General features: G+C 62.5%; 102 protein-coding genes, 1 tRNA gene, 2 rRNA genes and 1 pseudogene (2 of these 106 cut by a window edge). 57 read left to right on the forward strand and 49 right to left on the reverse strand.

The features are described 5' to 3' along the window. The 3 genes from G6N78_RS08190 to G6N78_RS08200 form a co-directional block, all read left to right on the forward strand. Window positions 1–1,336 (forward strand): 23S ribosomal RNA (locus G6N78_RS08190) (it extends 1,550 nt beyond the left edge of the window). A 227-nt stretch (window positions 1,337–1,563) separates the two neighbouring features. Continuing rightward, window positions 1,564–1,678 (forward strand): 5S ribosomal RNA (gene rrf, locus G6N78_RS08195). A 226-nt stretch (window positions 1,679–1,904) separates the two neighbouring features. Further along, a tRNA-Met gene (locus G6N78_RS08200) sits at window positions 1,905–1,981 on the forward strand. A 122-nt stretch (window positions 1,982–2,103) separates the two neighbouring features. Here G6N78_RS08200 and aptA read toward each other — a convergent pair. Next, the gene (aptA, locus tag G6N78_RS08205; protein WP_165217302.1) at window positions 2,104–3,438 is read right to left on the reverse strand and encodes an omega-aminotransferase AptA; all 1,335 of its coding nucleotides are present in this window, start codon (window positions 3,436–3,438) and stop codon (window positions 2,104–2,106) included. Window positions 3,439–3,590: 152 nt separating this feature from the next. On the opposite strand from aptA, the gene G6N78_RS08210 reads away from it, so the two are divergent. Continuing rightward, window positions 3,591–4,139 (forward strand): cupin domain-containing protein, encoded by a 549-nt coding sequence (locus tag G6N78_RS08210; RefSeq protein WP_165221505.1) that lies wholly within the window; start codon window positions 3,591–3,593, stop codon window positions 4,137–4,139. A 31-nt stretch (window positions 4,140–4,170) separates the two neighbouring features. On the opposite strand, the gene iolG is transcribed toward G6N78_RS08210, so the two are convergent. Next, window positions 4,171–5,160 carry an inositol 2-dehydrogenase gene (gene iolG / locus G6N78_RS08215; protein ID WP_165217304.1) on the reverse strand — a complete coding sequence of 330 codons (990 nt, stop codon included), beginning with the start codon at window positions 5,158–5,160 and terminating at the stop codon, window positions 4,171–4,173. Between the two features lie 149 nt (window positions 5,161–5,309). Between iolG and G6N78_RS08220 the strand changes: the two genes are divergently transcribed. From G6N78_RS08220 to G6N78_RS08250, 7 genes are all read left to right on the forward strand, one after another. Next, window positions 5,310–6,128 carry a MurR/RpiR family transcriptional regulator gene (locus G6N78_RS08220; RefSeq protein ID WP_165217306.1) on the forward strand — a complete coding sequence of 273 codons (819 nt, stop codon included), beginning with the start codon at window positions 5,310–5,312 and terminating at the stop codon, window positions 6,126–6,128. Window positions 6,129–6,248: 120 nt separating this feature from the next. Further along, window positions 6,249–8,186: a bifunctional 5-dehydro-2-deoxygluconokinase/5-dehydro-2-deoxyphosphogluconate aldolase gene (locus G6N78_RS08225; RefSeq protein ID WP_165217308.1), complete on the forward strand. Its 1,938-nt coding sequence runs from the start codon at window positions 6,249–6,251 to the stop codon at window positions 8,184–8,186. Continuing rightward, window positions 8,183–10,003, forward strand: a complete 1,821-nt coding sequence (gene iolD / locus G6N78_RS08230) for a 3D-(3,5/4)-trihydroxycyclohexane-1,2-dione acylhydrolase (decyclizing) (RefSeq protein WP_165217310.1) — start codon at window positions 8,183–8,185, stop codon at window positions 10,001–10,003. Before G6N78_RS08225 ends, iolD begins: the two co-directional genes overlap by 4 nt. A 1-nt stretch (window position 10,004) precedes the next feature. Continuing rightward, window positions 10,005–10,898 carry a myo-inosose-2 dehydratase gene (gene iolE, locus G6N78_RS08235; RefSeq protein ID WP_165217312.1) on the forward strand — a complete coding sequence of 298 codons (894 nt, stop codon included), beginning with the start codon at window positions 10,005–10,007 and terminating at the stop codon, window positions 10,896–10,898. A 22-nt stretch (window positions 10,899–10,920) separates the two neighbouring features. Continuing rightward, the gene (locus G6N78_RS08240; protein ID WP_165217314.1) at window positions 10,921–11,175 is read left to right on the forward strand and encodes a hypothetical protein; all 255 of its coding nucleotides are present in this window, start codon (window positions 10,921–10,923) and stop codon (window positions 11,173–11,175) included. Next, window positions 11,172–11,981, forward strand: a complete 810-nt coding sequence (gene iolB, locus G6N78_RS08245; protein WP_165217316.1) for a 5-deoxy-glucuronate isomerase — start codon at window positions 11,172–11,174, stop codon at window positions 11,979–11,981. Before G6N78_RS08240 ends, iolB begins: the two co-directional genes overlap by 4 nt. Window positions 11,982–12,066: 85 nt before the next feature. Next, the gene (locus tag G6N78_RS08250; RefSeq protein ID WP_165217318.1) at window positions 12,067–13,191 is read left to right on the forward strand and encodes a Gfo/Idh/MocA family protein; all 1,125 of its coding nucleotides are present in this window, start codon (window positions 12,067–12,069) and stop codon (window positions 13,189–13,191) included. 32 nt (window positions 13,192–13,223) lie between these two features. Here the strand turns inward: G6N78_RS08250 and G6N78_RS08255 are convergent, their stop codons facing one another. The 10 genes and pseudogenes from G6N78_RS08255 to G6N78_RS08295 form a co-directional block, all read right to left on the reverse strand. Next, window positions 13,224–13,625 carry a four-helix bundle copper-binding protein gene (locus G6N78_RS08255; RefSeq protein ID WP_165217320.1) on the reverse strand — a complete coding sequence of 134 codons (402 nt, stop codon included), beginning with the start codon at window positions 13,623–13,625 and terminating at the stop codon, window positions 13,224–13,226. A gap of 63 nt (window positions 13,626–13,688) precedes the next feature. Then, window positions 13,689–14,891 carry an osmoprotectant NAGGN system M42 family peptidase gene (locus G6N78_RS08260; RefSeq protein WP_165217322.1) on the reverse strand — a complete coding sequence of 401 codons (1,203 nt, stop codon included), beginning with the start codon at window positions 14,889–14,891 and terminating at the stop codon, window positions 13,689–13,691. Between the two features lie 3 nt (window positions 14,892–14,894). Beyond that, complete coding sequence (gene ngg / locus G6N78_RS08265) at window positions 14,895–16,694, reverse strand: N-acetylglutaminylglutamine synthetase (protein ID WP_165217324.1); 1,800 nt, start codon at window positions 16,692–16,694, stop codon at window positions 14,895–14,897. A 5-nt stretch (window positions 16,695–16,699) separates the two neighbouring features. Then, complete coding sequence (locus tag G6N78_RS08270) at window positions 16,700–18,475, reverse strand: N-acetylglutaminylglutamine amidotransferase (protein WP_165217326.1); 1,776 nt, start codon at window positions 18,473–18,475, stop codon at window positions 16,700–16,702. Between the two features lie 155 nt (window positions 18,476–18,630). Then, the gene (locus G6N78_RS08275) at window positions 18,631–19,695 is read right to left on the reverse strand and encodes a hypothetical protein (protein ID WP_165217328.1); all 1,065 of its coding nucleotides are present in this window, start codon (window positions 19,693–19,695) and stop codon (window positions 18,631–18,633) included. Then, complete coding sequence (locus G6N78_RS25705) at window positions 19,692–20,876, reverse strand: glycosyltransferase family 2 protein (RefSeq protein WP_206531623.1); 1,185 nt, start codon at window positions 20,874–20,876, stop codon at window positions 19,692–19,694. Before G6N78_RS25705 ends, G6N78_RS08275 begins: the two co-directional genes overlap by 4 nt. A gap of 322 nt (window positions 20,877–21,198) precedes the next feature. Continuing rightward, window positions 21,199–21,585 (reverse strand): annotated as a pseudogene (locus tag G6N78_RS26025) (GspE/PulE/PilB domain-containing protein); the annotation flags it as partial. 142 nt (window positions 21,586–21,727) lie between these two features. Then, a complete protein-coding gene (locus G6N78_RS08285) occupies window positions 21,728–22,369 on the reverse strand; it encodes a TetR/AcrR family transcriptional regulator (protein ID WP_165217337.1) in 642 nt (213 codons plus the stop codon). A 373-nt stretch (window positions 22,370–22,742) separates the two neighbouring features. Continuing rightward, window positions 22,743–24,125 (reverse strand): M20 family metallopeptidase, encoded by a 1,383-nt coding sequence (locus tag G6N78_RS08290; RefSeq protein ID WP_165217339.1) that lies wholly within the window; start codon window positions 24,123–24,125, stop codon window positions 22,743–22,745. Window positions 24,126–24,379: 254 nt separating this feature from the next. Then, window positions 24,380–25,225: a fumarylacetoacetate hydrolase family protein gene (locus tag G6N78_RS08295; protein WP_165217341.1), complete on the reverse strand. Its 846-nt coding sequence runs from the start codon at window positions 25,223–25,225 to the stop codon at window positions 24,380–24,382. Between the two features lie 236 nt (window positions 25,226–25,461). Here G6N78_RS08295 and G6N78_RS08300 point away from each other — a divergent pair, with 236 nt between their 5' ends. Next, the gene (locus G6N78_RS08300) at window positions 25,462–25,881 is read left to right on the forward strand and encodes a DUF4112 domain-containing protein (RefSeq protein WP_165221508.1); all 420 of its coding nucleotides are present in this window, start codon (window positions 25,462–25,464) and stop codon (window positions 25,879–25,881) included. Here the strand turns inward: G6N78_RS08300 and G6N78_RS08305 are convergent, their stop codons facing one another. The 4 genes from G6N78_RS08305 to G6N78_RS08320 form a co-directional block, all read right to left on the reverse strand. Continuing rightward, entirely contained in the window at window positions 25,882–26,892 is a 1,011-nt protein-coding gene (locus G6N78_RS08305; RefSeq protein WP_165221511.1) for an acyltransferase family protein, read from the reverse strand. 32 nt (window positions 26,893–26,924) lie between these two features. Next, entirely contained in the window at window positions 26,925–28,199 is a 1,275-nt protein-coding gene (locus G6N78_RS08310) for an O-antigen ligase family protein (protein WP_165217343.1), read from the reverse strand. A 4-nt stretch (window positions 28,200–28,203) separates the two neighbouring features. Next, on the reverse strand, window positions 28,204–29,481 hold the full coding sequence (locus G6N78_RS08315) for a polysaccharide biosynthesis/export family protein (protein WP_165217345.1): 1,278 nt from the start codon (window positions 29,479–29,481) through the stop codon (window positions 28,204–28,206). Between the two features lie 74 nt (window positions 29,482–29,555). Continuing rightward, the gene (locus tag G6N78_RS08320) at window positions 29,556–30,236 is read right to left on the reverse strand and encodes a sugar transferase (protein ID WP_165217347.1); all 681 of its coding nucleotides are present in this window, start codon (window positions 30,234–30,236) and stop codon (window positions 29,556–29,558) included. 673 nt (window positions 30,237–30,909) lie between these two features. On the opposite strand from G6N78_RS08320, the gene G6N78_RS08325 reads away from it, so the two are divergent. From G6N78_RS08325 to G6N78_RS08365, 9 genes are all read left to right on the forward strand, one after another. After that, the gene (locus G6N78_RS08325; RefSeq protein WP_165217349.1) at window positions 30,910–31,191 is read left to right on the forward strand and encodes an exopolysaccharide production repressor protein; all 282 of its coding nucleotides are present in this window, start codon (window positions 30,910–30,912) and stop codon (window positions 31,189–31,191) included. Between the two features lie 85 nt (window positions 31,192–31,276). After that, complete coding sequence (locus G6N78_RS08330; RefSeq protein WP_165217351.1) at window positions 31,277–32,290, forward strand: glycosyltransferase family 2 protein; 1,014 nt, start codon at window positions 31,277–31,279, stop codon at window positions 32,288–32,290. A gap of 393 nt (window positions 32,291–32,683) precedes the next feature. Then, the gene (locus tag G6N78_RS08335; RefSeq protein ID WP_234905912.1) at window positions 32,684–33,835 is read left to right on the forward strand and encodes an acyltransferase family protein; all 1,152 of its coding nucleotides are present in this window, start codon (window positions 32,684–32,686) and stop codon (window positions 33,833–33,835) included. Further along, a complete protein-coding gene (exoK, locus tag G6N78_RS08340; RefSeq protein WP_165217353.1) occupies window positions 33,828–34,616 on the forward strand; it encodes an endo-1,3-1,4-beta-glycanase ExoK in 789 nt (262 codons plus the stop codon). Before G6N78_RS08335 ends, exoK begins: the two co-directional genes overlap by 8 nt. A gap of 66 nt (window positions 34,617–34,682) precedes the next feature. Next, complete coding sequence (locus tag G6N78_RS08345) at window positions 34,683–35,882, forward strand: glycosyltransferase (RefSeq protein WP_234905913.1); 1,200 nt, start codon at window positions 34,683–34,685, stop codon at window positions 35,880–35,882. Between the two features lie 3 nt (window positions 35,883–35,885). Beyond that, a complete protein-coding gene (locus G6N78_RS08350) occupies window positions 35,886–36,884 on the forward strand; it encodes a glycosyltransferase family 2 protein (protein WP_165217355.1) in 999 nt (332 codons plus the stop codon). Continuing rightward, window positions 36,881–37,816, forward strand: a complete 936-nt coding sequence (locus tag G6N78_RS08355) for a glycosyltransferase family A protein (protein WP_165217357.1) — start codon at window positions 36,881–36,883, stop codon at window positions 37,814–37,816. Before G6N78_RS08350 ends, G6N78_RS08355 begins: the two co-directional genes overlap by 4 nt. Then, window positions 37,813–38,778 (forward strand): glycosyltransferase family 2 protein, encoded by a 966-nt coding sequence (locus G6N78_RS08360; protein ID WP_234905914.1) that lies wholly within the window; start codon window positions 37,813–37,815, stop codon window positions 38,776–38,778. The genes G6N78_RS08355 and G6N78_RS08360 overlap by 4 nt, the downstream gene beginning before the upstream one ends. Before the next feature lie 49 nt (window positions 38,779–38,827). Next, window positions 38,828–41,167: a Wzz/FepE/Etk N-terminal domain-containing protein gene (locus tag G6N78_RS08365; RefSeq protein ID WP_165217359.1), complete on the forward strand. Its 2,340-nt coding sequence runs from the start codon at window positions 38,828–38,830 to the stop codon at window positions 41,165–41,167. A 6-nt stretch (window positions 41,168–41,173) separates the two neighbouring features. Here G6N78_RS08365 and G6N78_RS08370 read toward each other — a convergent pair whose 3' ends face one another. The 6 genes from G6N78_RS08370 to cyoA all read right to left on the reverse strand — a co-directional run bounded on the left by G6N78_RS08370 (window position 41,174) and on the right by cyoA (window position 46,407). Next, the gene (locus tag G6N78_RS08370; RefSeq protein WP_165217361.1) at window positions 41,174–41,350 is read right to left on the reverse strand and encodes a hypothetical protein; all 177 of its coding nucleotides are present in this window, start codon (window positions 41,348–41,350) and stop codon (window positions 41,174–41,176) included. Window positions 41,351–41,416: 66 nt separating this feature from the next. After that, window positions 41,417–42,154 (reverse strand): SURF1 family protein, encoded by a 738-nt coding sequence (locus G6N78_RS08375; protein ID WP_165217363.1) that lies wholly within the window; start codon window positions 42,152–42,154, stop codon window positions 41,417–41,419. A gap of 57 nt (window positions 42,155–42,211) precedes the next feature. Continuing rightward, window positions 42,212–42,619, reverse strand: a complete 408-nt coding sequence (gene cyoD, locus G6N78_RS08380; RefSeq protein ID WP_165217365.1) for a cytochrome o ubiquinol oxidase subunit IV — start codon at window positions 42,617–42,619, stop codon at window positions 42,212–42,214. After that, window positions 42,616–43,236 (reverse strand): cytochrome o ubiquinol oxidase subunit III, encoded by a 621-nt coding sequence (gene cyoC, locus G6N78_RS08385; protein ID WP_165217367.1) that lies wholly within the window; start codon window positions 43,234–43,236, stop codon window positions 42,616–42,618. Before cyoC ends, cyoD begins: the two co-directional genes overlap by 4 nt. Window positions 43,237–43,240: 4 nt before the next feature. Further along, complete coding sequence (gene cyoB / locus G6N78_RS08390; protein WP_165217369.1) at window positions 43,241–45,247, reverse strand: cytochrome o ubiquinol oxidase subunit I; 2,007 nt, start codon at window positions 45,245–45,247, stop codon at window positions 43,241–43,243. Window positions 45,248–45,276: 29 nt separating this feature from the next. Further along, window positions 45,277–46,407: a ubiquinol oxidase subunit II gene (gene cyoA / locus G6N78_RS08395; protein WP_165217371.1), complete on the reverse strand. Its 1,131-nt coding sequence runs from the start codon at window positions 46,405–46,407 to the stop codon at window positions 45,277–45,279. Window positions 46,408–46,745: 338 nt separating this feature from the next. Here cyoA and G6N78_RS08400 point away from each other — a divergent pair, with 338 nt between their 5' ends. From G6N78_RS08400 to malQ, 4 genes are all read left to right on the forward strand, one after another. After that, entirely contained in the window at window positions 46,746–48,092 is a 1,347-nt protein-coding gene (locus tag G6N78_RS08400; RefSeq protein ID WP_165217373.1) for an MFS transporter, read from the forward strand. A 129-nt stretch (window positions 48,093–48,221) separates the two neighbouring features. Next, entirely contained in the window at window positions 48,222–48,962 is a 741-nt protein-coding gene (locus G6N78_RS08405) for a hypothetical protein (RefSeq protein WP_165217375.1), read from the forward strand. Window positions 48,963–49,102: 140 nt separating this feature from the next. Next, window positions 49,103–50,872 (forward strand): malto-oligosyltrehalose trehalohydrolase, encoded by a 1,770-nt coding sequence (treZ, locus tag G6N78_RS08410; RefSeq protein ID WP_165217377.1) that lies wholly within the window; start codon window positions 49,103–49,105, stop codon window positions 50,870–50,872. Then, on the forward strand, window positions 50,865–52,709 hold the full coding sequence (gene malQ / locus G6N78_RS08415; RefSeq protein WP_165217379.1) for a 4-alpha-glucanotransferase: 1,845 nt from the start codon (window positions 50,865–50,867) through the stop codon (window positions 52,707–52,709). The genes treZ and malQ overlap by 8 nt, the downstream gene beginning before the upstream one ends. A gap of 147 nt (window positions 52,710–52,856) precedes the next feature. Here the strand turns inward: malQ and cysG are convergent, their stop codons facing one another. Together cysG and G6N78_RS08425 are read right to left on the reverse strand one after the other, a co-directional pair. Then, window positions 52,857–54,506 carry a siroheme synthase CysG gene (cysG, locus tag G6N78_RS08420; protein ID WP_165217381.1) on the reverse strand — a complete coding sequence of 550 codons (1,650 nt, stop codon included), beginning with the start codon at window positions 54,504–54,506 and terminating at the stop codon, window positions 52,857–52,859. Then, entirely contained in the window at window positions 54,478–57,129 is a 2,652-nt protein-coding gene (locus tag G6N78_RS08425) for a nitrate reductase (protein WP_165217383.1), read from the reverse strand. The genes cysG and G6N78_RS08425 overlap by 29 nt, the downstream gene beginning before the upstream one ends. A gap of 56 nt (window positions 57,130–57,185) precedes the next feature. Here G6N78_RS08425 and G6N78_RS08430 point away from each other — a divergent pair, with 56 nt between their 5' ends. Continuing rightward, entirely contained in the window at window positions 57,186–57,371 is a 186-nt protein-coding gene (locus tag G6N78_RS08430) for a type II toxin-antitoxin system HicA family toxin (protein ID WP_165217385.1), read from the forward strand. An 11-nt stretch (window positions 57,372–57,382) separates the two neighbouring features. Next, the gene (locus tag G6N78_RS08435) at window positions 57,383–57,781 is read left to right on the forward strand and encodes a type II toxin-antitoxin system HicB family antitoxin (RefSeq protein ID WP_165217387.1); all 399 of its coding nucleotides are present in this window, start codon (window positions 57,383–57,385) and stop codon (window positions 57,779–57,781) included. Between the two features lie 16 nt (window positions 57,782–57,797). On the opposite strand, the gene nirD is transcribed toward G6N78_RS08435, so the two are convergent. The 7 genes from nirD to G6N78_RS08470 all read right to left on the reverse strand — a co-directional run bounded on the left by nirD (window position 57,798) and on the right by G6N78_RS08470 (window position 66,048). Next, window positions 57,798–58,130, reverse strand: a complete 333-nt coding sequence (nirD, locus tag G6N78_RS08440) for a nitrite reductase small subunit NirD (RefSeq protein ID WP_165217389.1) — start codon at window positions 58,128–58,130, stop codon at window positions 57,798–57,800. Window positions 58,131–58,260: 130 nt separating this feature from the next. Then, the gene (gene nirB, locus G6N78_RS08445; protein ID WP_165217391.1) at window positions 58,261–60,711 is read right to left on the reverse strand and encodes a nitrite reductase large subunit NirB; all 2,451 of its coding nucleotides are present in this window, start codon (window positions 60,709–60,711) and stop codon (window positions 58,261–58,263) included. Window positions 60,712–60,716: 5 nt separating this feature from the next. Next, window positions 60,717–61,517: an ABC transporter ATP-binding protein gene (locus G6N78_RS08450; RefSeq protein ID WP_165217392.1), complete on the reverse strand. Its 801-nt coding sequence runs from the start codon at window positions 61,515–61,517 to the stop codon at window positions 60,717–60,719. Between the two features lie 11 nt (window positions 61,518–61,528). Next, on the reverse strand, window positions 61,529–62,425 hold the full coding sequence (gene ntrB, locus G6N78_RS08455; protein WP_165217394.1) for a nitrate ABC transporter permease: 897 nt from the start codon (window positions 62,423–62,425) through the stop codon (window positions 61,529–61,531). A 76-nt stretch (window positions 62,426–62,501) separates the two neighbouring features. Further along, entirely contained in the window at window positions 62,502–63,791 is a 1,290-nt protein-coding gene (locus tag G6N78_RS08460) for a CmpA/NrtA family ABC transporter substrate-binding protein (RefSeq protein ID WP_165217396.1), read from the reverse strand. Window positions 63,792–64,145: 354 nt separating this feature from the next. Next, window positions 64,146–65,423, reverse strand: a complete 1,278-nt coding sequence (locus G6N78_RS08465) for a CmpA/NrtA family ABC transporter substrate-binding protein (protein WP_370691498.1) — start codon at window positions 65,421–65,423, stop codon at window positions 64,146–64,148. Between the two features lie 37 nt (window positions 65,424–65,460). Next, window positions 65,461–66,048, reverse strand: coding sequence for an ANTAR domain-containing response regulator (locus tag G6N78_RS08470; RefSeq protein ID WP_165217399.1), 588 nt, complete (start codon window positions 66,046–66,048; stop codon window positions 65,461–65,463). A 633-nt stretch (window positions 66,049–66,681) separates the two neighbouring features. Between G6N78_RS08470 and G6N78_RS08475 the strand changes: the two genes are divergently transcribed. Further along, window positions 66,682–67,047: a hypothetical protein gene (locus G6N78_RS08475; RefSeq protein ID WP_165217401.1), complete on the forward strand. Its 366-nt coding sequence runs from the start codon at window positions 66,682–66,684 to the stop codon at window positions 67,045–67,047. Between the two features lie 21 nt (window positions 67,048–67,068). Here G6N78_RS08475 and G6N78_RS08480 read toward each other — a convergent pair whose 3' ends face one another. Further along, window positions 67,069–67,815: a response regulator gene (locus tag G6N78_RS08480; protein ID WP_165217403.1), complete on the reverse strand. Its 747-nt coding sequence runs from the start codon at window positions 67,813–67,815 to the stop codon at window positions 67,069–67,071. Window positions 67,816–67,941: 126 nt separating this feature from the next. Between G6N78_RS08480 and G6N78_RS08485 the strand changes: the two genes are divergently transcribed. Together G6N78_RS08485 and G6N78_RS08490 are read left to right on the forward strand one after the other, a co-directional pair. Further along, on the forward strand, window positions 67,942–68,694 hold the full coding sequence (locus tag G6N78_RS08485; RefSeq protein WP_165217405.1) for a helix-turn-helix domain-containing protein: 753 nt from the start codon (window positions 67,942–67,944) through the stop codon (window positions 68,692–68,694). 36 nt (window positions 68,695–68,730) lie between these two features. Further along, window positions 68,731–70,638: a hybrid sensor histidine kinase/response regulator gene (locus G6N78_RS08490; protein WP_165217407.1), complete on the forward strand. Its 1,908-nt coding sequence runs from the start codon at window positions 68,731–68,733 to the stop codon at window positions 70,636–70,638. 12 nt (window positions 70,639–70,650) lie between these two features. Here G6N78_RS08490 and G6N78_RS08495 read toward each other — a convergent pair whose 3' ends face one another. Next, complete coding sequence (locus G6N78_RS08495) at window positions 70,651–72,426, reverse strand: ABC transporter ATP-binding protein/permease (RefSeq protein WP_234905915.1); 1,776 nt, start codon at window positions 72,424–72,426, stop codon at window positions 70,651–70,653. Between the two features lie 271 nt (window positions 72,427–72,697). Here G6N78_RS08495 and G6N78_RS08500 point away from each other — a divergent pair, with 271 nt between their 5' ends. From G6N78_RS08500 to G6N78_RS08525, 6 genes are all read left to right on the forward strand, one after another. Then, the gene (locus tag G6N78_RS08500) at window positions 72,698–74,326 is read left to right on the forward strand and encodes an AMP-binding protein (RefSeq protein ID WP_165217409.1); all 1,629 of its coding nucleotides are present in this window, start codon (window positions 72,698–72,700) and stop codon (window positions 74,324–74,326) included. 141 nt (window positions 74,327–74,467) lie between these two features. Beyond that, entirely contained in the window at window positions 74,468–75,604 is a 1,137-nt protein-coding gene (locus G6N78_RS08505; RefSeq protein WP_165217411.1) for an ABC transporter substrate-binding protein, read from the forward strand. A gap of 9 nt (window positions 75,605–75,613) precedes the next feature. Continuing rightward, on the forward strand, window positions 75,614–76,534 hold the full coding sequence (locus G6N78_RS08510) for a branched-chain amino acid ABC transporter permease (RefSeq protein WP_165217412.1): 921 nt from the start codon (window positions 75,614–75,616) through the stop codon (window positions 76,532–76,534). Window positions 76,535–76,545: 11 nt separating this feature from the next. Beyond that, window positions 76,546–77,517, forward strand: a complete 972-nt coding sequence (locus G6N78_RS08515; RefSeq protein ID WP_165217414.1) for a branched-chain amino acid ABC transporter permease — start codon at window positions 76,546–76,548, stop codon at window positions 77,515–77,517. Then, the gene (locus G6N78_RS08520) at window positions 77,510–78,259 is read left to right on the forward strand and encodes an ABC transporter ATP-binding protein (RefSeq protein ID WP_165217416.1); all 750 of its coding nucleotides are present in this window, start codon (window positions 77,510–77,512) and stop codon (window positions 78,257–78,259) included. Before G6N78_RS08515 ends, G6N78_RS08520 begins: the two co-directional genes overlap by 8 nt. Further along, window positions 78,259–78,942 (forward strand): ABC transporter ATP-binding protein, encoded by a 684-nt coding sequence (locus G6N78_RS08525; protein WP_165217418.1) that lies wholly within the window; start codon window positions 78,259–78,261, stop codon window positions 78,940–78,942. Before G6N78_RS08520 ends, G6N78_RS08525 begins: the two co-directional genes overlap by 1 nt. Before the next feature lie 74 nt (window positions 78,943–79,016). Here the strand turns inward: G6N78_RS08525 and G6N78_RS08530 are convergent, their stop codons facing one another. From G6N78_RS08530 to G6N78_RS08540, 3 genes are read right to left on the reverse strand one after another with little or no spacing between them, the layout of a single operon-like run. Then, window positions 79,017–80,231, reverse strand: a complete 1,215-nt coding sequence (locus G6N78_RS08530; protein WP_165217420.1) for a pyridoxal phosphate-dependent aminotransferase — start codon at window positions 80,229–80,231, stop codon at window positions 79,017–79,019. A 14-nt stretch (window positions 80,232–80,245) separates the two neighbouring features. After that, window positions 80,246–80,890 (reverse strand): TetR family transcriptional regulator C-terminal domain-containing protein, encoded by a 645-nt coding sequence (locus tag G6N78_RS08535; RefSeq protein ID WP_165217421.1) that lies wholly within the window; start codon window positions 80,888–80,890, stop codon window positions 80,246–80,248. Next, window positions 80,887–81,765 (reverse strand): dimethylarginine dimethylaminohydrolase family protein, encoded by an 879-nt coding sequence (locus G6N78_RS08540; protein WP_165217423.1) that lies wholly within the window; start codon window positions 81,763–81,765, stop codon window positions 80,887–80,889. Before G6N78_RS08540 ends, G6N78_RS08535 begins: the two co-directional genes overlap by 4 nt. Window positions 81,766–81,953: 188 nt before the next feature. On the opposite strand from G6N78_RS08540, the gene G6N78_RS08545 reads away from it, so the two are divergent. From G6N78_RS08545 to G6N78_RS08560, 4 genes are all read left to right on the forward strand, one after another. Next, window positions 81,954–82,727 carry an ABC transporter ATP-binding protein gene (locus G6N78_RS08545; RefSeq protein WP_165217432.1) on the forward strand — a complete coding sequence of 258 codons (774 nt, stop codon included), beginning with the start codon at window positions 81,954–81,956 and terminating at the stop codon, window positions 82,725–82,727. A 30-nt stretch (window positions 82,728–82,757) separates the two neighbouring features. Next, entirely contained in the window at window positions 82,758–83,540 is a 783-nt protein-coding gene (locus tag G6N78_RS08550; protein WP_165217434.1) for a transporter substrate-binding domain-containing protein, read from the forward strand. A gap of 78 nt (window positions 83,541–83,618) precedes the next feature. Further along, on the forward strand, window positions 83,619–84,341 hold the full coding sequence (locus G6N78_RS08555; protein WP_165217436.1) for an ABC transporter permease: 723 nt from the start codon (window positions 83,619–83,621) through the stop codon (window positions 84,339–84,341). Then, window positions 84,338–85,150: an ABC transporter permease subunit gene (locus tag G6N78_RS08560; RefSeq protein WP_165217438.1), complete on the forward strand. Its 813-nt coding sequence runs from the start codon at window positions 84,338–84,340 to the stop codon at window positions 85,148–85,150. The genes G6N78_RS08555 and G6N78_RS08560 overlap by 4 nt, the downstream gene beginning before the upstream one ends. A gap of 15 nt (window positions 85,151–85,165) precedes the next feature. Here the strand turns inward: G6N78_RS08560 and G6N78_RS08565 are convergent, their stop codons facing one another. Both G6N78_RS08565 and G6N78_RS08570 read right to left on the reverse strand, forming a co-directional pair. Next, on the reverse strand, window positions 85,166–86,371 hold the full coding sequence (locus tag G6N78_RS08565; RefSeq protein WP_234905916.1) for an MFS transporter: 1,206 nt from the start codon (window positions 86,369–86,371) through the stop codon (window positions 85,166–85,168). Continuing rightward, window positions 86,372–87,733: an LLM class flavin-dependent oxidoreductase gene (locus G6N78_RS08570; protein ID WP_165217440.1), complete on the reverse strand. Its 1,362-nt coding sequence runs from the start codon at window positions 87,731–87,733 to the stop codon at window positions 86,372–86,374. 101 nt (window positions 87,734–87,834) lie between these two features. Between G6N78_RS08570 and G6N78_RS08575 the strand changes: the two genes are divergently transcribed. Continuing rightward, a complete protein-coding gene (locus tag G6N78_RS08575; protein ID WP_165217442.1) occupies window positions 87,835–88,389 on the forward strand; it encodes a helix-turn-helix domain-containing protein in 555 nt (184 codons plus the stop codon). Window positions 88,390–88,406: 17 nt separating this feature from the next. Here the strand turns inward: G6N78_RS08575 and G6N78_RS26030 are convergent, their stop codons facing one another. From G6N78_RS26030 to G6N78_RS08585, 3 genes are read right to left on the reverse strand one after another with little or no spacing between them, the layout of a single operon-like run. Further along, the gene (locus G6N78_RS26030) at window positions 88,407–88,517 is read right to left on the reverse strand and encodes a DUF2474 family protein (protein WP_370691499.1); all 111 of its coding nucleotides are present in this window, start codon (window positions 88,515–88,517) and stop codon (window positions 88,407–88,409) included. After that, on the reverse strand, window positions 88,517–89,521 hold the full coding sequence (gene cydB / locus G6N78_RS08580; RefSeq protein WP_165217444.1) for a cytochrome d ubiquinol oxidase subunit II: 1,005 nt from the start codon (window positions 89,519–89,521) through the stop codon (window positions 88,517–88,519). Before cydB ends, G6N78_RS26030 begins: the two co-directional genes overlap by 1 nt. Further along, window positions 89,511–90,956 (reverse strand): cytochrome ubiquinol oxidase subunit I, encoded by a 1,446-nt coding sequence (locus G6N78_RS08585; protein ID WP_165217446.1) that lies wholly within the window; start codon window positions 90,954–90,956, stop codon window positions 89,511–89,513. Before G6N78_RS08585 ends, cydB begins: the two co-directional genes overlap by 11 nt. 327 nt (window positions 90,957–91,283) lie before the next feature. On the opposite strand from G6N78_RS08585, the gene G6N78_RS08590 reads away from it, so the two are divergent. Both G6N78_RS08590 and G6N78_RS08595 read left to right on the forward strand, forming a co-directional pair. Continuing rightward, complete coding sequence (locus G6N78_RS08590; RefSeq protein ID WP_165217448.1) at window positions 91,284–91,547, forward strand: hypothetical protein; 264 nt, start codon at window positions 91,284–91,286, stop codon at window positions 91,545–91,547. Between the two features lie 13 nt (window positions 91,548–91,560). After that, on the forward strand, window positions 91,561–91,806 hold the full coding sequence (locus tag G6N78_RS08595) for a hypothetical protein (RefSeq protein ID WP_165217450.1): 246 nt from the start codon (window positions 91,561–91,563) through the stop codon (window positions 91,804–91,806). Between the two features lie 57 nt (window positions 91,807–91,863). On the opposite strand, the gene G6N78_RS08600 is transcribed toward G6N78_RS08595, so the two are convergent. Next, window positions 91,864–92,619: an endonuclease/exonuclease/phosphatase family protein gene (locus tag G6N78_RS08600; protein WP_165217452.1), complete on the reverse strand. Its 756-nt coding sequence runs from the start codon at window positions 92,617–92,619 to the stop codon at window positions 91,864–91,866. 95 nt (window positions 92,620–92,714) lie between these two features. Here G6N78_RS08600 and G6N78_RS08605 point away from each other — a divergent pair, with 95 nt between their 5' ends. After that, complete coding sequence (locus G6N78_RS08605; RefSeq protein WP_234905917.1) at window positions 92,715–93,656, forward strand: putative bifunctional lysylphosphatidylglycerol flippase/synthetase; 942 nt, start codon at window positions 92,715–92,717, stop codon at window positions 93,654–93,656. Here G6N78_RS08605 and G6N78_RS08610 read toward each other — a convergent pair. Further along, window positions 93,630–95,126: a phospholipase D-like domain-containing protein gene (locus G6N78_RS08610; protein WP_165221530.1), complete on the reverse strand. Its 1,497-nt coding sequence runs from the start codon at window positions 95,124–95,126 to the stop codon at window positions 93,630–93,632. The genes G6N78_RS08605 and G6N78_RS08610 overlap by 27 nt on opposite strands. Before the next feature lie 71 nt (window positions 95,127–95,197). Beyond that, window positions 95,198–95,365: a hypothetical protein gene (locus G6N78_RS08615; protein WP_165217454.1), complete on the reverse strand. Its 168-nt coding sequence runs from the start codon at window positions 95,363–95,365 to the stop codon at window positions 95,198–95,200. A gap of 147 nt (window positions 95,366–95,512) precedes the next feature. Here G6N78_RS08615 and G6N78_RS08620 point away from each other — a divergent pair, with 147 nt between their 5' ends. Further along, entirely contained in the window at window positions 95,513–96,019 is a 507-nt protein-coding gene (locus G6N78_RS08620; protein WP_165217456.1) for a ferritin-like domain-containing protein, read from the forward strand. A gap of 81 nt (window positions 96,020–96,100) precedes the next feature. Here the strand turns inward: G6N78_RS08620 and G6N78_RS08625 are convergent, their stop codons facing one another. From G6N78_RS08625 to asnB, 3 genes are all read right to left on the reverse strand, one after another. Beyond that, on the reverse strand, window positions 96,101–96,298 hold the full coding sequence (locus G6N78_RS08625) for a hypothetical protein (protein ID WP_165217457.1): 198 nt from the start codon (window positions 96,296–96,298) through the stop codon (window positions 96,101–96,103). 159 nt (window positions 96,299–96,457) lie between these two features. Continuing rightward, window positions 96,458–96,673, reverse strand: coding sequence for a hypothetical protein (locus tag G6N78_RS08630; protein WP_165217459.1), 216 nt, complete (start codon window positions 96,671–96,673; stop codon window positions 96,458–96,460). 75 nt (window positions 96,674–96,748) lie between these two features. Beyond that, window positions 96,749–98,695, reverse strand: a complete 1,947-nt coding sequence (gene asnB, locus G6N78_RS08635) for an asparagine synthase (glutamine-hydrolyzing) (protein ID WP_165217461.1) — start codon at window positions 98,693–98,695, stop codon at window positions 96,749–96,751. Between the two features lie 187 nt (window positions 98,696–98,882). Here asnB and G6N78_RS08640 point away from each other — a divergent pair, with 187 nt between their 5' ends. The 8 genes from G6N78_RS08640 (at window position 98,883) to G6N78_RS08675 (ending at window position 108,766) form a co-directional block, all read left to right on the forward strand. Then, entirely contained in the window at window positions 98,883–100,709 is a 1,827-nt protein-coding gene (locus G6N78_RS08640; RefSeq protein ID WP_370691500.1) for a sensor histidine kinase, read from the forward strand. 2 nt (window positions 100,710–100,711) lie between these two features. Next, complete coding sequence (locus G6N78_RS08645; RefSeq protein ID WP_165217464.1) at window positions 100,712–102,073, forward strand: sigma-54-dependent transcriptional regulator; 1,362 nt, start codon at window positions 100,712–100,714, stop codon at window positions 102,071–102,073. Between the two features lie 210 nt (window positions 102,074–102,283). Next, complete coding sequence (locus G6N78_RS08650; protein WP_165217466.1) at window positions 102,284–103,267, forward strand: tripartite tricarboxylate transporter substrate-binding protein; 984 nt, start codon at window positions 102,284–102,286, stop codon at window positions 103,265–103,267. 146 nt (window positions 103,268–103,413) lie between these two features. Then, complete coding sequence (locus tag G6N78_RS08655; protein WP_165217468.1) at window positions 103,414–103,875, forward strand: tripartite tricarboxylate transporter TctB family protein; 462 nt, start codon at window positions 103,414–103,416, stop codon at window positions 103,873–103,875. 9 nt (window positions 103,876–103,884) lie between these two features. Continuing rightward, window positions 103,885–105,390, forward strand: coding sequence for a tripartite tricarboxylate transporter permease (locus G6N78_RS08660; protein ID WP_165217470.1), 1,506 nt, complete (start codon window positions 103,885–103,887; stop codon window positions 105,388–105,390). Window positions 105,391–105,605: 215 nt separating this feature from the next. Next, entirely contained in the window at window positions 105,606–105,800 is a 195-nt protein-coding gene (locus tag G6N78_RS08665) for a hypothetical protein (RefSeq protein WP_165217472.1), read from the forward strand. A gap of 191 nt (window positions 105,801–105,991) precedes the next feature. After that, window positions 105,992–107,680: a sensor histidine kinase gene (locus G6N78_RS08670; RefSeq protein WP_165217473.1), complete on the forward strand. Its 1,689-nt coding sequence runs from the start codon at window positions 105,992–105,994 to the stop codon at window positions 107,678–107,680. Between the two features lie 33 nt (window positions 107,681–107,713). After that, the gene (locus G6N78_RS08675) at window positions 107,714–108,766 is read left to right on the forward strand and encodes a DNA topoisomerase IB (protein ID WP_165217475.1); all 1,053 of its coding nucleotides are present in this window, start codon (window positions 107,714–107,716) and stop codon (window positions 108,764–108,766) included. 100 nt (window positions 108,767–108,866) lie between these two features. On the opposite strand, the gene G6N78_RS08680 is transcribed toward G6N78_RS08675, so the two are convergent. Further along, window positions 108,867–109,427, reverse strand: coding sequence for a type 1 glutamine amidotransferase domain-containing protein (locus G6N78_RS08680; RefSeq protein ID WP_165217477.1), 561 nt, complete (start codon window positions 109,425–109,427; stop codon window positions 108,867–108,869). A 23-nt stretch (window positions 109,428–109,450) separates the two neighbouring features. Then, window positions 109,451–109,648, reverse strand: coding sequence for a hypothetical protein (locus G6N78_RS08685; protein WP_165217479.1), 198 nt, complete (start codon window positions 109,646–109,648; stop codon window positions 109,451–109,453). A 204-nt stretch (window positions 109,649–109,852) separates the two neighbouring features. Between G6N78_RS08685 and coxB the strand changes: the two genes are divergently transcribed. The 4 genes in view from coxB to G6N78_RS08705 are tightly spaced (at most 4 nt apart) and all read left to right on the forward strand, a layout consistent with a single transcriptional unit that may run on beyond the window. Beyond that, window positions 109,853–110,893, forward strand: coding sequence for a cytochrome c oxidase subunit II (coxB, locus tag G6N78_RS08690; protein WP_234905918.1), 1,041 nt, complete (start codon window positions 109,853–109,855; stop codon window positions 110,891–110,893). Beyond that, window positions 110,890–113,406: a cytochrome c oxidase subunit I gene (ctaD, locus tag G6N78_RS08695; protein WP_165217483.1), complete on the forward strand. Its 2,517-nt coding sequence runs from the start codon at window positions 110,890–110,892 to the stop codon at window positions 113,404–113,406. The genes coxB and ctaD overlap by 4 nt, the downstream gene beginning before the upstream one ends. 4 nt (window positions 113,407–113,410) lie before the next feature. Next, window positions 113,411–113,794, forward strand: a complete 384-nt coding sequence (locus G6N78_RS08700) for a hypothetical protein (protein WP_165217485.1) — start codon at window positions 113,411–113,413, stop codon at window positions 113,792–113,794. Beyond that, window positions 113,791–114,190 carry the 5' portion of a cytochrome c oxidase assembly protein gene (locus tag G6N78_RS08705; RefSeq protein ID WP_165217487.1) on the forward strand. It continues 236 nt past the right edge of the window, so the window shows 400 of its 636 coding nt (coding positions 1–400); the start codon lies at window positions 113,791–113,793; the stop codon falls past the right edge of the window. Before G6N78_RS08700 ends, G6N78_RS08705 begins: the two co-directional genes overlap by 4 nt.

Raw genomic sequence — 114,190 nt, forward strand, 5'->3', positions numbered from 1 at the left:
GTAACTTGTTCGTTCTTATTGGATTGAACGGGCGAGGAAATGGTTCCAGGAAATAGCACCACCATTATAGACCGTACCCGAAACCGACACAGGTGGTCAGGTAGAGTATACCAAGGCGCTTGAGAGAACTCTGCTGAAGGAACTCGGCAAATTGCACGCGTAACTTCGGAAGAAGCGTGACCCCACTTGAGGCAACTTTTGTGGGGTGGCACAGACCAGGGGGTAGCGACTGTTTATCAAAAACACAGGGCTCTGCGAAGTCTGTAAGACGACGTATAGGGTCTGACGCCTGCCCGGTGCTGGAAGGTTAAGAGGAGAGGTGCAAGCTTTGAATCGAAGCCCCAGTAAACGGCGGCCGTAACTATAACGGTCCTAAGGTAGCGAAATTCCTTGTCGGGTAAGTTCCGACCTGCACGAATGGCGTAACGACTTCCCCGCTGTCTCCAGCAGAGACTCAGTGAAATTGAATTCCCCGTGAAGATGCGGGGTTCCTGCGGTCAGACGGAAAGACCCCGTGCACCTTTACTATAGCTTTACACTGGCATTCGTGTCGGCATGTGTAGGATAGGTGGTAGGCTTTGAAGCAGGGACGCCAGTCTCTGTGGAGCCATCCTTGAAATACCACCCTTATCGTCATGGATGTCTAACCGCGACCCGTTATCCGGGCCCGGGACAGTGTATGGTGGGTAGTTTGACTGGGGCGGTCGCCTCCGAAAGAGTAACGGAGGCGCGCGATGGTGGGCTCAGAGCGGTCGGAAATCGCTCGTCGAGTGCAATGGCATAAGCCCGCCTGACTGCGAGACTGACAAGTCGAGCAGAGACGAAAGTCGGTCATAGTGATCCGGTGGTCCCGCGTGGAAGGGCCATCGCTCAACGGATAAAAGGTACGCCGGGGATAACAGGCTGATGACCCCCAAGAGTCCATATCGACGGGGTTGTTTGGCACCTCGATGTCGGCTCATCGCATCCTGGGGCTGGAGCAGGTCCCAAGGGTTTGGCTGTTCGCCAATTAAAGCGGTACGTGAGCTGGGTTCAGAACGTCGTGAGACAGTTCGGTCCCTATCTGCCGTGGGTGTAGGAATATTGACAGGATCTGTCCCTAGTACGAGAGGACCGGGATGGACATATCTCTGGTGGACCTGTTGTCGTGCCAACGGCATAGCAGGGTAGCTATATATGGAAGGGATAACCGCTGAAGGCATCTAAGCGGGAAACCCACCTGAAAACGAGTATTCCCTATCAGGGCCGTGGAAGACGACCACGTTGATAGGAGGCGTGTGGACGTGCAGCAATGCATGAAGCTTAGCCTTACTAATAGCCCGATCGACTTCATCGTTCCCATTGACAATGCTCATCACAAAATGAGCGAATAGCGAATAGGATGTGGCGAATAGACATCGCAACATCCTGACGCTCTTCAAGCCAAAGACGTGTTCAAATCCAGCGATAAAAGAAAAGCAAACGCGAAAAACTATTCGCTATTCGCTAATCCCTATTCGCTCAAAATCCAGCTTCTCAAACAATCCGGCGCCAAACCGCGCCGGATACATTGCCCTTAGCTGACCTGGTGGTCATGGCGGGGCGGCTGCACCCGTTCCCATTCCGAACACGGCCGTGAAACGCCCCTGCGCCAATGGTACTTCGTCTCAAGACGCGGGAGAGTAGGTCGCTGCCAGGTCTGCTAAAGGCAATACAAAATCTTCTCACAAACAATCAAACCGACCCAACACAACATCACAATGGGTCGCAACGCGCCGCACAAAACGACACCCAAAATTAACGCGGGGTGGAGCAGACCCGTTCTCCCGCAGCGCACCAAAATGCGCGAGGAAGAACAAACAAAAAAATGCCGGGCAGCCCAGCCCGCTACGCCAGGCAAAACGCCAAGGCAAGCTCATACATAACGCGGGGTGGAGCAGCCCGGTAGCTCGTCAGGCTCATAACCTGAAGGCCGCAGGTTCAAATCCTGCCCCCGCAACCAAACATCCAATAAAGCCCCGCGATCCAAAAATCGCGGGGCTTTTTGCGTTGCCCGAACACCGCAAACCAGTCCGCCGTCGATGATCAGAGCCGGGGAGACCATGCCCGCCCCGGCCCGCTTCCTCACACCGCAAGCTTCAGCGAGTCCCCGATCATCGAAACGATGGTTTCGATCTGGTGCTGCTCGATGATCAGAGGCGGGGAGAGGGCGATCACGTCCCCGGTCACCCGGATGAGCAGGCCCTTCTTGAAGCAATCGACGAAGACGTCGTAGGCGCGCGTGCCGGGCGCGCCGTCGCGGGGTTTGAGCTCGATGGCGCCGACAAGGCCGAGATTGCGGACGTCGATGACGTTGGGATGGTCCTTCAAGCTGTGCAACGCGCTCTGCCAGGTTTCCTCAAGTTCTGCACCTCGCGTGAGGAGGCCTTCCTCTTCGTAGATTTCGAGCGTCGCGATGCCGGCGGCGCTGGCGACCGGGTGGCCGGAATAGGTGTAGCCGTGGAAGAGTTCGATCGCGTTGTCCGGACCGTGCATCAGGCCATCATGGACCTTGCGGCTCGCAAAGACCGCGCCCATCGGGATTGCGCCATTGGTCAGGCCCTTGGCGGTGGTGACGAGATCCGGCACCACACCGAAATAATCGGTGGCAAAGGGCGTGCCGAGGCGGCCGAAGCCGGTGATGACTTCGTCGAAGATCAGCAGGATGCCGTATTTTTCCGAGATGGCGCGCAGGCGCTCGAGATAGCCCTTCGGCGGTACGATGACGCCGGCCGAACCGGAAAGCGGCTCGACGATCACGGCGGCAATCGTCTCATGGCCATGCAACTGCACCAGCCGTTCCAGGTCTTCGGCGAGATCGAGACCGTGCGGCGGCAGGCCTTTGGAAAAGGCGTTGCGCTCGATGTCCAGCGTGTGGCGCATGTGGTCGGCCGGGATCTGCGGGAAAACACGGCGGTTGTTGACGAGACCGCCCACCGAAATGCCGCCGAAACCGACGCCGTGGTAACCCTTCTCACGGCCGATGATGCGGGTGCGGGTGCCCTGGCCGATGGCGCGCTGATAGGCGATCGCGATCTTCAGCGCCGTATCTACGGATTCCGAACCCGAACCGGTAAAGAAGACGCGGTCAAGACCCGCCTCCGGGCCACCCGGCGCCATCTTGGCAAGCCTGGCGGCGAAATCGAAGGCGATCGGATGGCCCATCTGGAAGGTCGGGGCAAAATCCAGCGTGCGCAGCTGACGTTCGACCGCTTCGGCAATACGCTTGCGGCCATGACCGGCGTTGACGCACCAGAGACCCGCTGTCCCATCCAGCACCTTCTTGCCGTCGATATCGGTGTAATACATGCCCTCGGCTTCGGCGAGCAGGCGCGGCGACGCCTTGAACTGGCGGTTGGCCGTAAACGGCATCCAGAAATTGTCGAGCGGCGGCATGTTGCTGTTGGAAGAGTGGTCCATGATCGGAGGGTCCCCTTGAGTTTGATGCAACAGGTGTCAGTTATTTTTAGACGGGCAACAAGTCCTTTTCTGTTGGCGGGTAACGCCTTGAAATATCTGTTATGAGAAGGCACTGTTTGCGGAATTTCGAACAGGTGCAACAGGGCAAGACGATGAGTGTCGATATCGGCAATCGGTTGCGGCATGTGCGGCTTGCCAACAAGCTCTCCCAGCGGGAACTCGCCAAACGGGCGGGCGTGACGAATTCCACCATTTCGCTGATCGAATCCAACGCCTCGAACCCTTCGGTGGGCGCCTTGAAGCGCATTCTGGATGGTATTCCGATCGGCCTTGCGGAGTTCTTTGCCTTCGAGCCGGAGCGGTCGAAGAAGGCATTCTATGCGGCGGAGGAACTGGTGGAGATCGGCAAGGGCAAGATCTCCTTCCGGCAGGTGGGCGACAACCTGTTCGGCCGCAGCCTGCAGATCCTGAAGGAATGTTACCAGCCGGGGGCGGATACGGGAAAAGTGCCGCTAGTGCATGATGGCGAAGAGGGCGGCATCGTGCTGTCCGGTCGCCTGGAGGTGACCGTCGATGACGAGCGCCGGATCCTGGGACCCGGCGACGCCTATTATTTCGAAAGCCGCAGGCCTCACCGCTTTCGCTGCGTGGGCCCTGTGCCGTGCGAGGTGATCAGCGCCTGCACGCCGCCAACCTTTTGAACGCTTCGATACGCGGCTTGGCCGAGGCAGCTCAGAGGCCGACGGCAGCGCCGGTCTTTGCGGATTTCAGCGCCGCATCCGCGAGCTTGAGTGCGATCAGGCCATCTTCCGCGGAGGGGGATGCGGCGGCGCCCTTTTCCACCGTATCGATGAAGGCGGCGATTTCCGCGGCATAGGCTGCCGTGTAGCGGGTCATGAAGAAATCATGCAGCGGCGGGCGGGTGTAACCGTCCTTGTTGGCGACTTCGATCGAGACCGGACGCTGGTTTTCGGCGGCGACCGAGCCCAGCGAACCATGCACCTCGATGCGCTGGTCATAGCCATAGGTGGCGCGGCGGGAGTTGGAGATCACCGCCTGGCGACCGCTGGCCGTGGTGAGGATGAGGCTGGCCGAATCGTAATCGCCGGCTTCGCCGATCTTCGGATCGACCAGGACGGCACCGGTTGCGAAGACGGACGTGATGTCTTCGCCGAGCAGGAAACGCGCCATGTCGAGATCGTGGATGGTCATGTCGCGGAAGATGCCGCCGGAGACCTTGATATACTCAACCGGTGGTGCGCCGGGATCGCGGCTGGTGATCGTCACCATCTCCACCTTGCCGATGGTGCCCTTGTCGATTTCGGCACGAACCGCCTGGAAATGCGGATCAAAGCGGCGATTGAAGCCGAGCATGACCTTGGCGCCGGTTTCCTTCACCACATCGATGCAGGCTTGCGCGCGGGCGACATCGAGATCGATCGGCTTTTCGCAGAAGATCGCCTTGCCGGCCCGGGCGAATTTCTCGATCAGGTCTGCATGGGTGTTGGTCGGCGTGCAGATGATGACGGCATCGATGTCCTTGTCCGCCAGGACCGCCTCGATGGTGCTGACCTTGCAGCCGGCCTCGTCGGCAATCGCTTGTGCCGCGGCCTGCATGGCATCCACCACGGCCACCAGTTTTGCACGCGGGTCCGTTGCAATCGCCTTTGCATGCACCTTGCCGATACGTCCTGCACCGAGCAGGGCCAGTCGCGTCACCATGGGGATCTCCTCCAGAAGGTTTTGGGATGGTTTTCCACTGGTGAACCAGGTTCTCCTCTGCCGGTGGAAAATCAGCGTTTGGAATATATGTTCCATTTGGCTAGATTGTGATGCTATTCATGTCAAGCGCGGAAAAAGGAAGCGGCATCATGAGCGAGGCAGGTCCTCCATCCACGATCAAGGAGTTCGAGGACCGGTTGCTCGGCGTATCCGCCAGCCTGCCGAAGCGGTTGAAGCAGTGTGCCGAGTACGTGGCGGCCAACAATGACCGGATTGCCGTTTCAACGGTCGCCGAGATGGCGGAGGGTGCGGGCGTGCAGCCATCGGCCTTCATGCGGTTTTGCCAGATCATGGGCTTTTCCGGCTATTCGGACATGCAGCGACTGTTCCGCGACAGTTATGTCGGCGGCTGGCCGGACTATACGACGCGTCTCGATCATCTGCGCGAAAAAGGCGAGGGGAGCCCGTCGCTGCTCTTGGCGGAATTCATCGAAGCGGGCCGCGCCTCGCTCGAAAGCCTGCTGCAGACTGTGGATACCGATAGTCTCGACCAGGCGGTGGAGACGCTCGCAAAGGCCAATCTCATCCATATCATCGGCCTCCGGCGGTCCTTCCCTGTGGCGAGTTACATTGCCTATGCGCTGGAAAAGATGGAAGTGCCGGCCATGCTGCACAGCGTGACGGGTCGACTGGACAGTTTTAATGCAGTTCGTCCGGGGGATGCGCTGCTTGCCATCACCTTCTCGCCCAATTCGCCGGAGACGATGGAACTGGTGGAAACAGCCAGCCGCAACGGCATTCCGGTGGTGGCGCTGACGGACCGCGTCGTCAGCCCGCTCCGCAAGCTGAATGTTAACCTGCTGACGGTCTCCGAGGTGGATTTCGGCGCCTTCCGCTCGCTCTCTGCCACGCTCTGTCTGGCGATCGCACTGTCGGTGGCGATCGGCACCCGCCACGGCAACGGCTGAATGTTTGTGTTGAAACACCAAAAAATAGAATATATAGTTCATTTTATCGCGCCAGGGATCCGATAAGAACGAGAGCGCAAGGCCGCCGGCTCAGGGAGATGAGCGGGCGAGGGAGGACTGATGACATCGCTGGACCTGATCACGATCGGACGTTCGTCCGTGGACCTTTACGGCGCGCAGGTGGGTGGCCGGCTGGAGGACATGAACTCCTTCAACAAATATATCGGCGGCTCGCCGACCAATATTGCCGCGGGTGCGGCCCGGCTTGGCCTGAAGAGCGCGGTCATCACGCGTGTCGGTGACGAGCATATGGGTCGCTTCATCCGCGAGCAGCTGGTGCGCGAAGGTGTGGATGTGCGCGGCGTGGTGACGGACCCGGAACGCCTGACGGCGCTGGTTCTGCTTGGCATCCGCGACGAGAACCAGTTTCCGCTGATCTTCTACCGTGAAAACTGCGCCGACATGGCGCTCTGCGAAGACGACATCGATCCGGCTTTCATCGCCGACTCGCGCTGTGTGACCGTGACCGGCACGCACCTGTCGCATCCGCGCACGGAAGCGGCTGTCATGAAGGCGCTGCGGCTGGCGCGTGACAATGGTGCGAAGACGGCGCTCGATATCGATTATCGCCCGAACCTCTGGGGTGTGGCGGGCCATGGCGACGGCGAAAGCCGTTTTGTCGAATCTGCCAAGGTGACCGCCAAGCTGCAGAGCACGCTGCATCTGTTCGACCTGATCGTCGGCACGGAGGAGGAGTTCCACATTGCCGGCGGCTCGACCGATACGCTGGAGGCGCTGCGCGCCGTGCGCAAGGTCTCGAATGCGGCGCTGGTCTGCAAGCGCGGGCCGATGGGGGCCGCCGTTTTCGAAGGCGAAATCCCGGACAGTCTCGACAAGGGGCAGACCGGACCCGGTTTTCCGATCGAAGTGTTCAACGTGCTGGGCGCCGGCGATGGCTTCATGGCCGGCCTGCTGAAGGGCTGGCTGACCGGCGAGGACTGGCCGACGGCACTGAAATACGCGAATGCCTGCGGCGCCTTTGCCGTCTCGCGTCACGGCTGCACGCCAGCCTATCCCAGCTGGGAAGAGCTGCAATATTTCTTCAAAGCCGGCATCAAGAACAAGGCGCTGCGGAAGGATGCGGACCTCGAACAGGTCCACTGGTCGACGAATCGCAAGGGCGACTGGTCGACCATGCGGGTCTTCGCCTTCGATCACCGCCTGCAGCTGGAAGCCATGGCGGAAGAGGCGGGTGTGCCGACGGATCGGATCGGCGCCTTCAAGAAGCTCTGCTTGCGGGCGGCCACCGCCGTGGCCGGCGGGCAGAGCGGTTACGGCATTCTCTGCGATGGCCGCCTGGGCAAGGAAGCTTTGTACGCTGCAGCTGGTACCGGGTTGTGGATCGGCCGTCCCGCCGAATGGCCGGGTTCGCGCCCGCTAACGCTGGAGCCGGAGCTGGGGCTCGATTGCGGCGGGCTGGGCGAATGGGCCGCGGAACATGTGGCGAAGGTGCTCTGCTTCTACCATCCCGACGATACCGCCGAGATGAAGGAGCGCCAAGAGGAAACGGTGAAGCGCCTGTTCGAAGCGTCGCGCCGCAATCGTCTGGAATTCCTGTTGGAGGTCATTCCGTCCAAGGTCGGTCCCGTTGATGACGAAACGACGGCCGCGATCATCAATCGCTTCTACGAAATCGGCGTCTATCCCGACTGGTGGAAGCTGGAGCCGATGAAGACGAAGGCTGCCTGGGCGAATGCCTGTGCTGCCGTGGAGCAGCATGATGCCTATACGCGCGGCATTGTCGTGCTGGGTCTCGATGCCTCGCAGGCGGAGCTTGAGGAGAGCTTCGTGCTTGCCGCGGGTTTCGATCTGGTGAAGGGTTTTGCGGTCGGCCGTACCATCTTTGGCGATGCGGCGCGCCAGTGGCTGGCCGGCCAGATCGATGATGCGGCTGCCGTGGAGGATATGGTGGCGCGTTACAAAAGCCTGTGTGCGATCTGGGATGGCGCGCGGGCCAAGGCAGCAGCCGTCCAGGGAACAGGTGGAGGAATTCTATGACAACGATCCGTCTCACGGCGGCGCAGGCGTTGGCGCGCTATCTGGCCAACCAGATGAACGAGGACGGCGTGCCCTATATCGCCGGTGTCTGGGCGATCTTCGGCCATGGCAATGTCGCGGGTCTCGGCGAGGCGCTCTATGGCGTGCGCGACGAACTGCCGACCTATCGCGGCCAGAACGAACAGTCGATGGCGCATGCGGCGATTGCCTATGCCAAGCAGCTGGGCCGCCGTCGCGCCATGGCGGTGACATCCTCCATCGGTCCGGGAGCCTTGAACATGGTGACGGCGGCAGCGCTTGCGCATGTCAACCGCCTGCCGGTGCTCTTCTTTCCAGGCGATGTGTTCGCCAATCGCGGTCCCGATCCGGTGCTTCAGCAGATCGAGGATTTCGGTGATGGCACCGTGTCGGCCAATGACTGCTTCAAGCCGGTCAGCCGCTACTTCGATCGCATCGAGCGTCCCGAGCAGCTCTTGACGGCGCTGCCGCGTGCCATGCGCGTGCTGACGGACCCCGCTGATTGTGGTCCCGTGACACTCGCCTTCTGCCAGGATGTGCAAGCCGAGGCTTACGATTATCCGGAAAGCTTCTTCGCCAGGAAGACATGGCGTTTCCGCCGCCCGGAACCGGATGCCGTGGAACTTGAGGCTGCCGTGGCGGCCATCAAGGCCGCAAAGAATCCGGTGATCGTCGCCGGTGGCGGCGTGCATTTCTCCGGTGCGACGGCAGTGCTGAAGGCGTTCGTCGAGAAGCACAAGATCCCGGTCGTGGAAACGCAGGCCGGCAAGTCCGCGCTCGCCTGGGATCATGCCTATAACTTCGGTCCGGTCGGCGTCACCGGCTGCGACAGCGCCAATATCGTCTCGGAGAAGGCCGATCTGGTGATCGGTGTCGGCACGCGCTTCCAAGATTTCACCACCGGCTCCTGGGCGCTGTTCAAGAACCCGAACCGCAAGATCCTGGCGCTCAACGTGCAGGCCTATGACAGCGCCAAACACGATGCGATGCCGCTGGTGGCGGATGCGAAAGTCGGGCTTGAGAAGCTGTCCGACGCGCTGGGCGATCATGTTTTCCAAGAGCCGGATGCGAGCCTGAAGGCAAGCTGGTTTGCGAAAGCCGATGCGGTGACGGCGGCGCCGACGGATGCCAATACGCTGCCGACCGACATGCAGGTGATCGGCGCCGTGCAGCGTGCCTCGCGCGACAATACGGTCGTGATGTGCGCAGCCGGCACCATGCCGGGCGAGTTGCACCAGTTGTGGAAGGCCAAGCTGCCGCTTTCCTATCACATGGAATACGGCTTCTCCTGCATGGGCTACGAGATTGCCGGCGGTCTCGGCATCAAGATGGCGGAGCCGGAGCGCGATGTCATCGTCATGGTCGGCGACGGTTCCTACATGATGATGAATTCAGAGCTGGCAACGGCGGTCGGCATGGGTGTGAAGATCACCGTCGTCATCACCGACAACCGCGGTTACGGCTGCATCAACCGGTTGCAGATGGGCACCGGTGGTGCGGAGTTCAACAATCTCTACGCCCATTCAAATGTCAGCCCCATCGCGATCGACTTTGCCGCTCACGCGGCAGCCATGGGCGCGAAATCTCACAAGGTCTCCTCAATCTCCGAGCTTGAAACCGCACTTGCCGCGGCCCGCGAGGCGACAGAGACGACGGTGATCGTCATCGATACCGATCCCTATCCGACACCGGATGCCGGCGGCCACTGGTGGGACGTGGCCGTGCCTGAGGTCTCGAACCGCGAACAAGTCAACACGGCGCGCGCCGCCTACGAAGCTGCCCTGAAGGAAAGAAGCTAAGATGATCCTCTTCGGTACCAATCCGATTGCCTGGTCCAATGATGACGACCGTTCGCTGGGCGCGCATATCAGCCTGGAACAGTGCCTGGACGAAACCGCCAAGATCGGTTTCGACGGCATCGAGAAGGGCCACAAGCTGCCGACCGATCCGGCGGGCCTCAAATCCGTCCTCGAACCGCGCGGCCTGAAGTTCGTCTCCGGCTGGCACTCGCTGAACCTGCTCACCAACAGCATCGACGAGGAAAAGGCGGCCATGCAGCCCTTCCTCGACGTGCTGAAGGCCATGGGCTGCAAGGTCATCATCGTCTGCGAAACCTCGAACGCCATCCATGGCGCTGACGATACAGCGCTGGCCGACCGCCCGAAGCTGGCGGAAGCCGATTGGGCGAAATTCGGCGCAGGCGTCGAGGCGCTGGCTGAATTTTCGGCCTCTCAGGGCATTGCGCTGGTTTACCATCACCACATGGGAACGGTGGTCGAGAGCGAAGCGGAAATCGATCTTCTGATGCAGCACACCGGCCCGCATGCCAAGCTGCTGCTCGACACCGGTCATTGCTATTTCGGTGGCGGAAACCCGGAGGCGGTTGCAAAAAAATACATGCACCGCGTCGGCCATATCCACGCGAAGAACGTGCGCCCGGTGATTGCCGAGCAGGTGCGGACGGAAAAGCTCTCCTTCCTCGAAGGCGTGCGCCGCGGTGTCTTCACCGTTCCGGGCGATGCCGAAGGTGGGGTGAATTTTCCGCCAGTTCTAAAACTTGCCGCAGAGCACGGCTATCAGGGCTGGATCGTCATCGAGGCGGAACAGGATCCGGATGTCCGCAATCCTTACGAATATCAGAGCCTCGGCTTGAAATCGCTGAAGGGCTTCGCCAAGGATGCAGGCCTGATTTGAACCTCATCCGGAGGATATCCCGTTGAAGCTGCTGGACCCGCATCACCCTTTCTTCAAGCCGTTGTGGCGGCGCATCCTGACGGTGGTGCTGCCGGCAGCCTGGGGCGGGGTGGAACTCTACAACGGCTCCACGGGATGGGCTCTGCTGTTTCTCGCCGCCGCAGCCTATGCGGCCTACGAACTGCTGATCATGTATGACCGGACAATAGCCCAGGCGGCGGCGGACGAAGCCGCCCGCAAGGCCAGGCTTGAGGCCGACAAGGGAGATGAGGAATGAGCGATCTGCTGCGCAAGCCGAAAGGCAAGACCGGCAAGGTGCATGACATCACGCCGGCGAGTGCCAACTGGGGTTATGTCGGCTTCGGCCTCTACCACCTGAAGGCTGGCGAGACCGCCGCGGAGCCTACGGGCGAGACGGAAGTGATCCTCGTTCTCGTCGAAGGCAAGGCGACGGTTGCAGCACAGGGCAAGGCGTTCGGCGAGCTGGGAGACCGGATGAGCGTCTTTGAAAAGACGCCGCCGCATTGCGTTTACGTGCCGGCCGGCAGCGACTGGACGGCGACCGCGACGACCGACTGCACGCTCGCCATCTGCACGGCCCCGGCCAAGCCCGGGCGCGAGGCGCAGGTGATCGGCCCTGCCGGCATCACGCTGACCGAACGCGGCAAGGGTGCCAACACCCGCCACATCTTCCCGATCGCCATGGAAGATCGCGACGTGGCGGATAGCCTGCTCGTCACCGAAGTCTTCACGCCGTCGGGCAACTGGTCGTCCTATCCGCCGCACCGGCATGACGAGGATAATTTTCCGGAGATGACCTATCTGGAAGAGACCTATTACCATCGCCTCAACCCGTCGCAGGGTTTCGGTTTCCAGCGCGTCTTCACCGAAGACGGTTCGCTGGACGAGACGATGGCCGTCTCCGATGGTGACGTGGTTCTGGTGCCGAAGGGCCATCATCCGTGCGGCGCGCCTTACGGATATGACATGTATTACCTCAACGTCATGGCCGGTCCGATGCGCAAGTGGCGCTTCCAGAACCATCCGGACCACGACTGGATTTTTAAGCGCGACAACCCCTGACCTTGGTGTCCGGGCGGTGTCTTGAGGAGGTCCTGCCCGGACCAGTTAGTCAGCGGTCGCAACCAACTGCTTCTGGGAGGAAGGCATGCGGGAACTCGGCGTGGGCCTGATTGGCACCGGCTATATGGGCAAGTGCCATGCACTGGCCTGGAACAATGTTGCAAGCGTTTTCGGTGACGTGCCGCGCCCGCGGCTCGTCACGCTGGCGGAGGTGAATGCGGATCTGGCGGCGCGCCGCGCTGCCGAGCTTGGTTTTGCGTCCTCCACCGGAGAGTGGCGGGATCTGCTCGCCAACCCGGATATCGACGTCATCTCCATCACCACCCCGAACGCCTTTCATCCGGAGATGGCGATTGCGGCGCTTCAGGCGGGCAAACACGTGTGGTGCGAAAAGCCGATGGCGCCGACGCTCGCCGATGCGATTGCCATGCGCGATGCCGCAAGAGCGAGCGGCAAAGCGGCGGTGATGGGCTACAACTACATCCAGAACCCGATGATCCGCCATATCCGTCGGCTGATCGACGAAGGGGCAATCGGCAGCGTCAACCATGTCCGCGTCGAGATGGACGAGGATTTCATGGCCGACCCGTCCGCCTTCTTTTACTGGAAGAGCGAAGCCGCCTCCAGTTACGGCGCTCTGGATGATTTTGCTGTGCATCCGCTCTCCCTCCTGTTCTGCCTTTTCGGCCATGTCGAGAGCGTCGTGACAGACATGGTCAAACCCTATGCGGAACGCCCCCTCAAGGAGGGTGGCATGCGGGCGGTCGAGAACCACGATGTGGCAAGCATTCTGCTGAGGCTTGGGAGCGGACTGTCGGCGGTGCTGATGGCAAATCGCTCCGCCTGGGGTCGCAAGGGCCGCATCGCGCTACAGATCTTTGGCTCGGCCGGCTCCATCCTGTTCGATCAGGAGCGGATGAACGAGTTCCAGCTCTATCAGGCGACGGGGCGTCCGGAAGATCAGGGCTTCCGCACCATTCTGGCGGCACCGCATCATGCGCCGTATGGCCGGTTCATCCCGGCGCCCGGGCATGGGCTCGGCTTCAACGACCTGAAGATCATCGAATGCCGGGAACTGATGGAGGTGATCGACGGTCGCCCGGGCCATGTCATCGGTTTCGAGGACGGCCTGCGCATCGAACGCGCAGTCCACGCCATGGCCCAGTCGTTCCGCGACCGTCGCTGGGTGGAGGTCGATGGGAACGGCTGAAGGGCGCCACGCAGGCGCCCAACAGATCCAGGTCAGTGAACGGCCGGCAGCGCTTCGCGGCAGGCCTTTTCGCACCGTTCGCAGGCATCGGCGCAGACGCGGCAATGTTCATGCATCTCGGCATGGGAGCGGCATTCCTCCCCGCACACACGGCAGGCTTCGGCGCAGGCCTGGATGACGGCGCGCATGACTTCGGTGTTGGAGCCGGTGCGGCGCGAGGCGATGGCGCCGGTCGCGGCACAGAGATCGGCGCAATCGAGGTTCCGGCGAATGCATTGGATCAGCATGCCGGTATTCTCTTCGCCCAGGCAGGCGTCCGCACAGCTGGTGCAGGTCTGCGCACAGGCATAACATTCCTCGATGCAGCGCAGCAGCGCATCCTCGGTCTCGCCCCGGACATGCGGATGGGTGGAAATCATTTCTCGGACGTGCATCGCATCTCTCCTCATCTGTTTGGGATCAATGCGTCTAACCGCCGGTTCCCTCCGGAGTTCCGTTCAGACCACGCTCGGCGACTGCTTTCCGCGAATGGGGCGCTGCTGTTCGGGTGTCCGGCTTTTGATCAGCGGTTCCGCCAGACCTTGCTCGGCCTCTTCCGTAGGCTGGGTCGTGAAACCCTTGACGCTCGACAACTCGTTGACATCACGCCCGATCAGCACGGGGCTGACCGCAAAGGCGGAAACGAGCTGCGCCACGGAGACGAGTGCATGTTTGTGGATGCGCTCATAGCCATGCGAGGCATCGACGCCGAAGGTGACGAGCGCGGTGCGGATATCGTGGCCCGCTTCGAGGGCAGACGCGGAATCCGACCGGTAATAGCGGAAGACGTCCTTCTGGTAGGGGATGCGTTTTTCCTCGCAGAGTTCCACCAGCTTGCGCGTCAGGTGATAGTCAAACGGGCCTGTCTGGTCGGCCATCGCAACGGTAACGCCGAATTCCGACGAGTTCTGCCCCGGCGCTGTCGTGCCGTTATCGACGGTCAGCATGGATGCGATCTCGGCTGAAACGACGGAGGAGGCGCCGACGCCCACCTCTTCGGCGATGGTGAACAGCCAGTGGGTATCGACCGGTGTCCTGGCGCCGGTCCGCTCCAGCGCTTCGATCGCGGCCAGCATGATGGCAACGCCCGCCTTGTCGTCCAGGTGGCGGGAGTTGATGAAGCCATTGTCGAGAAACTCGGTTCCAGTGTCGATCGCCACCGTATCGCCGACATCGATGCCAAGCGCCTTCGTTTCCGCGGTGGATCGAGTGATGGCGTCGATGCGCAGTTCCACATAGGGCCAACCGACGGGCAGCGTATCCACCTCGTCGTTGAAGGTGTGGCCCGACGCCTTCAGCGGCAGGATCGTACCGCGAAACGTGCCGTGGTAGCTGTAGATCGTGACGCGTGCCCCCTCGGCAAAGCGGGCGGACCAGTGGCCGATCGGAACAAGTTCCAGCCGGCCATTCTCCTTGATCGCCTTCACCTGTGCGCCGAGGGTATCGACATGCGCGACGATGGCACGCGCGCCCTTGCGCCGGCTGCCCTGGCGCACCGCCCGGATGGCACCGCGGCGCGTGAGTTCGGGCTTAAGCCCCAGCCGCTCGAGCTCGTTGGAGCAGTGGATCACCACTTGGTCCGTATAGCCGGTCGGACTGTTGATCGACAGCAGGGCCTTCAGCTGGTCCAGCAGGTAATCTTCATCAATGTCGATCGTCATGGCTTACATTTTCCCCAGCGCATTGCGGGCCGCACGGTGGCCGGAGAGGGGAAACAACAGGTCGAGAAACCGCTCTGCCGTCGGCTGGGGTTCGTGGTTGGCAAGGCCTGGGCGTTCATTGGCTTCGATGAAGACATAATCGGGATCGGTCGGGCTTTTCACCATGAAGTCGATGCCGACGACCGGAATGTCGATCGCCCGGGCGGCCTTGATGGCGGCCTCCACCAGGCGCGGATGGACGATGGCCGTGACGTCGTGGATCGAGCCGCCCGTGTGAAGGTTCGCCGCCTTGCGCACCACAACGTCCCGGCCTTCCTCCAGAACATCGTCCAGCGTCAGGTCCGAGAGCGACAGGCAGCGTTCGGTTTCGGAATCGATCGGGATCGTGCTTTCGCCTCCGGTTGCGGCAGCGCGGCGGCGGGACAAGGTCTCGATCAACTGCCGCACCGTGCTGCGGCCATCGCCGATGACATGCGGCGGGCGGCGGATGGCTGCTGCCACCAGCTTGAAATCGATCACGACGAGCCGCAGATCCTCGCCCTCGAAGCAGGCTTCGATCAAAACCCGGTCGCAGACCTCGCGGGCTGCTTTGATGGCAGCCCGGACTTCGTCCAGCGTGGCGAGGCCCACCGCCACCGCGCGGCCCTGTTCCCCACGCGCCGGCTTGACGACGACACGTCCGTGCCTGTCGAGAAAGGTTTGCAGCGCCGCCTCGTCATCATCTGCCGTCATCTGTTCCGGAACGATCAGGCGCGCGCGCTCGACCACGCGGCGGGTCACCGCCTTGTCGTCGCAGATCGACATGGCGACACCGGAGGTGAGTTCCGACAGGCTCTCGCGGCAGTGGACGGAGCGTCCACCATTCGACAGGCGAAAGAAACCGCCTTCCGCGTCGGTGATCTCGACATGCACGCCGCGCCGCCGCGCCTCATCGACGATCAGCCGCGCATAGGGGTTTAGCGCGTCGTAGGCCTCCAGCGGGCTTGCAAAGAGACGTTCGTTGATCGAGTTCTTCCGCTTGACGGAAAAGGCCGGGATGCGGCGGAAGCCGAGCTTTTCATAAAGCGCGATCGCCTGCTCGTTGTCGTGCAGCACGGAGAGATCCATGAAGGCCGCGCCGCGCGCCTTGAAGTGTTCGCCGAGACGCCGCACCAGCGTTTCGCCGATGCCGGCATGGCGCGCCTGCGGATCGACCGCCAGGCACCAGAGCGAGGTTCCCTGTTCGGGATCGGAAAAGGCGCGCATATGGTCGATGCCGGTGACGGTGCCGATCACCTCGCCCGTCGCCTCATCTTCGGCCACCAGATAGGTGATGGCGCGACTATCGCGGTTCGACCAGAAGAAATCCGGCCGCACCTGAACCATGCCGCGCGCCGCATAGATGCGGTTGACAGCCCGCGCATCCGCTTCCGATGTCAGCCGGCGCACGGAAAAGCCGCGCGGCTGGCGGCGGCCGGACCGATAGGTGGAAAGATCGAGCCGGAAGGTGTGGGAGGGATCAAGGAAGATCTCCTGCGGCGCTTCTGCCAGAAGCACATGCGGATCAGCCACGTAGACGGCGATATCCCGGTGATCGGGCGCCTCTTCACGCAGCGCCGAGACCAGTTCCCCGGCATCATCGAATGTCTGCGCGAAGATCAGCCGGCCCCAGCCGCAATCCACGCAGGCAGACGTTGCCGGCCCATCCCCCTCGGATGAACCGGTGCGCTGCAGGGATTCGAAACGCTTGCGTTTGAGCCGATGCGCCACCGCCTTTTCGCTGCGGAAACGCTGCAGGCGTTCGCTCGTCTTGTTGTTTGCCATACCCCTTATACCCCCTGGGTTTGCAGCCACATTTCGAGCAGTCCGACCTGCCAGAGTTCCGATCCCTGGAGCGGCGTGATGTGGCCGGTCGGATCGGTGAACAGCTGCTGCAGGTAATCATCGCGGAAGATGCCGCGCTCGCGCGCAGCCTGCGAGGTGAGCGCATCCCGCACCATGTCGAGATAGGGGCCATCGACATATTTCAACTGCGGAACCGGGAAATAACCCTTCTTGCGGTCGATCACCTCATGCGGCACCACAAGGCGGGCGGCGTCCTTCAGCACGCCCTTGCCGCCGTCGTTCAGCTTGAATTCCGGCGGGATCTTCGCTGCCAGTTCGACCAGTTCGTGGTCGAGGAAGGGCACGCGCGCCTCCAACCCCCAGGCCATGGTCATATTGTCGACGCGCTTCACCGGGTCGTCCACCAGCATCACCTGGCTGTCGAGGCGCAGAGCAGCATCCACGGGCGTTTCGGCACCCGGCTGCGTCAGATGCGCGGCAACCAGTTCGCGGCTTACATCGTGGTCGGCGATCCAGTCGGGATTGAGCTGGGTTTTCAGCACCTCATGCGACCGGTCGAAGAAGACCTTTGCGTAATCGCCCACCACGTCCGTGGAGTTCTGCAGCGGCGGGTACCAGTGGTAACCGGCAAACACCTCGTCGGCGCCCTGTCCGGACTGCACCACGCGGATGTGCTTGGAGACTTCCTTGGCCAGCAGATAAAAGCCGACATTGTCATAGGAGACCATCGGCTCCGACATGGCGCCGATGACGCCCGGAAGTGCCTCCATCAGTTGCGACGAGGGCACAAAGATCTTGTGATGATCGGTGCCGAAGGTTTTGGCGATCAGGTCGGAATAGACGAATTCGTCGCCCTTCTCGCCATTGGCTTCCTCGAAGCCGACGGAGAAGGTCATCAGGTCCTTCTGGCCTTCCTCCGCAAGCAGGCCGGTGATGATGCTGGAGTCGACCCCGCCGGAGAGCAGCACACCGACAGGCACGTCGGCCACCATGCGGCGCCGCACCCCGGTGCGCAGGGAGTCGAGGACCCGGTCCCGCCATTCCTCGCGCGACAGGCCGGACAGATCCGGATCGCGCTGGTGCGGCGGGTTCCAGTAGACCTTGTCCGTCTCCCGGCCATCCGCCTCGATGACACGGATGGTCGCCGGCGGCAGCTTCTTGACGCCGTTCAGGATGGTGCGCGGCGGCGGCACGACGGCGTGGAAACTCATGTAGTGGTGGAGCGCGTTGCGGTCGATCGACGTGTCGATCTCGCCGCCCTTGACCAGCGCCGGCAGGGACGAGGCGAAGCGCACGGCGCGACCAACCTTGGCGAGGTAGAGCGGTTTGATGCCGAAACGGTCGCGCGCCATCACCACGCGATTGGTGTCGCGCTCGTGGATAACGAAGGCGAACATGCCGTGGAAGCGCTCGACACAGGCCGTGCCCCAGGCATGCCACGCCTTCAGGATGACTTCCGTGTCGCCGTGCGAGAAGAAGCGGTAACCCTTGCCTTCCAGTTCGGCACGCAGTTCCGGATAGTTATAGATGCAGCCGTTGAACGCGATGGTGAGGCCCAGTTCGCCATCCACCATCGGCTGGCGCGCCTTCTGCGACAGATCGATGATCGAGAGGCGCCGGTGCGAGAGCGCGGTCGATCCATGGATCACCATGCCGGAGCCGTCAGGCCCGCGAGGCGCGATCGCCTCCATCATCCTTGCCTGTACCATGGGGGATGGCTGAGCGCCGTCGAACCGTATTTCTCCGCAGATTCCACACACTGTGCTGCTTTGAACCTCTCTCTTCTTCTTCGAAATGCCCCGGATTTTCAGGACGCGAATGGCCAGATCCCGCCGAAGAGACAAAACCCAGCCGTGGGCCTAACGAAAAAATTCCAGAAAGGTTGCAGATTTTTTTCAGGTGTTTGCCATCCCCGTCACGAGAGCGGCAGGGTCGGGCGCAGGAGGGGTGCGGGGCAGCCCCCTATTCTGGGGCAGGCCTGCGAAAGATGCCCGGACGATTGTCCCATCTGCCGTTCACGCCAGCTGGATCCGCTCCACAGGAGATCTGATTGCCAGGCTGTCAGAGCACTTGCTGCCATGGCAACGCAGAGCGCGATACGCATCGGCGCGGACCATTGGCGCCCACTGCTCCACAGGAACACAAGGAGGGGTGCGAGCAGGCTTGCAGTCCAGGTCGAAAGATTGATTTCGAAGGCTCCGCAGACTCCCGCCGTCAGGAGGGGGAACATCACGACAACCGCCGCCCCTTTCCGGTTGCCCGGTTCACGCAGGGCAAAAAGCATGAAGACGAGAAGCGGAAGGGATGTCACCGCCAGCGCCCAGAGGGCAGACGTGTCAAATGCGGCGCGCCGAGCAAATGGTGTGCTCATCGCCTGCAGCAAGCCCGCAGTCGATCCACCGGGCTCGACCAGTTGCAGCGCCGAAGCGGCACATAGGACAATCAAAGCCGGCACAAGCGCCACCAGCAGCAGGGCGATCGCGACGTGGATCTCCGCCCGCGCTCGCGGTTCCGTCAGGGGCGAGAGGAAGGCGAGTGGCAGAAGGATCGGCCATCCGCCTTCGACAAGCGCGAGCGGGGCGAGGAACAGGCCAAGATGGATCCGCGTCTCGGCATCCGGTTTCTCCAGAATGTCCAGGACGGCAATCGCGGCAAGAACCAGGGCGGCGATTGCTCCCAGCGCCCGAGGCTCGCTTGAGATGGCGTAGAGCATCAGCGGATGGGACATGGTGAGAAGCAGAAGGAGACCAGCGCCCGCCACACCCCAGTTCGATTGCTGCAGACGACGCAGCGAGGCCACCAGGCACAGCACCGGAACCACCAGCAGCGGGACGATCCATGGATCGTGCGGCGTTGCCCTGAGCGTGGTTGTGGCCATCACGGCAAAAAGGCCGCCGCTGACGAGAACCAGCACGAGATCGCGCATGAGGCCTTTCACAGGTCCGCCTGGCTGGCGCGGTGACGTAGACGTGTTCATCATGCGGCCGCTCTTGCCAGAAGCTGGGCACTGATCTCGCTTTTGCCGTGCTCGGTCTTTTCCCAGTGATGGGGATTGTTGATCAATTGCCAGAGTGCCTTGTAGGCGGCAATCGAATGCAGCACCCAGTAGAGCGGCATCAGAAACCCGGATGGCATGAGGTCGTAGAAGCCGCGCTTCAGGCAGGCAATGGTGCCAAAATAGAGAAGCAGCAGATTGCCGATGATGAGATTGAACAGGGCCAGGGCACCGAAGGGCTGCGGCAGTGTCCAGTCGGTCACGCCGAACGCCGAAGCCGCAAAGAGAAGCGTCATCAGCCACAGGATCGGGTTGATCAGCACGGTGAATGGCGGCAATCCGATGAAGGCCTGGAAGCTCAGAAAGCCGGCGGTGCCGAGCGATCTCCACAACTGGACGGGATTTCGCATATGCACCAGCCAGGTCTGCATGTAGCCCTTGATCCAGCGCGATCGCTGCTTGACCCAGCTTCGGATGTCGCTCGTCGCCTCCTCGAACGTGGTCGAGGGGATGACGCCGACGCTATAGCCGCTTTGCGCAAGCCGGACCCCCAGATCGGCATCCTCGGTGACGTTGAAGGGGTCCCAGGCACCGGCCTGGCGCAGCACGTCGATGCGGAAATGGTTCGACGTTCCCCCGAGCGGGATCGGAACGCTCATCCTGGAGAGCGCGGGAAGGAAGAAATCGAACCACTGGGAATATTCCAGCGTGAACATACGCGTCAGCCAGTTTTCCGAGCGGTTGAAGTAGTTCAGGCGGGCCTGGACGCAGGCGAGATCTGCCTGTCCCAGCCGGAATGCCGCCACTGCAAGCCGCAACTGGTCCGGTTCCGGCTGGTCTTCGGCATCGTAGATGGTCACGAATTCCCCGCGGCAGAAGGGAAGGGCGTAATTGCAGGCTTTTGGTTTCGTGCGGGGCTGTGACGCGGGCACCCGGACGATCTCGAAGGTTGCCGGCAGGCGCATGGCCTTTGCCGCCTCGATGGTGTCGACGTCGTCCTCCTCGAGCACCAGCTTGATGTCGAGTTTGGAGGCCGGATAATCGAGCCGCTCCAAGGCCCGCACCAGGAGCGGCAGCACGCGCGCCTCCCGATACATCGGCACCAGCACGGAATAGATAGGCAGGGTTTCTGCCGGCAGCTCTTCCGCAAATGCGCGGATATCCATCGCCATTATCCACGGCGCTGTTGGCGCCCAGCAGTGTCAGGATGAACTTGAAGACAAAGGAGGCGGTGTAGAGCACGGTCACCACCACACCCGCAACCATCAGGGTTGCGTGGGGGCTGACAATCAGCGCCGCGGTGGTCAGCAGGAAGAGCACCGCAAGAACCAGGGCCTGGGCTCTGGTGAATGTGGTTCGGGCAGACAGAAGCGGTCGGGTGTTGCAGAGGTCTTCGCGCGCGGTGCGGTCATCGCTGTCCCGGAACTGGCGCTGCGTTTCCCAAAGGATATCGAAAGACGAGGTGAGGAGGAAGGCAAAGCCCCTCTTGCCGAAACGTTCGATCGCCCAGTGCCGCTGTGCCTCGCCGAGTTCGGTGGTGGCGATGAGGGTGACGCCATCCTGCCTGCGCCAGGGCAGCAGGGAGAGACGGGTGTAATCGTTTCGGTCTCCGGCCTTGAGCAGCGCCGGGTCGCAAGGCTCCTGGGTCAGATCGATGAAGGGCAGATCGTTGGCTTCGGCAAGCGCCTGGTAATAGCTGCGGGCGCTCACCAGCCGTTCCGAGATCAGCAGGCGCTCCATCCTGTAGCCGCCGCCGGTCCATTTGCCGAGGATCTTTGCCATGTCGTCGGGGTTGAGACTGCCGCGTTCCATCAGGAGGCAGCATGCGCGCATCGTCATGGCGCGTTCAGCCGCGCTTTCTTCTCGAACGTTCATCGGTCCGGTTCCGAACTGGTGGTCACGTGGACAACTTGTCAGGAAATACTTGCCCGGCCGGAAAGATTTTCAGTCAGATTTTGTTCTGAGTTTAACGATGGCCGCATTCTAAGGGCCTCTTTCCCGCATTGGCACACGGGCTTCAGGCGGGGCGTGTGCCGCGAACGAAAAGATTGATCGCGTGGCGCATGTGATGGCGACGCTCTTCCAGGTTTTCCCAACCCCTCGGGCCACCGGCACCGAACATGAGATCAAGAAGCATCCGCGCGCCGGCCATCGGATCATCAAGATGCATTTTTCCGCGCGCGATTTCCTGTTTCAACCACGCGGCCAGTTGCCGCCGTGCCGTTTCCGGCCCTTCGCGGTGTAGGATATCGGCGAGTTCCGGCACTTGAGGCGACTCGAGCATCACGATCCGGATGAAGGCGTCGCGCTCGCGTTCCGTTTCCGGATCGATGTCGATCATGAAGATCTTGCTGATCACCGCCTCAAGGGGCTCGTCCTCCTCCGGAGGGCGCGGCAAATCAAGCATCATCTGACGATGGGCGACAACGACGGCCAGAAAAAGATCGTTCTTACTTGGAAAAAGGCGGTAGAGCGTTTGTTTGGAGATGCGACAGCGGCTTGCGACGATGTCCGTCGTCGTGCGCACAAGGCCCAGTTCGGCAAATGTTCGCCGTGCCGTTTCAATGATCGAGCACAGTCGTTCTTCGTCACTGTGTGTTTTCGGACGTCCTCGACCTCGTTTCATTGTCTGGCTAGGCGGCTGTTCCGGCTGAATCATGCAGTCCACGCGCTTTTACATTCATAACGGGATACCACTATAGAATGTTACTTGGTGATGCATGCAACAAGAAAAGAAAATCATCCTGTCATAAACAGGATGATTTTCCCGCCCCGGCGAAGGCAGGCCGATCGGTTATCAGCGGAATGTGTGATGAACTCACGGACAGCAACCTCAATTCTTGCCGAACCGATCGCATTCGCTCAGGCCATTCGTGACGCAATGTCACGAGTCACATGGTAACAGCCACAATCCGGCTGTGCATCGAGAATATGTGTACGACGACGTACAATTCGGGCTCGCGGCTGTCCCGGAAGCAGACCACAGGGTCTGCAGGTGGTGCGTGGTTGCCGGCATATTGCCGCTATTGTCGTCAGCGCATCGTCTTCAGCCTGCGGGCATTCGCAGCGATGTCGAGAAAAAGCGCCGTCATGATGCGCATGCCTTCTTCGGCGATCGACAGCAGGGCGTGTTCGTTCGGGCCATGCTGTCCGCATTCGGCGTGTGAATGCGGGATCCAGACGGTGGGCAGCCCCAGAATATCGGTGAAGGCGTCATTCGGCAGCGAACCTGCAAGGTTCGGCAGCACATGCGGTGCCTTGCCGGAACTTGCCGCGATCGATTGTTCGACGAATGTCACCCAGGGGTGATCCGGGGAGAAGCGCGTTGCCTTGAAGGCTTCGCCGCGGCCGGGCCTGACGTCCACCATGGGAAAGCCGCGGGCGTCGAGATGCCGCCTGAGCGCCGGCAGGATTTCCTCCATATCGGTGCCGACGACAAAGCGGAGCTGGCAGGTGGCCTTGGCGGAACCGGAGATGGCGTTCTGCGGGGCTTCGATATTACCGGCGGAAATGGCAAGCACGGCCATGGAGTTCCAGCCGAACACCCGCTCGGAAGGGGTCAGATCCGCTTCGCCCCAATCGGCATCGTGCCGGCGTGGCGGCAGGTCCTTCAGCGCCGCCCGGATGTCCGGCGTCAGGCTGGTCGGCCGCCATTCGGGGATCTGGATCTGCCCGCGATGATCAACGATTGCGGCAATCGCGTGGGACAGGATGATCACCGGATCGGCCAGCAAGCCACCAAAATTGCCGGAATGATGATCGCCCTCGCGCAGGTTCACGATGAGATCGAAGGACAGGCCGCCGCGCGAGCCCATGAATATGGTCGGTGTATCGGCAGCAAGACGGGGACCGTCGGAGGCAATCAGCACGTCCGCAGAAAGCGCATCACGCTTCGCCTCGAAGAATTCACGCAGGCCGAAGGAGCCGGTTTCCTCCGCCATTTCCAGGATGATCTTGGCGTTGAAGCCCAGCCTGCCGGTGGCGTTGATCAGAAGCTCCAGCGCCTTGATGTTGATGAGGTGCTGGATCTTGTTGTCGGCCGTGCCGCGACCATACAGCCGGTCGCCCTCCTGCTTCAGCAGGAAGGGGTCGAGGCCCTCGCGCCACCGATGCGCCTCGCCGTTGCACACGTCGCCATGGCCATAGATCAGCACGGTCGGCAGGTCGTCCGCCTCGTGCCGGGTCGCCAGAAGAAGAGGTGCACCGCCCTTGCGGGGATTGTCGGAGATTTCCGTCTGAAAGCCCATGCCGGCGAGACGTGGCTGCATGTCATCGGTGAGATAAGCCGCCAGATCTTCCGGCTTTCCTTCCGACTGGCTGATCGACCGATGAGCGACGAGGCGTGCGAGATCTGCCGCAAGCTCTCCCTCTTGGGCATAGTCCGACGCCCGTTTGATGATCGCGTCCCTTTGCATGTCCATATTCCCTTCAAGCCGTTTCGAGCGGAGGCAGGCGTTGCCATGCCCGTGCCCCTGAGCGATGGCTGGCATGGTCGACAAGACAGCACGCAGACCGGTCGAAGCGTGGCTCGCGGTGCAACCGGGCTGCGGGCGAAACCCTTGCCAGACGCTGCGCTCGACCGGCGTTCCGGACTGGTGCGTCGGTGCGCGTTCCGTCAAACCCGGGAAACAGGGCTCCCGGGTTTGTGGGCGATCACTCCGGTTCTTCCTCAGGCGTCGGCCTTGAAGGTCTGCTTCTGGCTGCCGAGGCCTTCGATGCCGAGTTCCACCACGTCGCCGGGTTTCAGATAGCGCGGTGGCTTCAGCCCCATGCCGACGCCGGGCGGCGTGCCGGTCGAGATCACGTCGCCCGGATGCAGCGACATGAACTGCGAGAGGTAGGAGACGAGGAAGGCAACGCCGTAGACCATGGTGGAGGTCGTGCCGTCCTGCATCGTTTCGCCATTCACCTTCAACCACATGGAAAGGTTCTGCGGATCGGTGATCTCGTCCTTGGTCACGAGCCACGGGCCGATCGGGCCAAACGTGTCGCAGGACTTGCCCTTGGTCCACTGGCCGGAGCGCTCGGTCTGGAAGGCGCGCTCGGAGACGTCGTGGGAAACGCAGTAACCGGCAACATAGTCCAGTGCTTCTGCCTCGCTGACGTATTTCGCGGTCTTTCCGATGACGATGCCGAGTTCCACTTCCCAGTCGGTCTTCTCCGAGCCGCGCGGAATGAGCACGTCGTCGTTCGGACCGCAGATGGCCGAGGTAGCCTTCATGAAGACCACCGGCTCGGGTGGAACCGCCATGCCGGATTCGGCGGCGTGGTCAGAATAGTTGAGCCCGATGCAGATGAACTTGCCGGTGCCGGCCACGCAGGCGCCGAGGCGTTCGGAGGCGGAGACTTCGGGCAGCGTTGCCGGATCGAGGGAGGCGAGCTTGGCCAGTGCCGCCGGATCAAGGGCAGCGCCCGAGACGTCGGCGAGATGACCGGAGAGGTCGCGGATCGAGCCGTCGGCGGAGAGAAGGCCGGGCTTTTCCGAGCCCACCGGGCCGTAACGAAGAAGTTTCATGTGTCGGTTTCCTTCCCGAAAGTGTGTCGCACGGCCTCACTCCAATCCCGCGCGGCTTCAAGCGCTTTGTCATCTCCCGTTCGCTCATCCGGCGCAAGGCCGGTTTTGCCTGTCGCGGTCCTCCCGGCTTTTGACAGAGGGAGAGAGACGGCGATTCGCCCCGCATCATGACGGCGAGGAGCGTCGGGGAACCGCCCCTCTTTCCCGCCGTTGTGCCTACTATCGAGCAAGGAATGATGACGGTGGCGGCACAGGACGGATTTCAGGGGCGGATCAACCCAAAGAGCACGCTGGATGCCGCGGCCATGCGGCGTCTGGCGACGCTTGCCCGCGTGGCGCGGCTGATGGATACGGCGCTGCGCATTCCAGGCACCCGCATTCGTTTCGGAGCAGATTCGATTATGGGGCTCTTGCCGGGCATCGGCGATGCGGCGGGCGCCCTGGTGGGCCTTGCTGTTCTCAACGAGGCGCGCAAGCTGGGGCTCCCCGGCAACAAGCAGATGCAGATGCTCGGCAATCTCGCAACCGATGCCGTTTTCGGCAGCGTCCCGGTGCTTGGTGATCTGTTCGACGTGTATTTCAAGTCGCACCGCCGCAATATCCAGATCATCCTCGACCATTTCGAGCTGACGCATGAGGATCTGAACGGGCGCTGATCACTTTGCCGTTTGCCGGTGCGGCAGACGAAAGCTCAGCCGGCCATGCTTGAGCAGATGCTGGAACGGGCGCTCGATCGCCTCATAGGCGAAAACACCTAGCACACTGCCCGCGATGCCGGCGGTCCAGGCAAGAAGCCAGCCGCCCAGTCCGGCCAGAGCGCCGAATTTCACCACCACCGAAATCGCCAGCGTATGCCAGAGATAGATGGAGAAGGAGGCGTCTCCGAGATAGCTGAGCAGCGGCAGGTTGGGCAGTGTCTGCTCCCGTTCGAGCGACAGGATGCCGATGACAGCGATAAGCGCCAGTGGACCGCAGATCCAGGTGCCGAAGGGAAGGTTCAGGATGAAGATCGTCGCAAAGCCGAGCGTTGCCGCGACCATCAGTCCAAACCCCGTTTCCGCACCGGGGATCCTGCCCCGCATCCAGAGGCGGCCGAGGCAGACGCCGGCGAGAAATTCCAGGATCAGCGGTGCACCATAAAAGTTCAGCCACAGGGGCGGGGCGGGCATGAGCCCTGCCACCAGCACCAGGCCGATGAAGGTGAGGGCGAGCAGCGGCAACCGGACACGCTGCGGAAAGAGCAGGGTTGCCGCGAAGCTTCCATAAAAGAACATTTCGTAGTTCAGCGTCCAGCCCTGCACCAGGACCGGCCACAATGCGCCGCTATTGGGGGAGGGCACCGGCAGAAAGAGGTAGGAGCCCAGCACGTGCAGGGGATCCAGCACGAGGTTGGGGAAGAAGCCTGCGGCGGCACCAAAAATCATCACCGATGTGACGATCCAGTAGACCGGTGCGATGCGCAGGAAGCGGTCCTTGAGAAAAGCGCCGGCGGTTTGCGGTCGTCGATGGCTGATGACCGCCATGATGAAGCCGCTGATGACGAAGAAGACATCGACGCCCGCTGCACCGATGGCAAAGTTCACGCCGCTGCGCTCGGCCGCATGAAACAGAACGACGGCGAGTGCCGCGACGGCTCTCAGATACTGGATGCCCTGCAGGGTCTGCATCTTCGGCTGCGCATGCGGGTTCGGTTGTGGGGTCATCCGGCTGCCCCGGCGCTCATCGGGTGGATCCGGACCGGGCGCAGCATGGGCCGCGACCCCACCCTTTGCCGGAGTGTCAGGGTGCCGGCGGTGATATAGAAGAGGAAGGAGCCGACGTGATACGGATGCATGACGTCGATCTCGACAAAGGAGCGCACCAGAAGCAGCGAGATCACCGCAAACATCACCAGGGCATCCGGGTTTCTCCGGTGGTGCAAAAGATGCTTCAGGTGGCCGATGAAGCTTGCGAGCAGGATGGCGCATAAGAGCACGGTGCCAACCGCCCCGGTCTCGACCATGGTCTCGATATAGGTGTTGTGGAAGTGGAAGCCGCCGCGGCTGTCGATGTAGAATTCCTCCCACAACCGTTCCGCCTCGGGAAAACCGCGGACCCAGTAGCCCTGGTAACCGACACCGAACACCGGAGACTGGCGGGCGGCTTCGATGCCCTGCTGCCAGAGGTAGGTTCGGCCGGTCAGGGTGGAATCCTTGCCGAAGACACCGAGCACCGCGTCCGCAGCCCCCATGCCCAGCGCGAGCGTGACGCCGATCACGCCGATCACCAGGCCGGAGGCAAACAAAAGCTTGCGCATAGGGGGTGTGAAGCGGCCGAGTAGTTGCAGGCCGACGACGACCATCAGGATGGCGAGCGTGGTGATGACGGAGGTTGCCGATTGCGAGGCGAACAGGCTGTAGGCCGAGAGAAGCACGGTTGCCGCCGCAACCGGCAGCCAGCGCAGGCTGCTGCGGATGACGGCCACGCCCGCATAGGCAAAAATCAGTCCCAGCGACGCATAAAAACCAAGCTGGTTCTTTGAGGCAAAGGCGCCGACGAAGCTGTAGGTGCCGTCCAGCGGGTCGAAATGGTAACTGCCGAACAACAGCGAATAGGTGAGCACGATGGCGCAGCCGAGGGTCGCGCCGCGGGTGAGCGTGGCGATGCTGATGGTGCGCAGCGCAATCACCGCGCAGACCAGATGCGACAGATACTGGATGGCGGTGCGCAGCGAGATGGACGGCGCCGGCGACCAGAAGACCGAGATGAAACAGAAAACCGCAAAGGCGAACATCCACAGGTAACGCAGCGGATTGCCCAGAACCTGTCGGTAGTCCAAGAGCACGAGCGGCAGCCAGACCCCGTAATAGGCCAGGATCGAGATCTGGCCGAAGCGTGCCGAGTAGGCGAAGACGAAAAACGACAGGGCGACCGCCAAAGCGCCATAGACACCGTTCCGGTCGGGATCGATGAAGGTGGATGTGGCGATCCGCATGGGGTTACTGCACCAGCATTTCGGAGCGGGCACGTACGACATCGCCAGGCTGAAGGCGGGTTGCCTCGTCGGCTGCGATTTCCTTCGGGCCGTCTGCCGTCTCGCGGATGATCGAGTAGCGGATCGAGACCGCCCGGCCTGCCGGATCAAAGCGCAGCGCTTCCGCCGACTTGGTCAGCGCCTCGGCCATCAGCTGGCGGTTCGTTCCGATCTGCAGGGTGAGCTTTTCCAGTTCCGCCTCGGTATCCTGCATGTCCTTGGCGCGCTGGGCCTCCCAGTCGTTCTTCAGGTTGATCTCGTCCTGATCCGCCTGGCTGATCTGCTGTTTGGCCCTGAGAATATTCGTGTCGATGTCGAGAAGCGTGGATTGCACTTCGGCGGTCCGCTCCTCGATCGACAGAAGTCTTGAGCTCAGCGCCAGCCCCTGTTCGTTCAGCCGGCTGATCTTGTCGCGGTCCTGCTCGGCGATTTCCAGCTGGCGCTCTTGCGTCTTGCTCTTCTCCTCCAGCGAAGCCACCTCTTTCTGCAAGAGCGCCTTCAGATCGGCGAGCGCCTTCAGCTGCAGCTCGTAGCGATCCCGCCGCTGTTTCATCAGGGCGGTTTCGCTGCGGATCAGGTCGCTCGCATTAGCAACCTTCTCCAACTCCTTCGGCATCGCGATGTCGCTCGCACCGTTCAGTTCCGCTTCTAGTCGCGCGTGCCGGGCAATGAGGCGGGCGCGCTGGCTATCATAGACGGACAGATCGCCCTGGGCGTTGATGAAGTCCCGTTCGAAGCGCTGCCCGCTTTCCGAACGCCTGAGCCCGCCGGCGATGCTGACGGCTTTCAGCACCGTCATGTTGGGCATGAACGGATATTCGCCCGGTGTCTGAACGTCGCCCGCCAGGAAGACCGGCCGGAACTGGGCGATTTCTACGGAGGCCGAGGGCGGATCGCGCAGGGCGAACTGCTGCTGCAGCGCCGCGCCGATCTCGCCGGCGACCGCATCCGGCGACTTGCCGGAGACGCTGATGCTGCCGACAAAGGGAAGCGAGAGATTGCCGTCTGCGCCGACGCTGTAATCGCCGCTCAGCGCGTCCCAGCTGCGGAACACGCCTTCGGCCGGAACCCACTGGGCAACGCGCACCCGCAGTTTGTCCATCGGTCCGAGCTGGTAGGCCATCTCGGCGGCCTGTGAGGCTGGTCCGGTGAAAACAGGCGCCGCGCCGAGGAGGGCTGCGGAAACAAGCGCTGAACGAACGCAGCGCCGAAGATGCGGGAACAAGGGCGAGAATGCGGGCATGGACGCTCCGTCGAAGGACCCCGCGCCTTGCGGCAGCGGGGCGGGTTGCAAGGGCACGTCTTCGAAATGCGGGATCAGTAGCTGCCGCGCGACATGCAGACGGCCGGGATCGTCTTCACGATGATCGCCATGTCCTGCATGAGCGACCAGTTCTGGACGTAGTGCGTGTCGAACGCGATGCGGCTTTCATAAGAGACGTCGTTGCGGCCGCTGATCTGCCAGAGACCGGTGAGGCCGGGCCGGGTGCGCAGGTAATAGACGGCGAAGCTGTCGTAGAGGGTCAGTTCCTCGTCGACGACCGGACGGGGGCCGACAATGCTCATGTCGCCGCGCAGGATGTTGATGAGCTGCGGCAGTTCGTCGAGGCTCAGCTTGCGCAGCACCGCGCCAACGGCCGTGACGCGCGGGTCATCCTTCAGCTTGCGGGTCTGCCGCCATTCCTCGGCAGCCTCCGGGTTGGCATGCAGGTGGCGGCGCAGAACCTCGTCGCCGTTGACGACCATGGTGCGGAACTTCAGGCATTTGAAGTAGCGGCCGTTATGGCCGACACGCTTGTGTCCATAAAAAATCGATCCTCCGTCCGTGAACTTGACGAGCGTCATGATCATCAGAAAGAGGGGAAGGAACATCACCAGCGCCATCATGGCGATGGTGATGTCAAAGGCCCGTTTTGCAACGCCGCCTGTGGGAAAGGCGAGATGCATCTCATGCGTCGGGCTAAGCGGCGTGTCTGCCGATCGTGTCGCGGACTTCATAGAGAGAAACTCCATTGCTGCGAGTGGTCGGTGCCTCGAAGGGCGTTCATGGCCCTCTTTGATGCAATCATAATTGGGCGATTCCGAATTCTGGCCAGTGATTTTTTGTTTGCGGTCGTCTTCGCCGGTGTCCGATCGGTTGAGCGGGGGTGTCATCCACCTGTCACGGATCGCTGAAGAGGGACGGCGATACATGGCCGGGGGAGCACATTGCTTGTATTTTGTGAAAATCACTCACATTCGGCGGAGGCGCCGAATATTCAGGCTAGTTTAGAACATGCGCAATATTGCGGAGCGCCGTTTGGCTTTTGCTGAACCCGGGTGTCATTTGCAGGCTTTCAACTGTGGGAGACGGTTTTTTGTGCAGTGCAATGTTTACGCTGCATCGCAATCAAGCGTCGGGGACAGCCGGAAACTTTGTAATAAATTTTGATCGAAAAGCGGGGCTCGGCGCGAGGGCTGACCGGTCGTCCTACAGCTCGCGCGGCGTGATTGTGGCGGGAAGGAGGCGAATATCTCCAGGTGTGTCCGCTTTCTTACCAAATATTTACTCGGCTGCCGGAGGCTTTGTGCTAAAGGATGATCACGTTCAGGCAGACGTGAAAGGTCTTGCTGTTGCACCGTGATGGGCAACCGGCAAAGATGGGTCAGGCGGACGTTCTGGAGGATCGCAATGTATGGACCGCGCGCGCTGATCAGCATGCTGGCCGTTCTGATGGTCTTCGCCGGTGTGACTTTTGTCCTGAACGGTTCCATCGCGACCACGCTCTGGCAGACGGTTTTTTGCGCGATCATCATCCAGGTCGGGTATTTCATCGGCGTCCTCGTTCTGGTGCGTAAGGAAAGCCGCCGCCGACGGGCAGATCCCTCCGCCCAGGCGGCCAGGCGGGAGGCGCGGCAGACGGGCGAGATGGCGGGCGAGGCGCCGCCGCGGCTGAAGGCCAGGGACCGCTGAGCGCTTTGCTCACGGCATCGACCGGCCCTTCCATATCCTCGACATGTTTCTAGTTTCCCTTCGTATCGTCTGAACGGAGGCTCCTATGCGCGAAGAAAAGTCGCCCGAGGTCTGTGTCGTGATCGCTGCCAAGGATGCAGCCGATACCATTGGACGTGCCATCCAATCGGCGCTCCGGGAGCCGGAGGTGGCGGAAGTCGTGGTCGTCGACGACGGATCGTCAGATACGACATCCGACGTGGCAAAGGCACTGGACGATGGCAGCGGTCGCCTCATCGTCGTGCGCTTTGAGCAGAACCAGGGGCCTTCGGCTGCGCGCAACCGTGCCATGGCCGTGTCGCGTGCGCCGCTGATTGCGGTGCTCGATGCCGACGACTTCTTTTTTCCCAGGCGTTTTGCGGCGATGATCCGCGAAACGGGCTGGGACATGATCGCCGACAATATCGGCTTCATCCACCATGATCCGACCGAGGCGATCAAGCCCGACCGCTTCCACGCGCGCACCCGCAGCCTCTCCATCCATGATTTCGTCGATGGCAATATCTCGAGACGCGGCCGGCAGCGCGGCGAGATCGGTTTCCTGAAACCGGTCATGCGGCGCACCTTCCTGGAGGCGCACGCCTTGCGGTACGACGAGGCGCTGCGGCTGGGCGAGGATTACGATCTCTATCTGAGGGCGCTCGTCTGCGGCGCACGCTACAAGGTGATCGATCATTGCGGTTACGCGGCGGTTGTGCGCTCCAATTCGCTGAGCGGTCGCCATCGAACCGAGGATCTGCGCCGGCTTTTCGAAGCGGAACGGCAGATCCGTCTCTCCAACCCAGAACTTTCGCCGGCGGATCAAACGGTCATCCGGCGCCACGAACGGCACATCAAGGCTCGGCATGACCTGCGCCTGGCCCTCGACGTCAAGGCTGCGGGTGGATTGACGGGCGTGGCGAGGCACCTGCTTCAGCATCCGGATGCCGTGCCGGCGGTCGTTGCCGGTGTCATGTCCGACAAGCTGGAGGCTCGACGTGCGGGAGGCCAGAGCGAGCCGCCGGTGCCCGCCGGAAAACTGCGCTACCTGCTGCCCGGCGTGCCGGTCGCGCAGAAATAGCGGGTTCTCTTCGCCATTCCCGCGGCCGGTTCGCCGTGTTTCCGCCACAGTTCGGGGAAGGTGAGGCAGGGATTTGCGAAAAGCCGGTTCTTTCTCCTTAATCCGCGCTCTTCCCCTCTTGGGATGGCCCGCTCTTACACAGAATGGGATCGGAACCGGATAAAGGCCTGGTTTCCTTGCCTCCGCTTCTGTGTGCGCGTCGGCCCGCCTTCACATTCACGCGAGCGTATTCCGAGCAGGAATCGCATTTTTGTGGTCTGTCGCTTGAGAAATTGCTGCAGCGCCACATTTTGCCCGAAAGGGACCCGCATCCTTGGCCTTTGAGGGGGCCAAAGGCCGCTCTGGTCGAAATGGTCGTTTTGGGAGGAACGGCCTCAACTAGGGGTGACTGATGTGACCGTGGATCAGAACATATCCTCCCGTATCAACCTGATGCGCATGCTGCTGATTGCCGGCATCGTCTTCGTGCATATTCCCTATAATCGCGAGGTCAGTCCGTTCCAGCACGACCACGGCCTGTTCGACTGGCTGCGCGTGTTTCTCGGCGAAAGCCTGTTTCGCGTCGGCGTTCCCTGCCTCAGCGCCATTTCGGGCTATCTTCTCTTCCAGCGGGGGATCGAGCGTTTCGAATATTCCCGTGTGATCCGCTCGAAGGGCCGCACGGTGCTCCTGCCGTTTCTGCTCTGGAATCTCGGACTTCTCGCCCTCGTCTTCGTGGTGCAGAAAATGGGCGCCGGCATTGGCTACTTCCCCCGTCTCAACCACGCCACGCTGCCGCTTCTGATGGATCAGGCGCTGGCAATCGATGGATTTCCCGTCAACCTGCCGCTCTATTTCCTGCGCGATCTGCTCATCTGCATTCTGATTGCGCCGGTGCTGGCGCTGCTCGTGCGCCGGCTTCCCGCCATCACGCTCGGCGTTCTGTTCGCCTTTGCCGTCTTCCCGGAGCTTGATGCCGGCATCGTTCTCAAAAACTCCATTCTCTTCAGCTTCACCTTCGGCATCTTCCTTGCCCTTTATCGGGTGGATCTGAAGCGTTTCGATGACTGGGCGCTGCCGCTTGGCGCTCTCGTTACGCTCTCTGCCGCACTTCTGGCGCAGGGGCTTTACCTGACAGGGCCGGATTACCCGGATGTGCTGCTGATGCTGCGCAACATGCTCTCCATCTTCGGTGCCGGTGGCCTGTGGTTTCTGTCTGCCGCACTCATCCGCACGCCGGTCGGCCTCAGCCTGTCACGCACCGGAAGCCTCAGCTTCTGGACCTTCTGCGCGCATTATCCGCTGTTGATCGGCCTCTGGATGGTCTGGAACCGGTTTGCCGATCCGGACCTCTATCCGGTCTTCTATACGCTCGCCGTCCTCGTCACCTTTGCGGCCATCATTGTCAGCCATCGCCTGGCCCGGCACTGGGCGCCGGGCATCTATGGCGTGCTGACTGGACATCGCGTCCGGGCAAAACCCGGTCCCGGCTCTCCTGCCTTCGGTCCGCCAGAACTCAGCCTTCCAGCGTCCGCAACCCGGAACAAGAGGTCAACCAATGCCTGAATTTTCGCGCCTCCGTCGCCTCGGTCTTCCCGTGCTTCTCGCGGCCTGCGTGGTGACCGCACAACCCGTCCTGGCGCAGGAAGGGACCGGCGGATCCTTCGTCGAGACCTTCGACAAGCTCGACAAGACATTCTGGTATGTCTCCGACGGCTGGGCCAATGGCGCCCACCAGAACTGCACCTGGTCGAAAAACCAGGTTCAGGTGGAAGGCGGCGTGCTGACGCTGGGCTTCCAGGCGCAGCAGACGGCCGATCGCGCCTATGTCTGCGGCGAGATCCAGACACGCCAGCGTTACGGTTACGGCGCCTACGAGATCCGCATGAAGGCCGGCAGCGGATCGGGCACCAATTCCGCCTTCTTCACCTATATCGGCCCGACCGACAAGAAGCCGCATGACGAGATCGATTTCGAGGTGCTGGGCAAGAACACCAACCAGGTGCAGTTGAACCAGTATATTTCCGGCAAGGGCGGCAACGAAAAGCTGGTGCCCGTCGAAGGGGGGGCCGACACGGCGTTCCATGACTACGCCTTCATCTGGGAAAAGGATCGACTGCGCTATTTCATCGATGGCCGGCTGGTGCATGAGGTGACGGATCCGTCGAAGATCCCCCCCAATCCGCAGAAGATCTTTGCGAGTCTCTGGGCTTCCGACACCTCCAAGCAATGGCTCGGCAGCTTTTCCTATGCCGGCCCAATCACCATGCAGGTGGATCGCATTGCGTTTACCGCGCTTGGGCAAACCTGCCGCTTCCCGGACTCGATTGTCTGCACGCTGGACTGAGGCGCCGGCGCGCCTTTGCCATTCTCAGAATGCCCATGACGGGCTGAAACGAAGGAGCTGGACGACGTGACGATCAACGTTCTCTACCTCGCCCATGATCTTTCCGATCCGGCCATCCGCCGGCGCGTGGTCATGCTGAAGGCCGGTGGTGCTGCGGTCTCCGTTGCCGGCTTCCTGCGCGACGCCAACCGGTTGGCCGACGAGAAGGACGTGCCGGTGAGGGTGCTGGGGCACACGGCGGATGGCCGTTTTGCCCAGCGCATCGCAGCCGTGGTTAAGGCGCGGGCAGGGCTTGCCCGGCATCTGTCCGGACTTCGCCGGCCGGATGTGATCATTGCCCGCAATCTGGAAACGCTGGCGCTCGCAAAGGGTGCCCGTGCCCAGTTTGGCGGTTCGGTCCCGGTCGTCTACGAGTGCCTCGATATCCATCGGCTGCTGCTCGATGATGGTCTCAAGGGACGGCTGCTGCGGGCAGCGGAAGGGCAGTTTGGCCGCAGTGCCAGTCTTCTCGCCACCAGTTCGCCGGCCTTCGTCGAACACTACTTCAAGCCGCGTTCGAACCTGCGGCTGCCGGTGATGCTGCTGGAAAACAAGGTTCTCGATCTGGAGGCCCATCCCGGTCTCTGGCCGCCCATTGCCCGGCCGCCGCGCAAGGGCGAGCCCTGGCGGATCGGCTGGTTCGGTGCCATTCGCTGCCGCAAGAGTTTTGCCATTCTCTCCGAATTCGCGGCGGCCATGGACGGGCAGGTCGAAATCGTCATCCGCGGTCGCGTCTCGCCGAAGGAGTTTCCGGATTTCGAACGGCAGGTGGCGCAGGCCCCGCACGTCTCCTTCCATGGCACCTATCGAAACCCGGAGGATCTGTCGCGGATCTATGGCGAGGTGCAGTTCGTCTGGGCGATCGATTTCTTCGAGGAAGGGCTGAACTCCGAATGGCTGCTGCCCAACCGCCTTTACGAAGGCGCGCTGCATGGAGCGGTGCCGATCGCGCTCTCTTCCACCGAAACCGGCCGGTTTCTGGCGCTGCGTCAGCTCGGTCTGTTGCTGTCGCATGCGGATGTGGCCGAGCTCGTCCGGCGTTTCGAGGCGCTGGCCGCCGAAGATTACCTCAGCCTCTTCGCAACCCTTGCCGATACCGACCGCTCAATCTGGGCCGTCGGGCGTGCGGAATGCCAGGCGCTTGTCCGCCAGTTGGCGGCGCTTGGTTCGACTGCCCCGGCCGAGGCCGGTTTCATCATCCCGTCCCCCTTGCAATCGGAAGGTTAGAGTATGTCGTCGCCGATCTTGCCCGAGATGAAAGTGCTGGTGGTCATTCCCTGCCTCAACGAGGCGCGCCACATCAAACCCCTGCTGCTGAGCCTGGCGGAAAGCCGCGGCAATCATGACATGCTCATCGTCGTTGCCGATGGCGGCAGCACGGATGGTACGCCGGAGATAGTCGCGACGCTCGCTGCCGAGATCCCCGGGCTTGCACTCCTCGACAATCCGCAGCGCATCCAGAGTGCGGCGATCAATCGGGCGGTCGAGCGCTTTGGTGACGATCGTGATGTTTTGATCCGCATCGATGCGCATGGTGATTATCCCGTCGATTATTGCCAGGTCCTGATGCTGGAGGCTGTCGATACAGGCGCGGATTCCGTCGTCGTCGGCATGAAGACTGTGGGCGTCGGCGCCTTCCAGCGGGGGACTGCTGCGGCGCAGAATTCCAAGCTCGGCAATGGTGGATCCAAGCATCGCGACGGCGCGGAGGGGCAGTGGATCGACCATGGGCACCATGCGCTGATGCGGATCGCGGCGTTTCGCGCCGTCGGCGGTTATGACGAGACGTTCAGTCATAACGAGGATGCGGAACTCGATTTTCGCTTGCGCCAGGCCGGCTATCGCATCTGGATGACGGTTAAAACCTTCATGACCTATTATCCGCGCTCCAGCCCTGGTTCGCTGTTCCGGCAGTATCTGGGCTATGGCCGCGGCCGGGCGCGCAATCTGCTCAAGCACCACGCGGTGCCGAAACTGCGCCAGGCTTTGCCGCTGATGGTGATGCCGGCGATCGTCGGCGCGCTTCTTGCGGCGATCCATTGGGTGGCCGCCGTTCCCGTCGTCGCCTGGGCGTTCCTCTGCCTTGCCTATGGCGTGTGGATGGCCGTGCGGGAACGCAACCCGGAAGGCGTTCTCGCAGCGATGGCCGCCATGATCATGCATGCGGCCTGGTCCACCGGCTTCTGGCTGGAACTGATCGCACGCCGGAAGGGGAGGGCTGCGGCATGACGCGGGAACACGCACTCTCCCATCTTTATGTCGATATCGGCATCTGCACCTTCCGTCGGCCGGAGCTGGAGGCGACGCTCCTCTCCCTGTTTCAGCTCGTTGTACCGGCCGGCGTGCGCCTTCGCCTGATCGTCGCCGACAACGATGCCACGCCGAGTGCCTTCGAGCTCTTCGAGCGCCTGCGTCCGCAATCGCCCTTCGAGATGTCCTACCTGCATTGCCCGCGTTCCAACATCTCGATTGCCCGCAATGCCTGCCTCAACGCCAGCGACGGCGATTATCTCGCCTTTATCGATGACGATGAGACCGCATCGCCGGAATGGCTGGCGGAACTCTTGGCCACCGCCGAGGCGACAACGGCCGATGCCGTGCTGGGCCCCGTTCGCGCGATCTATGCCGAGGATGCGCCGGCCTGGATGCGCAACGGCGATTTCCATTCCACGCGGCCGGTCTGGGTCGGATCGAGCATCAGGACCGGCTATACCTGCAATACGCTTCTCGACATGCGCTCGCCGCAGGTGCGCGGGCGCCGGTTTGCTTTGACGCTTGGCCAGAGCGGCGGCGAGGACACGAACTTCTTCACCCACGTCACCGATTCCGGCGGGCATATCGCCTTTGCCGAACGCGCCTGGCTGAGCGAACCGGTGCCCGCCCATCGCGCCCGGTTCGGCTGGCTGATGAAGCGGCGCTTCCGCTCCGGCCAGACCCACGGCCGTATTCTGGCGGCACGACACGGAGTAGCCGGCCGGGGTCGCCAATTCGCCATTGCCGCGTCGAAAGCCGCATATTGTGGTCTCGCCGCCCTGTTTTCCCTTCTGTCACCGGAAGCGCGCAACCGGCACCTGCTGCGCGGCGCACTGCATGTGGGCGCCATGACAGGCATTATCGGTGTGCGGGAAATTCGCCAATACGGTTCGGTGGAGGTCGCATGAACGAAAGCCTTATGCCGGACGTCTCCTTCGTCATCGCCGCCTATAACGCCCGCGACACCATCGGCCTTGCCATCGAAAGCGCGCTCGCACAGGTCGGTGTTGCGGTCGAAGTGGTGGTGGCGGATGATTGCTCCACCGACGGCACCGCCGAGCTTGTCCGTTACTTCGGCGATCCGCGGGTGAGGCTCGTCGAACGCAGCCAGAACGGCGGGCCCGGTGCCGCCCGCAACGACGCGATTGCCGCGGCGCGGGGGCGATGGATCGCCGTGCTCGATTCCGATGATGAAGTTTTGCCCGAACGGTCGGCCATGATGATCGCCGCGGCAGGGCGGCTGTCTGCCGATATCGTGGTGGATAACATCATGGTGCTGCGGGCGGGCTGTCGCCGTGCTGCGATGTTCCCGGAGGCTCTCCTGCAGCGGCTTTCGTCGCTGTCGCTGGAGGAGTTCATCCGCTCCAACGTCCTGTTCCGTTCCACCTTCAATTTCGGCTACATGAAGCCGATGTTCGAGCGGGCCCTGATCGAGCGGCATGCGCTGCGCTTCGATGAAAGCCTGCGGATCGGCGAGGATTACATCTTCCTGGCGTCGGCACTGGCCTGTGGTGGGACCTGCGCCATTGAGCCGCAGGCGGGTTATCTCTATCACGTCCGCGACGGGTCGATTTCCCGGGTGCTGCGGCGCGAGCATGTGACGGCCATGATGGAAGCGGACCGTCGTTTCGTGCGCGATTTTCCGTTGCAGGGCGGGGCCGCGACGGCGCAAGCCTTACGGTACCGGAGCCTGAAGGAGGCGCTCGCCTTCATCGATCTGGTCGAGGCGATCAAGCGCCGTGCCTGGCGCGAATGCCTGCATCTCACCGTCTCCCAACCCTCCGTGCTCCGACATTTGAAGATGCCCGTGGAGGCACGTTTGCGCCGCTGGTTCGGCCCGGTGCTCAAACTCGACAAGGCCTCCCCGTGAACGGCGTCCCCCTGAATTTTGGCCTCCCAAGGCTCGAAAGGATCTGAGAATGGACCACATCAACCTTCGCTCAACGTCGTTTTCGACCGCAGGCCAGGATTCGGACGCCTTTATTGATCTGGATCGGCTGTATTCCGCCGTCGTGCGGCGTGCGAGGCTGGTGATCATCAGTGTCGTCATCGCCATGATTCTGGCAGGCGCCTATCTGGTCATGACGCCGCCGGCGTTCACCTCGATGACGCAGATCCTGATCGACGAAAGCCTGTCGCGGTATGCGGAAGACGAGGAAAGCAACCAGTCGGCGCAGTTGATCGACAACCAGTTGTCGAGCGCCGTCGAACTGATGAAATCGAAGACGCTGGCGCTGCGGGTCGTGGACGAGATGAACCTTGCGGACAACGAAGTCTTCCTCGATCCGCCGAAATCGCCGGTGGCGCTGGCCAAGGATGCGGTCAAAAGCGTCGTTGCGCTTGTCTCGCCGGCCGATCCGCCGGCTTCGGAAACGGCTGCACGCAATGGGCGGCGGGAAAAGGCGGCCGCGATCCTGCAGCAATCCCTGACCGCCGACCGTGTGGCGAGAAGCTCGGTCATTGCGCTCACCGTCTCCTCGCCGGAGCCGCTCTTGTCGGCGCGGCTGGCGCGCGCCTATGCGGAAGCCTATGTGAGCGAGCAGCTGAACGCCAATTTCCAGGCCACCGAAAAGGCCTCGGTCTGGCTGCAGGAACGCCTGACGGATCTGAACGCCCGCTCGCAGGAGGCAGCCCTTGCGGTCGAAAAGTTCAAGACCGACAACGGCCTGATCTCGCCGCGCGGCGAGCTTTTATCCTCGCAGCAGCTGGCGGACCTGACCAGCCAGCTGATTGTTGCCCAGTCGGAAAGCGCGACCGCCGCGGCGCGGTACCATCAGTATCAGGCGATTGTGGATCAGGGCCCGGAAGCCGCCGTCAACAACGCGATCATCTCCGCCGGGGACGCGGACAATTCGGTCATCCAGGATCTGCGCAAGCGGTATCAGTCGGTGGTCGAGCGGCAGCGGTCGGTGCTGGAGCAGTATGGTCCCGAGCACCGGCAGGCACAGCTTTTGCAGACGGAACGCCAGGAGATCGAACGCCAGATCTTCAGCGAGTTGCAGCAGCTGACCACCGGTTTCCGCAACGAATATGATGTAGCCCGGTCCCGCGAGGAATCGCTGCGCAAGAGCATTGACCAGGTGGCGGGCCGCAATTCGGCGGCCAATGTGTCGCTGGTCCAGTTGCGGGAACTGGAGCAGAAGGCGGCTTCCCTGAAGACGCTCTATCAGTCCTTCCTCGACCGGTTCGAGCAGGCCTCGCAACGGCAGTCCTTCCCGATCGCGAAGGCCCGTGTGATCTCGCAGGCCGGCGTGCCGATCGCGCCGTCGAGCCCGAAGAAGACGCTGACCATGGCGCTCTCCGTCGTGCTCGGCCTTCTCGCCGGCGGTGGCATTGCCACGGTTCTCGAGCTGAAAGAGCGGGGTTTTCGCATCGGGCAGGACGTCAAGACCCATCTCGGCCTGCGTTTCATTGGCTATTTGGCGCTCATCAAGCGGGCATCCTCTGCCGGCAAGGAGGACAAGCGGGCCGAGACCCTGCCGGAACCCTATGCAGGTGACGGATCGGAGCCACCGAAGGATGAATTCATCCGGAAGCTGACCCGCGTTGCAGTGGATTATCCGCGCTCCGGTTTTGCAGAGACGCTGCGCAATGCCAAGCTTGCTTGCGACCAGGCCAGCCCGAACCGCGCCTGCCGCGTGATCGGGATCGTTTCGGCACTGCCGGGGGAGGGCAAATCGATCGTCGCCGCCAATCTTGCTGTGCTGCTCGGGGCCATGAACAAACGCACGCTTCTGATCGATGCCGATTCCTACAACCGCGTCTCAAGCGGCATCCTGGGCGCCGAGCCGATGAATGGACTGATGGAAGTGCTGCGCGGCGAAGCGCCCTGGACGAGCGCGATCACCGTCGATCCCAAGGCGCGTCTGGCAATCCTGCCGATCGCCTCGCGCGACAAGGCTTTTCCGCATACGAGCGACATCCTCGCCTCCGCCGATATGGGACGTCTCATGGAGACGGTGAACGGCCGCTTCGACTATGTGGTGGTGGATCTCGCGCCGCTGGTGCCGGCGATCGACGCGAAAGCTTTCGCGCCGCATGTCGACAGCTACCTGATGGTGGTCGAATGGGGCGAGACGCCGGTGAAGCTGGTGCGAAGCGTGCTCGACCAGGAGCCGACGATTGCGGCAAAGACCGTAGGTGTCGTGCTCAACAAGACGGATATGGACGAACTTCCGAAATATGCCGAACCCGGCGCGCCTGAACGTTTCCGCAAGCAGACCGGGGCCTACCGGACGGAGGAGCCGCGGGCGGTCTGACCTCTGTCATTGGGTGGAGGCTATCGACCCGAAGATGACGATGAACAGATAGAGGCTGAAGGCGCCAACCGCGAATATAATGAAGAAGGTGACGAGGCCTCGCCCGGCCCGCTGTTTCTTGCGGCGCTCGGGTGCGGTGTCTTCCGGGCTCGCGATCGGGTCGTTCTTCGGGTCCTTGATCATGCGCAGATACCTTTCTTTGTCAGGAAGGATAACCGGTGGCGGTCAAGGCGGTTCCCTTTCCGGACCTCAGGATGCGTCCATCGGCCGGCGGCGGAGGAGATAGACGCTGGCGCCAATCGACATGGCGGCGAGCGAATACCAGGTGATCGCGTAGACAAGATGGCTGTTGCGGAACTGAATGACCGTCAGACCGCCGACCGGAAAATCGCCCGCGTTCGATGTGCGATCCGCGTCGATGAAATAGGGTGCGACCCTCGCCAGTCCCTCGGCCGTGGCGATGGCTTCGACGTCGCGGGAATACCAGCGGTTGCCTGCCGGATCGTTTGAGCGGAGAAAACCGCCGCCCGGTTCGGTCATGCGCAGCAGGCCGGTGACGGTCACCTCGCCTTCGGGGTCACTGCCGGGCCGGCTTGCCGGGTCACGCCGGTCTGCCGGAACGAAGCCGCGGTTGATGAGGATGGTGCCCCGATCCCCCGTCTGCAGCGGCGTTACCACCCAAAAGCCAGGACCGCGTTCGGTAACGGCCTGAACGAAGACGGTCTTGTCATGCAGGGCCGTGCCCTTCGCCGTAACGTGGCGGTATTCGGCGGTGTCCGTCGAAACGGTGGGCCATTCCGCCGGGGCAGGGGCGGGAACGGCGGCGGCATGCACCCTTGCATCAACACGGGCGATCAGGTCCAGTTTCCAGAACAGACGCTGCACCTGCCACGTGCCGAGCCCGATGAAAACGAGCGCGAGGCCCGCCATCACAAGGGCAAAGGCGGTGTGTCGCTTTGCGGGTGGATGGCGGGCCTCGGTGTTCATATCGACATGTCCTGGAAGAGGATGGCCCGTGAGGATCAAGGGCCATCCTTGCTGCCGTCAGGGCAGGTTCTTCATCATTTCCGGGTTCATCGGCATCATATTGGTGTTCAGGTGATGCATGACCCAGAGCGAACCGGCAAGCGCAATCGCCACGATGATGATCGTGAAGATCAGCGCCAGCATGGTCCAGCCGCCCTCCGACTTGGTGTTCATGTGGAGGAAGTAGATCATGTGCACGACGATCTGCACCGCGCCGAGACCCATGACGATGGCAACCGCCAGCGCCTTGCTCTCGATCACGTTGCCCATCACCAGCCAGAAGGGAATGGCGGTGAGGATGACCGACAGGATAAAGCCGGTCATGTAGCTGTTGAACGTGCCGTGTGCGGCTTCGTGGCCATGGCTGTGGCCGTGATGGGTGTTGTGGGCGCTTTCATGCGCCGGAGCATGGGGTTCCGAGCTCATCCGATCACTCCAATCAGATAGACGAGGGAGAAGACGCCGATCCAGACCACGTCCAGGAAGTGCCAGAACATGGACAGGCACATCAGGCGGCGGCGGTTGGCTTCGATGAGGCCGTGCTTCGACACCTGGACCATCAGCGTCACCAGCCAGATGCAGCCGAAGGTGACGTGCAGACCGTGCGTGCCGACGAGCGTGAAGAAGGCCGACAGGAAGGCCGACCGCTGCGGGGTCGCACCTTCATGGATCAGGTGGCGGAACTCGTAGAGTTCGATGCCAAGGAAGGCCAAACCGAAGACGCCGGTGATGGCGAGCCACTTCAGCGTGCCGGCCTTGTCGCCCTTTTCCATCCTCAGCATGGCAAAGCCATAGGTGATGGAGGAGAAGAGCAGCATCGCCGTGTTGATGGCCACCAGGTTCAGGTCGAACAGGTCGGCCGGTGAGGGGCCGGCCGCGTAGTTGCGGCCGAGCACGGCGTAGGTTGCGAAGAGGACTGCGAACATCAGGCAGTCGCTCATCAGGTAGATCCAGAAGCCCAGCATGGTGCTGTTTTCCGGATGGTGTTCTTCCGTCAGGTAGAACGTCGGCTTGTCAGCCGAGACGGCGTGGGGTGCACTCATTGTATCAAGCCTGTTCCGCGAGTTGCTTCGTCCGGGCGTTTTCGGTCGCAATGACGGTCTCAACCGGGATGTAGTAGTCGCGTTTGTAGTTGAAGGTGTGTGCGATGGAGACCACGATCATGCCGAGGAACGACAGGGCGGCCAGCCACCACATGTACCAGATCAGACCGAAGGCGAGTGCGACGCTGAGAGCCGAAAGGATGACCCCGGTGCCGGTGTTCTTCGGCATGTGGATCGGCTTGAAGCCTTCCAGCGGACGCACGTAACCGCGCTTCTTCATGTCGTACCAGCTGTCATGATCGTGAACGACGGGCGTGAAGGCGAAGTTGTACTCCGGCGGCGGCGAGGACGTCGCCCATTCCAGTGTGCGGCCATCCCACGGATCGCCCGTCAGGTCGCGCAGCTGGTCGCGCTTCAGGAAGCTCACCACCAGCTGGATGACGAAGGAGGCGATGCCAAGTGCGATCAGGAAGGCACCGAAGGCGGCAATCACGAACCAGATCTGCAGCGACGGATCGTCGAAGTGGTTGATGCGGCGGGTGACGCCCATCAGGCCGAGCACGTAGAGCGGCATGAAGGCAAAGTAGAAGCCGATCAGCCAGAACCAGAAGGACATCTTGCCCCAGAACGGATCGAGCTTGAAACCGAAGGCCTTCGGGAACCAGAAGTTGATGCCGGCGAGAAGGCCGAAGACGACGCCGCCGATGATCACGTTATGGAAGTGGGCGATCAGGAACAGCGAGTTGTGCAGCACGAAGTCGGCCGGCGGAACGGCGAGCATGACGCCGGTCATGCCACCGATGACGAAGGTCACCATGAAGCCGATCGTCCAGTACATCGGCACTTCGTAGCGGATGCGGCCACGATACATCGTGAACAGCCAGTTGAAGATCTTCGCCCCCGTCGGGATCGAGATGATCATCGTCGTGATGCCGAAGAAGGCGTTGACGCTGGCGCCGGAGCCCATGGTGAAGAAGTGGTGCAGCCAGACGAGGTAGGAGAGGATGGTGATGACGACGGTCGCGTAGACCATCGAGGCATAACCGAACAGGCGCTTGCCGGAATAGGTCGAGACCACTTCCGAGAAGATGCCGAAGGCCGGCAGGATCAGGATGTAGACTTCCGGGTGACCCCAGATCCAGATGAGGTTGACGTACATCATCGGGTTGCCGCCGAGATCGTTGGTGAAGAAGTTCGTGCCAACGTAGCGGTCAAGGGTGAGGAGAACGAGGGTTGCCGTCAGGATCGGGAAGGAAGCGACGATCAGGACGTTGGTGCAGAGCGAGGTCCAGGTGAAGATCGGCATCTTCATCATGGTCATGCCCGGCGCGCGCATCTTGACGATGGTCGCGATCAGGTTGATGCCCGACAGCGTCGTGCCGACACCGGCGACCTGCAGGCCCCAGATGTAGTAATCAACGCCGACGCCCGGCGAATAGTCAGCGCCGGAGAGCGGCGGATAGGCCAGCCAGCCGGTGCGGGCGAATTCGCCGACGAAGAGCGACATCATGATCACCACGGCGCCCGCCGTCGTCATCCAGAACGAAAAGTTGTTCAGGAAGGGGAAGGAGACGTCGCGCGCGCCGATCTGCAGCGGCACAACGTAGTTCATGATCCCGGTCACCAAAGGCATGGCGAAGAAGAAGATCATGATCACGCCATGGGCGGTGAAGATCTGGTCGTAGTGGTGCGGCGGCAGGTAGCCTTCGTTCGCGCCGAAGGCGATCGCCTGCTGGGTACGCATCATGACCGCGTCGGCAAAGCCGCGCAGCAGCATGACGAGCGACAGAACGACATACATGATGCCGATCTTCTTGTGGTCGACGCTGGTGAACCACTCGTTCCAGAGATAGCCCCACAGGCGGAAGTAGGTGAGAGCACCAATCACGGCCACGCCACCGAAGGCAACGGCCAGGAAGGTTACCAGGACAATCGGTTCATGCGTAAACGCCAGCGAATCCCATGACAACCGACCGAAGATGAATTCCATCAGGTTACTGTTCGTAAACATCTCAGTTTCCAGTTCGTCTCAAGCCGCGCTTACGGCTTCGGATTTGTGTTCAGCTGAGCCGGGGCGGTGCCCTGACCCTCTCCGGCCTCAGAACCGGCCGCTGCGGGATTGTTGACCCCTTCGGCTTCGGTGCCCTCCTTGGCGCCATGACCCGTCGCGGGATGGGTGGCGCCGGGAGCTGCTTCCACGGACCAGCGGGTGTCGTATTCCAGCCGCTGACGGTTCTCGTGGCTATCGACGCCGGCTCCGCCCATCATGTCGATGTGCATCATTTCGTCCTGGCACATCTGGCCCGGCTGGACGCACATGTTCAGGATCGCGTTGTAGAGGCCGTTTTCGACATTGGCGTAATAGGTGACCGGCACGCGGGTGCTCGGCCGTTCCAGCTTCAGGAAGGTGTCGCGGTTCAGCATGGTGCCATTCGCCTTCACCTGGGCCACCCAGGCATTGAAGCCGTCATTGTTCATGCCATGGAACTTGAACTTCATGCCGGAGAAGCCGTCGCCGCTGTAGTTCGCGGAGAAGCCGTCATAGACGCCTTCCTTGTTCATGACCGCGTGCAGCTTCGTCTGCATGCCCGGCATGGCATAGATCTGGCCAGCCAGAGCCGGAATGTAGAAGGAATTCATCACGGTCGTGCCGGTGATCTTGAACTCGATCGGGGTGTCGATCGGTGCGGCGATCTCGTTGACGGTCGCAATGCCCTGTTCCGGGTAGAGAAACAGCCATTTCCAGTCGAGCGCCACCACTTCGATGGTGATCGGCTTGGTTTCGGCCGTGACCGGGCGATTGGCATCAATGCGGTCCAGCGGACGATACGGATCGAGCTTGTGGGTGCTGATCCAGGTCACGGCGCCGAGTGCGATGATGATCGCAAGGGGAGCGGACCAGATCACCACTTCCAGCCGCGTGGAATGATGCCATTCGGGATCATACTTCGCGGTGGTGTTCGAGCGCCGGTAATGCCAGGCGAAATAGAGCGTCAGGCACATGACGGGCACGATGATCAGCAGCATCAGCACCACCGAAATGATGATGAGATCGCGCTGTTGCATGGCAATGTCGCCCGACGGCGACATCACGACGAGATCACAGCCCGACAGGGCTAAGGGTAGAGCGAGGGCACTAAGCCGGCGAATGAGTTTCATCAACCGTGGCATCTTTCAGTTCGAAATTTGCGTTTTGTCTACTTGCGACTAAAGCAGGAAGTCCACGCTCCCTATGAGGTCTTTCGTCGCAGTGCAAAACATTTTCGTGCATTGCAGCAGGAACCCACAGGCCTGCCGGCCGTTCTTACGAGTCGCGCGCTGAATAATCGGCTAACGGCTCTTCAAGTCGAACGTCTGGGCGGCTGATTTTCCAGCACACACCGGCGACCATACCGGAAATGGGGCGAAATCTTGGCTCGTCCAGCATTTCGGACTTGATAACAGCCAAATATGCATCATCCTCTCCTTTGGGGAGGCGACTATTCGCCGCAAAGGAGGAGTGCATACATATGTCCATAGCTGGAACCCCTACGTCTTCCGAGTTCGAGCGCGATGCCCGTGCCATGCACGACGACAAACCCCTGTCGCCGGGTAGCATCGCCATCGGCGTCATCATCGGACGCATGTCCGAGTTCTTCGATTTCTTCGTCTACGGTCTCGCATCCGTGCTCGTGTTCCCCCGGCTCGTCTTTTCGTTCGCCGGAGATCCGGTGACGGCGACGCTGATGTCGTTTGCGGTCTTTTCGCTGGCATTCCTGGCCAGACCGGTCGGATCGCTGGTCTTCATGTGGATCGACCGCACCTATGGCCGCGGCACGAAACTGACCGTTGCGCTGTTCATTCTGGGCGGTTCGACAGCGTCGCTCGCGTTTCTGCCGAGCTATGAGTCGATCGGTGTCTGGGCCGTGATCATGCTGGCCGTCCTGCGGCTGGGCCAGGGTTTTGCGCTGGGCGGTGCCTGGGACGGCATGGCCTCGCTTCTCGCGATGAATGCGCCCGAGGGCCAGCGCGGCTGGTATGCCATGATGCCGCAGCTCGGCGCGCCCTTCGGTTTTGCGCTGGCAAGCGCGCTCTTCGGTTACTTCTACGTTAACCTGTCCACCGAGGATTTCCTGACCTGGGGCTGGCGCTATCCGTTCTTCGTGGCCTTCGCCATCAACGTCGTGGCGCTCTTTGCGCGCCTGCGCATCGTTGGCAGCCGCGAATTCGGGGAATTGTTCGAAAGCCACGAACTGCGGGCCCGTCCGGTCCTGGAAACGATTTCCGTGCATGGCCGCGATATTCTGCTCGGCGCCTTCGTGCCGCTGGCAAGCTTTGCCATGTTCCACCTCGTGACGATCTTCCCGCTCAGCTGGGTGACGCTCTATGGTGGCCAGTCTGCCGGCGAGTTCCTGTTCGTGCAGATCCTTGGCGCCATGGTCGGGCTCGGGGCGGTGATCGTCTCCGGCGCGATTGCTGACCGTATCGGCCGCCGCAGCCAGCTGATGATCGGTGCGATCATCATCGCCGTCTTCAGCTTCTCGGCGCCCTTCCTGCTGGAAGCCGGCGGCAAGGGGCAGGATGCCTTCATCATCATCGGGTTTGGTATTCTCGGCCTCTCGTTCGGCCAGGCCTCCGGTGCCGTGTCGTCGCGTTTCGGGCGGGAATACCGATACACGGGCTCGGCGCTCACCTCCGACCTGGCCTGGCTGGTCGGTGCCGGTTTCGCCCCGCTTGTGGCGCTGGGTCTTGCCAGCAATTTCGGCATCATCTTCATCGGCGGCTACCTGATTTCCGGCGCGATCTGTACGCTCGCGGCGCTCACTCTGAGCCGTATCCTGGATACGGCCGAACACCAGGCGCCGGCTGGCCGCTGACGCTTCCGTGAGATAACACTGAAAGCGCCGGGTTCATCCCCCGGCGCTTTTTCATGACCACCCGATGAAGACCGCAAAAACACCATGCCTCGACCCGAGGCGTCTCTGGAGCAAGACGTGAAGACCGACATGACCACGCAGACAACCCTGGCGGATACCCTGGCCAATGCCATTGCCGACATCACGCTCATCGACAAGAACGGGATCCCCCGTCCGACTGTGGAGGAAGGTTACGCGCTCCAGATGGATATCCTGAAGCGCCGCGGCGTCGAACAGCCGGCCGGCTACAAGTTGTCGCTGCGCGACGGTGGCACGCTTTACGCCGCGCCGCTGCTGTTCGTGTCCTCCGAACGGAATTTTCGCTTCGAGGCTGGCATCAAGATCGAGGTGGAGCTGGCTTTCGTTCTGGGCCAGGATCTGCCGCCACGAGACACGCCCTATTCCCGCGACGAGGTTGTCGCGGCCATCGACAGCCTCGCGATCGGTATCGAGCTCGTGCGCAGCCGGTATATCGACGGAGCGGGCGACGCTCTTGGTCTGCTTCTGGCGGATTTCATGAGCAATATCGGTTACGTGGTCGGACCGAAACTGGAGCGTGCGATGCTGGCGGATGGTGCCGAGCTTGGCGTTCTGCGGCTGACGAACGGTGCTTCTGTGCTCTTCGACGGTGCCGCGACGCATGCCGATGGCGATGCCCTCGCAGCCCTTGCCGTCTGCGCCAATCAGGGACTTCCGACGCATGGCGGCGGCTATCTGAAGAAGGGACATGTGGTGACGACCGGCACATTATGCGGTGCTCCCGTCATTCCGGCACCGTCATCCTTCGCCGTCAGCCTTGGCGGATGTGAGGTCACGATCGCCCTTACGTGAGCGGGGCATCGTCTCGAAGCTCGCCGTTTGATCCTGTGGGCCGGCTTTGCCGTTAAGCCGGTTCACCAGCGAACCGAAACCTTTTGTGGCGCGGAGCGTTGGAACCCAGTTCCCGCGATCCAGCGACGAAAGGCCTGCCTTTGACTGAGTTTCTGTTCGGCCCCCAGCTTTCCTCCTCCCATACCCTCTTCCGGTTCTGGTCTCCGCGGCATCCAACGATCCAGCTGCAGATCGAAGGTGAAGCGCCGCGTGACATGGAGGCCACCGGAGATGGCTGGCACCGATGCGCGGTGGAAGGCAGCCGCTCCGGAACGCGCTACAGTTTCGTGCTTCCGGACGGTCTTTCCGTTCCAGACCCTGCGTCCCGCCATCAGCCACGGGATGTGCATGGCCCGAGCGAAGTGGTCGATCTTGACGCCGTCCAGCGCCGTGTCACCGATTGGATGGGACGCCCGGTCGAGGAACTGGTCTTCTACGAACTGCATGTCGGGACCTATACCGAAGAGGGCACCTTTCTTGCCGTCATCGACCGGCTGGATCACCTGCGTGATCTTGGGGTGACGGCCCTCCAGCTGATGCCGATCAGCGATTTTCCAGGCACACGCGGCTGGGGTTACGACGGCGTTCTGCCCTATGCGCCGGAAAGCAGCTACGGTCGGCCGGAAGACCTGATGGCGCTGATCGATGCGGCGCACGAGCGTGGCCTCTCGATCTTCCTCGATGTGGTCTACAACCATTTCGGCCCTGACGGAAATTACCTGCCGGCCTACGCGCCGATCTTTACCGAACATCACCAGACACCCTGGGGCAACGGCATCAATTACGATGACCAAGGCTCCAAGCCGGTGCGCGAATTCGTCATCGAAAACGCCCTCTACTGGGTGCGCGATTTCGGCTTCGATGGCCTGCGCCTCGATGCCGTGCATGCGATCAAGGATGACAGCGGCGAGCACCTTCTGTCCGAACTGTCGCGGCGCGTGTGCGCAGCGGCGGGCGGGCGTCATGTGCACCTGATCGTCGAAAACGAGGACAATAACAGCGAGCTTCTGGCGCGAAGCGCGGATGGCAAGGTCCCGCATTTCACCGCCCAGTGGAATGACGACATTCACCATGTGCTGCACATCGCCGCCACCGGCGAAACCTTCGGATATTACAAGGACTATGCCGAGGATCTCCCGGCAAAGACCGGTCGCGCGCTGGCGGAAGGCTTCGTGTTCCAGGGCGAGATGATGGAGTATCGCGGCGAGACCCGCGGCAAACCGAGTGCGGATCTGCCGCCGACGGCCTTCATCTCCTTCATCCAGAACCATGACCAGATCGGCAACCGGGCGCTCGGCGACCGCATGATCGGCTCGCATCCGAAGGCGGCCCTGCAGGCGATTGCGGCCACCTATCTTCTGGCGCCGCAACTACCCATGCTGTTCATGGGTGAGGAATGGGGGGCACCGGAACCTTTCCCGTTCTTCTGCGACTTCAACGAGGACCTGAACGAGAAGGTGCGCCAGGGGCGCCGCAGGGAATTGTCGCGCCTGCCGGGTTTCGATGCCGACGACCTGCCGGACCCGACTGCGGAGGAAACTTTTCGCAAGGCCAAGCTCGACTGGTCTCGGCTCTCCGGCATGGAGGCCGCCGATATGCTGGCCTTCTATCGCCATCTGCTGACCCTTCGCCGCGAACGGATCATGCCGCTGCTGCGGGATGCCGGGGGCGGGCGCTTTCAAGTCGATGGCCACGGCCTTGCCGTCACCTGGCGCCTGGGTGGCAAACACTTGCAGCTCTGCGCCAATCTTTCTGCCGAAGCCGCGACCGTTCCGGCCCTCCCGTCCGGAGATATTCTCTACCAGCTGGGGAATATCGATGGCGGTAAGGCGCAACCCTGGTCGCTCGTCTGGAGCCTGTCCCATGGCTGAGAAACGTGATCCGCATCCTTCGCCGCTCGATGGGCTGGCACGCAAATACGGTATCGCCTTGACCCGTCCGGAGCCGGATGGGAGCGAGGTCGAAATTTCACAGGACACGAAGCGGAAGATCCTGGCCGCCCTCAACGTGACGGTGGATGGCGAGGGGCTGGAACAGGGGCCGGTGTGCTTCCTGCCGCAGCTTCTGTCGGACGAGCGTGTCTGGGGGCTCTCGCTGCAGCTTTACGAACTGCGCTCCGCCCGCAACTGGGGGATCGGCGATTTCGGCGACCTGAAAACCGTCTGCCGAATGGTTGGACCGCTCGGGGCGGATTTCATCGGGCTCAACCCGCTGCATGCGCCGTTTCTCGCCGATCCGGCCCGCTGCAGCCCGTACGAACCTTCGAACCGGCGCTGGCTGAACCCGCTCTATATCGCGGTGGACGAGTTGCCATGGTTCGAGCCGTCTCCGGATCTTGACGCGGAAATTGCCGCCTTGCGAGAGGCAGAGCTGGTGGATTATCCGGCTGTCGCTGCCGCCAAGCTGCGGGTGCTGCGCGATCTCTTTGGCGCATGGCGCCAGGATGGGAATGTCCGTGCGCCCTACGATGTTACGGCTTTCGAGGATTTTCGTCAGCAAGGCGGCGAGTCCCTGCGGATGCATGCGCTCTTCGAGGTCCTGTCAGGTGAGATGGTGTCGCGCGGTCTTTCTGCCGGCTGGCGCGGCTGGCCCGAGGAGATGCAGGAGCCCGGCAGCACCGAGATTCAGAGCTTTGCCCAGTCGCGGACGGATGAGATCGAGTTCCACATCTGGCTGCAATGGATTGCCCATCAGCAGTTGACGGAGGTCGTGGCGGCGGCCGAAGAGGCCGGCTTGCGGATTGGCCTTTATCTCGATCTGGCCGTTGGCGAAGCGCTGGACGGTTCGGCCACCTGGAGCGAACCGGAGATCTACGTGTCGTCGGCGAGCATCGGCGGGCCTCCGGACCCCTGGGCGATCGACGGACAGGATTGGCGTCTGGCCGCCTTCCTGCCGAACCGCATCGCGCGGGGCGCAGTCTCGCCCTATCGCCGGATGCTCGATGCCGCGATGCGCTATGCCGGTGCGATCCGCATCGATCATGCCGCCGCCCTGCAGCGGCTGTTTCTGGTCCCCTTTGATGGGGCGCCGGATGAAGGGGCCTATGTGGATTATCCGAAGGACGAAATCCTGCGGGTGCTGTCGGAGGCCTCGCACCACCATGATTGCCTGGTGATCGGCGAGGATCTCGGAAATCTGCCCATCGGTCTGCGGGAGGATCTCGCGCGGACCCGCCTGCTCTCCTATCGCATCTTCTCCTATGAGCGGGACGATGATGGGTTCACCCCGCCGGAGGATTATCCGGCCCTGGCGCTCGCCTGTGTTTCCACCCACGACCACCAGACGCTGGGCGGCTGGTGGCATGGCGAGGATATCTTCATGCGGGCCGAACACGGGTTGGTGCCCGAGGAGACGGTTGACGACGATCTAGATGCACGCGCGGTGGAGCTTGTCGATCTCGTGCGGCTGCTGGAGGCGGAGGATCTGCCGGTTCCGGAAGAGGGCGAAGAGGAGTTGAGCGAGGAAAACCTCGACCGCCTCGTCGTCAGCCTGCACCGCCTGCTGGCCCGCACACCCTCCATGCTGCTCGCCGTCCGCCTCGCCGACCTCACCAAGGAAGAGCAGCCGACCAATGTGCCCGGCACCCATCAGAGCTATCCGAACTGGCGACCGAAGCTTCCGGTGACGCTTGAGGAGCTTGGCGATTTGCCGCTTCTGAAAACGGTCACGGACGCGCTGCGGCAGGAGCGACCGCGGGGAAGCGCCTAAGCGCTTGCCACCACGACGTCATCCTCGGCCTTGTGCCGAGGATCTCCGAACATCGAACAAAATCAGATGGTTGTGGATCCTCGGGAAAAGCCCGAGCATGATGGACTAGAGCGGTACGCCCTTCGTCAGAAGTCTGTCGGAAGTCGCTTAAGCGCTTGCCCGTTCCTTGGCAGCCGTGTCCGATCCCTGCGGGACCTGCGCGCGCTGTGCCTTGATGAAGGCATCGCCAATGCCGATCAGCACCGGGTTTTCATAGCCGATATCGGCCATGGCTGCCGGCATGTCGATGAGGGGTCCCGCCCAGCGGCGTTCTTCCTCGCGGGCGATCGAACTGACGATGACTGCCGGTGTTTGCGGGCTCATGCCGTGAGTGATCATTTTCTCGGTAATGGCGCCGGCGGTGCGGCCTCCCATGTAAAAGACGGTAGTGACGCTGGCATCCGCCAGCTTCGACCAGTCGAGATCCGACGGCAGTTCGCCCTTGCGCGAATGACCGGTGACAAAGCGGACCGATTGCGCATGGTCGCGATGGGTCAGCGACACGCCAAGCCGTGAGGCCATGGCAATGGCCGCGGTGACGCCCGGCACGATCTCGACCGGAATGCCCTCGCGTTCCAGGCTTTCGATTTCCTCGCCGGCGCGACCGAAAATCATCGGATCGCCGGATTTCAGCCGTACGACCCGCTTGCCGGCCTTGGCAAGCGCGATCATCGTGGCGTTGATGTCTTCCTGCTTGCAGCTTTCACGGCCACCGCGTTTGCCGACCAGCATGCGTTTTGCCTCGCGGCGTGCCAGTTCCAGCACGTCGGCGGACACGAGATCGTCAAAAAGAATGACATCGGCCGCCTGCAGCGCACGCACCGCTTTCAGCGTCAGGAGCTCCGCATCACCCGGTCCGGCACCGACCAGCGTCACACGCCCGGTCGGGGCTTCGGTGGGCTCGGCGATCTTGTCGGCCGCAGCGATCAGATCGTCGGCCGTCGTCTCCGTCGGCGTCTCGCGGAACACGCGATCGACAAAGCCTTCCCAGAAGTTGCGGCGCTCAGTGCCCGGCTTCAGGCGTTCGTTGATCGCTTCGCGGATCGATTGCGCAATGCCGGCCCAGGCCTTTAGCGTTGGTGGCAGCAGGGTTTCGATGCGCCGGCGGATCGCCTGCGCCAGAATGGGGGCTGCGCCATCCGTCGAGATGGCGATCACCACCGGCGACCGATTGACGATGGAGCCGAACTGGAACTGGCAGAAGGCCGGCTTGTCGATGACATTGACCGGCACGCCCGCCGCCCTGGCCGCGCAGTAGAAGGCTTTTGCCTCCTCACCTGTTTCGCAGTCGGCGAGCGCCATGGCGGCAGTGTCGAAGATGTCGATGGACCAGGGGCGGTTGTGATGAATGATGGTAGCCTCGCCCCTCACCCTAGCCCTCTCCCCGCTTGCGGGGAGAGGGGAGGTGCCCGATGCTACGTTGTCAGGGGCGGAAACAGTGCGGAACTCTCCTTCTCCCCGCGTGCGGGGAGAAGGTCCCGGCAGGGGGATGAGGGGCTGGTCTTCGTTGGCTTCGACGCGGTGCTCGGCGATCAGGCCGCGCATGACCTCGCCGAGTTCCTCGGTGGGACAGTAGACATGCACGGTCGCGCCGCAGGCAACGAGAAGCTCGGCCTTCCAGGCGGCGCCATCGGAACCGCCGGCCAACACGACGCGCTTGCCCTCCAGCCCAAAGAAGACCGGCAGTTTCGCCAGCGGCTCCATGCGGGCCGGCGTCGAGCGGCGCTTGTCATTCTGCAGCGGCTGCAAGGCTTCCATGCATGATCTCCCTGATCTCGGCGCGGCATGAGCCGCAATTGGTTCCCGCCTGTGTTGCCCGGCCGATTGCCTCGACGCTGGCGCATCCGCTGCGGATGGCACCGAGGATCTCGACGATGCCGACATTCATGCAGGAGCAGATGATGGCACCCTTGTCCGGGCTTCCGGCGCCTGCGCGTCCCGCCAGCAGTGCTGCCGGCAAAACGGCGGCGTTCGGCGGGTCACAGAGTTGCGAAACCACGTAACTCCGTGCCACTTCCACCGGCTCTTTCGCAAGAAACAAAACTGCCAAAAGCCGGAGGTTCTTGGAAAATGCCAGTCGTTGGGTGCCTTTTGCATCGTCCTGGTAAAGGATCGGCTCCACATCCGGGCCGATCTGGAAGGTCTTCCGGCACCAGGCGGTCCAGTCTGCAACCTCGTCCGTGCGGGCCATTTCCAGCCGCCAGCCGCCCTTGGCCTTGGCGAGCGCCCAGTAATCCGTGTCGAGACCCAGCGGTTTTTCGATCGAGACGGCAAAACCGTACCAGGCCGCGCGGAAGGGGCGGGCGGTGACCCGCGCCATCTTCGAGGCGGGCTGTCCGGAGTAGGGGTCGGTGACCGCCTCGATCACTCGCCCGATGCGGGCGCTGGAGGCGAACTGATCGTTCCAGTGGATCGGCCCAAACAGGCTGCCGCGCACCTGGCGGGGGCTGAGCAGCGCCCGCAGCAGGACCTTGCCGTGCCGGCTTTCAACCTCGACCAGATCGGCCGCGCGGATACCGAGCGCCTGCGCATCCGCCGGATGGATCTCGACAAAGGGCTCGGCGATATGGCCGGAAAGGCGGGCACTCTTTCCCGTGCGCGTCATCGTGTGCCAGTGGTCGCGCACGCGGCCGGTGTTCAGCGTGAAGGTCTCTCCGCCTTCCTGCTGCTTCGGCGCAGCAACGGCGATGAAACGCGCCTTGCCATCCGCATGATAGAAGCGGCCATCGGCGAAGAAGCGTGTTTCCGTTCGTGGCGTGCCGAGTGGCTGCGGCCACTGCACTGGTGCAAGGTCGTCATAGGCCGCAGCGTCGAGGCTTGCGAGGCCGCCGATATCGAAGTCGCGGCTCCCGTGATTTTCGAAGGTGGACAGGGCAGCATGCTCGGCAAAGATCTCCGCTGCGGACGTCCAGCCGAAGGCCTCGCCAAACCCCATGCGCCGGGCGACGTCCGCCAACTGCCGCCAGTCGGGCCTCGCCGCGCCGGGGGCATTGAGGAAAGCGCGCTGGCGGGAGATGCGGCGCTCGGAATTGGTGACGGTGCCATCCTTCTCCCCCCAGCCGAGCGAGGGCAGGAGCACATGGGCGAAGGCGGTGGTGTCGGTCTTCTCCATGATGTCGGAGACGACGACGAAGGGGCAGGCGGCGAGTGCCGCGCGTACCAGATCGGCTTCCGGCAGCGAGACGACGGGATTGGTCGCCATGATCCAGATGGCCTTGATGCGCCCGTCCGCCACCGCGCGGAACATGTCGACGGCCTTCAGGCCGGGCTTGTCCGCAATGGTCGGAGCGCCCCAGAAGCGCTGGACGCGATCGCGATCCTCGGCATTTTCCAGTGCCATATGCGCGGCCAGCATATTGGCAAGACCGCCCACTTCGCGTCCGCCCATGGCGTTCGGCTGGCCGGTCAGCGAGAACGGCCCCATGCCCGGGCGTCCGATGCGGCCCGTCGCCAGATGACAGTTGATGATGGCGTTCACCTTATCGGTGCCGCTTTGCGACTGGTTGACGCCCTGGCTGTAGCAGGTGACGACCTTGTCCGTGGTCTCGAACAGCCGGAAGAAATCGCGGATCTGCATGGCGGGCAGGCCCGTCGCTTCGATGAGATCGGCGAGCGACAGGGCGGCGGCCTTCTCGAAGGCTTCCGCAAAGCCCAGCGTATGCGCGCCGATATAATTTTGATCGATGCGGCCCGCCTTCACCAGATGCGCCAGCAATCCCATGAACAGCGCCACATCGCCATCGGGGCGGATCGCCAGATGCAGATCGGCGATGTCGCAGGTCATGGTGCGGCGCGGGTCGATCACCACCACCTTCATCTGCGGGCGTGCCTGCTTGGCCGCAGCCAGACGCTGGTAGATGACTGGATGGCACCATGCGAGGTTGGAGCCGGTGAGGATCACGAGGTCCGCGCGTTCGATATCCGCATAGGTGCCCGGCACCGTATCGGCCCCGAAGGCGCGGCGATGGCCGGCGACGGAGGAGGACATGCACAGCCTGGAATTCGTATCGATATTGGCGGAGCCGATAAAACCCTTCATCAGCTTGTTGGCGACGTAATAGTCTTCGGTCAGGATCTGGCCGGAGACGTAGAAGGCCACCGAATCCGGCCCGTATTCGGCAATCGTCTGCGAAAAGCGGAGTGCGACGAGATCGAGCGCCATATCCCAATCGACTGCCTCGCCATCGACCTGCGGGTGGAGCAGCCGTCCGTCCAGGTCCAGCGTTTCGGCCAGCGCCGAGCCTTTCGAGCACAGCCTGCCGAAATTGGCCGGGTGATCCGGGTCGCCGCGGACGCTGACATCGCCCTTCTCATCGACTTTGGCGATGACACCACAGCCAACGCCGCAGTAGGGACAGGTGGTGCGGGTTTCAACGGGCATAGGCTTGCCTTGATTGCTTACGGTGCGTATATATATGCGCATCAAAGGGCTGAGGCATGGAGCGGGACAGCCGAAAGATCATCCAGAGCCTCAAGGACGAAGGCTTCGAACTGGTGGCGGTGCGAGGTTCGCACCACAAGTTCCGCAAGGAGGGGCACACCGTCGTCGTCCCCCATCCGAAGAAGGATTTGCCCGTGGGCACAGCCCGCGCCATTGCCAAACAGACCGGCTGGATCGAGTAGGAAGACATATCATGCGCCATTACATCGCCCTCGTGCACAGGGATGCCGACAGTGCCTTCGGCGTCAGTTTTCCGGATGTGCCAGGCGTCTTTTCGGCGGCGGATGCGGAGGAAGACATCATCGCCAATGCCATCGAGGCGTTGCGGCTCTGGGCGGAGGATGAAACGCTGCCGCAACCCTCCGCCATCGAACGCGTCATCGAACGTGACGATATCCGGGCGGAACTTGCCACTGGTGCCTTCCTGGTGCGGGTTCCCCTGATCGAGGATGACAGCCGTGTCGTGCGTGCCAACGTGACCTTTGAAGCCGGGACGCTGAAGGCCATTGATGCGGAAGCCGCCCGTCGCGGGCTGACGCGGTCGGCCTTTCTCGCCAGCTGTGCGCGCAAGGAAATCGAAGCGGTCGGATAGCTTCGCCCCATCATCCTCATTCCGCCGCCACCATCATCGGGGTTTTCAGCAGGATCGACAGCGCGCCGTTGTCGTTGCGGATCTCGAAGGTCTGCACTTCGCCCTCATCCGCCCCTTGCGCTCTGCCATTTTCCAGCGAAATCACCCAGTTGTGCAACGGGCAGGTGACGGATGTGCCATGCACGATGCCTTCCGACAGCGGGCCTCTCTTATGCGGGCAGCGGTTTTCGATGGCAAAAACCTCGTTCTCGCTGGTGCGGAAGACGGCGATGGTGAGGCCGGGCGTCTTCACGCAACGGGCGCCGCGCAGCGGAATGTCGTCGATGTGGCCGATGTCAGTCCAGTTCATGGGGTATGTCCTCTTCGGGATGTGATCCCCTCTCCCCGTTTGCGGGGAGAGGGTTAGGGTGAAGGGCAGAGATTGACCTGCCCCTCATCCGCCCTTCGGGCACCTTCTCCCCGAGGGGAGAAGGGAAGCCTCATTCCGCAGCCTCGCCGTAACCCACGGTCGCCATCGGCTTGAATTCGTGCTTGTCCTTGCCGGAGACGCGCTCCGACCAGGGGTCAACCTGCGCGAATTTCTGGGAAAAGACGAAGCGGTCGTAAAAGGCCTTGCGGCGTTCGGTATCGGTGAGGATCTGCCGGCGGATCTCGTCATGGCCAATGCGTTTTGCCCATTTGTAGATGCGCTCCAGATAACGGGCCTGCTCGCGGTACATCTGCGTCAGCGCCACGATCACCTCCAGCGCCTCGTCCTCCGTCTTTACCAACCCCAGAACGTCGGTGCCCTTGATGTCGAGACCGGCGGCCCCTGCAAAGTGGATCTCGAAGCCGGAATCGACGCAGATGACGCCGATATCCTTGCAGGTGGCTTCGGCGCAGTTGCGCGGACACCCCGATACGGCAAGCTTCAGCTTGGCAGGCGTCCAGGAGCCCCACATGAATTTCTCGATGCGGATGCCGAGACCGGTCGAATCCTGCGTGCCGAAGCGGCACCAGTCCGAGCCGACGCAGGTTTTGACGGTGCGAAGGCCCTTGGCATAGGCCTGGCCAGAGATGAAACCGGCCTCACCCAGATCGGCCCAGACGGCGGGAAGGTCTTCCTTTTCGACGCCGAGCAAATCGATGCGCTGGCCCCCGGTCACCTTCACCATGGGGATCTGGAACTTGTCGACCACATCAGCGATCGCCCGCAGTTCCTTGGCATTGGTGACGCCGCCCCACATACGGGGCACGACGGAATAGGTGCCGTCCTTCTGGATATTGGCGTGGACGCGTTCGTTGATGAAGCGCGACTGGTAGTCGTCGGCATATTCATCCGGCCAGTCGCAGACGAGATAATAGTTGAGCGCCGGGCGGCATTTGGCGCAGCCGCAGGAGGTCTTCCACTCCAGTTCCTGCATGACGGCCGGAATGCTCTTCAGGCCCTTGGCCTTGATCAGGCGGCGCACATCGTCATGGCCGAGATCGGTGCAGGTGCACATCGGGGTGACGGCGGCGGGATTGTACTTGTCGCCGAGCGTCAGCGTCATCAGCTGCTCGACAAGGCCGGTGCAGGAGCCGCAGGAGGCAGATGCCTTGGTGTGGGCGCGCACCTCGTCCAGCGAGGTCAGGCCTTTGGCTGTGATGGTGGAGGTTATCTTGCCCTTGCACACGCCGTTGCAGCCACAGATTTCCGCGTCATCCGGCAAGGCTGCAACGGCCGCCATAGGGTCCAGCGGAGACCCTCCCTGGTAGGACTGGCCAAAGATCAGCGTGTCGCGCATCGCGGAGATGTCGGTCTGCTTTTTCTTCAGGTCGTTGAACCAGGCGCCGTCAGCGGTTTCGCCGTAGAGCACGGTGCCGATGATGCGGTTGTCCTTCAACACCAGGCGCTTGTAGATGCCGGCGGTCGCATCGCGCAGCACGATCTCCTCGCGGCCCTCACCTTCAGCGAAATCACCCAGCGAATAGAGGTCGATGCCGGTGACCTTGAGCTTGGTCGGCGTGTCCGAATGTTTAAAGGCGGGTGTCTTGTCGCCGGACAGATGCGCGGCGGCAATGCGGGCCATCTCGTAAAGCGGTGCGACGAGACCGTAGACTTGGCCGCCGACTTCGGCGCATTCGCCAAGCGCCATGATATGGCCGTCGGAGGTGAGCATCCCGTCATCCACCACGATGCCACGGTTGACGGCAAGGCCTGCATCCTTCGCCAGCTGAACGCTCGGGCGGATGCCGACCGCCATGACGACGAGCGAGGCGGGAATGGTGCGGCCATCGTCCAGCTCCACGGCCTCCACCTTGCCATTGCCCAGGATCGCCTTGGTGTTGGCCTTGCAGATCACCTGGATGCCGCGGTCTTCCAGCGCCTTCTGCAGGAGATAACCGGCGGCCGGATCGAGCTGGCGCTCCATCAGGTTCGGCATCACATGCAGCACGGTCACATTCATGCCGCGGGCCTTGAGGCCGGCGGCGGCCTCAAGGCCCAGCAGCCCGCCGCCGATGACGATGGCGTCTCCTCCCATCTCGGCAGCGGCAAGCATGGCCCCGACATCATCCAGATCGCGATAGGCGACGACGCCCGGCAGGGTGTGGCCGGGAACGGGGATGATGAAGGGGTTGGAACCGGTGGCGATCACCAGCCGGTCATAGGCAGCCGTGATCCCGTTCTGCGACGTTACTGTCCGGTTGCTCCGGTCGATCGAGACGATCTTTTCGCCGCGATGGAGGGTCACGCCGTGGGTTTCGTACCAGGCATCGCCATGGATGATGATGTCCTCGTAGGTCTTCTCGCCGGAAAGAACCGGCGACAGCATGATGCGGTCGTAGTTCACCCGCGGTTCGGCGTTGAAGATGGTGACGTCGAACCGGCCGGGCGCCTGTTCGAAGAGATGCTCCAGCATACGCCCCGGCGCCATGCCATTGCCGATGATGACGAGCCTTTCCGTCATATCCGTTACTCCGCCGCTTCCACGAAGCGGTGACGCTCGTAGAGGAATTTCAGCACGGCCTCGCGGCACTTCAGGTAGGTGCGGTCGGAGGCGAGCTCGATGCGGTTGCGCGGGCGGGCGATCGGCACGTCCAGCACTTCGCCGATTTTTGCCGCCGGGCCGTTCGTCATCATCACGATGCGGTCGGAGAGCAGCACGGCCTCGTCCACGTCATGGGTGATCATGATCATGGTGTTGCCGAGCCTGGCGTGGATCTCCATTACCGCATCCTGCAGATGGGCGCGGGTCAGCGCGTCGAGCGCGCCGAAGGGTTCGTCGAGCAGCAGAACCTTGGGTTCCATGGAAAGCGCCCGGGCAATGCCGACGCGCTGTTTCATGCCGCCGGAGATTTCCGCCGGGCGTTTGTCCCTGGCATGCGCCATCTGCACGAGATCGAGATTGTGCATGACCCAGTCATGCCGTTCGGCCCTGCTTTTCTTGCCGCGGAAGACTTTTGAGACGGCGAGATCGATGTTTTCGTAGACGGTCAGCCAGGGCAGCAGCGAGTGGTTCTGGAACACGACGGCGCGTTCGGGGCCAGGCGCGTCCACATGCTTGCCGTCCAGGAAGACAGCGCCGGAGGTGGCATTGATCAGGCCGGCAATGATGTTCAGCACCGTCGACTTGCCGCAACCGGAATGGCCGATGATCGAGATGAACTCGCCTTTGTCGACGCCAAGCGAAATCTGCTTCAGCACGTCGCTCTTCGTGCCGTTGCGTTCGAAGGTCTTGTCGATGAATTCCAGCGAAAGGTAGGATTGTGCCATGATCGTTCTCCTCAGGCGTTCGCGGTGCCGCGGGTGACAAGGCGCCCGATGAAGGCGATGAGGCGATCGAGGAAGAAGCCCACGACGCCGACGTAGATGAGCGCGACGATGATGTCGCTGATCAGCGAGGAGTTCCACGCATCCCAGATGAAGAAGCCGATGCCGACGCCGCCGATCAGCATTTCTGCGGCGACGATTGCGAGCCACGAGAGGCCGATGCCGATCCGCAGGCCGGTGAAGATGTAAGGGGCCGCCGCCGGCAGCATGATCTTGCCGAAATACTCAAAGCCATTGAGGCGCAGCACCTTGGCGACGTTCTGGTAATCCTGCGGGATGTTGCGGATGCCGACGGCGGTGTTGATGATGATCGGCCAGATGGCGGTGATGAAGATGACGAAGATCGCCGAGGGATTGCCGTCCCGGAAGGCCGCGAGCGAGAGCGGCAGCCAGGCGAGCGGCGGTACCGTGCGCAGCACCTGAAAGATCGGGTCAAGCCCGCGCATCGCCCATTGGCTCTGACCGACCAGAACGCCAAGGGCAACACCCGCCACGACGGCCATCGCATAACCGATCGCGACGCGCTGGACGCTGGCGAGGATGTGCCAGAACATGCCCTGATCGATCCCCTGACCGACATAGAACGGATCGGAGATGATGCCCCAGCTTTCCTCGATCACACGCGAGGGAGACGGCAGGCTGGATGTGGGAGAGGAACAGATGACCTCCCAGAGCAGGACGATCAGCGCAAGCGTGATGAGGGGCGGCAGAAGCTGCGCCAGCACCTGCCGGGCGCTCTGCATCAGCCGGTTGCCGAGCGGTTTCGTGGCCGGCGAGGGGGTAAACGTGACCACCTGCGCAGTCTGCGCGGGCTTCTTGTCTTCCTTGAGGTTCAACTGGGTGACGGACATTGCCGCTCTCCTTATCGTTCACATCGGGTCTGGGCGGCGTGCATCGGATGCAGCGCCGCCCGCGGTCGCCGAGGGGTCAGGCCATGCGGGTGATGCTGAGGCTCTTCAAGTAGGCGGCCGGATCGGCGGGATCGAAGACCTTGCCGTCGAAGAAGGTTTCCTTGCCGCGTGAGGTGGAGGTCGGGATGTCGGAGACGGACAGCGCCTTGGCGGCTTCGCGCCACAAGTCCTCGCGGTTCACCTTGCCGATCAACGCCTTCATGTCGGTGTCGGGCGCCAGTTTGCCCCAGCGGATGTTCTCGGTCAGGAACCAGAGGTCGTGGCTCTGGTAAGGATAGGAGGCGTTGTTGGCCCAGTATTTCATGATGTGCGGGCTTGCCTCGACAACCTTGCCGTTGCCGTAGTCGAAATTGCCCTTCATCCGCTCCACGACGTCCTTCAGCGGCGCGTTGATCCAGTTGCGGCGGGAGCAGATTTCGGCCACCTCTTCGCGGTTGGCCATGTCCTCGCACCACATCTGGGCTTCCATGACCGCCATCAGCAGGGCCATGGTCGCCTTCGGGTTCTTCTCGACATAATCGGTGCGAAGGGCGAAGGCCTTTTCCGGGTGGTTGTTCCAGAGTTCGCCGGTGGTGAGCGCCGTGTAGCCGATCTTCTGGTTCTTCAGCTGTTCGTTCCACGGCTCGCAGACGCAGAAGCAGTCCATGGTGCCGACCTTCATGTTGGCCACCATCTGGGCCGGCGGCACCACGATGGTCTGAATGTCGGAATCCGGATCGATGCCGCCGGCGGCCAGCCAGTAGCGGATCCAGAGATCATGGGTTCCGCCGGGGAAGGTCATCGCGGCCTTCACCTCCTTGCCGGAGGCCTTCTTGGCCTCAAGCGCGGTCTTGAAGGGCTTGGTATCGACGCCGAGCTTCAGGTCCATGTATTCCTGGCCGACCGAAATGCACTGGCCGTCGAGGTTGAGGCGCGCCAGGATCGACATCGGGGTCGGCTGGTTGTTCTGCGTCACCGTGCCAGCGGTGATCAGGTACGGCATCGGGGTCAGGATATGGCCCCCGTCGATGCCGTTGCCGGCGGAGCCGAGCACGACATTGTCACGGGTGGTGCCCCAGGAGGCCTGCTTGACCACTTCGACATCCGGCATGCCGTATTTGGCAAAAATCCCCTTTTCCTTGGCAACGAACAGAGGGGCGGCATCGGTGAGAGCGATGAAGCCGAGGACGGCCTTGGTGGTTTCAGGCCCTGCCCCTTGCGCGAAGGCGCCGGATGGGAAGGCGGTCTTCACCGCGCCGACCAGAGCCGCCGTGGCGGAGGTCTTCAGCATGGTGCGGCGGGTGAATGCGTTCTGTGTCTTCGTCATGCGCAGGTTCCCCTCTTGCGTCGTGTCCTTGGAATTTTGGGCATAAAAAAACGCCGCTTGGAGATTGCGCATTCGCCGATCCCTTGGGTGGATCGCGAGCTGCAAAAACCTTGCGACGTCGATGTCTTTGAAGAACGCCTATCGCGCGTTCCGGTGCGCCGATCGCCATTGACCTGCGCAGTTCATGTGATGCAACAGGCGTGCCAGATTGAGTTTTGGCGACTATCCTGCTGTTTCTGAAGGATTGTTATGGTTCGAGCTGCTGGTGTTCGCGGAGTGGCAGCTGAAAATCTCTGGCGTTAAAATAGGCGAATGGGTCTCAGTTGGTGCCGAAGCGTTGGGCAAGGCTTGTCGTCAGACGTCTTCTGCGCCGCGATCCTGCGCAAGTCTTGAGCGGACCGGAAATGCCTCGGCATAGGTCTGCAACTGTGCGGGATCGAAGACAAAGCCATCCATGAAGCGGTCGGTTTCCGAGAGGCCTTCGATGCGCAGATCCTCGTCCTGTGGCATGCCGGACGAGGGGAGGGCTGCCCGGTAAAGGTCCGGGCGATAGGCGGCTTCGGCCGCGCGTGCGCCGGCCCTACTGAAGTCCGTCTGGCCCCAACGGATCATCTGGCTGTAGATCCAGAGTGCCTTGCTGGGGCGCGGATAATTGGCATGACCATCGTGAAAGACGAAATAGTTGTCGATCACCCGGCGGTTCCCGCGTGCGTCCAGGCTGAATTCGCCGGACAGAACGTGGCGGATGATGTGGACGGGCGCGTTGATGTAGCGGCTATCCGCCAGCATTTCGGCGAGCGCGTCGTGGTTTTCCGGGCGGTCGCACCAGCGGGCTGCCGCATCCAGCGCGACGATCAGGCGCGAAACGGTCTCCGGATGCGCCTCGGCCCAGTCCGGGCGCATGCCGATCACCTTCTCCGGGGCCGACGGCCAGATATCCTGCTTGGCGGCGACGATGCGGCCGACGCCGCGTTCGGAGGCGACCATGTTCCACGGTGCGCCGACGCAGAAACCGTCGATGGCGCCGGCGGCAAGCGCGTCCGAGGTCAAGGGCGGCGGAACGACGACCATCTTCACGTCGCGATCCGGATCGATGCCGCCGGCGGCCAGCCAATAGCGGAATTCATAATTGTGCGAGGAGAAGGGATAGGTCATGCCGAGCGTCGGCGGCATCTCCTCCGTCTCGCGCATGGCCTTCAGGAGCGTTGCCAAGGCGCGGGCGTTTTCGAGCGCCGATGCTGTTTCCGAGAGGTCCGCCACTTCCTGCATCCGGGTGTAAAGCCGCGTCGAGAGCGTAATCGCGTTGCCGCCACGGCCGAGCGAGAAGGGGGTGATCGTCGGCGACGGATTGGACCCGAGCCCCAGCATCGATGCCACCGGCATGGGGGACAGCATGTGGGCGATGTCGAACTGGCGGAAGGCCAGGCGATCGCGCACATTGGCCCAGGAGACATCCTTCACCAGATCGAGCCTCAACCCCTCACGGGCGGCAAAGCCAAATTCGGCGGCAGCCAGAAGAATGGAGGCATCCACCAGCGGAATGAAGCCGGCCCGCAGAACCTTGGGGCCTTCGCCCTGAACATGCGCCGGTGCGGACAAAGGTGCGCGCGTTTCTGTCACCATCACATCCACTCCGCTTCTCTCCGTGCCGCCATCATCGGGTGCCTCATCACATCAAAAGCCCCGCAGCGGTGACCACGCTCTGCGCGATCTCGGACATCTTCTTCTTTTCGTTCATGGCCGTCTGGCGAAGGAGCGAGAAGGCTTCCTCCTCGGACAGGCCCCGCAGCTTCATCAGAATGCCCTTGGCGCGCTCGATCACCTTGCGCTCTTCCAGCGCCGACCGGGCGTCGGCAAGCTCCCGCTGCAGGCGGCTGAAGGCGTTGAACCGGGAGACGGCCATGTCGAGGATCGGCTTCACCCGCTCTTTCTTCAGCCCGTCGACGATATAGGCGGAGACACCGGCCTCGACAGCCGCCTCGATCGAAGCCGTGTCGGAGCGATCGACGAACATGGCAATCGGCCGGGACACCGTCCGCGTCAGTTGGAACAGGTGCTCCATCATGTCACGATTGGGGTTCTCGATGTCGATGATGATGACGTCCGGCCGGAGCGTCTCGATGATGCGCGCAACGCCATTGACCTCGTGGATGACCGTCACCTTCCGGTGTCCGGCATCGTGCAATCCTTCCTCGATGATCGAGGCGCGGATGGCGTTCTCATCGATGACGAGAATGGTGAGGTCGTTTTGCAGCATGCCCTACTGATGCCGCAGTGCAAAAGACTTGGCAAGACAATGACGCCTAAATTTCGTGCAGAACAAAGACCTGCTCAAGATTTAGTGGATGATCCGGTTTCCCGACTGCGGTATCAGGGTAAGGCTTGGATGATCAATCAGCGTCCAAAGGCGCGATTCCCCCTTGATTAAACGTTTTAGCCTTATTATTGCCTCGGTTCGAATATTCCACACTCTTCCTAAATGCCGGTGTTCTGAGAACGCCTGTCTGCCTGTTTCAGCAGATCGAACATGGCCGGCCCGTATCCCATAAGCGGTGGGATCGGTTCGGTTGCCGCGCGTGACGTTCCTGGTCTCAGGTCCTTTTCCAGGACGTTGCGCGTGGTGCATTCCGCCGAATGGCGGCAGTGAGACATCCCTGGCGATCCTGGGGTCGGGTTGGTGGTTCATCCGCATGCCCGACGTCAGGATCCTGCGCGCCGGGGATGTCTCTCATGCCGGCCTCGCACGATCGGCGGGAAATGAGAAAATTTGCCGCAGTTGATTCTGCTCAATGCCCGACGCACTGTTTGCGGCTAACTCTTCAGACAAACAGACATGCAGGGCTGAAACCGCCTGCGAGCCGGTAAGGGACGACCCTTCCGAGGAACGCCTATGAACGCCGCTTACAACGTTACCGACATGACGGCTGCCCAGGTCGATCGCGCTTTCCCTCTGGTCAATGCGATCGACGCCGTTTCCGACCTTTCCGACTGGCGGCAGATCTGCCAGCGGATCATCGCCTCCCGCAGCCAGGGGGTGGCGAATGAATGGCTGCTCGTCTGTGCCAACGCGTTTGGTTATCTGAAGGGCTTGTGCCTGGCGCGGATCAGCCACACCGAAACCGGCAGCATCCTCGACGTGCCGCTTTACGTGGTGGCAACGGTGGTGGATGAGGAGGGCGTGCAATCCGCCCTGCAGGCCCGGTTGCAGATGCTGGCGGCAACGCTCGGGGCTGCCGTTTCTCCGCTTCCGGCATAACTTCTTGTCGCAACGCCAGCGTCAGGCGTTGCGGGCTTCCGTCTTCTGCGACCCGCCGGTGAAGATGTAACCGACGCCACGGACGGAGCGGATGAAGGTGGGGTGCGCCGGGTTCGGCTCGATCTTCTTGCGCAACCTGGCAATCTGCGCGTCGATGGCGCGATCGAAGGCTTCCAGCTGGCGTCCGCGCGTCTGGTCCATCAGCATTTCGCGGGTGAGGACGCGGCCGGCATTGCGGACCATGACGGCCAGCATGTCGAATTCGCCGGTTGTCAGTTCGATTTCCTCGTCCTGCGGATTGAGGAGGCGCCGCCGGCTGATCTCAAGCTTCCAGCCGTCGAATTCCAGAACCTGGCCAACCTCCTGCGGTGCCGTCTCGACCGGCCGCCTCCGGCGCAGAATGCTGCGCACACGCGCCAGCACCTCGCGCAGGTGAAAGGGCTTCGGGATGTAATCGTCGGCCCCCACTTCAAGGCCGATGATGCGGTCCAGCACATCGTCGCGACCGGTCAGCATGACGATCGGCACGTCGGAGCCGGCGCGGACCTCACGGGCCAGCGCCAACCCGTCCTCGCTGTTCGGCAGCACGAGATCGAGAAGAATGAGATCGATGACGTTGTCGGACAGCGCCTTGCGCATGCCCTGGCCATCCGATGCGCCGTGGACGATAAAACCCTCGTCCTCAAAATAACGGGTCACCATCTGGCGGATACGCGGATCATCATCGACGATAAGAATACGATCCGCCCGCCGTTCCTGTTTCGTCATGCCAATGACCTGATTGAAATTTCTGCTGTTACACACTGTTACACGATTCAACCAACCGTAACATGCGCGGCATCCTTCTGTCACCGCCGACCGCCATAGTTTGGCCATCAAGACAGAGGGACGACCATGCTTTCGACAGGTTCAAACGCACATTCCGCTTTCGCCGCCATGGCGACGATGAAGCCGCCGTTGGCGACACTGGACGAACTCTTTGCGAGCGTCCCGCGGGAGAGCCTTGATGTCGGCGAAGGCCTGTTCTGGCAGGGCGACAAGGCCCAGTACATCTTCGAAGTCACCGAGGGCGTCCTGAGGATTTTCAAGATCATAGCCGATGGGCGCCGGGTCATCACCGGTTTCCTCTATGCCGGCGACATGGTGGGCGTTTCGCTGAAGGACGTCTATCTCTACAGCGCCGAAGCCGTCACGCCGGTCAAGGTTCGCCGGGTGACGAAGCGGGCTTTCCAGGAGGCGATCGAGCATTCGCCGGAGCTTCGCCCGCAGCTTTTCTCGCTCATCTGCGACGAAATGGCCGCCGCGCAGGACCAGATGGTGCTTCTGTCACGCAAGAGCGCCGAGGAGCGCGTTGCAAGCTTCCTGATGCTGATTGCACGGCGCATGTATGGCGAGCGCCAGATGGGCCGCAAGGTCGATCTGCCGATGAGCCGCCAGGACATGGCCGATTATCTCGGCCTCACGATCGAAACTGTGTCGCGCACCATCACCAAGCTCGTTTCGCGCGGCGTCATCACCCCGAACGGCCGTCACGCCTTCGACATTGCCAAGCCCGGAAAACTGCTTGCGCTGTGCGGCGATGGCGATAGTTATGACGACATGGGCAATGGTGCCCCGAAGACCAGGCAGGCTGTCTGGCCGCACTGAGACGAGTGACCCGGCTTTCGGGTACGAGAGGACTGCATGAACGAGACGGCAAAGGTTGGTCTGCGCGGACATGATATTGCGCAGCTTGTTGCTGTTCTCAATCCGATCAATGTGGTCGTGCATGGCGTCGATGGCGTGATCAGCCATTGGAGTGCCGGCAGTGCCGATCTGTTCGGCTGGACGGCGGACGAGGTTGCCGGCCTGCATGTGATCGAACTGCTGCAGCCGGACTCCTCGCTCGATATCGGCGTGATCATCGACGAGATCCGCCGCGACGGCGCCTGGAAAAGCAATCTGGAATACCGTCACAAGGACGGCCACACCATCTCTGTCCTCAGCCGCTGGGTTTTGTCCGAGGCGGACGGGGAGCCGGTGGTGATCCAGCTGAACGAAGATTTCCGCTCTGCGGCTTCGGTGCAGGAAAGTCTTGCCGCGCGCGAGGCGCATTTCCGCTCAATCCTGCAGACCGTGCCCGAAGCGATGGTCGTCATCGACGAGGTGGGAACCATCACCTCCTTTTCCTCCACGGCAGAGGAGTTGTTCGGCTATGAGTCCGAAGAGGTGGAAGGCCGCAATGTCGCGATCCTGATGCCGTCTCCGGATCGCGAGAACCACGATCGTTACATCGTCAATTACCTGACCAGCGGCCAGCGGCGCATCATCGGGCTCGGCCGTGTCGTCAAGGGTTTGCGCAAGGATGGGTCCACCTTCCCGATGGAGCTTGCCGTCGGCGAGGCGATCTCGAACGGCAAGCGCATATTCACGGGCTTCATCCGCGATCTCACCAGCCGGCACAAGATCGAGGAAGAACTGCGCCAGGCACAGAAGATGGAGGCGATCGGCCAGCTGACCGGTGGCCTTGCGCATGATTTCAACAACCTGCTCACCGTCATCAGCGGCAATCTCGAAATGCTGGAGATGCGGGTGACCGAGCCGAAGGCGCTGACGCTTCTGCAGGAGGCGCAGGGTGCGACCGATGACGGTGCCAAGCTGACCGGCCAGTTGCTGGCCTTTGGTCGCCGCCAGCCGCTCAATCCGCGCCTCACCGATCTTGGCCAACTGGTTTCGAGCTTTTCCGAACTGATCCGCCGCACCATCGGCGATCGTGTCGAACTGCGCACCACCATTCGCGGCGGCGGCAATGAAGGTCTGGTCGATGGACCGCAACTGCAGAACGCTCTTCTGAACCTTGCGCTCAATGCGCGCGATGCGATGCCCTCCGGGGGCCTGCTCACCATCGAGGTCAATCGGGTGCATCTCGATTTCGATTATGCGCAGATGTATCCGCAACTGCGGGCCGGCGATTATGTGCTGGTGGCCGTCACGGATACCGGAACCGGCATGACGGAGGAGGTGAAGCAGCGTGCCTTCGAGCCGTTCTTCACCACCAAGACAACCGGCGCCGGCACGGGGCTGGGCCTTTCCATGGTCTATGGTTTCGTGCGGCAGTCCGGCGGACATATCCAGATCTATTCCGAAGCCGGCCAGGGCACCAGCGTACGGCTGTTCCTGCCTGCAGCCGCTGGTGCTGCCGGGGTGGCTGCTGCAGCGGAAGCGGCGCGCAGCCAGCCGGCCGTTCCCGGCGGGAGCGAAACCATTCTGGTCGTCGAGGATGATCCGCGGGTGCGGCGGGTGGCGGTCGCACGCCTGGAAAGCTTCGGCTATACGGTACACGAAGCCGGCAATGGCAACGAGGCGCTGGTTGTCCTGGAGAAACATCCGGAAGTCGCGCTCGTGTTTACCGATATCGCCATGCCCGGCATGTCCGGCGACCAGCTGGCGAAGATCGTCCGGGAACAGCGCCCCGACATCAAGATCCTGTTCACCTCCGGCTATGCCGAGCCGGATGTGGCCGGACGGCAGCTTGCCGCCGATGGCAGCTGGCTGAAAAAACCCTACACGGCCCGCGAACTGGCGGTGGAACTGCGCGCGCTTCTGGACTGAGACACCCGACCATCACTTCAAGGGCTGCAGATGGACCTGCCTCGGAGACAGGCCGAGGAAGGCTTCCGATCGCCCGATATAGAGAATGGCGGCGGTGGCGATCTCATCGATGATCGAGGCGATCTCCCGCTGTGTCGCGGGCTCCAGCGTTTCCAGCGCATCGTCGATAATGATCCATTGCGGGTCCAGCAGGATGGCATTGGCCAGCCTGAGACGCGCCTGGTCTTCTTCGTCCAGCACCCGTTCCCAGCGATCCCGCGTATCGAGCCGGTCGGCGAGGTTGGCAAGACCGACGCGGACGAGCGCCTCCGTCATCTGCACGTCGCCATAGGATGTCGCTCGGTGCGGATAGGCCAGCACTTCGCGCAGGGTGGCATCGGGGAAATAACCCTTCTGCGGAATGAAAAGCATGGACTGCGGTGCCGGCAGACGGATTTCTCCCGATCCGAACTGCCAGAGGCCGGCGAGCGCCATGAACAGGAGATGCCGGTTGGCGTTTGGGTCGCCGTTGATCATCACCCGCTCGCCGGGTGCAATCACGGTTTCCTCCGGCAGATGCAGGCCACGCTCGGTGCCGGTGGAGGCGAGGGCCGGTGTCAGCGTCAGGTCGCGGATCGTCAGATTGCCGTCGTCGCCGACCGTGACCGTCAGGGCGCTCTCCGCTTCGGTAAACGTGTTCAAGGTGCAGAGCGCCCGCCGGAACATCGAGACGCGGTAGAGAGCGGCCTTCCAGTCGGCGATGGGGCGAAAATTGTCGATGTACCAGCGAAGCGCCGTGTTGACCTGGTTGAAGGCGCCGACCGCCATCATCAGGCCGCCGAAGGAGAGGGTGCCGTTGAAATAGACGGGCGCGGCAATCAGGATCGGTGCGATCGTCGTCATCCAGCCGAAGCCGGCAGAAACCCAGGTCAGGTTCGTGGCGGCAAGCGCCATGCGCCGCAGCACCACCAGCACGGCGCTGATCGCGGCCTGGATCCGCTGCCGCTCGCTTTCCTCGCCTTTGGCGAGCGTGATCGCCATCAGATGCTCGTTGGTGTGCATCAGGGCGAAGCGCAGCTCGGCCTCCTTGGAATACCGCTCGGTGTTGAGCCCCGGCAGCTTGCGGCCGACGACCTTGCTGAGCAGCGAGGCGCCGCCGGCATAGATGAGAGCCGCCCAGACCATGTAGCCCGGGATCGCGATCTCGCGTCCTTCCAGCGTGAAGGAAAAATCCGCTGAGAGCACCCAGAGCACGCCGATGAAGCTCATCAGCAGGATGGTCGCATTGACGAGGCCGATGGCGAGCGAGGTGGTCAGTTCAGCGAGGTTGCGGGCATCTTCGTGCAGGCGCTGATCGGGGTTGATGCCGATCGGGCCGGAATTGGCGAGCTTCAGCGCCCGGCCAGGCTTCATCCACTGGTCCACCAGGTCCCGCGTCAAACCCTCGCGCATCCGCAACGCCGTCATCTGGTTCAGCCAGGCCTGCACCACATTGAGGATGAGCAGCGAACCGGCGATGATGAAGAACACCTTCAACTGCTCGAAAAAGGCAGGGGCATCCCGTTGTTCGAGTGCGTTGTAGAAGGGCGTGTTCCAGTGGTTCAGGCGATACTGGGCATAAACGGTGGAGAGGATGACGGTCAGCAGGGCCACGGTCAGAAGCAGAACACGATTGCGCACGCCAGATGTCCAGAAGGCGCCGGCCATCATTTTCAACTGCGCGTAAAACCCGAATTCGCGATTGCCGATATCGAATTCGGTGGGCTGATCCGCCGTCGCATCCGTTTGAGCCATGAGAATACCCGTCATGCATGCCACCGGAAGCCAGGCGGCTTCCCTTGCACGTACTCCTACACCGAAATTCTGAAGGCTTCGCATCAAACATGCCGCGTGCCGCCACTTCAGCCTTGCTGCATCCGCGTCCGGCAAAAAATTATTATAAACTTAAAGTTTCTCTCTTGCATGTCGGCCGGACCGGTGCAATTCTTGGCCGATAAGAGGCGGAAACAGCCTCAGGTGGCGCGCAGGCGGGCGAGGAAACCCGCGTGATGAGCCTTACGGAACAGAAGGGAACAGGGCCATGCTGGGACCGACCAGTCACGTGGATACGTTTACCCGCGACAATCTTCCGCCTCTCGAACATTGGCCGGACATTCTGCTCGACGGCTTCGATTACCCGGACTACCTGAATGCCGCGGTGGAGCTGACCGACCGCATGGTCGAAAAAGGTTTTGGCGATCACACCGCGCTGATCGGCAATGGTCGCCGCCGCACCTATAAGGAACTCGCCGACTGGACCAACCGCATCGCCCGGGCGCTGGTTGAAGATTACGGCTTGAAGCCCGGCAACCGGGTGCTGATCCGCTCCGCCAACAATCCGGCCATGGTGGCCTGCTGGCTGGCGGCGACGAAGGCGGGGGCGGTTGTCGTCAACACCATGCCGATGCTGCGGGCGGGCGAGCTGGCGAAGATCATCGACAAGGCCGAAATTTCCATGGCGCTGTGCGACACGCGCCTGATGGACGAGCTGGTGTCCACCGCCAAGGAAAGCCCCTTCCTCAAACAGGTGATCGGCTTCGATGGCACAGCCAATCACGATGCCGAACTCGACCGCGCGGCGCTCGACAAGCCGGTCCGTTTCGATGCGGTAAAAACGGGACGCGATGATGTGGCGCTTCTCGGTTTCACCTCCGGTTCCACAGGCGTGCCGAAGGCAACGATGCATTTCCACCGCGATCTGCTGATCATCGCGGATGCCTATGCGAAGGAAGTTCTGGCCGTGACGCCGGGGGATGTGTTCGTCGGCTCTCCGCCGCTTGCCTTCACCTTCGGTCTCGGCGGGCTTGCGATTTTCCCGCTGCGGTTTGGCGCCGCCGCGACACTGCTGGAAAACGCCACGCCGCCGAAGATGATGGAAATCATCGAGACCTATCAGGCAACCATCTGTTTCACGGCGCCGACCGCCTATCGCGCCATGCTGGCCGCCATGGACCAGGGCAAGGCGGATCTTTCGTCGCTGCGGATTGCCGTCTCTGCCGGTGAGACGCTGCCGGGTCCGGTCTTCGAGGAATGGACGGCCAAGACCGGCAAGCCGATCCTTGATGGGATCGGCGCCACTGAAATGCTGCACATCTTCATCTCCAACCGCCTGGGAGAGGCGAAACCCTATTGCACCGGACGGCCGCTCGCCGGTTATCAGGCGATGATCGTCGATGAGGCGATGAACGAGGTGCCCCGCGGCCAGATCGGCCGTCTGGCGGTGAAGGGGCCGATCGGTTGCCGCTACATGGCGGACGACCGGCAGGCGGAATATGTCCGCAATGGCTGGAACCTGACCGGCGACAGTTTTACCCAGGACGAGGACGGGTTTTTCCACTTCGCCGCCCGGTCCGACGACATGATCGTGTCGGCGGGATACAATATCGCCGGACCGGAGGTCGAGGCGGCGCTTCTGAAGCACGAGGCGGTGCTGGAATGCGCGGTGATCGGCGTGCCGGATGAAGAGCGCGGCCATATCGTCCAGGCGCATGTGGTGCTGACGGACAGGTCGCAGGCTTGCGATGCGCTGGCAAAACTCCTGCAGGAGCATGTGAAGGCGGTCATCGCGCCCTATAAATATCCGCGCTCCATCATCTTTGCCGAGACATTGCCGAAGACGGAATCGGGAAAAATCCAGCGCTTCCGGCTGAAGCAGGATCGTGCCGCCTGAACCGCAGCATCGTGCATGCGGCGAATGTGTGCTTTCGACTATGAAAAGAGGCTCCCGTAAGGCTATGGTCCGCATCGGGAGATCGGCTGCAAGGCCGCACCAGAACAAGACATGTGGGACAAAAAAACGGGAGTGCATGACATGAAGACAATTCTGAAGGCGGCAACGCTGGCCCTGACGCTTGGTGCCTCCACCATGGCGATGGCCGAACCGATCAAGATCGGTCTGATCACCACCCTGTCCGGCGGTGGCGCCGGGCTCGGCGTCGATACGCGCGATGGCTTCATGCTGGCCGTCAAGCAGTCCGGCAACAAGGACATCACGGTCATCACGGAAGACGATGCGCAGAAGCCGGAACTGGCCGTGCAGATCGCCGACAAGATGATCCAGAGCGACAAGGTGGATATCCTCACCGGCATCGTCTGGTCGAACCTGTTGATGGCGGTGGTGCCGAGCGCGGTGGCGCAGGGCAAGATCTACGTCTCGACCAATGCCGCGCCCGCAGCGCTTGCCGGCGAAAAGTGCGATCCGCTCTACTTCAACGCCGCCTATCAGAACGACAACCTTCATGAGGCCATGGGCGAATATGCCAACAAGGTCTACAAGAAGATGTTCATCATGGCGCCCAACTATCCGGCGGGCAAGGATTCGCTGACCGGCTTCAAGCGCTATTACAAGGGCGAGCTGGCGAACGAAGTCTACACCAAGGTCGGCCAGACGGATTACGCGGCTGAAATCGCCCAGATCCGTGCCTCCGGCGCCGATGCCGCCTTCGTCTTCCTGCCGGGCGGCATGGGCATTGCCTTCATGAAGCAGTATGCCCAGTCGGGCGTGAAGATCCCGGTCATCGGCCCCGGCTTTTCCTTCAGCCAGGACGTGCTGCCGGCGATCGGCGATGCCGCTCTCGGTGCAAAAGCCTCCGGCCAGTGGGCGAAGGACCTCGACAACGCCGCCAACAAGAAGTTCGTGCCGGCCTTCGAGGCCGAATATGGCCGCCTGCCGTCGATCTATGCCGTACAGGCCTATGATGCGGCACAGCTGATCCTGTCGGCAGCCTCCAAGGCCAGCGTCAAGGATGTGAAGGCCTTCACGACCGAACTCAACAAGGCCGACATCCAGTCGCCGCGTGGAAAGTTCAAGTTCAACACGAACCGTCACCCGATCCAGGATATCTACCTGACCGAAGTGGTAAAGGATAACGGCACGCTGACCAACAAGATCGTCGAGAAGATCTTTACCGATCACGGCGATGCCTATGCGAAAGACTGCAAGAAGTAAGGCACGTTCGTGACTTTTGCTCTCCTCATCGAGCAGCTGCTGAACGGGGTTCAGCTCGGCGTCATGCTGTTTCTCATGGCGGCCGGGCTGACCCTGATCTTCGGGGTCATGGGCCTGATCAATCTGGCCCATGGTTCGCTCTACATGGTCGGCGCCTTTGCCTGCGCCAGTGTTGCGGCCCTCACCGGTTCCTTCTGGCTCGGCCTCGTTGCCAGTCTGGCAGCGGCGGCGGCGGCCGGTGCGCTCATTGAGATCACCGTCATCCGAAGGCTTTACCAGCGGGATCACCTCGATCAGGTGCTGGCGACCTTCGCGCTGATCCTGATCTTTTCCGAAGGCACGCGCTGGCTGTTTGGCTCCTTTCCGCTCTATCTCGACATTCCGCCGCTGTTGCAGGGGGCGGTCGGCCTGCCGGGCGGCGGACAATATCCGCTCTATCGGCTGGCCATCATTCTTGCCGGTGCGCTGGTTGCTTTTGGCCTCTATGCCCTGATTTCCAAGACCAGGCTCGGCATGCGCATCCGTGCCGGCGAAAGCGACCGCGAGATGATCGCAGCACTCGGCGTCGATATCCGCACGCTCTACACGCTGGTCTTTGCGCTGGGTGCCGCACTGGCCGGGCTTGCCGGGGCCATGGTCGGCGCGCTGCAATCGGTACAGGTCGGCATGGGCGAACCGGTGCTGATCCTCGCTTTCGTGGTGATCGTCATCGGCGGAATCGGCTCGATCAAGGGAGCGCTGGTCGGTGCGCTGCTGGTCGGCTCCGTCGATACGCTCGGCCGCTTCCTGCTGCCGCAGGCGCTGGCGCTGATGGTGCCGCCGGACCAGGCGGGGCTGATCGGCGGGGCGCTCGCCTCCATGCTCATCTATATCCTGATGGCGATCATCCTGGCGGTCAAACCGCGCGGGCTGTTCCCGGCCCAGGCATGAGGACCTCTGCCATGAAGCGGGAAAATGCCATCAACCTCGTGCTTCTGCTGGCACTGCTGGCGACACCTTTCATCGCCCAGGCAATGGGCGAAACGTTTACGGTGACGCTCGTCACGCGCATCGCGATCCTGGCGCTCGCGGCCGTTGGGCTCAACATCGCGCTCGGCCTCGGCGGGCTGGTGTCCTTCGGTCACGCCGCCTTCTTCGGCATCGGTGGTTATGCAGCCGGCATCCTCGCCTCGCATGCCATGTCCGGCGAGCCGATGCTGTTCGGCTTCGAAGGCTCGAACCAGATGTCCGTCGTGTGGCTGGCCGCCGCCATCGCTGCCGGGGTCGTCAGTCTCGCGATCGGGGCGATCAGCCTTCGGACCTCGGGCGTCTATTTCATCATGATCACGCTCGCCTTTGCCCAGATGGTCTATTACTTTGCCATCTCCTGGCCGGCCTATGGCGGCGAGGACGGGCTGTCCATCGTGCTGCGCAATGCCTTTCCGGGCGTCAACACGATGCGGCCGATGGAGTTCTTCCTCGTCTGTTTCGGCGTGCTCTTGGCAGCCCTGGTCTTCTCCGCGCTGCTACGCACCTCCCGCTTCGGGGCGGCCCTTCAGGCGGTGCGGCAGAACGAGGTGCGCGTCGCCTCGATCGGGATATCGCCGATGCCGATCCGGCTGACGGCCTTTGTGCTCTCGGCGATGATCACCGCGGTGGCGGGCGCGCTCTATGCCGATCTCAACCGCTTCGTCAGCCCCTCGATGCTCTCCTGGCACATGTCGGGCGAATTGATCGTGCTGATCATCCTCGGCGGAACCGGTCGGCTGATGGGACCGGTGGCGGGAGCCGCCCTCTTCGTCGTCCTGGAGTTCTGGCTTGGCGGCATTACCGAACGCTGGCAGTTCTTCCTCGGTCTCATTCTGCTGGCAACGGTTCTGTTTGCCCGTGGCGGCGTGATCGGCCTTCTCGCCGGAAAGGAACGTCATGGCTGATCCGGTCCTTGAAATCCGCGACCTGCGCAAGAGCTTTGGCGCGCTGAAGGCAACCGATGGCGTCTCCATCGATCTTTATCCGGGCGAGATCCACGCGCTGATCGGCCCGAACGGTGCCGGTAAGTCAACCCTGATCCACCAGATCTGCGGCACGCTGCGGCAGGATTCCGGTTCGATCCGGCTGGCGGGTGAGGAAATCGGCAGCCGGACGGTGGCCGAGCGTGCGAGGCTCGGCCTCGGACGGACTTTTCAGATCTCGTCGCTCGCCGGCGAGTTTTCGGCGCTGCGCAATGTCATGCTGGCGGTGCAGGCCGGCCAGGGGTCAAGCTTCCGTTTCTTCAAGCCGGTGATGCGCGACCGTTCGCTGACCGACGCCGCGATGGAACGGCTGGAGCGGGTGGGGCTTGCAGCCCGCGCCCATGTGCCGGCGTCGGAACTGTCGCACGGCGAAAAGCGCCAGCTGGAAATCGCGATCGCCTTGGCGCTCGATGTGAAGGCCTTCCTGCTGGATGAACCCATGGCCGGCATGGGGCCGGAGGGCTCGAAGGTGCTGACCGGTTTTCTCGATCGCCTGCGCCAGGAAGCGCCGATCCTGCTGGTGGAGCACGACATGGACGCCGTTTTCGCGCTCGCCGACCGTATCTCCGTGCTCGTCTACGGCCGGGTGATCGCGACCGGCACGGTGGACGAGATCCGCAACGATCCGGCCGTGCGCACCGCCTATCTGGGAGACCATGCCTGATGCTGCTCGATGTTCAGGACATCCAGACCTTTTACGGCGGCAGCCAGGCGCTGTTCGGCGTTCAACTGACAATGGCGGAAGGCGAAGTCGTGGCGCTGATGGGGCGCAACGGCATGGGCAAATCGACCACCATCAAGTCGATCTGCAATCTGATGCCGCCGAAATCCGGTCGTATCGTCTTTGACGGCAAGCCGACCGACCGGCAGCCGCCGCACAAGGTGGCCCGTCTCGGCATCGGTCTGGTGCCGGAAGGGCGGCGCTGCTTTCCCAATCTCACCGTCTACGAGAACCTGGTGGCCGCCGCCCGGCCGGGGCGCTGGACGCTTGATCGCGTCAATGACCTCTTTCCGCGGCTTGCCGAACGGCGCGACCAGATGGCCCGCTCGCTCTCCGGCGGCGAACAGCAGATGCTGGCGGTCGGGCGGGCGCTCATGACCAATCCGCGGCTGTTGATCCTGGACGAGGCGACCGAAGGCCTGGCGCCGGTGATCCGCCAGGATATCTGGCGGGCGATCCGGACCCTGAAGGCCGACGGCCTGTCCATTCTCGTCGTCGATAAGACGCTGTCCGAACTGCTTCCCGTCGCCGATCGTTGTGTGGTGCTGGAAAACGGTCGCAATGTCTGGGAAGGCACGGCGGATGCGCTGGGCCCCGAGCTCCAGGATCGCTATCTCGGGGTATAAGCGCTTCTAGCAATCGACCGGGCTGCACAGCCAGAGCCGTTCATTCGAGGATAAACGGCTCCAACGGGTATCGTTCAGGCACCCAGCCGTCCGGCAGAGCGCTTCTGGTCGGCGGGGCGGGCGGCGAGCCGGCTGGCGAGATCGGTCATGCGGCGCACCGCCGTTTCCAGGACGTCGTCCGGAACGGTGAGCGAAATGCGGATGAAGCCGGCTGCCTGATGGCCGAAGGAGGCGCCGGGCATGACTGCGACCTTTTCCGTGTTCAGCAGTTCCCAGGCGAAATCTGCGCCGTCGAGGCCGGTCGCGGTCACGTCCACCACCACGAACATGCCGCCTTCCGGCATCATCGGCTTCAGCAGATTGCTGCCGGAGAGGGTGTCCTGCACCACGCTTGCGCGGCGCTGGTAGTTTTCGCGCATGATGCCGGCGGTGGGGAAATCCTGCGACAGGGCCAGCGCCGTCATGTCCGAGATGAACGGCTGCACGCCGAACAGCATGGTTTCGGAGACCGGCAGCAGCTTCAGGCAGAATTCTTCCGGTCCGGCAGCCCAGCCGCTGCGAAAGCCGGGGGCGGCGTGCGACTTGGAGATGGACGAGACGACAATGGTGCGCTCGGCGAGATCGGTCATGTCGAAAGGCGAGGCAAACTCGCCGCCGAACAGCAACTGCTCGTAAACCTCGTCGCAGACGATCCAGAGATCGTGCTTGCGGCAGACCTTGCCGATCGAGGTGATCTCGGCCTCGGTGAGCACCGCGCCCGTCGGATTGTGCGGCGTGTTCAGAAGCAGCACCCGTGCTTCCGGCGTGATCGCCCGTTCCAGATCCTCGGCCTGCAGATGGAACCGGTTTTCCGGGCGCAGCGGCACCGGGATGAGGTGCGCGCCGGTGGAGGCGATGACGCCTTCATAGGTCGCATAGAGCGGATCGCCGACGAGCACGCCGTCTCCGGCCTCCACCAGTCCCGTCATCACGGCATAAAGCGCGGTCTGGGTGCCTGGGAAACAGAGGAAGTTCTTCTCGGTGACGCCTGGGCGGCGCTTTTCGTACTTCGCCACCAGGGCCTTCAGCACGGCCGGTTCGCCGCGCCCGTTCGAATAGCGCGTCCGTCCGGCATACATGGCGCGCGAGCATTCTGCGAGCAGCGCCGGGTCCGGCGGCAGATCCGGCTCGCCAATCGTCAGTTCGATGATCGGTTCGCCGGCGGCCACCATGCGGCGGGCGGCCAGATGCAGGGCCCAGCGGCCAGAACCGAGGTCGGCAAGTCGGTCGGTGATCGTGGCGTAACGCAAGTGCTATCTCCAGTTCAGCTGCCGGCTTCGGCAGTCAGCGCGCCGGGCGTAAGCTCCAGCATGTGTTCGATTGATTGCAGTGCCATACCGGCAATCTCGCCGGTGTCAAACATGTCGTCGATCAGGGAGCCTTCCAGCCACAGACCATCAATCAGCCCGTTGATGGCAACGGCGAGCCTGCGGCTCTGCTTTGCATCCATCAGCCGGCCGAGTTCCTGGAAACAGCGGACGATCAGGAGGTCGAGCGATTCCAGGAAGGCCAGATAATGCTCGCGGTGGATGCTGGCGAGGTCCGGGTTGATCGGAATATGGCCGATGAAGGCGGCCCAGAGGGAAATCGTCCGGGCGTCGGCAATCGGCGGCGTCAGGTTGGCCAGGATCAAACGGCGGAGACAATCCTGCGCCTTGCCCTCTTCGCGGGCTATCGCGTGGCTCGGCGCGCACATGTCGGTCATCAACTGCCGGTACGCCGCCTGCAGCATCTGGTCCTTGCTATCGAAATAGTGGCGGATGAGGCCGCCGGTCACGCCGGCGCGCGCGGCAATCTCACGCACTGTCGCGCCGGCAATGCCGAACGACGCAACGCAATCCAGGGTCGCCGCGATCAGGTCATCGCGACGAACCGCTTCCGGAACCCTTTGATAGGTCCGCCGGCTCACGTGGCCTGCCGCAATATGGGGCGTGTCAGGCAGGTCGGGCCACCTTCGCAGGCAATGCACAAGGCATCCGCCTCGAAGGTCTTCACCTCGCAGCCATGCGCTTCCATGGCGGCCTTGGTGGCCGGAAAGCCCTCGACCATGATCACCTTGCCGGGGGCGGTCGGCAGCACGTTGAGGTTCAATCCGTTGCTGGCGGCGAAATCGGCCTCCGGCGCGTGGATGAGGGTGTAACCCCGCTCGCGCAGCATCAGGTAAAAGGCCGCCGGCATCAGCGGAGCATGAACCAGCGCCATCTTTTCCGCAAGCGGGCTGATCACCGACATCAGGTGCAGGCAGGCTTCTTCGCCCTGCCAGAGCGGCAGGTCGTAACCGAGCACGGTGACGCCGATCGGCGCGAGGATTGCCGAAAGCTGTTCGATGCCGGACTGGTTGGAGCGCACTCCGCGGCCAACGGCCAGCGTCTTGTCATCGACCCAGACGCAATCGCCGCCTTCGACCGTGCCGGGGGCTTCGATGGTGCCAAGGATTGGGATGCCGGCCTGCCGGTAGCGTTCGGCATGCAACTCCGGCTCGCGCATGCGCAGCGGTTTGCCCATGCGCAGGATGACGGCTCCCGCGTCTGTCATCAGCGACGGATCGTGGGTGAACATCGAATCAGCCAGCCCATCGCCATTATCCTCCAGCCAGAGGATCTCGGCGCCGGACTCTGCCACCAGTTCTGCAAAGCGCGCATGCTGGGCAATGGCCTTTTCGGCATCGAAAGTCGGGCCGTAATGCCACTCTTTAGCGTTGGCGGCGCGAAGGCTGGTGCCGGGGCGCCGCATCAGGACACGCATGAGGGGTGTTGCCATTGCCTGGCAGCCGAAACCTTTCATCAGGTCTTCCTTTTATTCATTGTTGAAATGGCCAGAATTCATATTTTTATTATACGCTTGTGCAATGGGCGGACAAGTGCAAAACTCCCCTCAAGGTGTGCGCCGCCAGCACCGCACGCCAATACACAATGCTGGGGGAAAAGTCAGTACAGAAGACCGGCCATGCCAGAGCCGGCGGTGTAGGTCACATGGCAGAATCGGCGCGAGCCATCGAAATTCGGGATCTCCATAAGCGCTTTGGTCCGCTGGAGGTCTTAAAGGGCGTTTCGCTCAGCGCCGCACAAGGCGATGTCATCGCCCTGATCGGTGGCAGCGGATCGGGCAAATCGACCTTCCTGCGTTGCATCAACATGCTCGAGCTGCCGACGGCGGGTCAGGTGACGATCCACGGCGAGACGATTGAGATGAAGCCGGATGGCCAGGGCGGTCTGATGCCCGCCAACCGCAAGCAGATCCAGCGCATCCGCACCAAACTCGGCATGGTGTTCCAGAGCTTCAACCTTTGGCAGCACATGACGGTTCTGCAGAATGTCATCGAAGTGCCGGTGCATGTGCTGGGCCAGCCGCGCGACCAGGCGATTGCGGTGGCGGAAACCTTGCTGCGTCGCGTCGGGCTCTACGAAAAGCGCGACGCCTATCCTTCCTTCATGTCCGGCGGCCAGCAGCAGCGCGCGGCGATTGCGCGTGCGCTCGCCATCCAGCCGCTGGTGATGCTGTTCGACGAGCCGACTTCGGCGCTCGACCCGGAGCTCGTCGGCGAGGTTCTCTCCGTCATCGGCGATCTGGCGCAGGAAAAGCGCACCATGATCCTGGTGACGCATGAAATGAAATTCGCCCGTCAGGTGGCGAGCCATGTGGTGTTTCTGCATGGCGGGGTGATCGAAGAGCAGGGGCCTCCAGAGGCAATCTTCGAAAATCCGCAATCGGAGCGGCTGAAAAAATTCATCAGCTCTATCCACTAAAAAACACACGAAATACCGAAAGGGGAAATCATGAAAAACCTGTTGAAGACTGCCGCCGTGGCGCTGGCAATGAGCGTTGCGGCATTCGGCGCCGCCTCGGCCGAGGATCTGAAGATCGGCGTCGCTGCCGAGCCTTATCCGCCCTTCTCCTCGCCGGATGCGAGCGGCAAGTGGGTTGGCTGGGAAATCGAATTCATCGACGCCGTCTGCGCCGAAGCTAAAGTCACCTGCGTCGTCACGCCGGTCGCCTGGGATGGCATCATTCCGGCGCTGACCTCCAAGAAGATCGACGCCATCATGGGCTCCATGTCGATTACCGACGAGCGCAAGAAGACGATCGATTTCTCCGACAAGTACTACAACACCCCGGCCTCGGTCATCGGTCCGAAGGGCGAGAAATTCGATGCCTCTCCGGAAAGCCTGAAGGGCAAGATCATCGGCGTCCAGGTCTCCACCGTCTCGGCTGACTACGCGAAGAAGTATTTTGCGCCGGTTGCTTCCGAGGTGAAGGAGTACCAGACCCAGGACGAAGCCAACCAGGATCTGGCGGCCGGTCGCGTCGATGCGGTCATCGCCGACCTCATCACACTCGATGCCTTCCTGAAGTCCGACCAGGGCAAGGCCTGCTGCGACCTGAAGGGCAACGTCAAGGATGATCCGGACATCCTCGGCACGGGCATCGGCATCGGCCTGCGCAAGGGCGACACCGAGCTGATGAGCAAGTTCAACGCGGCGATCAAGGCGGTGCGCAGCAACGGGACCTACGACAAGATCTCGAAGAAGTACTTCGACTTCGACATCTACGGCGGCTGATCCGGTCTGGTCCCTGGGGTTTGAGCCGAGCCTTGCCGTGGCAGGGCTCGGCCTTCCTGTTTTGACGAAAGCGTTTTGATGGACGCCACGCTCCAACTTCTATCCATCGGTTCGCCCGGCTGGGGCGGCGTGCTGCTGGCTGGCCTTGCCGCATCGATGCAGGTGGCCTTCGGCGGTTTTCTGCTCGGCCTTGTGATCGGCACCGGGGGTGCTGCCGGCAAGCTCTGGGGCGGCCCGGTTCTGCGTGACCTGCTGGAGGTCTACACGACCGTCGTGCGCGGCGTGCCGGAACTCGTGCTGATCCTCATCCTCTATTATGCCGGCACCGACGCGGTGAACCAGCTGATGGCGCTGCTCGGCCTGCCCTCCGTCGATATCAGTGGCCTTGCCGCCGGCATCTTCGTCATCGGCGTCGTGCAGGGCGCTTATTCCACGGAGGTTTTGCGTGGGGCGATCCAGTCCATTCCGCCGGGCCAGATCGAGGCGGCACGCGCCTATGGCATGTCGCCGCTGCTCGCACTGCGCCGCGTGACGCTGCCGGCCATGCTGCCCTTTGCCCTGCCGGGCCTCTCCAACCTCTGGCTGATTGCGACGAAGGACACGGCCCTTCTCGCTGTGGTCGGTTTTGCCGAACTGACGCTCGTCACCCGCCAGGCCGCGGGCACGACAAAAGCCTACATGACCTTTTTCCTGGCCGCCGGTGCGCTCTATCTGGCGGTGACGCTGATCTCCAACCTCGTCATCGGCATGATTGAAAAACGGGCACTGCGCGGCATGGCGCGCCCGGGAGGTGCCACATGAGCGAGGTGCAGGCCCCCGCGGCCTATGTGGCGCCCAAGGCGCGCAGCCTGTTCGAGCCGCATCGCATCGTGCTGATGCTGATCTTTGCCGGCCTGATCTTCTGTGTGGCCTGGTTCATGCGCTGGGACTGGCTGCCGCGCTACCAGAGCAGATTGCTCTACGGCGTCGGGCAGACGCTGCTGATGCTGTTTTCCACCGCGATCGTCGGTTTCCTGTTTGCCGTGCCGCTCGGTCTCGTGCAGGTCACCGGACCGAAGCCGCTGGCGCTTCTGGCGCGCGGCTTCTGCACGCTGATCCGCGGCACGCCGCTGCTTTTGCAGCTCTGGCTGCTCTATTACGGGCTGGGATCGCTGTTTGCCCAGTTTCCGGAGATCCGCTCGTCCTTCCTGTGGCCCTATCTGCGCCAGGCCTGGCCTTATGGTTTCACCGCGCTGATGATCTCGTTCGCGGCCTATGAAGGCGAGGTGATGCGCGGCGCCTTTGCCGGTGTGCCGAAGGGCGAGTTGGAGGCCGGTCGTGCCTTCGGCATGGGCCGCTTCACGCTGTTCCGGCGCATCTGGCTGCCGCGCGCCATCCACCGGGCCCTGCCGACGCTGACGGGCGAAACCGTGCTGCAGCTGAAATCAACCCCGCTTGTGGCGACGGTGACGGTGGTGGATGTCTATGCCATCATTTCAAGGGTCCGGCAGGAGACGTTCCTGACTTACGAGCCGCTGCTGCTTCTGGCGCTGATCTATCTCTGCCTCACCGGCATGCTGGTCTATGCGTTCCGGCTGCTCGAAAAGCGGATTCCGACGCGCGGTGCCTGAGGCGCTTTTGCACCGTCAGGACAGCCGTCCGCTGCGCCGCAGATGCAGCATGGCCCAGGCCCCGAGGAAGGGGCCGGGCGCGAGGAAGAGAAAACACCAGCGCCAGCTGCCCATCAGCTCCGCGAGTTGCGGCATCAGCCAGATGCTGACGGTGGTCAACGCAAAGCCGAGCCCCATCTGCAGGGAGAGTGCGGTGCCGACCAGATGCTGGTCGGAGAGTTCCGTCGCGGCGGCGGAAAACTGGGCGGAATCGCCGATCACCGTCATGCCCCAGAGAATGACGACGAGCATCAGCAGGATCACCGGTCCGTCGAAGACGAAACCGACCAGCACAGCGCAGGTGCCCGACGCGATCATCATGCCGGCGGTCGTCACGGCGCGCCCGAAGCGATCGGAGAGGATGCCGCCTGCAATGCAGCCGATGACGCCGGCGGTGAGGGCTGCGAAGGTGGCGAGCGAGCCGACGCCCGCGACATTGCCGCTGAAGGCGGTGGGCGAGGCGGCAAGATAGGCGAGCAGCCAGGCCCAGAGCGCATAAAGCTCCCACATGTGGCCGAGATAGCCGGCATTCACCAGCATCAGACTGCGGTTGCGGAACACCTGTCCGATCTGGCGCGGATCGAACATGGCGCGCGAGAAGGGGAAAGGACCCTCCCGCACCACCAGGAGAAACAGGCCGGCGCCGAGAAGGGCGGAGAGGGCCGCGAGCGTCACGACCACCTTCCAGTCAAGCGTGGCAGTGAGTGCCCGGAAGAGATGGGGCAGGGACGATCCTGCTGTCAGCGCGCCAATTACGAAACCCAGCGCCAGGCCACGCCCCTTCTGGAACCAGGTGGCGGCGAGTTTCATCGCCGGGGGATAGACGCCGGCGAGCGCAAAACCGGTGACGAAGCGGCAGGCGACGGCGCCCCCCAGACCCGGTTCGAGCAGAAGCGCGGCATTGGCCAGTCCGGCCAGCGCTGCCGATGCGGCGGCGAGCCGGTTCATCCGCACGATGTCCGGCAGGTTGACGAGGCTGGAGAGGAGCGCGCCGGTGACGAAACCCAGCTGGACGGCGTTCGTCAGCCAGGCGCCGGCACCCGGTTGCAGCGAGAGATCGCGGATCATGTCCGGTGCCACGGCGGTGGCGGAAAACCAGGACGACAGCGACAGAACGACGGCGAGGCACAGCCAACCGAGCATCTGCCATTTACCGGTATCCTTGCTTCTATCCTCCGTCACTTAGCCCGCTTTCTGCCGGAAGCCGGCGGCGATGTGGCGGTCGGGCAGACGCGGCGAGCCGAACAGCTTCTGGCGCAGCGGTCCGTCGGTGTACGCCGTCTTGTAGAGCCCGCGCTCCTGCAGTATCGGGATGACGAGGGAAATGATATCGTCGAAGCATTCCGGCACGACCGTGCGCGACAGGTTGAAGCCGTCGATGCCGGCCTCCCGGCTCCAGGTTGCCAGCTGATCGGCGATCTGTTCCGCCGAGCCGATCATCGGGGCCTGGCGGCTGCCGAGCACCATCTGCTCCAAAAGCTTGCGTTTCGTCCATTGCGGGCCGGCGCTGCGGGTGACCGCCTCCACATTCGAGACGATGGCATTGCTTTTGCCGGTCTCGATCGGCTCATCGAGATCGTATTTCGCAAAATCGATGCCGAGCGAGGCGGCGGCATGCACCAGCGCCGCCTCGGAACTGACGTAACGGCGATAATCCTCGAATTTCTCGCGGGCTTCCGCTTCGGTTTTCCCCGTGACGATGGTTGCGCCCATAAAGACCTTGATATCCTCTGCCTGACGGCCATAGTTCACCGCTTTGGCATGGATGTCATCCACGATCCCCTTCACGCCTTCGATTTTCTGGCCGTTGACGAAGACGCATTCGGCATGGGTGGCGGCGAATTGCCGGCCACGGGTGGAGGAGCCGGCCTGATAGAGCACCGGCGTGCGCTGCGGCGAGGGAGAGGACAGGTGCATGGCGTTCAGCCGGTACTGCTTGCCGGCGTGGCTGATTTTCCGCACGCGGGCGGGATCGGCATAGAGGTGGTTTGCTCGATCCAGCACGACCGCATCATCCGCCCAGCTTTCCTCCCACAGCCGGTAGACGACTTCCATATATTCGTCAGCCAGATCATAGCGGTCGTCATGGGCGGCCTGCGCGTCGAGACCGATGGCTTTCGCGGCGCTGTCGAGATAACCGGTGACGATGTTCCAGCCGATACGGCCACCGGTCAGATGGTCGAGGGTGGACATGCGCCGGGCAAACAGGAAGGGCGGATCGTAGGTGAGGTTGGCGGTCACCCCGAAGCCGAGATGGGTCGTCACCGCCGCCATGGCCGGCACCAGCATCATCGGGTCGTTGACCGGAACCTGCACCGCACCACGGATCGCGGCATCCGGGGAGCCGCCCAGAACATCGTTCACGCCCACCACGTCGGCCAGAAAGATGCCGTCGAACAGGCCCGCCTCCAGACGCTTCGCATAGTCCATCCAGTAGCCGATCTCGTTGAAGCGGTGCGACTGGTCGCGCGGATGCGCCCAGAGCCCGTGCTGGATGTGGCCGACACAGTTCATGTCGAAAGCGTTGAAATGGATCTGGCGCATTGTTCCTCTCCGGTTCTGCCGGTTAAATGATGCGAGCCGATGCTGTTTCTTATAGGCTGCATTTCGTCTACTATAGGAGACGATTTTGAGGAATTGCAAGAATGGATATCATTGCTGACGCCATTGCTGCCCGCCTTCGGCTGGAACGGGAGAGCCGTGGCTGGTCGCTCTCGGAACTTGCCGAGCGTTCCGGCGTGTCGAAGGCGATGATCAGCAAGGTCGAGCGCTGCGAGGCGAGCCCGACGGCCACCGTGCTCGGCCGCCTGTCGGGCGCTTTCGGCCTGCCGCTCTCCGTACTGTTGGCGCTCGCGGAACGGGCGGAGGAGCGACTGGCGCGGGCGGCCGACCAGCCGGTCTGGACCGATCCGGAAACCGGTTATACGCGCCGGGCCGTCTCGCCGGCGAATGGCGGCGGGCTGGAACTGATCGAGGTGACGCTTCCCGCCGGTGTGCGTGTTCCCTATCCGGCCTCGGCCTTTGCCTTCCAGCGCCAGCAGATCCTGCTGCTCGAAGGCCGGCTTGATTTTACCGAAGGCGAGGTCGTGCACGAACTCTCGGCCGGCGACTGTCTGGAGCTCGGCGCGCCGCAGCCTTGTGTGTTCTTCAATCCGTCCGACGTCAGCGCCCGGTATCTCGTGGCGCTGACACGGCGCTGAGCACTATGACCTCTCTGTCAGGCGCCGAGCCAGATCTTGATGATGAGGCCGACGACGCCCACGGCGGCAACGCCGGCGCACCAGAGCAGGACGAACCAGCCGATCTGCCGGACCTTGGTCGGGACCATCAGTGATACCCTTCCTCCGGGTCGATCTTGCCGCGGAACACCCAATAGGCATAGGCGGTATAGGCGAGGATCGCCGGGATCAGCACGGCGGCGCCGATCAGCAGGAAGAGCAGGCTTTCATCCGGCCCGGCGGCCTCCCAGATCGTCACCGAGGTCGGCACGATATAGGGATAGAAGCTGATGCCGATGCCGATATAGGCAATCAGGAAAAGGCCGAGCGAGGCGAGGAAGGGGCGCGTGTCGCGCTTGTTCTGCAGCCCGTTGATGATGACGAGGAAGCAGCCGATCACCATCAACGGTACCATCACCGTGTAAAGCGCAGTTGGATAGCGGAACCAGCGATCCAGATAGTCGGGCTTCAGGAAGGGCGTCCAGAGGCTGACGGCGCCCATGGCGGCAATCGTTGCGACGGCAGCCAGCAGCGCGTAATGGCGTGCGCGCTCGGCGAGTTCGCCCGTGGTGCGCATCACAAGCCAGGTGGCGCCGAGCAGTGCATAACCCACCAGCAGGGCAAGGCCGGTCAACAGGGAAAACGGCGTCAGCCAGTCCCACCAGCCGCCGGCATAGACACGGTTCTGGACGTCGATGCCCTGCACCAGCGCGCCAAGTGAAATGCCCTGCATCAGGGCTGCGACGCTTGATCCGCCGGCAAAGGCCCAGTCCCACAACCGCTCGGCTTTCTTGCTGCGCCAGCGATATTCGAAGGCCACGCCGCGAAAGATCAGCGCCAGAAGCATGGCGATGATCGGCGCATAAAGCGCGGGCAGGATCGTCGCATAAGCGAGCGGAAAGACGGCGAGCAGACCGCCGCCGCCCAGCACCAGCCAGGTTTCGTTGCCATCCCAGACCGGCGCCACCGAATTCATCATCACGTCCCGGTCGGCCTTTTCCCGAAAGAAGGGAAAGAGAATGCCGATGCCGAGATCGAAACCGTCCAGCACCACATAGGCGAGAACCGCAAAGGCGATGAGAGCCGCCCAGATGAAGGGAAGATCAAGCTCCATGATGGGCACCTCCATGGCTGCCGTGGTTATGGGCGCCGCCCGGACTGTCGGGAAGGCCGGGTGCCGGCGTGATGCCCGCGGTGCGGATCGGGCCAAGCCCCAGATGGCCGTGCGGATCCCGCGGCAAGCGGCCCATCAGGCGCAGGATGTAGAAGGTGCCGGCGCCGAAGACGAGGAAATAGACGATGACGAAGGCGATCAGCGACGAGGCGACGGCGGGCGCCGAGATCGGCGAGATGGATTGTGCCGTCAGCAGGTGCCCGTAGACGGTGTAGGGCTGGCGGCCGACTTCGGTGGTGATCCACCCGGCCAGGACGGCGATGAAGCCGGCCGGTCCCATGACGACGGCAAAGCGGTGCAGCCATTCGCTGCGGTAGAGAGTGCCTTTGAACCGACAGTACAGGCTCCAGAGGCCGAGCCCCAGCATGGCAAAGCCAAGCGCCACCATGACGCGGAAGGAGAAGAAGACGATCTCGACCGGCGGCTCCAGCTCGTCCGGCACGGTGTTCAGCCCATTGAGCGGCGCGTTCAGATCATGCTTCAGGATGAGACTCGAAAGCTTCGGCACCTCGATGGCATAATCGACCCGCTTCTCTTCGCTGTTCGGGATGCCGAAGAGGATCAGCGGCGCACCATCCGGATGGCTGTCGAAATGGCCCTCCATGGCCATCACCTTGACCGGCTGGTGTTCCAGCGTGTTGAGACCGTGCGCGTCACCGGCGGCGATCTGCAGCGGCGCGACCACCGTGATCATGCCCATCGCCATCGAAAACATCGTGCCGGCGCGAAGCGGCGCGGTGCGGCGCAGCAGGTGATAGCCTCCCACGGCCCCTACTACGAGCGCGGTCGTCAGATAGGCGGCCAGCACCATATGCGTGAACCGATAGGGGAAGGACGGGTTGAAGATTACCGCCCACCAGTCGGTCGGCACGAACTGGCCGACATCGTTCATGGCAAAACCGGCCGGCGTCTGCATCCAGGAATTCACCGAGAGGATCCAGGTGGCCGACATCAGCGTGCCGAAGGCCACCATCAGGGTCGCGAAGAAGTGCAGGCCGGGGCCGACGCGCTTGCGGCCGAACAGCATGACACCGAGGAAGCCGGCTTCGAGGAAGAAGGCGGACAGCACTTCGTAACCCATCAGCGGGCCGATCACCGGACCGGCCTTGTCGGAAAAGACGCTCCAGTTGGTGCCGAACTGGTAGGACATCACGATGCCCGAGACGACACCCATGCCGAAGGCGAGTGCGAAGATGGTTTTCCAGAAATCGAAAAGCTCGATGTAGACCGGCTTCTTCGTCCACAGATGCAGGCCCTCCAGAACCGCCAGGTAACTGGCGAGACCAATCGAGAAGGCTGGAAAAATGATGTGGAAGGACACCGTGAAGGCGAACTGGATCCGGGCCAGGATCGTGGCGTCGAAACTCTCGAACATGGCGCACTCGCTTTCTCTTGCCGTTCCGGCCGCAGCCGAAACCTTGATGAAAGACAAATCGGCGATCGGCGTGCAATGCACAATGAGGGCGATTGCCGCAGCCGAATATAGAGTAGCAGGCTGATTGTCACAGCACAAAGAAAGGGCGCCTCCTGAGGGCAGGAGACGCCAAGGCGGGGAGGTTCTAGGACGCTGTCGCTGCATTGGCACAGGCTGACAACGAGAGCTCAACATGAGGGGATCGCGATCGTTCCAATCCTTCGCCGGAAATTCGGAACCTTCGTTGCCGTGGCGTGGTTCGACCTTCAGAGAGAAAGGAGGACGGCCATGAGCGAAGCCGTTGAAACGACGGACCACAAGACCATCAAACGCTGGATCGAAGAGCGCGGCGGCCATCCATCACGCGTCAAGGGCGCCAAGGAAGGCGGTATCCTTCGTGTCGATTTCGGCAAGCCGGAGGACAATCTGGAAGCCATCGAATGGGAGGATTTCTTTTCCATCTTCGACGAGAACGATCTGGCTTTCCTGTATCAGGACGAGACCAAGGACGGGAAGACCAGCCGCTTCAACAAGTTCGTTTCGAAGCATTAGCCTGGAGGACACAATGCAAGGCAACAAGACACACCAGCAGCAGCGCAACATTATCGAAAAGCGGATCGACACCAGCAACGCGTCGCCGGATTTTGATGCGCGTGCCGATCTCGACCGCACCCCTCAGGCGCGCGAGGCCTTCCGGGAAGGTGATGCAAGCATCAATCCGCGCGTGGCCGAGGTTTCCCTCCATGACGACGCCTCGATCGTGCGCAGGGTGAACCAGGAGAGCGAACACAACAAGGGCAGCGGCCACTGAGGGCGGGGCCATTCGACCGCGAAGCAGAAACGGCCGGCGTAGGCATCCTGCGCCGGCTTAGAGTTTAACGGTGACCAGCAGAGGCAGATGATCGGACGCGCGGCGCGCCGCCGGCGTCGAAACCGCCTCGGCATTGACGATCTGCGGGCCACCGCCGACAAAGACATGATCCAGCCTTAGAATTGGCCAGCGCGCGGGAAAAGTGGGGGCGGCCAGACGCCCCGTCTGTCGCCTCGCATCAGACAGCCGTTCCAGGATCATCCGGTATGGTGCCGACGAGGGGATGGAGTTGAAATCGCCGATCAGGACCACCGGCTTGCCCTCAAGCTCCGGATGGGTCAGCCAGTCTTCTCCCGTCAGTGCCGCAGCCTGCCGCAGGCGGTCGCGCCGCAGGAGACCGAGATGCGTGTTGAACACCTGGAGCTTTTTTCCAGCCACCTCGATCATCGTCCACAGCGCGCCGCGCGGCTCGCCGATCGAAGGCAGGGCGGCGGATTTCACAAGCCGCATCGGAAAGGCGGTGAGCAGGGCATCGCCATACAGCTCCTCCTCCAGCTTCAGGGCAGGGTGGAAGTGAAAGTCCATCTTCAGCCGACGCGCAATTTCCTCCGCCTGGTCCACACCGCCGCTGCGCCGCCGGCCAACATCCAGCTCCTGCAGGCCGATGACGTCCGGCTCGAGCGCCGCAATCATGTCGGCCACACGGCCAACATCAAGTTTGCGGTCGGTGCCCACACAACTGTGAACGTTGTAGCTGAGAATGCGGATGGTCCGCCCGTCGGGCGAGACCGTAGGAGAGCTAAGTTCGGTCATGAGCGTGGGAACCCCTTATCCTCAACATTCGTTCCCTCGATGATCAGAACATGACCAGCAGCCGGTCAACCGGCTCATTACCATCGGGAGCGCTCGTGACGCGACTTATCATCAGGGTCGGCATTGCCATTATCATCTGCGTGGCGATCGTGCTCGTCTATCGCAGTCTCAGCCGATACAGTCTGGACGAAGTGCAGACGTCGCTCGCGATGATCCCGGGTTTGCGGCTCGTCACGGCGGCGCTCTTCGTCATCGCCTCCTATGCCTGTCTGTCCGGCTTCGATTTCCTGGCGCTGCGTTACGTGGGCAAGCCGCAGGCCTATCCGCGTGCCGCGCTCGCCTCTTTCACGGCGCTGTCGATCGGACACAATGTCGGGGGCGCGGCACTCTCCAGCGGTGCCGTGCGCTACCGGTTCTACACGCGCTGGGGTCTAACGCCGGACGAGGTGGCGAAGGTCATCCTGTTCTGTGGTGCAACGGTTCTGCTCGGTCTCAGCATGCTGGCAGGCATCACCCTCCTCCTGATGCCGCCGACAGGGGAGACCATGCTGCAGCTTGGACCGGAAGCCCGGTTCTGGCTTGGTCTCGCCTTCCTCGCCTATCCGGTGGCCTATGTGATCTGCTCGATCTGGGGACGACCACCGCTGAAATTCCGTTCGTTTAGGATGGAGATGCCGACAACGCCCATGTGCCTGGCGCAGATCGCCGTCGGAACCGTCAACTTCGGCTGTGTTGCCGGTGCGCTGGACCAGTTGCTGACGACGTTTACCGATGTCGGCTACCTGCAGGTCGCCTCGGCCTATGTGACGGCAACGATTGCCGCCATGCTCAGCCATGTACCGGGTGGGCTTGGGGTTCTGGAGGCGACCATGCTGGTGCTGCTGCCGGCCAGCGCCTCCATCGGTGCGCTGGTCGCCTTTCGTGTGCTCTATTACTTCATTCCGCTGATGATCGGTGTGCCGCTGCTTTTGATCAGCGAAGCCTATTTCCGCCGGCAGCCGCCGATGCCGCTACAGGAAGCTTCGCGTCAGGCGTGACATTGCCCAGCGGATCCCGATCCTGAGCTGCCAGTAGGGCCAAAAAGGCCGGCGCGGATCGGCAAGCGACGTGCCGGGAATCGATTCCGTCTCCCCCTTCAGCAGGTCGATCGAAAAGGCCCGCAGACCACGCGGGCGCGTGTTGAAGCGCTCGATCGTGCGGATCAGCGAGCCGGTTTCTGCCATCGAGGCGGCAATCGCCTCCGGTGTCGTTGCCAGATGCTCCGCCAGCAGGTCGTGGCGAAGGTCAAGCAGCGCTTTACGGCCAGCACCGGTCACCGGTTCGAAGGCGAGGTCGGATTCGGTGTCGAGGCCTTCCGAGCGGTTGTTGAGGTTGGAAGAACCGACCCGCACGAAGCGGTCATCGATGATGATCAGCTTGGCGTGGACGACGATCTCGCGCTGGGTGCCGGTCTCATCGCCGTTGACGGCGAAATAGATCTGCAGACGGCCATGACGATCCTGGCGTTTCAGGCGGCGGATCAACCGGTTGCGGTTGCTGCCCATCATAACCTTTTCCAGGAAACCGTGCGATTCCTGGGTAACCAGGATGACGATCTCCGGTCCGTTCTTCTCCTGCAGCCGTTCCAGGATCGTCCGGGCAATGCTGAAGGAGGCGAGGTATTGGGATTCGATGTAGATGTGTTTTTCGGCCGCCCGCAGGGCATCATGCGTCAGCTGAACCGCCTCCCGGCGGCCGCGGCGACCGTTCCATCGCACCGGCTCGGTCAGCGCCAGGGCGCAGGGGCAGTCCACCAATTGCGGAGTCAGATCATGCGGCCAGAGGGCGCTCTCGCCCTCGACCGCCACGCCGCCCAGGACTTCCTTGGTCGCAGCTTTCCAGCGCTTGCGACAGGCATCGCCCACCAGGCGTGCCGCATCACCGGCCACGATGGACTGGATGTCGTGCACAGGTCCGTAGCAGGTACCGTCCGGCGAGCAGCGCAGGTCATTCTGAAGCGCGTGCTGGCGGTCGTCCCACCGCCGGGCCGTGAGGTCGATACCACCGAGAAATGCGACGGCATCATCGACGCAGACCATTTTCTGATGGTGGCTGGCGCGGACGGGATGGCGGAAATCGAACTCCAGCCGGATGCGCGGGTGGTCGCACCAACCACTCTTCTTGAACAGCCTCAGGCTCTTGCCGGAATAGATGGGTCCCATGCCCCACACAAGGATATGCACGAAAAGCTCGCTCTCGGATTCCACCCGCCGGCGCAGGATCTCGCCAAGCGTCGGGGCGTCCGGATCTTCCGGCTTGAGGCGCAGGTCGGGATTAAAATCCCAGCCGACGATCAGGATCGAGCGGCGCGCGGTCGCAAGCACCTGGTCCAATCGACGATAGTAGGCCGCGCCGTCGATCAGAAAGGCGGCCTTGTCGGCGCGCGCCATCCGCCAGCTGTTTCGGCCGGGCTTGATGATCGGCGATCGGTCTGTTCTTGCTGTCGCGGCTGTTTCGTAAACCTGCATATCCACGCGTTCCACCCCTCATCGAATAGGATGAAAGCCAGAACGTTCAACTTGCCCGCCGGTTCCGGCGGTCAGCCGGTCGCTATCGCCTGCATGGGCGGTTCGCGTGTCTCGTCCGGGTTGGGCGTCGGGGTCTCGTCCGGCAGTCTGTCGGGTTCGGGCTCCGTGATCGGCGGTTCGGGTGCCCAGACGGGTGACGGCATGGGTGGCTGTTCGCTTGGTTCCCTCGGTGAGGTCATCGGTAACTCCCTGTTCTTACCTCACCAACATCCCTGAACCGCAAACGTTCCCCATTCTTCCAGTCTCCAGACCAAGGGGAACCTGCATGCCGCGGGCACGTTCGACCAGGGTTGCCATGGAACAAGAGGTCGAAGGAGGCGCACGACATGACCCATTCCGCCGATCATTTTCTCGCCTGGCTGCGCGATGCGCATGCGATGGAGGTGCAGGCGATCAGCCAACTGCGCAGCCAGATCGGGCGTATCGAAAGCTATCCGGATCTCAAGGCGCGCCTGCATCAGCACCTTGGTGAAACGGAAGAGCAGGAACGGGCGCTGAAGGCCTTGCTGGACAGGACGCCGCAGGGACATTCTGCGCTCAAGGATATCACCAGCCGTCTGTCGGCGGCGGCGCAAGGCGTGGGCACTTTATTTTCGGCAGCGGAGGTGGTGAAGGCCAGCATGGCCGCCTATGCGTTCGAACATACGGAAATCGCGACCTACAAGGTTCTCATCGCCGCCGCCGACGAGCTCGGCGACCAGGAGGCGAGACAGGTTTTCGAGCAGATCCTGGCGCAGGAGATTGCCATGGCGAACTGGCTGGAAGAGCAAATCGATACGGTGACGCGTCTCTATCTCATGCGGGACGAGCGCGACCTGCAAGCCAGACGCTGACCGACCGCTGGACTTCGAACGATAAAGATCGCCGACAAGGCCGGCGGTCTGGTGTTCTGATCCATCGTTTCCGTGGCCGGGTTACAGCATGACCCGCTCGCTCAGTTCCCGCGGGTCGCGGATACCGGTCTGGTAGAGCTCGATCATCCGGGCCGCAATGGTCGCGGCCAAGACCTCGTCGTTGATAAGTCCGCTTTTGCGGCGTACGGCATCGAAACATGCCTGCAAGACATCGAGGTCCTGCGGTTCCAATATGATGTCCGTCGTATCAGGCTTCATATTCACCTCCTCATCAGGAGGGCGGAAGTTCTTACGTCTTCCAGCCGCCGGCGCCCCGATCCATGAGCCGACGATAGGTAGAGACTACGCCTCTCAGATCCATTTGCAACCGCCAGGCACCGGAAATGCCTGATATATGAGGCTTTGCTGATTTCGACCCTAAGGGTCGAGATGGTTGGCTTCGTGATCCTGGTACTGGTCGTTCTGCACCATCTTGCCATCCAGGCCGCGCTCTTTGGAATGCTGTGCCTTGTCGCGGTTGGAGAGCACCATGTTGTCGGGAAGCTTGTCCTTGTCGATATCGGTCATCGCGCCCGTTCCGCTCTGCTTGCCCTGTGCTCCGGGTCCCATGTGTTTCGAACTGGCATTGGCCATGAGACATTCTCCTTCGGTCATGTTTACAAAGACAGAACCACGGGCAGGCGATTTTTGATCCCGGCAGCGCGCCGATTAAACGGGTTGCGGCGCTGTCGTAGACCCGGTCGAAAATGTATCGAGCCAGATCTGCGTCGACAGAATACCGACAAAGGCGGCGTTGTCGCGAAAGCCGGTGAGCGGCTGCGTGCGGGCCTTGCGGACGAGTTTTTCCACGGCGCGCGGTTCGAACAGGCCGGCGGCAGCGATCGCCTTTTCGGTCATGTGACTGTCTAGAAGCCGTATACCCTGGCTTCCGAGAAAGGAGGCGCTGTCCGGCGCCCGATAGGGTTGCTTCGGCCGATTGCCGACGACCGGCGGCAGGAGATCGCGGGCAACCTCGCGCAGGATGTGTTTTTCCGTCAGCCCCTTTACCTTGAGGGCCGGTGGCAGGCGGCAGGCGAGCTCCACCAGCCGGTGATCGAGATACGGGAAACGCCCCTCCACCCCATGGGCCATGGCCATGCGGTCGCCCTGGCTGGAGAGGATATAGCCGGGCAGCAGGAAGCGGCTTTCCAGATATTGCGCCTGGTGCAGCGGGTGCCAGCGGCGGAACCTTTCGGGCAGGCGCGAGACGAGATCGTCGGCGGCGTCGTAGCCCTTCAGATCTGCGGCCAGTGCCGCCGAGTAGAAGAGTTTGGTGCCCGCCGTGCTGCGCAGCCGTGGCCTGTGCGAGTGGAGCGGATCATCGAGGCTGTCCTGCCGGATGCCGAAGAAAGCCGCGAGATAATCCGGCGTCTGGGTCTGCAGTCCGGGCAGATAGGGGTAGAGCCTGCGAAACAAAAGCGGCCTGCGGTGCGAATGCGGCTGCCGTGCGCAGAAACGGCGCAGTTTCGCCTCCTTGAAAATATCGTAACCGCCGAACACCTCGTCGGCACCTTCGCCGGTCAGCACCACCTTCATGCCATTCTCACGCACCCGTTCCGCCAGGGAATAGAGCGGGGCCGGGGCGGTGCGCAGCACGGGGCGCTCGGCAAAGCGCACGACCTGCGGGAAGACGCGCGCAATGTCATCCGGTCCGCAGGCCGCGGCGTGGTGATGGGTCGCAAGCGCTTCGGCAACCGCGCGCTGGAAGGCGCTCTCGTCATGTTCGGCGCTGTCAAAGGTGACGGAAAAGGTGTTGAGCCCGCCCGCTGCCATGGGGGCTGCAAGCGCGCAGACGAGCGAGGAATCAAGCCCGCCGGACAGATAGGCGCCGACGGGCACATCGGCGCGCATGCGCAGCCGCACGGCATCGGTGAGCAACGCCAGCACCTCCTCGCGCGCCTCGTCCTCGCGCCGCGGCGGTTCCTCGCCTTCGTCGGGAAAATCGAGTTGCCAGTAGGGGCGAATGTCGAGCCGACCCTTCTCGAACACCATCCGGTGGCCGGGTTCCAGTTCCGCGACGTCCTTGAACATCGTGCGCGGCGCGAGCGGCGCCCAGACGGTGAAGATCTGGTCGAGGGCGAGAGGATCGAGTTCCGCTGTCACGCCCGGCAGTTCCAGCAGGGCCTTGACCTCCGAGGCAAAACCCAAGCCGCCGCCGGCGGTTCGGGTATAGAACAACGGGCGCACGCCCATCCGGTCGCGTGCCAGCAGCATGCGGCGTTTGCGAGCGTCCCACAATGCGAAGGCAAAATCGCCGTTCATGTGGGCGAGGCAATCATCGCCATGCATCTCGTAGAGCGCGAGGATCACCTCCGTATCGCTGCCCGTCGCAAAACGACGGCCCCTCGCTTTCAGCTGTTCGCGCAGCTCCACATAGTTGAAGATCTCGCCGTTGAAGACGATCGAGAGGCCGCTGTCTGCGCTGGTCATCGGCTGCTGTCCGTCGCACAGGCCGACGATCGACAGCCTGACATGCGACAGCCCGACATCGCCTTCCAGCCAGACGCCGCGTTCGTCCGGCCCGCGATGATGGATGGCCTCGCCCATGCGGTGGAGCAGACCGCTTGCCTCCGCGGGGCGGATTTTAGTGCTGACAAAGCCGGCAAAACCACACATGCGCTTGTTCCATCATGGACGGGTTGTGTCCTCATCCATAGAGGTTGCATCCTTTCAGCTTCTAAACGGCGCCGGATCAGCCGATGGCATGGTGAATGAAGAGTTATTGCCGCATGGCAGGAAGGGTCAGGCTTGCCACCTGCGACAAGATGGGTTGAACTGGTATCCCGGTGGGGAGGACCTGTGTTTGACGAAGCGGTTTCTGCTGGCTCTTGCCAGTTTCCTGGTGATCGGGGTGACCTTCGCGCTCCACGGCGGCGACGTGATCCTGCGCCGCTACCTGGACGAGGCGGCGAACCAGGGCGGCACGACCCTGCGGCTGGCCGTCTCCGCGCTGGAGGGGCATCTGAGGCGTTTCGAGCCACTGCCGGCGCTGATTGCCGACCAGCCGGCCATCGAGGCGCTGATCCAGTCTCCCAAGGATCCGATCCTGCGCCACGACACCAATCTCTACTTAAGCAGCATCAATGCGCTCTTGAAGTCTTCCGACATCTACATGATGACGATGGACGGCGAGACGATCGCCGCCAGCAACTATGACCTGCCGACCAGCTTCATCGGCCAGAATTTCAGCTACCGGCCTTACTTTCACGAGGCCGCGGCAGGTGCCCAGTCGCGGTTCTACGCTCTCGGGACGACCTCGGCGAAGCGCGGCTATTATTTCTCCTCTCCGATCGAGATCGGCGGCAAGATCCTCGGCGTCATCGTCTTCAAGGTGGATACCGACGTCATCGAAGCGTCGTGGGTGGGTGGGGATGCCCGAATCTTCGTGTCCGATCCCGAAGGCATCATCTTCATGACCGGCACGGCTCAATGGCTTTACCGCGCCATTCTGCCGCTGACGCCCGAGCGACTGGCCCGCACGGAAGCCTCGCGCCGCTATTCCGATGCAAGGCTGAGCGAGTTGCCGATCACGGAGCGGACCGAGGCCGGGCACCGCCTGATGACCGTTTCGGAACGTGCTGGGGTGCTGGAGTATCTCGTCCGTTCGCAACTGATGCCGGAGGCCGGCTGGACGGTCAACGTTCTGATCGACACCGCCTCTGCCCGTGCCCAGGCGCAGACGGTGACGGTGGCGGGCCTGCTGCTGCTCTGCCTTGCGGGGCTGGGATTGGCGATCCTCATGCAACGGCGCGCGCGGCTGGCCGAACGTCTCCAGATGCAGGCCTCCGCCCAGGTGGAGCTGGAGCGGCGCGTCGAGGAACGCACCGCCGACCTCGCCCGGGTCAACCAGCGGATCGAGGAGGAGGTTGCCGAACGGCGCCTCACCGAGCAGCAGTTGCGCCAGACCCAGGCGGATCTGATCCAGGCCGGCAAACTGGCCGGTCTCGGCCAGATGTCGGCGGCGCTGTCGCACGAGTTCAACCAGCCGCTTGCCGCCGCGAAAACTTATACCGACAGCGCCGCCGTGCTGATCGAGCGGGGGCGGCTGGACGAGGCGAACGACAATATCCGCCGGATCTCGGCGCTGATCGACCGCATGGCCTCGATCTCCCGGCACTTGCGCAACTTCGCCCGCAAGCCGAACGAAAAACTCGGGCCGGTGGTGCTGGATGAGGTGATCCGCGACACGATGGAAATCGTCGCCGCCCGGCTGAAAGCCGCCGAGGCCACGGTCACCATCGACATGGAGATGCCGTCGCCCGTGGTCGAGGCGGGTCTGGTGCGCCTGCAGCAGGTGCTGGTCAATATTCTGACCAATGCGGCGGATGCCGTCGAGGGGCTGGAGGACCGCGAGATCATCCTCTCCGTCCGGCAGGAGGCGGACAGAGTTTCGATCCTGATCCGCGATCACGGGCCGGGTGTGCCGCCGTCGATCCGCGAGCGTATCTTCGATCCCTTTTTCACCACGAAAGGTGTGGGCAAGGGGCTGGGGCTCGGCCTCTCGATCTCCTATAATATCGTCAAGGATTTCGGCGGCAGCCTCAGCGTCAGCGATCATCCGGACGGCGGCGCCGTCTTCGTGATCACGTTGCAGGCGGCCTCCGGAGCGATCGGACAGGCGGCGGAGTAGGCATGCAAAGAGTACTGTTGGTGGATGACGAGGAGGAGCTACGCCGCTCCACCGCGCAGGCCCTCGAACTGTCCGGCCTTTCCGTGCAGACGCTGGCGAGTGCCGACCAGGTGCTGGAACTCATCGGCTATGCCTTCGACGGTGTCGTCGTCAGCGATATCCGCATGCCCGGCATCGACGGCATGACGCTGATGCAGCACATCCGCGAACTGGACGCGGAGATCCCCGTGATCCTCGTGACCGGTCATGGCGACGTGCAACTAGCCGTGAAGGCCATGCGCGAAGGCGCCTATGATTTCATCGAAAAGCCCTTTACCACGCCGCATCTGGCCGGCGTGATCCGCAGGGCCATGGATCGCCGCGGGCTGGTGCTGGAAAACCGCCGACTGAGGGCGGTCGCCGGCAAGCGCGACGATCTGGAATCGCGCCTGCCGGGCCGCACGCAGGGCATGGTGGATCTGCGCTACCAGATCCGCGCCATCGGTGCGACGGATGCCGATACGCTGGTGATCGGCGATACGGGCGTCGGCAAGGAGGTCGTGGCGCGCGCGCTGCACGATGTGAGCCCACGTGCCAATCGCCCCTTCATCGCCATCAACTGTGCCGCCCTTCCCGAAACGCTGATCGAAAGCGAGCTCTTCGGCCACGAGGCTGGCGCCTTTCCAGGCGCGCTTCGACCGCGCTATGGCAAGTTCGAACATGGTCGCGGCGGCACCATCCTGCTCGACGAGATCAGTTCGATGCCCGTCGATCTGCAGGCAAAATTCCTGCGCGTACTGCAGGAGCGGGTCATCACGCGGCTCGGCTCCAACGAGACGGTCGGGCTCGATGTCCGGTTCATTGCGACGAGCAAGGTCGATCTCGAAGCTGAGGTGGCGGCGGGACGGTTCCGTGCCGATCTGTTCTACCGGTTGGAAGTCGCGACGCTGAGGGTCCCGTCACTTGCGCAGCGCCGGCCGGATATCCCGCTCCTCTTCCTGCAGTTGGTGCGTGAGGCCTGCGCGCGGTATGGCCGCGAGGACATCGACGTGCCGCAGGAGGTGGTGGCCTCGGTGGCGCAGAAGGATTGGCCGGGCAATGTGCGCGAACTGCGCAATGCCGCCGACCGGCTGGTGCTCGGGCTCGACATGCGTCCCGGAGATGGTGGCGCGCTTGTCAAACCGGACAGCGGGCGGCTGTCCGATCGTGTCGCCGCCTTCGAGCGCAACATCCTGGCAAGTGCCATCGCAGCGCATGGCGGGGCCTTGAAACCCGTCTATGAACAGCTCGGAATCAGCCGGAAGACACTGTACGAGAAGATGCAGAAATACGGCCTCGACAAGAAGCTGCTCTCGCCGGAGAGTTTACGCGAACTTGAGGACTAGATCCCAGAAATGGGAATGGGTGGAATTCCACCCGCGCCAAAATGGCAATGTTTCGATTTCCACCCATGATGCGGCGCAAAACAGGCATGGATGCGGCAGTTGCGTGTCTGGCGCCGTTGCGCAATCTCCTCTGGAAGATGCAGATGAAGCCACCAGGTCGCCCGGGAGGAGCCGCGGCGACTGGCTTGGTTTCATCTGAGGAGGATGTCGATGAAATTCTTCAAGGCTCTTGCCCGCGCGACCGCTTTTGCTGCCGTCGCCCTCTCGTCCACGATCTCGGCCGCGGCCGGTTATCCCGAGCGCTCGATCACCATGGTCGTGCCGTTCTCGGCCGGTGGCCCGACGGATACGGTTGCCCGTCTTGTCGCTGAATCCATGTCGAAGGATCTCGGCCAGCAGATCATCATCGAAAACGTCGGCGGTGCGGGCGGTACGCTCGGTGCCGGACGCGTCGCCAATGCGCAGGGCGACGGTTATACGTTGCTGCTTCATCACATCGGCATGGCAACCAGCGCCACGCTTTACCGCAAACTTGCCTATGACACGCTGAACGCGTTCGAATATGTCGGTCTCGTCACCGACGTGCCGATGACGATCGTTGCCCGCAAGGACATGGAAGCCAAGGACCTGAAGGGCCTGATCGACTACGCCAAGGCCAACAAGGACAAGGTGACGGTGGCCAATGCCGGTATCGGCGCGGCCTCGCATCTCTGCGGCATGCTGTTCATGAGCGCGATCCAGACCCCGCTCGTGACCGTGCCTTACAAGGGCACCGGCCCGGCGATGACCGATCTTCTCGGCGGCCAGGTCGATATCATGTGCGACCAGACCACCAATACGACGAAGCAGATCCAAGGCGGTACGATCAAGGCCTATGCCGTGACCTCGCCGAAGCGCCTCGACGTGATGAAGGACGTGCCGACGGCGGTGGAAGCCGGTCTGTCGGGCTTCGAAGTCGGTATCTGGCACGGCATTTATGCACCGAAGGGCACCCCGGCTGAGGTGACCGAGCGTCTGTCGAAGTCGCTCCAGGTGGCGCTCAAGGATCCGAACGTCGTGGCCCGCTTTGCCGAGCTCGGCACCTCTCCGTCGCCTGAGGCTGATGCCACTCCGGCTGCGCTGAAGACCAAGCTGGAAGGCGAAATCGCGCGCTGGAAGCCGGTTATCCAGGCTGCCGGCCAGTACGCCGACTGATCGGCGAACCGTCGATCAACGGCCAATCCTCCAATCGCCCGGTGCCTGTTTGCCGGGCGATTGTCGAGCCTGACACGTGACGTCTCTACGGCCACGTCGCGCGGTGAGGGACCGCGTCTTCTTCTCTTTTCTTCCGGGGGGAACCCATGAAATCCATTCGCATTGATCACACCAATGCGCTTTGCGGCGCACTGTTTGTCGGTCTCGGCCTGTTCTTTGCTCTCCAGTCACTGGATCTAGATCTCGGCACCACGTTCCGTATGGGACCGGGCTATTTCCCGCTCGTCCTGTCCTGCGTGCTGATCGTGCTTGGGGCGACGATCGTCTTCCATGCCTTCAAGGTCGAACACGAAGCGATCGGCACTATCGCCTGGCGCGGGCTGATCTTCATTCTGCCAGCGCCGATCTTCTTCGGTTTCACCGTGCAGGGGCTTGGCTTCGTTCCCGCGCTGTTCCTGGCCGCGTTTGTCGCATCCTTTGCATCAGCCCGGATGAAACCACTCATGGCCCTGGTGCTGTCCGCTGCCCTGACGGTCTTCTCGCTCCTGGTTTTCACGTATGGCCTGGGACTGCCGTTCCGCACATTTGGCCCCTGGCTCGGTTTCTAGGAGGAAGACATGGATCTGTTCAGCAACCTCGCGCTCGGTTTCTCCACCGCCTCCTCGATCGAGAACCTGTTTTTCTGCCTCATCGGTGTTCTGCTCGGCACCCTGATCGGCGTGCTTCCCGGCATCGGCGCCACGGCGACGATTGCCATGCTTTTGCCGATCACCTTCCAGCTTGAGCCGGTGTCGTCGCTCATCATGCTGGCCGGCATCTATTACGGTGCCCAGTATGGCGGCTCCACCACGGCCATCCTCATCAATATGCCGGGCGAAAGCTCGTCCGCGGTCACCGCCATCGACGGTTACCAGATGGCCCGCAAGGGAAGGGCGGGTGCCGCGCTTGCCATTGCCGCACTCGGCTCCTTCTTCGCCGGCACGGTTTCGACCTTCCTGGTGGCGATTTTCGCGCCGCCGCTCACCAAGATCGCACTGCAATTCGGTGCCGCCGAATACTTCTCGCTGATGGTGGTCGGCCTCGTCTCATCGATTGCGCTTGCCTCCGGCTCCATCGTCAAGGCGCTGGCCATGGTGGTGCTCGGCCTGCTTCTCGGACTGGTGGGCACCGACATCTATTCCGGCACCCCGCGCTTCAACCTCGGCATTACCGAATTTTCCGACGGCTTGAACTTCGTCGCCGTTGCCGTGGGTGTCTTCGGGATTGCAGAGATCCTGCGCAATCTTGAGGGGGAAAAGAACCGGACGGTGCTGATTTCCAAGGTGACCGGGCTGCTTCCGACGAAGGATGATTTCAAGCAGATGATGGCACCGGTGCTGCGTGGCACGATCATCGGCTCGGCCCTTGGTATTCTGCCGGGCGGTGGCGCCATCCTCGCCTCCTTTGCGTCCTACACGGTCGAAAAACGCGTCTCGAAGACGCCGGAAGAGTTCGGCAAGGGTTCGGTTGCGGGTGTCGCCGGTCCGGAATCGGCCAACAATGCCGGTGCGCAAACTTCGTTCATCCCGCTTCTGACCCTCGGCATCCCGGCCAATCCGGTCATGGCGCTGATGGTCGGCGCGATGATCATCCAGGGCATCGTGCCCGGTCCGAACGTCGCCACCGAGCAGCCGGCGCTGTTCTGGGGCATCATCGCCTCGATGTGGATCGGCAACCTGATGCTGGTGGTCTTGAACCTGCCGCTGATCGGGCTCTGGGTGAAGCTTCTGACCATCCCGTATTACGTGCTCTTCCCAATCATCATGGCTTTCTGCTCGATCGGGGTCTACAGCGTCAATTCCAACGTCTATGACCTCTATGCCGTCGCCTTCTTCGGGTTCATCGGCTACGTGCTGGTCAAGCTGCGCTGCGAGCCGGCCCCCCTGCTGCTCGGTTTCGTGCTCGGACCGCTGCTGGAGGAAAACCTGCGCCGCGCCATGATCCTGTCGCGCGGCGATCCGTCGACCTTCGTTACCCGGCCGATCAGCGCCACGCTGCTGGCCATCGCGGTCATCGTTCTGGTCGTCGTCCTGCTGCCCAGCATTCGTGCCAAGCGCGAAGAGGTCTTCCAGGAAGAAGATTGATCGCCTGGAGCGTCACGAAGCCGGCCACCGTCTGCATCGACAGCAGGCGGTGGCCAGCTTTTTCCTGTCCTCGCTCCTGTTTTTATCCTGTCCATTCTGCTGGTCGCACCCCTTCTTCGTCCGGTAGAAGACCGTCGGTTCCCAACCGGAACTCCGGCGTGCAAACTTCATTGATGAAATCCGACCGTGAGTCGGATCTTGGGAGGAGTTGCGAGATGGCTGACAACAAGAAGAATGCCACGCCAGAGGCAGAGGTTCGCAAGGATGCGAAAGGCCAGTTCGCCGGCAGCCAGGCGGATCGTTCCGCCAGTGGCGTCGCCTCCGCCAAGCCCACGGTTGTCACCGGTTCCGAGGACGCGACGGCGCACAAGAAACCGCCGGAACCTGCCTCGGATCGGACGGCGGAGTGACCCGCGCTCGTGCCCGATCAAGATGCGCCTGCGCGCTATGGTGGCGGGACGTACTTATTCGACTTGGTTGAACAAGCGATTTCCGATAGAAGCCGATTGTTACTCCTGTTCCAAGCGAGATGAAGTCGACAACCATGAAGGCAGCCGGAGCCGCTTTGCGAGATCCCTGTTCCGATAGACGGGACGACTAGATGGCTCGTTTTGCGCGCATCTTTCCCACGGCATCTCTCGGCGTTTACCTTGTCGCGCTTGCCGTGCTTACTGCGCTGCCGCTGATCCTCTTTTCGGTGTTTCTGATGCTGCGGCTGGAAGGGCAGCAGCGCGACAGCCTGAACCGCGACACGGAAGAAAACGCGCGGGTGATTGCCCGGGCGATCGATCGCGAACTGAGGGATTCCGCCACCACACTTCGCCTGCTGGCCAGTTCTCCGGAGCTGCGGTCGGGCGATCTGCGGGCATTTCACGAGCGCACCCAGTACAACTTGCGTGGGTCTTCGCGTTACATCCTTCTTGCCGCCGCCGACGGTTCGCAGAAGCTGAATACCCGCTTTTCCTACGGCGAGCCCCTGCAGCAGATGTCGAACATGGACGGACTGCGTTCCGTTCTCACCTCCGGCCGGATCGAGGTCTCGAACGTCTTTTTTGGCAATTCCAGCAAACGGTGGGTTTTCAACCTGCTGATGCCGCTGCCGCCGGAAGTGTCGAGCAGCGGTGCGGCACTGGTTCTGACCCAGAATGCGGAGGATCTGCAGCGGCTGATCAGCACGGATGTGCTGCCGAAAGGCTGGTCGGTGGCCGTCCTCGACCAGCGCGGCCATGTCGTGACCTCGACCAATGCCTGGGCGGGAGAGCCGACGCCCATTCGGGAGAACACGCTGGCACTGATGACGGGTTCCAGCGGCACCATCGAGGATGTCGGGGGAACGCCCCGCCTGATGTATGGTTATGCGGGCGTTCCGGAATGGACGTGGAAAGTCGTTGTGTGGGGCCCGATTTCGGCTGCGCAGAGCAACATCATTGCCGCCTGGCGCATGCTCGTCATCGGCAGCCTCGTCATTCTCGCCGGAAGCGTCGCGATCAGCTATCTGGTGGCCCGCCAGCTGAGGTCACCGATCCGCGCCATCGCCCAGATGGCGGACCGCATCGGTCGCGGGGAAATCGTCGCTCCGATCGAGACCCGGATCACCGAGGCCAACCAGATCTCGATTGCGCTCTCCAATGCTTCCTTCGACCGCAGCGAGGCAGAGGACCGTATTCATCTGGTCATGCACGAACTCGTGCACCGGACGAAGAACATCATGACGCTGATCCAGGCGATGATGCGCCAGCTCGCCCGGCGGGAAACCAGCATGCCCGAGTTCCAGCGGGCGATCGGCGAGCGCCTGCAGGGCCTCGGCAAATCGATCGAGATGCTGGCGCAGGAGCAGTGGGCCGGCGTCCCGATCAACCGGGTGATTGCGCTGCACATGGAAACTTTTGCCGAGACGAAGGACCGGGTGAGGGTGAGCGGCCCGGACTTCACACTGCGTTCGGAGGCGGTGCAAAATCTGGGCCTCGTGCTGCACGAACTGGCGACGAACTCCGTCAAATACGGAGCACTGTCCGTGCCGGAGGGAGAAGTCACCATAAAGTGGACCGACCTTGCCGGCGACGGGGAGGAGCGGCTCCTCCGCATCGAATGGGAAGAACGCGGCGGGCCACCCGTCTCCGAGCCCACTGCGACGGGGTTCGGCACCACCATCATCCAGCGTCACGCGGCAGCCTCCTTCAACGGCACTGTCGAGCTCGATTATCGCGATGAAGGCTTCCGCTGGGTGCTGACGGGGCCGCGGCGTTTGTTCGAGCGTCAGTCCGGCGACGGACACAAGGAGATGGCCTAGGAACGAAGCCTGCTGCCTCTGCGTTCTGCGGCCATGGACGCATCTTCCTCACCCCTCAATCCGGATCTTTCCACGCTTGCCGAGATCGGTCTGACCTATGTTAACGATCGCGTGCCGGGCATCCGCCGCCAGCGCCGCGGCAAGGGCTTCTGCTACCGGATGCCGGATGGCAGCCTCGTCTGCGAGGGGCCGGAGAAAAAACGCATTCTCGGGCTGGGGCTGCCTCCCGCCTATGAGAATGTCTGGATCTGTCTTGATCCGCGCGGGCACCTGCAGGCGACCGGCTTCGACGCGCGGGGGCGCAAGCAGTATCGCTATCACACCGACTGGCAGTCCTTCCGCAGCGAGCTGAAATACGACCAGCTGACGCGGTTCGGCGAGGCCCTGCCGCGCATGCGCAGGCGCGTGCAGCGCGATCTGTCGCTCGGCCTCAACACGCCAGACGCCGTGCTGGCGGCGCTGGTGGCGCTGATGGATGCGACGCATCTGAGAGTGGGCAACGAGGCCTATGCGCGGGAAAACCGGACGTTTGGCGCGACGACGCTTCTCAAACGGCACATGACCCTCTCTGACGACGCCGTGATCCTCAAATTCTCTGCCAAGGGCGGCAAACGCGTGCAGCACACGATCCGCCATCCCCGGCTTCAACGGATCTTCGAGGAAATCGCCGATCTGCCCGGACGCCGCCTGTTTTCCTGGCCGGACGAGGAGGGGCATCTGCGGCCGGTGGATTCCGGCCGGCTGAATGCCTATCTGGCGGAGATTTCCGGGCTGTCGATCTCGGCCAAGACCTTCCGCACCTGGGGCGGCAGTCTGGCGGCCTTCTGTGCCGCGCGGCGCACGCTGGAGGCTTCGGAGAAGATCAAGGTGAAGCTCCTGACCACCGCGGCATCCGAGGAGTTGCAGAACACGCCGGCGGTCTGTCGCAACAGCTATATCCATCCGGCCATCCTGTCGCTGGCCGACGACCCCGAGCCGCTCGCGCGCCTGCTGGAAAAGCCGATGGAGGCCGAGGCGAAGCTGGCCGGTCTGCGGGTGGATGAACAGCGTCTTCTGTCTTTCCTGCACAATACCGTCAGTGCCTGAGCAAGATCGCCTAATCCGGATTGGTCTCAAATCCTGCCCGCCAGATACGACAATGGCCGCCCCTTGCGGAGCGGCCATCGGTCTGGGCAGGAAAGGTGTATCAGGCGGCGCGGCGCTCGTGGCGGCCTTCGCGGACCTCCTCGACGATCTTTGCGACGAAGGCTTGCAGGTCCTTCGGCGAACGCGAGGTGATGATGCCCTGATCGACCACGACTTCCTTGTCTTCCCAGTTCGCGCCGGCATTCTTCACGTCGGTGCGGATGGAATGGTAGGACGTCGCCTTGCGACCACGAAGCGCATCTGCCTCGACCAGAAGCCACGGGCCGTGGCAGATCGCTGCGACCGGCTTGCCACTTTTCACGAACTCGCGCACCACCCGAACCGCATCCTCGCTGGTGCGCAGAATATCCGGGTTGATCTGGCCGCCGGGGATGACCAGCGCGTGGTAGTCGTCGAGCTTCACGTCCGAGAGGGTGAGATCGACAGGAACGCTATCGCCCCAGTCCTTCTCGTCCCAGCTCTTGATCTCGCCGGGCTTCAGAGAGGCGATCTTTACCTCGGCGCCCTGCTTGCGCAGTTCTTCGAGCGGCACGCGCAGTTCGGAACGCTCGTAGCCGTCGGCTGCAATGATCAGGATGCGTGCGGAATTGATGTCAGTCATGAATAGTCCTTTCAGATGGGCCGTCAGAGACGGCCGGTCGAGAGATCGCGCCCGTTGATGGAGGCGGGAACGCTGATCTCTTCTTTTGGCGCCCGCGGCAGCGGCAGTCCCACACTTTCGGGAACGACCACGTGCAGGTCTTGCGGGCGCGGCGAATGAAGGGGAGGCGATGTTCTCTTGCCGTTAAGCAAGCCTCCAAGCACGGTGAGTAAACGGCGCATGTCTTCCTCCGGTTCCTTGGCTCTTGGGCTTTTTGCCCAGGATTGCCATCCCAACCAGCGGAAAGGGGCCTTCGTTCCTCGATGCAAGAAAGAGTTGATCAGGCGGGAACAAACGGCTGCGCCTGCAGTTGACGCTGCGTCGGGATCACGATCGCGTGTTCCCTCTCAACGCCATGGGCAGGGGCCGGAATGCAGGACGACCGCTTGACCGGCCAAAGCCGGCCAGATCGATCACCGTTTTTGCCGTATGCCACGCGGCCATTCCTCTTCCTGTCCGCCCTCTGTCTTCTGTCTTCCTGTGCCGGTGTCCAGTCGGCGCTCGATCCCGCCGGTGCCGAAGCCGATGCGGTCGCGACTCTGTTCTGGGTCATGGTGGCGGGCGGCGGGCTCATCTGGCTCCTGGTCGTCGGCCTCGTCATCTATGCCAGCCGGTTGCAGAAGGCGCCGGTGGCGGAAAGCACGGCCGGCAAGGTCATCCTGTTCGGCGGCGGTATCTTTCCCGTCGTGGTTCTGACGGCGCTTCTGTCCTATGCCGTCTGGCTGATGCCGGCGATGCGCCCCTGGTTCGGCGGTGAGGGCGAGGGCCTGCGCCGGATCGAGATCACGGCCGAGCAGTTCTGGTGGCGCGTCCGCTACCTCGATTCGTCCGGTACCGTGCTGCGCGAGAGCGCCAATGAGGTGCACATGCCCGTGGGCGAGCGGGTGCTGTTCCTGCTGAAGGCGAAGGATGTCATCCACTCCTTCTGGATCCCCTCGATCGGCGGCAAGATGGACGCCATCCCCGGGCGCACGAACGAGTTGCAACTCGAAGCGACGAAGCCCGGCTCCTACCGGGGCGCCTGCGCCGAATTCTGCGGCACCTCGCATGCGCTGATGGCATTCACCGTGCAGGCGATGGAGCCGGCGGAATTTGAGGACTGGCTTGCCTCAGATGGTACGGCGCAGGCTTCCGATGCAGGCTCCACAGATCGGGATCCGGGCCTTTCGGCCTTCCTGCGCAATGGCTGTTCCGCCTGCCACGCGATCAATGGCACGCCTGCCGATGGCAAGATCGGGCCGAACCTCAGCGCCTTTGGCACCCGCCCCACGATCGCCGCCGGGACGCTGCCGAATACCACGGCCAATCTCATCCGCTTCATCCAGTATCCGGATGCCATCAAGCCCGGTGTCCGCATGCCCGGCTTCTCCATGCTGCCCCGTGACGAGGTTGCGTCCATTGCCGACTATCTGAAAGGACTAGAATGACTGAGCTCGGACCGCTCCTTTCCGAAGACGAGCGCGCCGCGCAGGAAAAACGCCTGCGGGATGTCTGGCGCACGCCGTCCGGGTGGCGCTACTGGACCTCGGTCAACAACAGCGAAATCGGCATGTGGTACGGCTGCGCGGCCTTTTCCTTCATGCTGTTTGCCGGTCTGCTCGCACTTCTGGTGCGCCTGCAACTGGCCGTGCCGGACAACGATCTGCTGACGGCCGATTTCTTCAACCAGGCTTTCACCCTGCACGGCACGGTGATGATGTTCCTGTTTGCGGTGCCGATCTTCGAGGCGGTGGCGATCTTCGTCCTGCCGTCCATGCTGGGGTCGCGTGAGCTGCCGTTTCCGCGGCTTTCGGCCTTCGGCTTCTGGAGTTTTGCCATCGGCGGCGTCTTCGTCTGCGGCTCGATCTTCTTTGGTGCGGCGCCCAACAGCGGCTGGTTCATGTATCCGCCGCTCGCCACCGACAAGGACCAGACGGGCATCGGCGCGGACATCTGGCTGCTTGGCCTGTCCTTCATCGAGGTCGCGTCCATTGCGGCGGCCGTGGAACTGATCGTCGGCATCATGAAGTGCCGTGCGCCCGGCATGCGCATCAACATGATGCCGCTGTTTGCCTGGTACCTGCTGGTGGTGGCCGGGATGATCCTGTTTGCCTTCCCGCCGCTGATCGCCGGCGACCTGCTGTTCGAAATGCAGCGCATGTTCGACTGGCCCTTCTTCGACGCGGATCGGGGCGGCGATCCGCTTCTTTGGCAGCATCTGTTCTGGATCTTCGGCCACCCGGAAGTCTACATCATCTTCCTGCCGGCGATCGCGCTGATGGCGATGATCGTGCCGACCTTCGCCCAGCGGCCGATCGTCGGTTATTCGTGGATCGTGCTGGCGGCGGTGGGCACCGGCTTCCTGAGCTTCGGGCTCTGGGTGCACCACATGTTCGCGACGGGCCTGCCGCAGATCTCGCTCGCCTTTTTCTCTGCCGCCTCGGAGGCGGTCGTCATCCCGACCGGGGTGCAGATCTTCGTCTTCATCGCCACCATGCTGGCGGGCCGCGTCGTCTTTTCGGTGCCAATGCTGTTTGGCGCCGGCGGACTTGCGATCTTCATCATCGGCGGCCTGACCGGCGTGATGGTGGCGCTCGTGCCCTTCGACTGGCAGGCGCATGATACCTATTTCATCGTCGCGCATCTGCATTACGTGTTGATCGGCGGCATGCTGTTTCCGGTGACGGCGGGCATCTACTATTTCTACCCGTTCTTTTCCGGCAAGATGCTTTCTGCCCGCATCGGCAAGATCGCCTTCTGGCTGATGTTTATTGGCTTCAACGTCGGCTTCTTCCCGATGCATTTCACCGGCCTGCGGGGCATGCCGCGCCGTGTCTTTACCTATCCGGCCGAGATGGGCTGGGATTGGCTCAACCTCATCTCCACCATCGGCGCCTTCATCTTCGCCGCCGGCTTCGCGCTTGTCGTGATCGATGTCGTGCGGCCGAAGAAGAGCCAGCCGCATGCGCCGCAAAACCCGTGGAATGCCGGCACGCTGGAATGGCTGAACGAGCCGGAGGAAAACTGGGGCCTGCGGTCGATCCCGATCATCAGCAGCCGTTATCCGCTGTGGGATCAGCCTGATCTCAAACAGCACATCAAGGATGGCCGCTTCTATCTGCCCGATGCGGAGACGGGACACCGCGAGACGCTGGTCACCTCGGTGCTGGATGGCGAACCGCTGCAGGTGCTGCGCGTCGGCGGCACCTCGCATGTGACCATGCTGGCGGCGCTTCTGCTCGGCGGCGTCTTCATCGCGCTGACCTTCGAGTGGTGGTGGGTCACGATCGCCTGCGGTTTCGGGACGTTGTTTGCCATCCTCTACTGGCTTTGGACGGGAACGGCACCCATCCCGGAAACGGAATATCGGGACGCGGGCCTGGGGAAGAAATTCCCGCTCTATGTCTCCGGTCCTGCTTCGGTTGGCTGGTGGGCAATGTTCATCACCATGGTCGGCGATGCGACCGCCTTTGCGAGCCTCGCCTTCGGCTACTTCTTCTATTGGACGATCCACGATGATTTTACCGGCGGGCATGGCGGCCCAGGCCTGTTCTGGCCGATGTGGGCGGCCGGGCTGTTCGTTCTGGCCTGGCTCTCGATGGTGGTTGCCCGTTCCATCAACGAACGGAACCTGAAGGGCCTGACGCGCCTGCTTCTGGTGCTCTCCTTTGTCCTGACCCTTTGCGGCACGGCGGCGGGACTGATGGGACCTTACAGTTTCGGCCTCGAGCCGACCGCGCATGTCTATCCTGCCGTCGTCTGGATCCTGGTCATCTGGACATCGGTCCATGCGCTGGTGGCGCTCATCATGCAGCTTTACTGCCTGGCGCGCAGTTTTGCCGGACGGCTGACCGCCGCATACGACCAGGACCTGCACAATGTGGTGCTCTACTGGCACTTCATGCTGTTCACGGCGGTGGTGACCTTCGTCACCATCGGCCTCTTCCCGAGCTTGAGGTAAGCCCATGAAAAGCGTCATCCCGCGCGAGGTCGAAACGCTCTGGACCCTCTTCACCGCACCGGTGGTGTGGGCAGGCCACTTCCTTGTCTGTTACGTGGTCATGGCAGTCTATTGTGCGAAGCCGGGTTTTCTGGGTGTCAGCTTCGACGGGTACCGGCTGGCGCTGGCGGGGTTCACCCTTGCCTGCCTCGCCTTCATCGTTTTCTCCGCCTATCTCGCCTGGCGTCAGTGGGGATTTGGCTCGGCAGAGCCACCGCATGCGAAAGCGACCGATCTGGACCGCCGGCGCTTCCAGGGCTTTGCGACGCTGCTGCTCTCCGGCCTCAGTTTCGTCGCGGTCGTCTTCACCGCCATTCCCCTTCTCTTGCTTGCGGAGTGTCAGGCATGAGACGCATCAGCCTGATCCTGGGTTTCCTGCTGTTGAACCTGGCCTGGACGATTCTGGTCCTGGGGGATCCTGCCTCGTTCTCCATCCACATGATCGTCCACATGGCGGTGGTGACCGGCGTTGCACCGCTCTTGGCGGTGGGGATTTCCGGCACGCGGTATGACCTCGTATCGAAGAGCCCCATCCTGACCCCTTTGGTGGCATCGATGATCGAACTCGTGGCAGTCTGGGGTTGGCATCTGCCCGCCCTTCGGGCGCTGGCCGAAAGCGCACCATTCTTTCGCGTGCTGGAGCAGGTCACGTTCCTTGTTGCCGGCCTCATCCTATGGCTCTCCTGTTTCGGCGGGTCCGGCGTGGGGCAGGAGCAGCGGCGCCTGGGCGGCACGCTGGGGCTGC

The organism is Allorhizobium pseudoryzae (assembly GCF_011046245.1).
Taxonomy (GTDB): domain Bacteria; phylum Pseudomonadota; class Alphaproteobacteria; order Rhizobiales; family Rhizobiaceae; genus Neorhizobium; species Neorhizobium pseudoryzae.

Excerpts from the sequence above, each read along its gene's own strand:
- G6N78_RS25705 (WP_206531623.1), bottom strand. The coding sequence starts at position 20,876 with ATGGATATCCGCGCATTTGCGGAAGAGCTGCCGGCAGAAACCCTGCCT.
- G6N78_RS08520 (WP_165217416.1), top strand. The coding sequence starts at position 77,510 with ATGGCTGATCCGGTCCTTGAAATCCGCGACCTGCGCAAGAGCTTTGGC.
- G6N78_RS08500 (WP_165217409.1), top strand. The coding sequence starts at position 72,698 with ATGCTGGGACCGACCAGTCACGTGGATACGTTTACCCGCGACAATCTT.
- G6N78_RS08375 (WP_165217363.1), bottom strand. The coding sequence starts at position 42,154 with ATGAACACCGAGGCCCGCCATCCACCCGCAAAGCGACACACCGCCTTT.
- G6N78_RS08425 (WP_165217383.1), bottom strand. The coding sequence starts at position 57,129 with ATGCCCGTTGAAACCCGCACCACCTGTCCCTACTGCGGCGTTGGCTGT.
- G6N78_RS08460 (WP_165217396.1), bottom strand. The coding sequence starts at position 63,791 with ATGACGAAGACACAGAACGCATTCACCCGCCGCACCATGCTGAAGACC.
- G6N78_RS08250 (WP_165217318.1), top strand. The coding sequence starts at position 12,067 with ATGCGGGAACTCGGCGTGGGCCTGATTGGCACCGGCTATATGGGCAAG.
- G6N78_RS08350 (WP_165217355.1), top strand. The coding sequence starts at position 35,886 with ATGTCGTCGCCGATCTTGCCCGAGATGAAAGTGCTGGTGGTCATTCCC.
- G6N78_RS08295 (WP_165217341.1), bottom strand. The coding sequence starts at position 25,225 with ATGAAACTTCTTCGTTACGGCCCGGTGGGCTCGGAAAAGCCCGGCCTT.
- exoK (WP_165217353.1), top strand. The coding sequence starts at position 33,828 with ATGCCTGAATTTTCGCGCCTCCGTCGCCTCGGTCTTCCCGTGCTTCTC.
- aptA (WP_165217302.1), bottom strand. The coding sequence starts at position 3,438 with ATGGACCACTCTTCCAACAGCAACATGCCGCCGCTCGACAATTTCTGG.
- G6N78_RS08305 (WP_165221511.1), bottom strand. The coding sequence starts at position 26,892 with ATGCAGACCCTGCAGGGCATCCAGTATCTGAGAGCCGTCGCGGCACTC.
- G6N78_RS08225 (WP_165217308.1), top strand. The coding sequence starts at position 6,249 with ATGACATCGCTGGACCTGATCACGATCGGACGTTCGTCCGTGGACCTT.
- nirD (WP_165217389.1), bottom strand. The coding sequence starts at position 58,130 with ATGAACTGGACTGACATCGGCCACATCGACGACATTCCGCTGCGCGGC.
- nirB (WP_165217391.1), bottom strand. The coding sequence starts at position 60,711 with ATGACGGAAAGGCTCGTCATCATCGGCAATGGCATGGCGCCGGGGCGT.
- cysG (WP_165217381.1), bottom strand. The coding sequence starts at position 54,506 with ATGGAAGCCTTGCAGCCGCTGCAGAATGACAAGCGCCGCTCGACGCCG.
- G6N78_RS08515 (WP_165217414.1), top strand. The coding sequence starts at position 76,546 with ATGAAGCGGGAAAATGCCATCAACCTCGTGCTTCTGCTGGCACTGCTG.
- G6N78_RS08310 (WP_165217343.1), bottom strand. The coding sequence starts at position 28,199 with ATGCGGATCGCCACATCCACCTTCATCGATCCCGACCGGAACGGTGTC.
- G6N78_RS08490 (WP_165217407.1), top strand. The coding sequence starts at position 68,731 with ATGAACGAGACGGCAAAGGTTGGTCTGCGCGGACATGATATTGCGCAG.
- malQ (WP_165217379.1), top strand. The coding sequence starts at position 50,865 with ATGGCTGAGAAACGTGATCCGCATCCTTCGCCGCTCGATGGGCTGGCA.
- G6N78_RS08285 (WP_165217337.1), bottom strand. The coding sequence starts at position 22,369 with ATGATTCAGCCGGAACAGCCGCCTAGCCAGACAATGAAACGAGGTCGA.
- iolD (WP_165217310.1), top strand. The coding sequence starts at position 8,183 with ATGACAACGATCCGTCTCACGGCGGCGCAGGCGTTGGCGCGCTATCTG.
- G6N78_RS08450 (WP_165217392.1), bottom strand. The coding sequence starts at position 61,517 with ATGGCACAATCCTACCTTTCGCTGGAATTCATCGACAAGACCTTCGAA.
- G6N78_RS08665 (WP_165217472.1), top strand. The coding sequence starts at position 105,606 with ATGGCTGACAACAAGAAGAATGCCACGCCAGAGGCAGAGGTTCGCAAG.
- cyoD (WP_165217365.1), bottom strand. The coding sequence starts at position 42,619 with ATGAGCTCGGAACCCCATGCTCCGGCGCATGAAAGCGCCCACAACACC.
- G6N78_RS08615 (WP_165217454.1), bottom strand. The coding sequence starts at position 95,365 with ATGACCTCACCGAGGGAACCAAGCGAACAGCCACCCATGCCGTCACCC.
- G6N78_RS08595 (WP_165217450.1), top strand. The coding sequence starts at position 91,561 with ATGCAAGGCAACAAGACACACCAGCAGCAGCGCAACATTATCGAAAAG.
- G6N78_RS08300 (WP_165221508.1), top strand. The coding sequence starts at position 25,462 with ATGACGGTGGCGGCACAGGACGGATTTCAGGGGCGGATCAACCCAAAG.
- G6N78_RS08630 (WP_165217459.1), bottom strand. The coding sequence starts at position 96,673 with ATGGCCAATGCCAGTTCGAAACACATGGGACCCGGAGCACAGGGCAAG.
- G6N78_RS08550 (WP_165217434.1), top strand. The coding sequence starts at position 82,758 with ATGAAAAACCTGTTGAAGACTGCCGCCGTGGCGCTGGCAATGAGCGTT.
- G6N78_RS08625 (WP_165217457.1), bottom strand. The coding sequence starts at position 96,298 with ATGAAGCCTGATACGACGGACATCATATTGGAACCGCAGGACCTCGAT.
- iolB (WP_165217316.1), top strand. The coding sequence starts at position 11,172 with ATGAGCGATCTGCTGCGCAAGCCGAAAGGCAAGACCGGCAAGGTGCAT.
- cyoA (WP_165217371.1), bottom strand. The coding sequence starts at position 46,407 with ATGCCACGGTTGATGAAACTCATTCGCCGGCTTAGTGCCCTCGCTCTA.
- G6N78_RS08610 (WP_165221530.1), bottom strand. The coding sequence starts at position 95,126 with ATGCAGGTTTACGAAACAGCCGCGACAGCAAGAACAGACCGATCGCCG.
- cyoC (WP_165217367.1), bottom strand. The coding sequence starts at position 43,236 with ATGAGTGCACCCCACGCCGTCTCGGCTGACAAGCCGACGTTCTACCTG.
- G6N78_RS08355 (WP_165217357.1), top strand. The coding sequence starts at position 36,881 with ATGACGCGGGAACACGCACTCTCCCATCTTTATGTCGATATCGGCATC.
- G6N78_RS08255 (WP_165217320.1), bottom strand. The coding sequence starts at position 13,625 with ATGCACGTCCGAGAAATGATTTCCACCCATCCGCATGTCCGGGGCGAG.
- G6N78_RS08540 (WP_165217423.1), bottom strand. The coding sequence starts at position 81,765 with ATGAAAGGTTTCGGCTGCCAGGCAATGGCAACACCCCTCATGCGTGTC.
- G6N78_RS08675 (WP_165217475.1), top strand. The coding sequence starts at position 107,714 with ATGGACGCATCTTCCTCACCCCTCAATCCGGATCTTTCCACGCTTGCC.
- G6N78_RS08315 (WP_165217345.1), bottom strand. The coding sequence starts at position 29,481 with ATGCCCGCATTCTCGCCCTTGTTCCCGCATCTTCGGCGCTGCGTTCGT.
- G6N78_RS08485 (WP_165217405.1), top strand. The coding sequence starts at position 67,942 with ATGCTTTCGACAGGTTCAAACGCACATTCCGCTTTCGCCGCCATGGCG.
- G6N78_RS08680 (WP_165217477.1), bottom strand. The coding sequence starts at position 109,427 with ATGACTGACATCAATTCCGCACGCATCCTGATCATTGCAGCCGACGGC.
- G6N78_RS08475 (WP_165217401.1), top strand. The coding sequence starts at position 66,682 with ATGAACGCCGCTTACAACGTTACCGACATGACGGCTGCCCAGGTCGAT.
- ntrB (WP_165217394.1), bottom strand. The coding sequence starts at position 62,425 with ATGTCCGTCACCCAGTTGAACCTCAAGGAAGACAAGAAGCCCGCGCAG.
- G6N78_RS08320 (WP_165217347.1), bottom strand. The coding sequence starts at position 30,236 with ATGAAGTCCGCGACACGATCGGCAGACACGCCGCTTAGCCCGACGCAT.
- G6N78_RS08660 (WP_165217470.1), top strand. The coding sequence starts at position 103,885 with ATGGATCTGTTCAGCAACCTCGCGCTCGGTTTCTCCACCGCCTCCTCG.
- G6N78_RS08575 (WP_165217442.1), top strand. The coding sequence starts at position 87,835 with ATGGATATCATTGCTGACGCCATTGCTGCCCGCCTTCGGCTGGAACGG.
- G6N78_RS08325 (WP_165217349.1), top strand. The coding sequence starts at position 30,910 with ATGTATGGACCGCGCGCGCTGATCAGCATGCTGGCCGTTCTGATGGTC.
- G6N78_RS08430 (WP_165217385.1), top strand. The coding sequence starts at position 57,186 with ATGGAGCGGGACAGCCGAAAGATCATCCAGAGCCTCAAGGACGAAGGC.
- iolE (WP_165217312.1), top strand. The coding sequence starts at position 10,005 with ATGATCCTCTTCGGTACCAATCCGATTGCCTGGTCCAATGATGACGAC.
- G6N78_RS08525 (WP_165217418.1), top strand. The coding sequence starts at position 78,259 with ATGCTGCTCGATGTTCAGGACATCCAGACCTTTTACGGCGGCAGCCAG.
- G6N78_RS08590 (WP_165217448.1), top strand. The coding sequence starts at position 91,284 with ATGAGCGAAGCCGTTGAAACGACGGACCACAAGACCATCAAACGCTGG.
- G6N78_RS08470 (WP_165217399.1), bottom strand. The coding sequence starts at position 66,048 with ATGCTGCAAAACGACCTCACCATTCTCGTCATCGATGAGAACGCCATC.
- iolG (WP_165217304.1), bottom strand. The coding sequence starts at position 5,160 with ATGGTGACGCGACTGGCCCTGCTCGGTGCAGGACGTATCGGCAAGGTG.
- G6N78_RS08560 (WP_165217438.1), top strand. The coding sequence starts at position 84,338 with ATGAGCGAGGTGCAGGCCCCCGCGGCCTATGTGGCGCCCAAGGCGCGC.
- G6N78_RS08570 (WP_165217440.1), bottom strand. The coding sequence starts at position 87,733 with ATGCGCCAGATCCATTTCAACGCTTTCGACATGAACTGTGTCGGCCAC.
- G6N78_RS08670 (WP_165217473.1), top strand. The coding sequence starts at position 105,992 with ATGGCTCGTTTTGCGCGCATCTTTCCCACGGCATCTCTCGGCGTTTAC.
- G6N78_RS08495 (WP_234905915.1), bottom strand. The coding sequence starts at position 72,426 with ATGACGGGTATTCTCATGGCTCAAACGGATGCGACGGCGGATCAGCCC.
- G6N78_RS08435 (WP_165217387.1), top strand. The coding sequence starts at position 57,383 with ATGCGCCATTACATCGCCCTCGTGCACAGGGATGCCGACAGTGCCTTC.
- G6N78_RS08220 (WP_165217306.1), top strand. The coding sequence starts at position 5,310 with ATGAGCGAGGCAGGTCCTCCATCCACGATCAAGGAGTTCGAGGACCGG.
- G6N78_RS08330 (WP_165217351.1), top strand. The coding sequence starts at position 31,277 with ATGCGCGAAGAAAAGTCGCCCGAGGTCTGTGTCGTGATCGCTGCCAAG.
- G6N78_RS08365 (WP_165217359.1), top strand. The coding sequence starts at position 38,828 with ATGGACCACATCAACCTTCGCTCAACGTCGTTTTCGACCGCAGGCCAG.
- G6N78_RS08275 (WP_165217328.1), bottom strand. The coding sequence starts at position 19,695 with ATGATGAACACGTCTACGTCACCGCGCCAGCCAGGCGGACCTGTGAAA.
- ctaD (WP_165217483.1), top strand. The coding sequence starts at position 110,890 with ATGACTGAGCTCGGACCGCTCCTTTCCGAAGACGAGCGCGCCGCGCAG.
- G6N78_RS08585 (WP_165217446.1), bottom strand. The coding sequence starts at position 90,956 with ATGTTCGAGAGTTTCGACGCCACGATCCTGGCCCGGATCCAGTTCGCC.
- cydB (WP_165217444.1), bottom strand. The coding sequence starts at position 89,521 with ATGGAGCTTGATCTTCCCTTCATCTGGGCGGCTCTCATCGCCTTTGCG.
- G6N78_RS08700 (WP_165217485.1), top strand. The coding sequence starts at position 113,411 with ATGAAAAGCGTCATCCCGCGCGAGGTCGAAACGCTCTGGACCCTCTTC.
- ngg (WP_165217324.1), bottom strand. The coding sequence starts at position 16,694 with ATGGCAAACAACAAGACGAGCGAACGCCTGCAGCGTTTCCGCAGCGAA.
- G6N78_RS08405 (WP_165217375.1), top strand. The coding sequence starts at position 48,222 with ATGACCACGCAGACAACCCTGGCGGATACCCTGGCCAATGCCATTGCC.
- cyoB (WP_165217369.1), bottom strand. The coding sequence starts at position 45,247 with ATGTTTACGAACAGTAACCTGATGGAATTCATCTTCGGTCGGTTGTCA.
- G6N78_RS08645 (WP_165217464.1), top strand. The coding sequence starts at position 100,712 with ATGCAAAGAGTACTGTTGGTGGATGACGAGGAGGAGCTACGCCGCTCC.
- G6N78_RS08555 (WP_165217436.1), top strand. The coding sequence starts at position 83,619 with ATGGACGCCACGCTCCAACTTCTATCCATCGGTTCGCCCGGCTGGGGC.
- G6N78_RS08210 (WP_165221505.1), top strand. The coding sequence starts at position 3,591 with ATGAGTGTCGATATCGGCAATCGGTTGCGGCATGTGCGGCTTGCCAAC.
- G6N78_RS08290 (WP_165217339.1), bottom strand. The coding sequence starts at position 24,125 with ATGCAAAGGGACGCGATCATCAAACGGGCGTCGGACTATGCCCAAGAG.
- G6N78_RS08545 (WP_165217432.1), top strand. The coding sequence starts at position 81,954 with ATGGCAGAATCGGCGCGAGCCATCGAAATTCGGGATCTCCATAAGCGC.
- G6N78_RS08650 (WP_165217466.1), top strand. The coding sequence starts at position 102,284 with ATGAAATTCTTCAAGGCTCTTGCCCGCGCGACCGCTTTTGCTGCCGTC.
- asnB (WP_165217461.1), bottom strand. The coding sequence starts at position 98,695 with ATGTGTGGTTTTGCCGGCTTTGTCAGCACTAAAATCCGCCCCGCGGAG.
- G6N78_RS08620 (WP_165217456.1), top strand. The coding sequence starts at position 95,513 with ATGACCCATTCCGCCGATCATTTTCTCGCCTGGCTGCGCGATGCGCAT.
- G6N78_RS08400 (WP_165217373.1), top strand. The coding sequence starts at position 46,746 with ATGTCCATAGCTGGAACCCCTACGTCTTCCGAGTTCGAGCGCGATGCC.
- G6N78_RS08685 (WP_165217479.1), bottom strand. The coding sequence starts at position 109,648 with ATGCGCCGTTTACTCACCGTGCTTGGAGGCTTGCTTAACGGCAAGAGA.
- G6N78_RS08655 (WP_165217468.1), top strand. The coding sequence starts at position 103,414 with ATGAAATCCATTCGCATTGATCACACCAATGCGCTTTGCGGCGCACTG.
- G6N78_RS08370 (WP_165217361.1), bottom strand. The coding sequence starts at position 41,350 with ATGATCAAGGACCCGAAGAACGACCCGATCGCGAGCCCGGAAGACACC.
- G6N78_RS08260 (WP_165217322.1), bottom strand. The coding sequence starts at position 14,891 with ATGACGATCGACATTGATGAAGATTACCTGCTGGACCAGCTGAAGGCC.
- G6N78_RS08600 (WP_165217452.1), bottom strand. The coding sequence starts at position 92,619 with ATGACCGAACTTAGCTCTCCTACGGTCTCGCCCGACGGGCGGACCATC.
- G6N78_RS08360 (WP_234905914.1), top strand. The coding sequence starts at position 37,813 with ATGAACGAAAGCCTTATGCCGGACGTCTCCTTCGTCATCGCCGCCTAT.
- G6N78_RS26030 (WP_370691499.1), bottom strand. The coding sequence starts at position 88,517 with ATGGTCCCGACCAAGGTCCGGCAGATCGGCTGGTTCGTCCTGCTCTGG.
- G6N78_RS08505 (WP_165217411.1), top strand. The coding sequence starts at position 74,468 with ATGAAGACAATTCTGAAGGCGGCAACGCTGGCCCTGACGCTTGGTGCC.
- G6N78_RS08480 (WP_165217403.1), bottom strand. The coding sequence starts at position 67,815 with ATGACGAAACAGGAACGGCGGGCGGATCGTATTCTTATCGTCGATGAT.